This is a genomic window from Psychromarinibacter sediminicola, from assembly GCF_029168335.1.
GTDB lineage: Bacteria > Pseudomonadota > Alphaproteobacteria > Rhodobacterales > Rhodobacteraceae > Psychromarinibacter > Psychromarinibacter sediminicola.
This window is the reverse complement of the sequence record NZ_JARGYC010000009.1, coordinates 1-93,160: the sequence shown is the minus strand read 5'-3', so window position 1 is coordinate 93,160 and position 93,160 is coordinate 1. Positions and strand designations below refer to the sequence as shown.

General features: G+C 69.0%; 97 protein-coding genes, 1 tRNA gene and 3 pseudogenes. 49 read left to right on the top strand and 52 right to left on the bottom strand.

Annotated elements, in window-relative coordinates:
• Positions 1 to 207, top strand: a pseudogene (locus P1J78_RS05495) (IS6 family transposase); the annotation flags it as partial.
• 24 nt (positions 208 to 231) lie between these two features.
• Here P1J78_RS05495 and P1J78_RS05490 read toward each other — a convergent pair.
• The gene (locus tag P1J78_RS05490) at positions 232 to 543 is read right to left on the bottom strand and encodes a hypothetical protein (protein ID WP_275566319.1); all 312 of its coding nucleotides are present in this window, start codon (positions 541 to 543) and stop codon (positions 232 to 234) included.
• 244 nt (positions 544 to 787) lie between these two features.
• On the opposite strand from P1J78_RS05490, the gene P1J78_RS05485 reads away from it, so the two are divergent.
• The gene (locus P1J78_RS05485) at positions 788 to 1,717 is read left to right on the top strand and encodes an aldo/keto reductase (protein WP_275566318.1); all 930 of its coding nucleotides are present in this window, start codon (positions 788 to 790) and stop codon (positions 1,715 to 1,717) included.
• The gene (locus tag P1J78_RS05480) at positions 1,717 to 2,475 is read left to right on the top strand and encodes a DUF6064 family protein (RefSeq protein WP_275566317.1); all 759 of its coding nucleotides are present in this window, start codon (positions 1,717 to 1,719) and stop codon (positions 2,473 to 2,475) included. The genes P1J78_RS05485 and P1J78_RS05480 overlap by 1 nt, the downstream gene beginning before the upstream one ends.
• Positions 2,476 to 2,613: 138 nt before the next feature.
• On the opposite strand, the pseudogene P1J78_RS05475 reads toward P1J78_RS05480, so the two are convergent.
• Positions 2,614 to 2,976, bottom strand: a pseudogene (locus tag P1J78_RS05475) (IS110 family transposase); the annotation flags it as partial.
• Positions 2,977 to 3,011: 35 nt separating this feature from the next.
• On the opposite strand from P1J78_RS05475, the gene P1J78_RS05470 reads away from it, so the two are divergent.
• The gene (locus P1J78_RS05470) at positions 3,012 to 3,197 is read left to right on the top strand and encodes a hypothetical protein (protein WP_275566316.1); all 186 of its coding nucleotides are present in this window, start codon (positions 3,012 to 3,014) and stop codon (positions 3,195 to 3,197) included.
• 44 nt (positions 3,198 to 3,241) lie between these two features.
• On the opposite strand, the gene P1J78_RS05465 is transcribed toward P1J78_RS05470, so the two are convergent.
• Positions 3,242 to 3,317 (bottom strand) — tRNA-Thr (locus P1J78_RS05465).
• Positions 3,318 to 3,533: 216 nt separating this feature from the next.
• On the opposite strand from P1J78_RS05465, the gene P1J78_RS05460 reads away from it, so the two are divergent.
• Together P1J78_RS05460 and P1J78_RS05455 are read left to right on the top strand one after the other, a co-directional pair.
• Positions 3,534 to 3,896 carry a response regulator gene (locus tag P1J78_RS05460; protein WP_275566315.1) on the top strand — a complete coding sequence of 121 codons (363 nt, stop codon included), beginning with the start codon at positions 3,534 to 3,536 and terminating at the stop codon, positions 3,894 to 3,896.
• 88 nt (positions 3,897 to 3,984) lie between these two features.
• The gene (locus P1J78_RS05455) at positions 3,985 to 4,968 is read left to right on the top strand and encodes a VOC family protein (protein WP_275566314.1); all 984 of its coding nucleotides are present in this window, start codon (positions 3,985 to 3,987) and stop codon (positions 4,966 to 4,968) included.
• Positions 4,969 to 5,108: 140 nt separating this feature from the next.
• On the opposite strand, the gene P1J78_RS05450 is transcribed toward P1J78_RS05455, so the two are convergent.
• Positions 5,109 to 6,014, bottom strand: coding sequence for an AraC family transcriptional regulator (locus P1J78_RS05450; RefSeq protein ID WP_275566313.1), 906 nt, complete (start codon positions 6,012 to 6,014; stop codon positions 5,109 to 5,111).
• Positions 6,015 to 6,184: 170 nt separating this feature from the next.
• Here P1J78_RS05450 and P1J78_RS05445 point away from each other — a divergent pair, with 170 nt between their 5' ends.
• Positions 6,185 to 7,225, top strand: coding sequence for an aldo/keto reductase (locus tag P1J78_RS05445; RefSeq protein ID WP_275566312.1), 1,041 nt, complete (start codon positions 6,185 to 6,187; stop codon positions 7,223 to 7,225).
• 285 nt (positions 7,226 to 7,510) lie between these two features.
• Here P1J78_RS05445 and P1J78_RS05440 read toward each other — a convergent pair whose 3' ends face one another.
• Entirely contained in the window at positions 7,511 to 9,160 is a 1,650-nt protein-coding gene (locus P1J78_RS05440; RefSeq protein WP_275566311.1) for a sulfatase-like hydrolase/transferase, read from the bottom strand.
• 237 nt (positions 9,161 to 9,397) lie between these two features.
• Here P1J78_RS05440 and P1J78_RS05435 point away from each other — a divergent pair, with 237 nt between their 5' ends.
• Positions 9,398 to 9,850 carry a hypothetical protein gene (locus P1J78_RS05435; protein ID WP_275566310.1) on the top strand — a complete coding sequence of 151 codons (453 nt, stop codon included), beginning with the start codon at positions 9,398 to 9,400 and terminating at the stop codon, positions 9,848 to 9,850.
• 6 nt (positions 9,851 to 9,856) lie between these two features.
• Here P1J78_RS05435 and ychF read toward each other — a convergent pair whose 3' ends face one another.
• Both ychF and P1J78_RS05425 read right to left on the bottom strand, forming a co-directional pair.
• Positions 9,857 to 10,954: a redox-regulated ATPase YchF gene (ychF, locus tag P1J78_RS05430; protein WP_275566309.1), complete on the bottom strand. Its 1,098-nt coding sequence runs from the start codon at positions 10,952 to 10,954 to the stop codon at positions 9,857 to 9,859.
• A gap of 275 nt (positions 10,955 to 11,229) precedes the next feature.
• Positions 11,230 to 13,602 carry an ATP-dependent helicase gene (locus P1J78_RS05425; protein WP_275566308.1) on the bottom strand — a complete coding sequence of 791 codons (2,373 nt, stop codon included), beginning with the start codon at positions 13,600 to 13,602 and terminating at the stop codon, positions 11,230 to 11,232.
• A 150-nt stretch (positions 13,603 to 13,752) separates the two neighbouring features.
• Between P1J78_RS05425 and P1J78_RS05420 the strand changes: the two genes are divergently transcribed.
• The 6 genes from P1J78_RS05420 (at position 13,753) to P1J78_RS05395 (ending at position 21,547) form a co-directional block, all read left to right on the top strand.
• Positions 13,753 to 14,454: a ZIP family metal transporter gene (locus tag P1J78_RS05420; protein ID WP_275566307.1), complete on the top strand. Its 702-nt coding sequence runs from the start codon at positions 13,753 to 13,755 to the stop codon at positions 14,452 to 14,454.
• On the top strand, positions 14,451 to 15,611 hold the full coding sequence (locus tag P1J78_RS05415; protein WP_275566306.1) for an alpha-hydroxy acid oxidase: 1,161 nt from the start codon (positions 14,451 to 14,453) through the stop codon (positions 15,609 to 15,611). The genes P1J78_RS05420 and P1J78_RS05415 overlap by 4 nt, the downstream gene beginning before the upstream one ends.
• Positions 15,612 to 15,789: 178 nt before the next feature.
• The gene (locus tag P1J78_RS05410; protein WP_275566305.1) at positions 15,790 to 16,881 is read left to right on the top strand and encodes an AI-2E family transporter; all 1,092 of its coding nucleotides are present in this window, start codon (positions 15,790 to 15,792) and stop codon (positions 16,879 to 16,881) included.
• A gap of 4 nt (positions 16,882 to 16,885) precedes the next feature.
• A complete protein-coding gene (locus P1J78_RS05405; protein WP_275566304.1) occupies positions 16,886 to 17,572 on the top strand; it encodes a P-loop NTPase family protein in 687 nt (228 codons plus the stop codon).
• Between the two features lie 41 nt (positions 17,573 to 17,613).
• Positions 17,614 to 19,788 carry an RNA degradosome polyphosphate kinase gene (locus P1J78_RS05400; RefSeq protein ID WP_275566303.1) on the top strand — a complete coding sequence of 725 codons (2,175 nt, stop codon included), beginning with the start codon at positions 17,614 to 17,616 and terminating at the stop codon, positions 19,786 to 19,788.
• 226 nt (positions 19,789 to 20,014) lie between these two features.
• Positions 20,015 to 21,547 (top strand): Ppx/GppA family phosphatase, encoded by a 1,533-nt coding sequence (locus P1J78_RS05395; RefSeq protein WP_275566302.1) that lies wholly within the window; start codon positions 20,015 to 20,017, stop codon positions 21,545 to 21,547.
• A gap of 13 nt (positions 21,548 to 21,560) precedes the next feature.
• Here P1J78_RS05395 and P1J78_RS05390 read toward each other — a convergent pair whose 3' ends face one another.
• Positions 21,561 to 21,884, bottom strand: coding sequence for a hypothetical protein (locus P1J78_RS05390; protein ID WP_275566301.1), 324 nt, complete (start codon positions 21,882 to 21,884; stop codon positions 21,561 to 21,563).
• A 33-nt stretch (positions 21,885 to 21,917) separates the two neighbouring features.
• Positions 21,918 to 22,949, bottom strand: coding sequence for an endonuclease/exonuclease/phosphatase family protein (locus P1J78_RS05385; protein ID WP_275566300.1), 1,032 nt, complete (start codon positions 22,947 to 22,949; stop codon positions 21,918 to 21,920).
• Positions 22,950 to 23,274: 325 nt separating this feature from the next.
• Between P1J78_RS05385 and P1J78_RS05380 the strand changes: the two genes are divergently transcribed.
• The gene (locus P1J78_RS05380; RefSeq protein ID WP_275566299.1) at positions 23,275 to 23,568 is read left to right on the top strand and encodes a hypothetical protein; all 294 of its coding nucleotides are present in this window, start codon (positions 23,275 to 23,277) and stop codon (positions 23,566 to 23,568) included.
• A 62-nt stretch (positions 23,569 to 23,630) separates the two neighbouring features.
• Here the strand turns inward: P1J78_RS05380 and P1J78_RS05375 are convergent, their stop codons facing one another.
• Positions 23,631 to 24,224, bottom strand: a complete 594-nt coding sequence (locus P1J78_RS05375) for a biotin transporter BioY (protein WP_275566298.1) — start codon at positions 24,222 to 24,224, stop codon at positions 23,631 to 23,633.
• 185 nt (positions 24,225 to 24,409) lie between these two features.
• Between P1J78_RS05375 and P1J78_RS05370 the strand changes: the two genes are divergently transcribed.
• Positions 24,410 to 25,063 (top strand): SDR family NAD(P)-dependent oxidoreductase, encoded by a 654-nt coding sequence (locus tag P1J78_RS05370; protein ID WP_275566297.1) that lies wholly within the window; start codon positions 24,410 to 24,412, stop codon positions 25,061 to 25,063.
• Between the two features lie 70 nt (positions 25,064 to 25,133).
• Here the strand turns inward: P1J78_RS05370 and ribD are convergent, their stop codons facing one another.
• The 4 genes from ribD to P1J78_RS05350 form a co-directional block, all read right to left on the bottom strand.
• The gene (gene ribD / locus P1J78_RS05365) at positions 25,134 to 26,225 is read right to left on the bottom strand and encodes a bifunctional diaminohydroxyphosphoribosylaminopyrimidine deaminase/5-amino-6-(5-phosphoribosylamino)uracil reductase RibD (protein ID WP_374213183.1); all 1,092 of its coding nucleotides are present in this window, start codon (positions 26,223 to 26,225) and stop codon (positions 25,134 to 25,136) included.
• A 20-nt stretch (positions 26,226 to 26,245) separates the two neighbouring features.
• On the bottom strand, positions 26,246 to 26,713 hold the full coding sequence (nrdR, locus tag P1J78_RS05360; RefSeq protein WP_275566295.1) for a transcriptional regulator NrdR: 468 nt from the start codon (positions 26,711 to 26,713) through the stop codon (positions 26,246 to 26,248).
• Between the two features lie 122 nt (positions 26,714 to 26,835).
• Positions 26,836 to 27,849 carry a hypothetical protein gene (locus tag P1J78_RS05355; RefSeq protein WP_275566294.1) on the bottom strand — a complete coding sequence of 338 codons (1,014 nt, stop codon included), beginning with the start codon at positions 27,847 to 27,849 and terminating at the stop codon, positions 26,836 to 26,838.
• A 116-nt stretch (positions 27,850 to 27,965) separates the two neighbouring features.
• Positions 27,966 to 28,379 (bottom strand): secondary thiamine-phosphate synthase enzyme YjbQ, encoded by a 414-nt coding sequence (locus P1J78_RS05350; protein WP_275566293.1) that lies wholly within the window; start codon positions 28,377 to 28,379, stop codon positions 27,966 to 27,968.
• A 526-nt stretch (positions 28,380 to 28,905) separates the two neighbouring features.
• Between P1J78_RS05350 and P1J78_RS05345 the strand changes: the two genes are divergently transcribed.
• From P1J78_RS05345 to P1J78_RS05335, 3 genes are all read left to right on the top strand, one after another.
• Positions 28,906 to 29,577 carry an SDR family oxidoreductase gene (locus P1J78_RS05345; RefSeq protein ID WP_275566292.1) on the top strand — a complete coding sequence of 224 codons (672 nt, stop codon included), beginning with the start codon at positions 28,906 to 28,908 and terminating at the stop codon, positions 29,575 to 29,577.
• Between the two features lie 4 nt (positions 29,578 to 29,581).
• Entirely contained in the window at positions 29,582 to 30,622 is a 1,041-nt protein-coding gene (locus tag P1J78_RS05340) for an AI-2E family transporter (RefSeq protein ID WP_275566291.1), read from the top strand.
• A 71-nt stretch (positions 30,623 to 30,693) separates the two neighbouring features.
• Positions 30,694 to 30,897: a dodecin family protein gene (locus P1J78_RS05335; RefSeq protein WP_275566290.1), complete on the top strand. Its 204-nt coding sequence runs from the start codon at positions 30,694 to 30,696 to the stop codon at positions 30,895 to 30,897.
• Between the two features lie 27 nt (positions 30,898 to 30,924).
• On the opposite strand, the gene P1J78_RS05330 is transcribed toward P1J78_RS05335, so the two are convergent.
• The 7 genes from P1J78_RS05330 to P1J78_RS05300 all read right to left on the bottom strand — a co-directional run bounded on the left by P1J78_RS05330 (position 30,925) and on the right by P1J78_RS05300 (position 38,286).
• The gene (locus tag P1J78_RS05330; protein ID WP_275566289.1) at positions 30,925 to 31,449 is read right to left on the bottom strand and encodes a DUF4166 domain-containing protein; all 525 of its coding nucleotides are present in this window, start codon (positions 31,447 to 31,449) and stop codon (positions 30,925 to 30,927) included.
• The gene (locus P1J78_RS05325; RefSeq protein WP_275566288.1) at positions 31,442 to 31,903 is read right to left on the bottom strand and encodes a thiol-disulfide oxidoreductase DCC family protein; all 462 of its coding nucleotides are present in this window, start codon (positions 31,901 to 31,903) and stop codon (positions 31,442 to 31,444) included. The genes P1J78_RS05330 and P1J78_RS05325 overlap by 8 nt, the downstream gene beginning before the upstream one ends.
• Positions 31,900 to 32,028: a hypothetical protein gene (locus P1J78_RS05320; RefSeq protein ID WP_275566287.1), complete on the bottom strand. Its 129-nt coding sequence runs from the start codon at positions 32,026 to 32,028 to the stop codon at positions 31,900 to 31,902. Before P1J78_RS05320 ends, P1J78_RS05325 begins: the two co-directional genes overlap by 4 nt.
• 98 nt (positions 32,029 to 32,126) lie before the next feature.
• On the bottom strand, positions 32,127 to 32,411 hold the full coding sequence (locus P1J78_RS05315) for an HlyU family transcriptional regulator (protein ID WP_275566286.1): 285 nt from the start codon (positions 32,409 to 32,411) through the stop codon (positions 32,127 to 32,129).
• A gap of 9 nt (positions 32,412 to 32,420) precedes the next feature.
• Positions 32,421 to 34,421, bottom strand: a complete 2,001-nt coding sequence (gene rpoD, locus P1J78_RS05310; RefSeq protein ID WP_275566285.1) for an RNA polymerase sigma factor RpoD — start codon at positions 34,419 to 34,421, stop codon at positions 32,421 to 32,423.
• Positions 34,422 to 34,538: 117 nt separating this feature from the next.
• Positions 34,539 to 36,497, bottom strand: coding sequence for a DNA primase (gene dnaG / locus P1J78_RS05305; RefSeq protein ID WP_275566284.1), 1,959 nt, complete (start codon positions 36,495 to 36,497; stop codon positions 34,539 to 34,541).
• Between the two features lie 358 nt (positions 36,498 to 36,855).
• Positions 36,856 to 38,286, bottom strand: coding sequence for a Glu/Leu/Phe/Val family dehydrogenase (locus tag P1J78_RS05300; protein ID WP_275566324.1), 1,431 nt, complete (start codon positions 38,284 to 38,286; stop codon positions 36,856 to 36,858).
• Positions 38,287 to 38,620: 334 nt separating this feature from the next.
• Between P1J78_RS05300 and P1J78_RS05295 the strand changes: the two genes are divergently transcribed.
• The 3 genes from P1J78_RS05295 to P1J78_RS05285 are packed head-to-tail and all read left to right on the top strand — an operon-like array spanning position 38,621 to position 41,551.
• On the top strand, positions 38,621 to 40,414 hold the full coding sequence (locus tag P1J78_RS05295; protein WP_275566283.1) for a pilus assembly protein TadG-related protein: 1,794 nt from the start codon (positions 38,621 to 38,623) through the stop codon (positions 40,412 to 40,414).
• Complete coding sequence (locus P1J78_RS05290) at positions 40,414 to 40,950, top strand: TadE/TadG family type IV pilus assembly protein (RefSeq protein ID WP_275566282.1); 537 nt, start codon at positions 40,414 to 40,416, stop codon at positions 40,948 to 40,950. The genes P1J78_RS05295 and P1J78_RS05290 overlap by 1 nt, the downstream gene beginning before the upstream one ends.
• 1 nt (position 40,951) lies before the next feature.
• A complete protein-coding gene (locus tag P1J78_RS05285; protein WP_275566281.1) occupies positions 40,952 to 41,551 on the top strand; it encodes a TadE/TadG family type IV pilus assembly protein in 600 nt (199 codons plus the stop codon).
• Positions 41,552 to 41,716: 165 nt separating this feature from the next.
• Here P1J78_RS05285 and P1J78_RS05280 read toward each other — a convergent pair whose 3' ends face one another.
• The 4 genes from P1J78_RS05280 to P1J78_RS05265 form a co-directional block, all read right to left on the bottom strand.
• Entirely contained in the window at positions 41,717 to 42,190 is a 474-nt protein-coding gene (locus P1J78_RS05280) for a hypothetical protein (protein WP_275566280.1), read from the bottom strand.
• A 16-nt stretch (positions 42,191 to 42,206) separates the two neighbouring features.
• Positions 42,207 to 42,752, bottom strand: coding sequence for a polyhydroxyalkanoate synthesis repressor PhaR (phaR, locus tag P1J78_RS05275; protein WP_275566279.1), 546 nt, complete (start codon positions 42,750 to 42,752; stop codon positions 42,207 to 42,209).
• Positions 42,753 to 42,893: 141 nt separating this feature from the next.
• Positions 42,894 to 43,355, bottom strand: a complete 462-nt coding sequence (locus P1J78_RS05270; protein WP_275566278.1) for a phasin family protein — start codon at positions 43,353 to 43,355, stop codon at positions 42,894 to 42,896.
• A gap of 277 nt (positions 43,356 to 43,632) precedes the next feature.
• A complete protein-coding gene (locus P1J78_RS05265; protein WP_275566277.1) occupies positions 43,633 to 43,992 on the bottom strand; it encodes a phasin, PhaP in 360 nt (119 codons plus the stop codon).
• A gap of 85 nt (positions 43,993 to 44,077) precedes the next feature.
• Here P1J78_RS05265 and P1J78_RS05260 point away from each other — a divergent pair, with 85 nt between their 5' ends.
• Positions 44,078 to 44,686, top strand: coding sequence for a hypothetical protein (locus P1J78_RS05260; protein WP_275566276.1), 609 nt, complete (start codon positions 44,078 to 44,080; stop codon positions 44,684 to 44,686).
• Here the strand turns inward: P1J78_RS05260 and phaC are convergent.
• Positions 44,644 to 46,452 carry a class I poly(R)-hydroxyalkanoic acid synthase gene (gene phaC / locus P1J78_RS05255; protein WP_275566275.1) on the bottom strand — a complete coding sequence of 603 codons (1,809 nt, stop codon included), beginning with the start codon at positions 46,450 to 46,452 and terminating at the stop codon, positions 44,644 to 44,646. The two genes, P1J78_RS05260 and phaC, sit on opposite strands and share 43 nt — an antisense overlap.
• A 101-nt stretch (positions 46,453 to 46,553) precedes the next feature.
• On the opposite strand from phaC, the pseudogene phaZ reads away from it, so the two are divergent.
• Positions 46,554 to 47,781: pseudogene (gene phaZ, locus P1J78_RS05250) on the top strand (polyhydroxyalkanoate depolymerase); the annotation flags it as partial.
• Between the two features lie 189 nt (positions 47,782 to 47,970).
• Here phaZ and P1J78_RS05245 read toward each other — a convergent pair.
• The 4 genes from P1J78_RS05245 to P1J78_RS05230 all read right to left on the bottom strand — a co-directional run bounded on the left by P1J78_RS05245 (position 47,971) and on the right by P1J78_RS05230 (position 50,634).
• Positions 47,971 to 48,711, bottom strand: coding sequence for an alpha/beta fold hydrolase (locus P1J78_RS05245; protein ID WP_275566274.1), 741 nt, complete (start codon positions 48,709 to 48,711; stop codon positions 47,971 to 47,973).
• A gap of 62 nt (positions 48,712 to 48,773) precedes the next feature.
• Positions 48,774 to 49,454, bottom strand: coding sequence for a hypothetical protein (locus tag P1J78_RS05240; protein ID WP_275566273.1), 681 nt, complete (start codon positions 49,452 to 49,454; stop codon positions 48,774 to 48,776).
• A complete protein-coding gene (locus P1J78_RS05235) occupies positions 49,451 to 49,879 on the bottom strand; it encodes a VOC family protein (protein WP_275566272.1) in 429 nt (142 codons plus the stop codon). Before P1J78_RS05235 ends, P1J78_RS05240 begins: the two co-directional genes overlap by 4 nt.
• A 2-nt stretch (positions 49,880 to 49,881) precedes the next feature.
• Positions 49,882 to 50,634, bottom strand: a complete 753-nt coding sequence (locus P1J78_RS05230) for an alpha/beta hydrolase (protein ID WP_275566271.1) — start codon at positions 50,632 to 50,634, stop codon at positions 49,882 to 49,884.
• Between the two features lie 163 nt (positions 50,635 to 50,797).
• Here P1J78_RS05230 and thrS point away from each other — a divergent pair, with 163 nt between their 5' ends.
• Positions 50,798 to 52,750: a threonine--tRNA ligase gene (gene thrS / locus P1J78_RS05225; protein ID WP_275566270.1), complete on the top strand. Its 1,953-nt coding sequence runs from the start codon at positions 50,798 to 50,800 to the stop codon at positions 52,748 to 52,750.
• Between the two features lie 84 nt (positions 52,751 to 52,834).
• Here the strand turns inward: thrS and P1J78_RS05220 are convergent, their stop codons facing one another.
• Positions 52,835 to 53,476: an NrsF family protein gene (locus tag P1J78_RS05220; RefSeq protein WP_275566269.1), complete on the bottom strand. Its 642-nt coding sequence runs from the start codon at positions 53,474 to 53,476 to the stop codon at positions 52,835 to 52,837.
• Entirely contained in the window at positions 53,473 to 54,033 is a 561-nt protein-coding gene (locus P1J78_RS05215) for a sigma-70 family RNA polymerase sigma factor (protein ID WP_275566268.1), read from the bottom strand. Before P1J78_RS05215 ends, P1J78_RS05220 begins: the two co-directional genes overlap by 4 nt.
• Positions 54,034 to 54,198: 165 nt before the next feature.
• Between P1J78_RS05215 and P1J78_RS05210 the strand changes: the two genes are divergently transcribed.
• The 4 genes from P1J78_RS05210 to P1J78_RS05195 all read left to right on the top strand — a co-directional run bounded on the left by P1J78_RS05210 (position 54,199) and on the right by P1J78_RS05195 (position 56,781).
• On the top strand, positions 54,199 to 54,519 hold the full coding sequence (locus P1J78_RS05210) for a BufA1 family periplasmic bufferin-type metallophore (protein WP_275566267.1): 321 nt from the start codon (positions 54,199 to 54,201) through the stop codon (positions 54,517 to 54,519).
• Positions 54,520 to 54,596: 77 nt separating this feature from the next.
• Positions 54,597 to 55,454 carry an MNIO family bufferin maturase gene (bufB, locus tag P1J78_RS05205; protein ID WP_275566266.1) on the top strand — a complete coding sequence of 286 codons (858 nt, stop codon included), beginning with the start codon at positions 54,597 to 54,599 and terminating at the stop codon, positions 55,452 to 55,454.
• Positions 55,451 to 56,212 (top strand): HvfC/BufC N-terminal domain-containing protein, encoded by a 762-nt coding sequence (locus P1J78_RS05200; RefSeq protein ID WP_275566265.1) that lies wholly within the window; start codon positions 55,451 to 55,453, stop codon positions 56,210 to 56,212. Before bufB ends, P1J78_RS05200 begins: the two co-directional genes overlap by 4 nt.
• Entirely contained in the window at positions 56,209 to 56,781 is a 573-nt protein-coding gene (locus tag P1J78_RS05195; protein WP_275566264.1) for a DoxX family protein, read from the top strand. Before P1J78_RS05200 ends, P1J78_RS05195 begins: the two co-directional genes overlap by 4 nt.
• Position 56,782: 1 nt before the next feature.
• On the opposite strand, the gene P1J78_RS05190 is transcribed toward P1J78_RS05195, so the two are convergent.
• Positions 56,783 to 57,112 carry an ArsC/Spx/MgsR family protein gene (locus tag P1J78_RS05190; protein ID WP_275566263.1) on the bottom strand — a complete coding sequence of 110 codons (330 nt, stop codon included), beginning with the start codon at positions 57,110 to 57,112 and terminating at the stop codon, positions 56,783 to 56,785.
• 215 nt (positions 57,113 to 57,327) lie between these two features.
• Here P1J78_RS05190 and P1J78_RS05185 point away from each other — a divergent pair, with 215 nt between their 5' ends.
• Positions 57,328 to 57,534: a cold-shock protein gene (locus tag P1J78_RS05185; RefSeq protein WP_275566262.1), complete on the top strand. Its 207-nt coding sequence runs from the start codon at positions 57,328 to 57,330 to the stop codon at positions 57,532 to 57,534.
• Positions 57,535 to 57,589: 55 nt separating this feature from the next.
• Here the strand turns inward: P1J78_RS05185 and P1J78_RS05180 are convergent, their stop codons facing one another.
• The 5 genes from P1J78_RS05180 to P1J78_RS05160 all read right to left on the bottom strand — a co-directional run bounded on the left by P1J78_RS05180 (position 57,590) and on the right by P1J78_RS05160 (position 59,694).
• Positions 57,590 to 57,880: a hypothetical protein gene (locus tag P1J78_RS05180; protein ID WP_275566261.1), complete on the bottom strand. Its 291-nt coding sequence runs from the start codon at positions 57,878 to 57,880 to the stop codon at positions 57,590 to 57,592.
• Between the two features lie 157 nt (positions 57,881 to 58,037).
• The gene (locus P1J78_RS05175) at positions 58,038 to 58,346 is read right to left on the bottom strand and encodes a hypothetical protein (RefSeq protein ID WP_309568097.1); all 309 of its coding nucleotides are present in this window, start codon (positions 58,344 to 58,346) and stop codon (positions 58,038 to 58,040) included.
• A 216-nt stretch (positions 58,347 to 58,562) separates the two neighbouring features.
• A complete protein-coding gene (locus P1J78_RS05170; RefSeq protein ID WP_275566260.1) occupies positions 58,563 to 58,967 on the bottom strand; it encodes a hypothetical protein in 405 nt (134 codons plus the stop codon).
• Positions 58,968 to 59,121: 154 nt separating this feature from the next.
• Positions 59,122 to 59,295 (bottom strand): hypothetical protein, encoded by a 174-nt coding sequence (locus P1J78_RS05165; RefSeq protein WP_275566259.1) that lies wholly within the window; start codon positions 59,293 to 59,295, stop codon positions 59,122 to 59,124.
• 129 nt (positions 59,296 to 59,424) lie between these two features.
• Positions 59,425 to 59,694, bottom strand: coding sequence for a BolA family protein (locus tag P1J78_RS05160; protein WP_275566258.1), 270 nt, complete (start codon positions 59,692 to 59,694; stop codon positions 59,425 to 59,427).
• 76 nt (positions 59,695 to 59,770) lie between these two features.
• Here P1J78_RS05160 and P1J78_RS05155 point away from each other — a divergent pair, with 76 nt between their 5' ends.
• Positions 59,771 to 60,403, top strand: coding sequence for a DnaJ domain-containing protein (locus P1J78_RS05155; RefSeq protein ID WP_275566257.1), 633 nt, complete (start codon positions 59,771 to 59,773; stop codon positions 60,401 to 60,403).
• Between the two features lie 155 nt (positions 60,404 to 60,558).
• Positions 60,559 to 61,038: a GFA family protein gene (locus tag P1J78_RS05150; RefSeq protein WP_275566256.1), complete on the top strand. Its 480-nt coding sequence runs from the start codon at positions 60,559 to 60,561 to the stop codon at positions 61,036 to 61,038.
• A gap of 48 nt (positions 61,039 to 61,086) precedes the next feature.
• Here the strand turns inward: P1J78_RS05150 and msrB are convergent, their stop codons facing one another.
• A complete protein-coding gene (gene msrB, locus P1J78_RS05145; RefSeq protein ID WP_275566255.1) occupies positions 61,087 to 61,593 on the bottom strand; it encodes a peptide-methionine (R)-S-oxide reductase MsrB in 507 nt (168 codons plus the stop codon).
• Positions 61,594 to 61,792: 199 nt separating this feature from the next.
• Here msrB and cobS point away from each other — a divergent pair, with 199 nt between their 5' ends.
• Both cobS and P1J78_RS05135 read left to right on the top strand, forming a co-directional pair.
• Positions 61,793 to 62,779 carry a cobaltochelatase subunit CobS gene (gene cobS, locus P1J78_RS05140; RefSeq protein ID WP_275566254.1) on the top strand — a complete coding sequence of 329 codons (987 nt, stop codon included), beginning with the start codon at positions 61,793 to 61,795 and terminating at the stop codon, positions 62,777 to 62,779.
• A gap of 422 nt (positions 62,780 to 63,201) precedes the next feature.
• Complete coding sequence (locus tag P1J78_RS05135; RefSeq protein ID WP_275566253.1) at positions 63,202 to 63,627, top strand: hypothetical protein; 426 nt, start codon at positions 63,202 to 63,204, stop codon at positions 63,625 to 63,627.
• Here P1J78_RS05135 and P1J78_RS05130 read toward each other — a convergent pair.
• Complete coding sequence (locus tag P1J78_RS05130; protein WP_275566252.1) at positions 63,621 to 64,649, bottom strand: hypothetical protein; 1,029 nt, start codon at positions 64,647 to 64,649, stop codon at positions 63,621 to 63,623. The two genes, P1J78_RS05135 and P1J78_RS05130, sit on opposite strands and share 7 nt — an antisense overlap.
• A gap of 158 nt (positions 64,650 to 64,807) precedes the next feature.
• Here P1J78_RS05130 and P1J78_RS05125 point away from each other — a divergent pair, with 158 nt between their 5' ends.
• The 4 genes from P1J78_RS05125 to P1J78_RS05110 all read left to right on the top strand — a co-directional run bounded on the left by P1J78_RS05125 (position 64,808) and on the right by P1J78_RS05110 (position 69,575).
• A complete protein-coding gene (locus P1J78_RS05125; RefSeq protein WP_275566251.1) occupies positions 64,808 to 65,206 on the top strand; it encodes a hypothetical protein in 399 nt (132 codons plus the stop codon).
• Positions 65,207 to 65,256: 50 nt separating this feature from the next.
• Entirely contained in the window at positions 65,257 to 67,131 is a 1,875-nt protein-coding gene (gene cobT, locus P1J78_RS05120) for a cobaltochelatase subunit CobT (protein WP_275566250.1), read from the top strand.
• Positions 67,132 to 67,335: 204 nt separating this feature from the next.
• Complete coding sequence (locus tag P1J78_RS05115) at positions 67,336 to 69,129, top strand: aminopeptidase P family protein (RefSeq protein WP_275566249.1); 1,794 nt, start codon at positions 67,336 to 67,338, stop codon at positions 69,127 to 69,129.
• Positions 69,130 to 69,233: 104 nt separating this feature from the next.
• On the top strand, positions 69,234 to 69,575 hold the full coding sequence (locus tag P1J78_RS05110; RefSeq protein ID WP_275566248.1) for a DUF427 domain-containing protein: 342 nt from the start codon (positions 69,234 to 69,236) through the stop codon (positions 69,573 to 69,575).
• A gap of 147 nt (positions 69,576 to 69,722) precedes the next feature.
• Here the strand turns inward: P1J78_RS05110 and P1J78_RS05105 are convergent, their stop codons facing one another.
• The gene (locus P1J78_RS05105; RefSeq protein WP_275566322.1) at positions 69,723 to 71,336 is read right to left on the bottom strand and encodes a chloride channel protein; all 1,614 of its coding nucleotides are present in this window, start codon (positions 71,334 to 71,336) and stop codon (positions 69,723 to 69,725) included.
• A gap of 178 nt (positions 71,337 to 71,514) precedes the next feature.
• Between P1J78_RS05105 and P1J78_RS05100 the strand changes: the two genes are divergently transcribed.
• From P1J78_RS05100 to P1J78_RS05090, 3 genes are read left to right on the top strand one after another with little or no spacing between them, the layout of a single operon-like run.
• Positions 71,515 to 72,888, top strand: coding sequence for an FAD-binding oxidoreductase (locus tag P1J78_RS05100; protein ID WP_275566247.1), 1,374 nt, complete (start codon positions 71,515 to 71,517; stop codon positions 72,886 to 72,888).
• Positions 72,885 to 73,331 carry a YybH family protein gene (locus P1J78_RS05095; protein WP_275566246.1) on the top strand — a complete coding sequence of 149 codons (447 nt, stop codon included), beginning with the start codon at positions 72,885 to 72,887 and terminating at the stop codon, positions 73,329 to 73,331. The genes P1J78_RS05100 and P1J78_RS05095 overlap by 4 nt, the downstream gene beginning before the upstream one ends.
• On the top strand, positions 73,331 to 73,618 hold the full coding sequence (locus P1J78_RS05090) for a hypothetical protein (RefSeq protein ID WP_275566245.1): 288 nt from the start codon (positions 73,331 to 73,333) through the stop codon (positions 73,616 to 73,618). Before P1J78_RS05095 ends, P1J78_RS05090 begins: the two co-directional genes overlap by 1 nt.
• A 15-nt stretch (positions 73,619 to 73,633) precedes the next feature.
• On the opposite strand, the gene P1J78_RS05085 is transcribed toward P1J78_RS05090, so the two are convergent.
• On the bottom strand, positions 73,634 to 75,082 hold the full coding sequence (locus P1J78_RS05085) for an efflux transporter outer membrane subunit (RefSeq protein ID WP_275566244.1): 1,449 nt from the start codon (positions 75,080 to 75,082) through the stop codon (positions 73,634 to 73,636).
• Positions 75,083 to 75,329: 247 nt separating this feature from the next.
• Here P1J78_RS05085 and surE point away from each other — a divergent pair, with 247 nt between their 5' ends.
• From surE to P1J78_RS05065, 4 genes are all read left to right on the top strand, one after another.
• Complete coding sequence (surE, locus tag P1J78_RS05080) at positions 75,330 to 76,115, top strand: 5'/3'-nucleotidase SurE (RefSeq protein WP_275566243.1); 786 nt, start codon at positions 75,330 to 75,332, stop codon at positions 76,113 to 76,115.
• A 4-nt stretch (positions 76,116 to 76,119) separates the two neighbouring features.
• The gene (locus P1J78_RS05075; RefSeq protein WP_374213177.1) at positions 76,120 to 76,779 is read left to right on the top strand and encodes a protein-L-isoaspartate(D-aspartate) O-methyltransferase; all 660 of its coding nucleotides are present in this window, start codon (positions 76,120 to 76,122) and stop codon (positions 76,777 to 76,779) included.
• A gap of 43 nt (positions 76,780 to 76,822) precedes the next feature.
• Positions 76,823 to 78,010, top strand: coding sequence for a peptidoglycan DD-metalloendopeptidase family protein (locus tag P1J78_RS05070; protein WP_275566242.1), 1,188 nt, complete (start codon positions 76,823 to 76,825; stop codon positions 78,008 to 78,010).
• Between the two features lie 389 nt (positions 78,011 to 78,399).
• Entirely contained in the window at positions 78,400 to 80,889 is a 2,490-nt protein-coding gene (locus P1J78_RS05065; RefSeq protein ID WP_275566241.1) for a Hint domain-containing protein, read from the top strand.
• A 25-nt stretch (positions 80,890 to 80,914) separates the two neighbouring features.
• Here the strand turns inward: P1J78_RS05065 and P1J78_RS05060 are convergent, their stop codons facing one another.
• Genes P1J78_RS05060 through P1J78_RS05045 form a run of 4 tightly spaced genes read right to left on the bottom strand, consistent with a single transcriptional unit; the run spans position 80,915 to position 83,548 of the window.
• A complete protein-coding gene (locus P1J78_RS05060; RefSeq protein WP_275566240.1) occupies positions 80,915 to 81,754 on the bottom strand; it encodes an ATP-binding protein in 840 nt (279 codons plus the stop codon).
• Positions 81,751 to 82,659 (bottom strand): twin-arginine translocase subunit TatC, encoded by a 909-nt coding sequence (gene tatC / locus P1J78_RS05055; RefSeq protein WP_275566239.1) that lies wholly within the window; start codon positions 82,657 to 82,659, stop codon positions 81,751 to 81,753. The genes P1J78_RS05060 and tatC overlap by 4 nt, the downstream gene beginning before the upstream one ends.
• Positions 82,656 to 83,294 carry a Sec-independent protein translocase protein TatB gene (gene tatB / locus P1J78_RS05050; protein WP_275566238.1) on the bottom strand — a complete coding sequence of 213 codons (639 nt, stop codon included), beginning with the start codon at positions 83,292 to 83,294 and terminating at the stop codon, positions 82,656 to 82,658. Before tatB ends, tatC begins: the two co-directional genes overlap by 4 nt.
• Before the next feature lie 35 nt (positions 83,295 to 83,329).
• Entirely contained in the window at positions 83,330 to 83,548 is a 219-nt protein-coding gene (locus P1J78_RS05045; RefSeq protein WP_275566237.1) for a twin-arginine translocase TatA/TatE family subunit, read from the bottom strand.
• 232 nt (positions 83,549 to 83,780) lie between these two features.
• On the opposite strand from P1J78_RS05045, the gene P1J78_RS05040 reads away from it, so the two are divergent.
• Positions 83,781 to 84,461, top strand: a complete 681-nt coding sequence (locus P1J78_RS05040; RefSeq protein WP_275566236.1) for a helix-turn-helix transcriptional regulator — start codon at positions 83,781 to 83,783, stop codon at positions 84,459 to 84,461.
• A 33-nt stretch (positions 84,462 to 84,494) separates the two neighbouring features.
• On the opposite strand, the gene P1J78_RS05035 is transcribed toward P1J78_RS05040, so the two are convergent.
• The 4 genes from P1J78_RS05035 to P1J78_RS05020 form a co-directional block, all read right to left on the bottom strand.
• Positions 84,495 to 84,689 (bottom strand): type II toxin-antitoxin system HicA family toxin, encoded by a 195-nt coding sequence (locus P1J78_RS05035; RefSeq protein ID WP_275566235.1) that lies wholly within the window; start codon positions 84,687 to 84,689, stop codon positions 84,495 to 84,497.
• A 4-nt stretch (positions 84,690 to 84,693) separates the two neighbouring features.
• Positions 84,694 to 84,933, bottom strand: a complete 240-nt coding sequence (locus P1J78_RS05030; protein WP_275566320.1) for a DUF1902 domain-containing protein — start codon at positions 84,931 to 84,933, stop codon at positions 84,694 to 84,696.
• Between the two features lie 200 nt (positions 84,934 to 85,133).
• Entirely contained in the window at positions 85,134 to 86,204 is a 1,071-nt protein-coding gene (locus tag P1J78_RS05025; RefSeq protein WP_275566234.1) for an ABC transporter ATP-binding protein, read from the bottom strand.
• A 194-nt stretch (positions 86,205 to 86,398) separates the two neighbouring features.
• Positions 86,399 to 87,178, bottom strand: a complete 780-nt coding sequence (locus tag P1J78_RS05020; RefSeq protein WP_275566233.1) for an SDR family oxidoreductase — start codon at positions 87,176 to 87,178, stop codon at positions 86,399 to 86,401.
• A 365-nt stretch (positions 87,179 to 87,543) separates the two neighbouring features.
• Here P1J78_RS05020 and P1J78_RS05015 point away from each other — a divergent pair, with 365 nt between their 5' ends.
• Together P1J78_RS05015 and P1J78_RS05010 are read left to right on the top strand one after the other, a co-directional pair.
• On the top strand, positions 87,544 to 88,575 hold the full coding sequence (locus tag P1J78_RS05015) for a Hint domain-containing protein (protein ID WP_275566232.1): 1,032 nt from the start codon (positions 87,544 to 87,546) through the stop codon (positions 88,573 to 88,575).
• Between the two features lie 45 nt (positions 88,576 to 88,620).
• Positions 88,621 to 89,871, top strand: a complete 1,251-nt coding sequence (locus P1J78_RS05010) for a 3-deoxy-D-manno-octulosonic acid transferase (protein ID WP_275566231.1) — start codon at positions 88,621 to 88,623, stop codon at positions 89,869 to 89,871.
• Between the two features lie 78 nt (positions 89,872 to 89,949).
• On the opposite strand, the gene rpoH is transcribed toward P1J78_RS05010, so the two are convergent.
• On the bottom strand, positions 89,950 to 90,849 hold the full coding sequence (rpoH, locus tag P1J78_RS05005) for an RNA polymerase sigma factor RpoH (RefSeq protein ID WP_275566230.1): 900 nt from the start codon (positions 90,847 to 90,849) through the stop codon (positions 89,950 to 89,952).
• A 424-nt stretch (positions 90,850 to 91,273) separates the two neighbouring features.
• On the opposite strand from rpoH, the gene P1J78_RS05000 reads away from it, so the two are divergent.
• The gene (locus tag P1J78_RS05000) at positions 91,274 to 91,951 is read left to right on the top strand and encodes a DUF4386 domain-containing protein (RefSeq protein ID WP_275566229.1); all 678 of its coding nucleotides are present in this window, start codon (positions 91,274 to 91,276) and stop codon (positions 91,949 to 91,951) included.
• A 29-nt stretch (positions 91,952 to 91,980) separates the two neighbouring features.
• Here P1J78_RS05000 and P1J78_RS04995 read toward each other — a convergent pair whose 3' ends face one another.
• On the bottom strand, positions 91,981 to 92,787 hold the full coding sequence (locus P1J78_RS04995) for a class I SAM-dependent methyltransferase (RefSeq protein ID WP_275566228.1): 807 nt from the start codon (positions 92,785 to 92,787) through the stop codon (positions 91,981 to 91,983).
• Positions 92,788 to 93,160 lie beyond the last annotated feature (373 nt).

The following is a 93,160-nucleotide window of genomic DNA, read 5'->3' as shown; positions in this document are numbered from 1 at the left end:
CGAGCGGAGGTTTCACATCAGCCAACCCGACGCCGAGAGCGGCAGCAAATTCGGTTCAAGTCACCCGGCTCCGCGCAGCGCTTCCTCGCCTCCCATTCCGCAATCTCCAATCACTTCAACGTCCAGCGCCATTTGATCTCCCGCAGAACGCTGAAGGTGTTACGCTCCACGGCAATGGCGGATTGGCGCGAGATCGTGGCTGTCTGACGTCGGCTACATACAACCTGCACCTCAGGGCGAACCAACGTGACAGCGCCAGTGCAGGTGTTGGGCAAGCTCGGCGGCGTGCCAGGCGTTGCCGCCAAAGGCAAGAAGCAGGGATGCGCCTCTGGGCGGACGCGGTTTGGCCGGCAGATGCACGCCAACAAGTTCGGCGCCATCCTCGACCGTGAGTGTAAGCTGCTCGGCGGTTGCCGGGAGCGCTAGGCTTGGCCCGACTGCCCATCGGGGGAAGAGGAGCCGGTCCTGAAGGAGCGCCATCGTGAGTGCGGCGGCCAGGTACAGCGCTGCAAGGACGCCCGCCAGCTTCAGAAAAAGGAGCATATGTGACGGTCCTACATCGCCCCCTCGCGCGCAAGGCTCGAGGGCGCTAGCGTCGCTCGGCCCGTCCCTTTCCGAGCGCTTTCTGGGTGTATGCCGCCGAGCTATGGGGCAGGAGCAGATGGATCGTAGGATCGGATCTCGGCGTTCTCAGAATGTCAATATGACGTTGTTGAACGCGCCCCGCCCGCCAAGGAAGGAGAGTCGCAACCATTGCCTCTCGCCGGTGCAGCGCCACATGCCGTGCATGGAACGAAGCTCCCTCACCCGCCGCGCGATACTTGCTGGTGTTGCCGCCAGCACAGCACTCTCGCAGTCAGTTCCAGTGCCAGTTGAAGCGCAGGAAAACGTCGGACCGATGCGCCGGGTCGCCTCGACAGGAAAGATGATCCCTGCCGTCGGCCTCGGAACCTGGATCACCTTTAACGTTGGCCGTGATCCGAAGTTGCTGGACCGCTCTGCAGACGTGATGCGCGCCTTCTTCGATGCTGGCGGGCGCGTGATCGACTCTTCGCCCATGTATGGATCGTCGCAGGACACACTGGGGTACGGGTTCGAGAAACTCGGCCGTCCCGAGGGCCTTTTTGCGGCGGACAAGGTCTGGACGTCCTCCTCCGAGGAAGGTCCCCGGCAGATCGAGCAGTCCCGAACGGAATGGAACGTGCCGCGATTTTCTCTGGTGCAAGTGCACAACCTTCGGGCGTGGCAGGCGCATCTACCGATGCTGCTGAACAAGAAGGCTAACGGAGAGATCGATCATGTGGGAATCACCACGTCGCACGGTCGCCGTCACCAAGAATTACTGCAGATCATGCGCGAGCAGCCGCTTGACTTCGTCCAGATTACCTACAACGTCCTCGACCGCGAAGTAGAAGACGAGATCCTGCCGCTGGCGCAGGAACGCGGCATCGCCGTGATGGTCAATCGTCCGTTCCGGCGTGGCGCGCTGACACGATGGCTGGAGGGGCGGCCTTTACCCAGCTTCGCCGCGGAGATCGGCACCGCAACCTGGGCTCAGTTCCTGCTCAAGTTCATCCTTTCGCACCCCGCGGTCACCGTCGCCATCCCCGCCACGACACGGCCTGACCATGCGCAGGAGAATGTCGCCGCCGCATCCGGTGCGATGCCGGGTCCGGACATGCGAGAGCGCATGGCCAAACATGTCCGTTCTCTGTGATGTTGGAGTGGTGGAGCTACCGCCCACGCGATTTCCTGCTGTTTTCCGAATCCGTCTACTGGCGGCTGTTCGAGTTGGCGAATGACGCGCTCTGGCCCTGGCCTCTTGTAGCGCTGGCGCTCGGAACAGGCGTTCCCGCGCTCGCTTGGTCACGCCTCTCGGCGGCTGGCCGGTTCATCGCCGCGATCCTGGCGACAGCGCTTATAGTCACCGGCTGGGCGTTTCTCTGGCGCCATTACCGGCCGATCAACTGGGTGGTCACCTATGTCGCTCCGCTCTTCGCACTGGAGGCGCTCCTGTTGCTCTGGCTCGGGGCAGTACGCGGCAAGTTGAGCTTCAGGACCGATCTGCGCTGGGACGTTCTTGTCGGCTGGGCCCTCTTTGCCTACGCCCTGGTTTTGCACCCACTGACCGCCTTGGTCACAGGACGGCCATTGCGCGGAGCTGAGGCCTTCGCGGTGGCTCCTGATCCGACGGTCGTCGCGACGCTCGGCCTGCTCGCAACCGCCCAGCCGGGGGCGGTCCGTGCCTGGCTGTTGCCCTTGCCAGTGCTGTGGTGCCTGGGAAGTGGAGCGACACTTTCGACGCTGGGCACATGGGAAGCGTGGTTGCCGCTGGGCGGAGCTGCGCTGACGTTGGTCGCCGTGCACCTCCCGCGTCAGGCCAAGGCACACTCCGCAGGAGGGCCCAGACAAGAGAGAGTACCTGAAAGAGCCCCTCGAACACCTTGCAAGCGGCCATCCGGAAAGCGGAACTAATAATTGCCTGACCATCGCGCCGTTCGAGCCGTGGGATTTGCATCTCGTTTGAGCAATTAGCTGGAGCGCTAGCCCATGCATTGGTGCGTTCGGAAGGGTCGTTCATCGAGGCGCCATCGGTTCGAGCCCGATGGACGACGCGCGCCCCTGGGTCTCCGCGCTCTTCACCGCCACGAAGCGCATGGTCGGGCGCAGGGCCGCCTCCGCGATGGCTTCCGCGTCCGCAGGATCGTTCTTCTGGTGTTTCACGAACGGCTTCACGTAGGCGGCCGGGACGAGCCGCACCTCGTGGCCGTGCCGTTGCGCAACCCGGCCCCAATGGTGCGACGTGGCACAGGCCTCCCTCGCCACCACACAGGCCGGCTGCTCAGCGAGAAGCGTCGCCAGCCGTGTCCGCGATAAACCTCGGTTGTATAGAACCGTCCCCTCCGGCCCCACGGCGCAGACCTGAAAGCTGCCCTTCGCCAGGTCGATCGCCAGCATGTTGATCTTCGTTGTCATCGGTGTGCCCTCCACTTGGTTCCCACGGAACCATCATGGCATACGAGATGCCGCTGGGTGGGGGCATCCACCGCATCAGTTCAGTTTGCATCAAGGAGGTCGACGATGGGATTTGGCTGATCAGCTTCATGCGCTACGATCTGGGCTATATCGACCTGGACCAGAGAACATTGCAGACCATCGACACCCCGTTCGGCACGAGGGTGTCACCCATGTCGTAGGTACGATCTGTTACCTATGTCTCCGGGCTGTACAGGGGGATATTTGGTGCCGGCAGAGGGACTCGAACCCCCGACCCCGAGATTACAAATCACGTGCTCTACCAGCTGAGCTATACCGGCCTCGGGTCCAGATCGGTCCTTAGTCCCTATTCCGCGCTTGAGCAAGGGTCCGCGCGGGGCGGCGCAGCGTATTGCAGTTGCTCCGGACGCCCGGCGATGCGAAGCTCGGGGGCCAGCAACCGAACACGGGTCCGAGCGACCGCCGGGCGGCGGGGTTCGACGGCCCGGCCCGGTCCCGGGCGGCCCGCGGGACCGTAACCGACGAGGCCGAAGCGCATGCAGACGAAGACGGTCCTCGTCGTGGAGGACGAGATCCTGATCGCGATGGATATCGAGATGACCCTGACGGAGGCCGGCTACCGCGTGATCGGGCCGTGCCATAACGTCGCCGAGGCGGAAGACCGGCTGCGCACGGAACGGCCCGGCGCGGCGGTCCTGGACGTGAACCTCGGGCGGGACGAGACCAGCGCGGCGCTGGCCCGGCGGCTGCAGGCGGAGGGTGTGCCGGTCGTCTTTCTCACCGGCTATGCCGGCCCCGACGACGGCCTGCCCGGCACGCTCGGGGACATCCCGCGGCTGGGCAAGCCGATCGACGTGCCGCGGCTGCTGGACCTGCTGGGGACGATGGGGGGAGGCTAGGCCGCCTGCGGAGACCGGCCGAACCGGCCGGATGCGGCCTTGCCCCGGGCGTCCCCCTCTGCGCTATAGTGCGGCCGGGAGGACGATCATGGCGGTCTGTGCACTGGGATATCTCGGCGTCCGGTCCGACCGGCTGTCGGACTGGAGCGACTTTGCCGGCGGGCTTATAGGGATGCAGCAGGTCGACCGGGGCGGCCGGGCGATGGCGTTCCGGATGGACGACCGGATGCAGCGGCTGATGGTCTCCGACGAGGAGGGCGAGACGCTGGCCTTCATGGGCTGGGAGGTGGAGCGTGCGGCGGATCTGGACGCCTACGCCGCGCAGCTGGAGGCGGCCGGCACGGAGGTTCACGCGGGCGACGCCGCGCTGGCCGACCGGCGGCTGGTGGACGGGCTGATCTGGTTTCACGATCCGATGGGCAACCGGGTGGAGCTGGTCCACCGGCCGATGGTCACGGCCGATCCCTTCGTGCCGGGCCGGCCGATCCAGGGGTTCCGGACCGGACCCTACGGGATGGGCCACGCGGTGCTGCATGTCGAGGATATCGACGCGATGCTGCCCTTCTACCGCGACCTGCTGGATTTCCGGGTCTCGGATTACGGGCTGTCGCCCTACCCGCTCTATTTCTTCCACGTGAACGGGCGGCATCATTCCTTCGCGATGGTGGGGTCCGGAAAGCGGGGGTTTCATCACTTCATGGTCGAATACCAGAACCTCGACGACGTGGGTCAGGGCTATGACCTGGCGCTCGACCGGGAGGACGGCATCGCCTACACGCTGGGGCGGCACACCAACGACTGGATGACCTCGTTCTACGCGAATTCGCCGTCCGGGTTCTTCGTGGAAAACGGCTGGGGCGGGCGGGTGATCGACCCGGCGACGTGGGAGCCGCACGAGACCTTCACGGGGCCGTCCTTCTGGGGCCACGAGCGGCTGCATCTGCCGGAAGGGGAGCTGCGGGACCGGATGCGGGCCATGGCGCGGGAGGCGGCGCGGCAGGGGCTCCGGGCGCCGCCGGTGGTGGACTGTCCGTGGCTCTATGGAGAGCTGGCGAAGGCCGAGCGCGGGTAGCGTCCGAGGGTGTCCGAGGTTGGACGGGGGTCTAAGGCACTGTAATTGTTATTGATAGCGCTAACTTTCCATGCGCGTCCGGGCTGGACGTCCGAGGGGAGGTGGCAGGGCAAGGCGTTTCGAAACGCCTTGCCAGCACCTCACGCGGGCGTTTCGGACACCACGGCGCGGCGGATCTGGGCGCCGTCGCGGCCCGGCGGGGCGCCGAACATGCGGCGGTATTCGCGGCTGAACTGCGACGGGCTCTCGTAGCCGATGGCGAAGCCGACCTGTGCCACGTCGGAGCCGTCGGCCAGCAGCAGCCGCCGCGCCTCCTGCAGGCGCAGGGATTTCTGGAACTGCACCGGGGTCATCGCCGTCGCCGCCTTGAAATGGCGGTGGAAGGTCGCCGGGCTCATCCCCGCCAGCGCGGCCAGGTGCGGCACGCTGAGGGTCCGGGCGAAGTTCTCGCGCACCCAGGCGATGGCGCGGCCGATGCGCGCCGTGCGGCTGTCGGTCAGGCCGATCTGGCGCAGCACCCCGCCCTGCGGGCCGTTCAGCAGCTGCCACACGATCTCGCGCCGGATCATCGGCGCGAGGACGGGGATGTCGCGCGGCCGCACCGCCAGCGCCATCAGCCGGGACAGCGGATCCAGGAGGTCGGCCGAGAGCGGGTGGACGCTGAGCGCCGCGGGCTCGGGTGGCGCCGCCGGCGCGTCGGCGGGCAGTTCCAGCAGCAGGTCGGCGATGGTCGCCGGGTCCAGCGTGACCACGGCGGCGATATAGGGCGCGTCCGGGGTGGCGCCCACGATGTCGGCGCGGATCGGGACATCCATCGACGTGATCAGGCAATTGCCCGCGCCGTAGCGATAGGCGGTTTCGCCGAGGTGGCTGATCTTTGCCCCTTGCAGCACGATGCACATGGAGGGCCGGTAGACGACATGGATCGGCCCCATCGGCGCCTCTGTCACGGTCAGCGACAGGCCGGGGATCGGGCAGCTACCACCATGGCGCCGCCAGAGCGCCAGGGCGTCGCCGATGAGGGGGGCGAGGTCGGGCTGTGTCATGGCGCCACACTACCCGGTTTCGGGGACCGCGCCACGTCGCATGGTGGCGATTGAGAGGATCGTGCAGGATTTCGCGAGGATCGGCGTGGCGACAGACCGCGCCCGCGCCCCAGATGAAACCCATGCCGGGACACATCCCGGCCCGGACTTTCCGAAGAAGGACAGACAGGATGCGATACCGTCGCCTTGGCCATAGCGGCCTTTACGTTTCCGAACTTTGCCTGGGCACCATGACGTTCGGCGGCTCGGACGGCCTGTGGGGCCAGATCGGCCAGTTGCAGCAGGACGAGGCCGACGCGCTGGTCCGCACCGCGCTGGGGGCCGGCATCAACTTCATCGACACTGCCAACATCTATGCCGGCGGCCGCAGCGAGGAGATCCTGGGCCAGTCGCTGAAGAACCTCGGCGTGGCGCGCGAGGAGGTGGTGATCGCCACCAAGGTCCACGGCCAGATGGGCGAGGGTCCGAACGCGCGGGGCGCCTCGCGCGGGCATATCATGGACCAGGTGAAGGCCAGCCTGAGGCGCATGCAGCTCGATCATATCGACCTGTATCAGCTGCACGGCTTCGACCCGGCGACCCCCATCGCAGAATCGCTGGAGGCGCTGAACACGCTCGTCGCGCATGGCCATGTGCGGTATGTCGGGTTGTCGAACTGGGCGGCCTGGCAGATCGTCAAGGCGATGGGGATCGCCGAGGCGCGGCGGCTGGCGCCCATCGTGTCGTTGCAGGCCTATTACACGCTGGCCGGCCGCGACCTGGAGCGCGAGATCGTGCCGATGCTGCTGTCGGAGGATGTGGGCCTGATGGTGTGGTCGCCGCTGGCCGGCGGGTTCCTGTCGGGCAAGTACGACCGCGACGGCCGGACGGCCGAGGGCCGGCGGGTGGATTTCGACTTTCCGCCGGTGGACCAGGACCGCGCCTATGACGCCATCGACGTGATGCGCGGGATCGCCGACGCGAAGGGCTGCAGCGTGGCGCAGGTGGCTTTGGCGTGGCTGTTGCACCAGAAGGTGGTGAGCAGCGTGATCGTCGGCGCGAAGCGGGTCGATCAGCTGACCGACAATATCGGGGCCTGCGACGTGACGTTGTCGGAGGCGGATCTGGCGGCGCTGGACGAGGTGACCGCGCTGCCGGCGGAGTATCCGGGCTGGATGCTGGAGCGGCAGGGGGAGTCGCGCAAGGCGCTGGTGGCGGCGCAGGTGCGGTAGTTATTTCCTGCGCGCGCCAAAGATCATATGTCCCGCACGGCGGCACGCCGTGCAGCGCCGCCTCTCGGCGATTGCCCTGCAATCGCCTGTCGGCAGGGCATTTCGGAACGAAATGCCCGAGAGACCCGCCCCCCCGGGGCGGCGCTTTTGGCGAAGGTGGTTCAGAGCGCGCGAGGTGGATGCTTTTGGGCGCGGCATCGCAGAGCACAACCCCGCCCAGGCCGGACGGCGCTGCACGTCATACCGCTGCTCCGATTGTTGGAGCAGGACGGTTCCGTCGGCGGCTCAGTCGCCCTCGTCCTCGACATAGACCTGCCGGGCGGGGCCGCGGTATTTCACCGTCAGCTCGTCCGGCACCTCGGACCCGTCGGTGAGGAATGGCAGGATGCCCTTGCGCGCCGAGGCCCCGCGCATCGCGTCGAGGTCGGCCTCCGAGCGGGTGACGCGCTGCGACATGCGGCGGCCCCATTGGGCGAGCAGGTCGTAGAGGCGGTCGATTTCCGCTTCATGCCCGCCCGCCTTGGCGAGGTCGTCGTACTCGTCCGGGTCGGATTCGAGGTCGAACAGCATCGGCCGGAAGCCGCCCTCGAAATGTATGAGCTTCCAGCGGCCGTCGAACACCATGAACATGCGGGCATCGCGGGAGGAGACGTCCAGCGCGGCGCGCATCGGCGTGACGGAATAGTCGTATTCGCTGATCACGTAGTCGCGCCAGTCCGGCGTTTCGCCGCGCAGCCACGGCAGGAGCGAGCGGCCCTCGATGATGTGGTCCGGCACGGTGCCGCCCGCGGCCTCGACGAAGGTGGCGGCGAGGTCGATGGATTCGACCAGCGCGTCGCAGGTCGTACCGCGGGTGGCGTCGGCCTCCGCCCGCGGGTCGCAGACGATCATCGGGATCCTGACCGAGGGTTCGTGGAACAAATCCTTCTCGCCCAGCCAGTGATCGCCCAGATAGTCGCCGTGGTCCGAGGTCAGCACGATCATGGTGTCGTCGGCGCGGCCGGTCTCGTCCAGGTAGTCGAGCAGGCGGCCGAGCTGGTCGTCGCATTGCTTGATCAGGCCCATATAGGCCGGGATGACCTTGCGGCGCACCGCGTCCTGGCGGAAGGCGGCAGCGATCTTGTTGGACTGGAAGGCGTTCAGCACCGGATGCGGGTTGTCCAGCTCGCGCGCGTCGCGGGTGGCGGCGGGGACGTGGTTGGCGCCGTACATGGCGTGGTAGGGCGCGGGGACGATATAGGGCCAGTGCGGCTTGATATAGGAGAGGTGGCAGCACCACGGCTCCTCGGTGGCCTCGATGAAGCGGATCGCCTCGCCCGTCAGCCAGGGCGTCTCGCTGTCCTCCTCGCGGATATTGGCGGGCTTGTCGGCGTTCTGGAACATCCAGCCCGAGGCGATCTCGCCGTCCTCGACGCCGGCATTGGCGTAGTCGGCCCAGGGGTTGGTGCCGTCGTAGCCCTTGGACTTCAGGTACTCGTTATAGGGCGAGCGTTTCGCGTCGTAGAAGCCGTCGGGGCCCTCGCCCCAGAGCCCGTCGTCGCGGGCCCAGGCGTCGAAGCCGCATTCCGCCTGGCGGGCGCCGATTTCCGTGTCCGGCGCCAGGCCGAGGCGGGCCATGCCCTCGGCGTCGGCCTTCATGTGGGTCTTGCCGATCAGCCAGCAGCCCATGCCGAGCTTGCGCAAGTGGTCGCCCAGGGTCATCTCGCCCACGCGCAGGGGGAAGCCGTTCCACTGCGCGCCATGGGACGAGACGTAGCGGCCGGTGTAGAAGCTCATCCGCGAGGCGCCGCAGACCGGGGACTGGACGTAGGCGTTGGCGAAGCGGACGCCGCGGGCGGCGACGCGGTCGAAGTTGGGCGTATGCAGGTGCGGATGCCCGGCGCAGGACAGGTAGTCGAAGCGCAGCTGGTCGTACATGACGAAAAGGATGTTCATGGCGGCGTTCCCTGTCCTGCCGGTGTGCCGGGCGCAGCCTAGCCGGGGGGCGCGGTCGGGGACAAGGTAATCCGTTAATGACCGGGTTTAAGCGACTGGTAACGGTTGTCGGAGACATTGTTCCAAAAGCCACAGGGCTCGGCAGAATCCTGCAGGCGGGTGCGGAGTTTGTTTTCGCGCGCGGCCGGCGGCGTGACAGGCTGCGGGAAACACAGAAAACGGGAGGTCGAGGGACAGATGACCACGCGGATCCGCAGCCTAATCGCCATTGTCTGTGCCGTCTGGCTGGCCGGGCCGGCCCCGGCCGGAGAGGCGATCACCGCGCGACAGGTCGAGGTCTACCGCGCCACCTGCACCCATTACGAAAACCGCAGCGATGCGCTGGCGTCGGAGGAGGACGCACTGCTGGTGGACCGGCTGGCGTCGAGCTGCGGCCGGGCGCTGGACCGCCTGACGGGCGCGGCGGCCGGGCCGGAGACACGGCGCCGGGCGCGGGCCTACCTGGCGCGGCTGGCGGAGCTGAAGGCCACCGTGGTGGAGATGAACATGCGGCGGCTGTTCGGCCCCTCGGACGGCCCGGTGCGGACGGTCAGCCTGACGGGGGAGTACCTGATCGCCCAGCGCATGGGGATTCTCGGCGCGCTGGACGAGTTCGCCGGGCGTGACGTGGATCTCGCCGTCGGGGAGTGAGCCGGGTCAGGCGTTGAACAGGAAGTGCAGGACGTCGCCGTCCTTCACCTCGTAGGCCTTGCCCTCGACCCGCATCTTGCCGGCGTCCTTCGCCCCCTGCTCACCGTTCAGCGCGACGAAGTCGTCATAGGCGATGGTCTCGGCGCGGATGAAGCCGCGCTCGAAGTCTCCATGGATGACGCCGGCGGCCTGCGGGGCGAGCGTGCCGCGGCGGACGGTCCAGGCGCGGGCCTCCTTGGGACCGACGGTGAAATAGGTCTGTAGGCCGAGAAGCTCGTAGCCGGCGCGGATCATCCGGTCGAGGCCGGCCTCTTCCAGCCCCATCTCGTCCAGGAACATCTCCGCCTCCTCGGCGTCGAGCTGGCTGATCTCCTCCTCGATCCTGGCGGAGATCACGACCGAGACGGCGCCTTCCTCGGCCGCCTTCTTCGCGATGGCCTCGGAATGGGCGTTGCCGGTGGCGGCCTCGGCCTCGTCGACGTTGCAGACGTAGAGCACGGGCTTCTGGGTGAGAAGCTGGAGGCCCTGCCAGGTCTTGCGGTCGTCCTCGGCCACCGCGACGGTGCGGGCGGGGCGGCCGTCTTCCAGCGCTTCGGCGGCCTGTTTCAGCAGGCGCTCCTGCAGGACGGCCTCCTTGTCGCCGCCGCGGACCTTGCGCACGAGGCCCTGCAGCCGCTTCTCGATCGATTCGAGATCGGCGAGCATCAGCTCGGTCTCGATCGTCTCGGCATCGGCCACCGGGTCGACGCGGCCCTCGACATGGGTGACGTCCGGATCCTCGAAGCAGCGCAGGACATGGGCGATGGCGTCGACCTCGCGGATGTTGGCGAGGAACTGGTTGCCCAGCCCCTCGCCCTTGGAGGCGCCCTTCACCAGCCCGGCGATGTCGACGAAGGTCAGCCGGGTGGGGATGACCTGTTTCGACTTGGCGATGTCGGCGAGTTTCGCGAGCCGCGTGTCGGGGACCGCGACCTCGCCCACATTGGGCTCGATGGTGCAGAACGGGAAGTTCGCCGCCTGCGCCGCGGCGGTCCGTGTCAGCGCGTTGAACAGCGTCGACTTGCCCACGTTGGGCAGCCCCACGATGCCGGTCTTGAAGCCCATTGGTCTTTCCTTGCCTGTGCCGCGGCGCATGTAGGGTCGGACCGGTGGCAGGGTCAAGGCTCGTCAGCCCTTGCGGGCTTTCTCGCCGGTGTAAGGGGGAGCCGGCGGCGCGTGTGGTGCGGGCGGGAGCGAGGGGCCGGCCCCGCCGTCCATCGTGCTTGCACCGATGGCGCACGATGAACGGCTCCCCGACGTATTTGAAACGAGAAGAAGCAGCGTGGCGCGTCGGGACGGCGGGCGGGGCGATGCGCGGGACGCGCGAGCGCCGGCCGGCGTCAGAAGGGGACGTCGTCGGCGCGTTCGGCGGCGACCACGAATTTGGCCACCACTTTCTTGGCGCCGGCCTTCTCGAACTCGATGTCGAGCTTGTCGCCCTCGATCCCCATGACGTAGCCGTAGCCGAATTTCTTGTGGAACACGCGGTCGCCTTGCGTGAAGGCCGAGACGGCGTCGAGGTCGATCACCTGGGTGCGGCTTTCGCGCGGCTGGCTCATCGGGCGCTGGGCCTGGCGGGCCTGCAACCGGCGCCAGCCGGGGGAGTTGTAGACGTTCGCCTCGGCCGCCCGGTCCATGATCCCGGGGCCCGGGGCCGCGCTCGGGGCCGCCGCGCCGTAGCCGCCGCCGTAGAGGCCCGGGGGCGTCAGCACCTCGACATGCGCCTCGGGCAGTTCGTCGATGAAGCGCGACGGCAGCGCCGACTGCCATTGCCCGTAGACGCGGCGGTTGGCGGCAAACGAGATGGTGCAGAGCTCCTGCGCGCGGGTGATGCCGACATAGGCGAGGCGGCGTTCCTCTTCGAGCCCCTTGAGGCCCGACTCGTCCATCGAGCGTTGCGAGGGGAACAGGCCGTCCTCCCAGCCCGGCAGGAAGACGGCGGGGAATTCGAGGCCCTTGGCGGCGTGCAGCGTCATGATCGACACCTTGGCGCCCTGCTCCTCGGTCTCGTTGTCCATGATCAGGGCGACGTGTTCGAGAAAGCCCTGCAGGTTGTCGAACTCCTCCAGCGCCTTGACGAGCTCCTTGAGGTTTTCCAGCCGGCCCGGCGCCTCGGGCGTCTTGTCGTTCTGCCACATCGCGGTGTAGCCGGATTCGTCCAGGATCTGCTCGGCGAGTTCGACGTGGTTCTGTTTCGGGTCGAGCGCCTTCTCGTGCCAGCGGTCGAATTGCTCGACCAGCGTGCCGATCTGCCCCTTGGCCTTGCCGGTCAGCAGGTCGGCCGACACGGCGAGCCGGGCGCCTTCCAGCAAGGACACGCCGTTCGAGCGGGCGGTGCGCTGCATGGTCTGCTGCGCCTTGTCCCCTGCCCCGCGTTTCGGCGTGTTCGCGATGCGCTCGAAGGCCAGGTCGTCGTCGGGCGAGCAGGCGACGCGGAAATAGGCCATGGCGTCGCGGATCTCCATCCGCTCGTAGAAGCGGGGGCCGCCGATGACGCGATACGGCAGGCCGATGGTCAGGAACCGGTCCTCGAAGGCGCGCATCTGATGCGAGGCGCGCACCAGGATGGCGCAGTCGTCGAGCGACATCGGCCGCAGGCCCCGGGTGCCGCCCTGCATCGCCTCCAGCTCCTCGCCGATCCAGCGGGCCTCTTCCTCGCCGTCCCAGTGGCCGATCAGGCGCAGCTTCTCGCCCTCGGTCAGGTCGGTGAAGAGGGTCTTGCCGAGCCGCCCCTCGTTCGCGGCGATCACGCCCGAGGCGGCGGCGAGGATATGCGGCGTGGAGCGGTAGTTCTGTTCCAGCCGGACCACGGTGGCGCCGGGGAAATCCTTTTCGAAGCGCAGGATGTTGCCCACCTCGGCGCCGCGCCAGCCATAGATCGACTGGTCGTCGTCGCCGACGCAGCAGACGTTGCGGTGCCCCTGGGCCAGCAGGCGCAGCCAGAGGTACTGGGCGACGTTGGTGTCCTGGTATTCGTCCACCAGGATGTAGCGGAACCAGCGCTGGTATTGCTGGAGCACGTCCTCGTGGGTCTGGAAGATGGTCAGGACATGCAGCAGGAGGTCGCCGAAATCAACGGCGTTCAGCTCTTTCAGTCGAGCCTGGTATTGCGCGTAAAGCTCGGTGCCGCGGCGGTTGAAGGCGTTGGCCTCGCCCGCCGGCACCTTGTCCGGCGTCCACGCCCTGTTCTTCCAGTTGTCGATGATGCCCGACAGCATCCGGGGCGGCCAGCGTTTCTCGTCTATGTCGGCGGCGACGATCAGTTGCTTCAGAAGGCGGATCTGGTCGTCGGTGTCGAGGATGGTGAAGTTCGACTTCAGCCCGACCAGTTCGGCGTGGCGGCGCAGGAGCTTGACGCAGATTGCGTGGAAGGTGCCGAGCCAGGGCATCCCCTCGACCGTCTGGCCGAGGAGCTGGGCGACGCGCTCCTTCATCTCGCGGGCGGCCTTGTTGGTGAAGGTGACGGCGAGGATCTCGTTCGGGCGCGCCTTGCCGGTGTTCAGCAGATGCGCGATGCGGGTGGTCAGCGCCTTGGTCTTGCCGGTGCCGGCGCCGGCCAGCATCAGGACCGGGCCGTCCAGCGCCTCGACCGCCTGCCGCTGGGCGGGGTTCAGGCCGTCGAGATAGGGTGCGGGGCGGGCGGCCATCGCCTGTTGCGACAGCGACTGTCGTTCGGCGGCGTCGAAGGCGTCGTCTTCGGGGAAGCTGCTCATGGCGTCAACTTAGACCGTCCGGGCCGCGAGGAAAAGGCTTGTTCTCTCTATGTTCCAGCGAATTCCTGGCCCGCGGCCTGTGCGGTTCGGGGCGTCGGCGGGCGTCAGGCGCGGCTTCCCCCTGTCGCGGCGGCGCGCTATGGCTGGGCCATGCTCGAAGCGGTCCTGTACTCGATCCTCGCGGGCGCCATGATCCCGCTGGGCGGGGTCCTGGCGCGCGTCGAACATATCCAGCCACGGTGGCTGGAGCAGGAGTTCCGGCATTTCGTCGTGGCCTTCGGCGGCGGCGCGCTGATCGCGGCGGTGGCGCTGGTGCTGGTGCCGCAGGGCACCGACAAGCTGCCGGCGGCCGGGGCGATCCTGTCCTTTCTGGGCGGGGGCGTCGCCTTTGCGCTGCTCGACCGGGCGCTGGCCTCGGCGGGGGGCGGCAAGGGGCAGCTCCTGGCGATGCTGGCGGATTTCCTGCCCGAGGCGGTCGCGCTGGGGGCGCTGTTCGCGGCGGGCAGCGGGTCGGCGCCGCTTTTGGCGCTGATCATCGCGCTGCAGAACCTGCCGGAGGGCTTCAACGCCTATCGCGAGGTGGATGCGCAATGGCCGCGCGAACGGCCGCGGCTGCTGATCTTCTCGCTGCTCGCGCTCCTTGGTCCGGCCGCGGCGCTGCTGGGGCATCTGGTGATGGCGGACCTGCCGGCGGCGCTTGGCGTGCTGATGGTGGGGGCGTCGGGCGGCATCCTCTATCTCATCTTCCAGGACATCGCGCCGCAGGCGCCGCTGAAACGGCACTGGGGGCCGCCCTTCGGCGCCTGCATGGGCTTTGCGCTGGGACTTCTCGGACATCTGGTGATCCATTGAGCGACCTCGATCAGACATATCCCGCCATCTCGGACCTGCGCGCGCGGGCGCGCCGGCGCCTGCCGCGCTTCGTGTGGGACTTTCTCGACAGCGGCACGGGCACCGAAGCCACCACGCGCCGCAACCGCGCCAAGCTCGACGAGATCCGGTTCCGGCCCGATGCGCTGTTCGGCGAGCTCGACTACCGGCTGGGCACCTCGCTGCTGGGGCGCGACCATGCGCTGCCGATCGGCATCTCGCCGGTGGGGATGTCGGGGCTGGTCTGGCCCGACGCGGAGATCGAACTGGCGAAGCTGGGGCGCGAGCGGAACATTCCCTACGGCCTGTCGACGGTGGCGACCGAGCGGCCGGAGGCGGTGGGGCCGCAGACCGGCGGCGACGGCTGGCTGCAGCTTTACCCGCCGCGCGATCCCGAGATCCGGGCGGACATGCTGAAGCGGTCGCGCGACGCGGGGTTCCGGACGCTGGTGCTGACCGTCGACGTGCCCGAGCCGAGCCGTCGCGAGCGGCAGCGGCGGGGCGGCCTGACGCATCCGCCGCGGCTGTCGCCGCGCATCCTGTCGCAATGCGTGCCGAAACCCGCCTGGTCGCTGCAGATGGGCCGCCGGGTGCTGCGCAAGGGCATGCCGCGGCTGGCGTTCATCGAGGACTATACCGGCGCGAGCGGGCCGATGAGTTCCACCGCGCATGCCGGCTACATGATCCGGGTGTCGCCCGACTGGGACTATCTGCGGGCGCTGCGCGAGCTGTGGAACGGGCCGGTCGTGGTCAAGGGCGTGCTGGACCCGGAGACGGCGGTGCGGCTGCAGGCGGAAGGCGTCGACGCGGTCTGGGTGTCGAATCACGCGGGCCGGCAGTTCGACGGCGCGCTCGCCGCGATCGAGGTGCTGCCGGCGGTGCGCGCGGCGGTGGGCCCGGACTATCCGCTGATCTTCGATTCCGGGGTCGAAGGCGCGCTCGACGTGCTGCGCGCGCTGGCGCTGGGGGCCGATTTCGTGATGCTGGGACGGGCGTTCCACTATGGCCTCGCCGCCTTCGGGCCGCGCGGGGCGGCGCATGTCGTCGACATCATGACCGCCGACCTGAAGGCGAATCTCGGACAGCTGGGCCTGTCGGACTACGCCGGGCTGGCCGAGCGGGTGATCCGGCCCGGGTGACACGGGGACGCGGCCGCGCGGACCTGTCCCAGGCGCCGGCCACACGGCGTCCCCTCCCCCTGCCGGGGGGAGGGTCAGGGAGGGGGCGGGCTTGCCGCCCGCGCCCCCGGCCGCCGCCGAGTGCGCCCTTGCAACCACGCCGCCCATCGGCAACTCTCCCGCCCGAGAAAGGACGCGCATGGCCCTGCCCGCCAAGACCCAGCTGAGAATATGGGGCGTCGCCTTCGCGGCGTTCATCGTGATCATGTGGCTTCTGGGCGACGTGATCCTGCCCTTCGTGCTGGGCGGCGCGGTGGCCTACATGCTGGACCCCACGGCCGACTGGCTGGAGCGGCGCGGCTTCAGCCGGGCGATGGCGACCGTGGTGATATCGCTGGGCGCGGTGCTGATCTTCGCCATCGTCGCGCTCGCGGTGGTGCCGACGCTGGTGCGGCAGGCCGACGCGCTGTTCCGCACCTTCCCGGAGCTCTTCCGCAACCTGCAGGGCTGGCTGACCACCCAGTTCCCGGCGCTGATGGACCAGGATTCGACCCTGCGCCAGACGCTGGTGTCGATCGGCGAGATGCTGCAGGCCAAGGGCGCGGCGCTGCTGGAGGGCGTGCTGACCTCGGCGGCGGGGCTCTTGAACATCCTGCTGCTCTTCGTGATCGTGCCGGTCGTGGCCTTCTACCTGCTGCTCGACTGGGACCGGCTGGTGGCGCGCATCGACGAGCTTCTGCCCCGAGACCATGCGCCGACGATCCGCAAGCTGGCGCATGACATCGACCGCACGCTGGCCTCGTTCATCCGGGGCCAGGGGCTCGTCATGCTGATCCTGGGCACCTATTACGGCGTGGCGCTGATGCTGGCGCAGCTGCAGTTCGGGCTGGTGGTCGGCGCCATCGCGGGGCTTTTGACCTTCATCCCCTATGTCGGCGCCATCGTGGGCGGCGGGCTGGCGCTGGGCCTGGCGTTCTTCCAGTTCTGGGGCGAGTGGTGGATGATCGCGGTGGTGGCGGCGATCTTCTTTTCCGGCCAGTTCATCGAGGGCAACATCCTGACGCCGAAGCTCGTGGGCTCGTCGGTGGGGCTGCATCCCGTCTGGCTTCTGTTCGCGCTGTCGGTCTTCGGCTCGCTCTTCGGCTTCGTGGGGATGCTGGTGGCGGTGCCCGTCGCCGCGGCGCTCGGCGTGCTTGCGCGATTCGGTATCGAGCAATACAAGGAGGGTCGGCTCTATCAGGGGCTGGAGGCCCCGCCCGACCGGCGGGTCGATCACCGCGATCAGGACTGACATCTTGCCGGAACAGTACAGCTTCGACCTTGCGGCGCGGCCGGCGCTGGGGCGCGGCGATTTCTTCGTCGCGCCGGCGAACGCCACCGCCGTGGCGACGGTCGAGGGCTGGCGCGACTGGCCGTCGGGCAAGCTCGTGCTGGTGGGCCCGCCCGCGTCGGGCAAGACGCATCTGGCGCATGTCTGGGCCGCGCTGACCGGCGCCGCGATCCTGCCCGCGCGCGAGCTTGCGGACGCCGACCTGCCGGCGCTGGCCGCCGGGGCGGTGGCCGTGGAGGATGCCGAGACCGTGGCCGGCGACGACACCGCCGAGCGCGCGCTGTTTCACCTGCACAACCTGGCGCAGGCCGAGGCGCGGCCGCTCCTGCTGACCGCCGCCGCGCCGCCGCGGCAATGGCCGCTGACCCTGCCCGACCTGGCCAGCCGGATGCAGGCCACCGCCACGGTCGCGCTGGAGCCGCCGGACGACGCGCTGCTGACCGCCGTGCTGGTCAAGCACATGGCCGAACGGCAGATCGCCATCGCCCCCGAGGTGCTGAGCTATGCCATCCAGCGCATGGACCGGTCCTTCGCCGCCGCCGCCGCCCTGGCCACCGCACTGAACCGCGCCGCGATCACCGCCCGCCGCGACGACGTCACCAAGCCGATGGTCCGCGCCGCGCTGGACCGGCTGGACGCCGACAGGGCGTGAATGTCACTCTGATGTCACCAAAGAGCGCCACACCCGCCCCCATGACCCAGGCAGATTTCCTCAAGGCCCCGTTCCCCGCCCCCGTCGCGCTTCCGCCGGAGGAGATCGAGGGGCCCAAACGCTTCTTCAACCGCGAGCTCAGCTGGCTGGGCTTCAACTGGCGTGTGCTGGAAGAGGCCGAGAACCCGCGCGTGCCGCTCCTGGAGCGGCTGCGGTTCCTGTCGATCTCGGCGGCGAATCTCGACGAGTTCTACACCGTCCGCGTCGCCGGCCTGCGCGAGCTGGCCTCGGAGGGCAACGAGAACCCCGCCGCCGACGGGCTGACCCCGTCGGAACAGCTGGTGCTGATCAACGCCGACGCCCGCAAGCTGATGGAGCATCAGCAGGTCGTCTGGGACGCGATCTGCAAGGAGATGGACGCGGCGGGCATCGTGCTGGAGACGCGCGACAGCCTGAAGGAAAGCGACCGCGCGCATCTGGACGAGATGTTCCTGTCGTCGGTCTTCCCGGTGCTGTCGCCGCTGGCCATCGACCCGGCGCACCCGTTCCCGTTCATCCCCAATACCGGCTTCGCGCTGGCGCTGCACCTGCAGCGGTCCGCCGACAAGCGCGAGCTGAAGGCGCTGTTGCCGATCCCGCACCAGATCGACCGTTTCGTGCGGCTGCCCGGCCGCGACGGCACCCAGCGGTTCCTGCCGCTGGAGGAGTTGCTGCTGCTCTATATCGGCGATCTGTTCCCGGGCTACCGGGCGACCGGCCACTGCGCGTTCCGCGTGCTGCGCGACAGCGACCTGGAGGTCGAGGACGAGGCCGAGGATCTGGTGCGCGAATTCGAGGTGGCGCTGAAGCGCCGCCGCCGGGGCGAGGTGATCCGCCTGACGATCTCGGCCGGGGCGCCGCCGGCGCTGCGCCGGATCATCACCGACGAGCTGCATGTCGAGGAAAGCGAGGTGATCGAGCTGGCCGGCATGATCGGCGTCGCCGACCTGAAGGAGCTGGTGCTGGACAACCGCCGCGACCTTCTGTGGCCCGCCTTCACCCCGCGCGTGCCGGAACGGGTGCAGGACCACGACGGCGACATGTTCGCCGCGATCCGGCAGAAGGACATGCTGCTGCACCACCCCTACGAGACGTTCGACATGGTGATCCGCTTTCTGGAGCAGGCGGCGCGCGACCCGGACGTGCTGGCGATCAAGCAGACGCTTTATCGCACCTCGACCGAGTCGCCCATCGTCGCCGCGCTATGCGAGGCGGCGGAGGCCGGCAAGTCCGTCACCGCGCTGGTCGAGCTGAAGGCCCGCTTCGACGAGGCCGCCAATATCCGCCAGTCGCGCCGGCTGGAACGCGCCGGGGCGCATGTGGTCTACGGCTTCCTGAACTGGAAGACGCATGCCAAGATCTCCACCGTGGTCCGGCGCGAGCAGGGCAAGCTCGTCACCTACACCCATTACGGCACCGGCAACTACCACCCGATCACCGCGCGCATCTACACCGACCTGTCGTTTTTCACCTGCGACGCGGCGCTGGGGCGCGACGCGACCAAGGTCTTCAACTACGTCGGCGGCTACGCCCCGCCCGAGGGGCTGGAGAACCTGGCGATCTCGCCGCTGACCCTGAAATCGCGGCTGATCGAACTGATGGAGCGCGAGGGCGACAACGCCGAGGCGGGCAAGCCCGCCGAGATCTGGGCCAAGATGAACTCGATCATCGAGCCCGACGTGATCGACGCGCTCTACCGCGCCAGCCAGCGCGGCGTGAAGATCGACCTGGTGATCCGCGGCATCTGCGGCATCCGGCCCGGCATCAAGGGCCTGTCCGACAATATCCGGGTCAAGTCCATCGTCGGCCGCTTCCTGGAGCATTCGCGCATCGTCTGCTACGGCAACGGCCACACCCTGCCCTCGCGCCACGCCCGCGTGTTCATGTCCTCGGCCGACTGGATGGGCCGCAACCTGAACCGCCGGGTCGAGACGCTGGTGGAATGCACCAACGACACCGTCAAGGCGCAGATCGTCAGCCAGATCATGGCCGCCAACCTCGCCGACGAGGCGCAAAGCTGGGTCATGGCGCCGGACGGCACCTTCACCCGCGAGACGGGGCCGGAGGGCCAGTCGCTGTTCAACTGCCACCGCTTCTTCATGGAAAACCCGTCGCTGTCGGGCCGTGGCACGGCCGGCGCCGGCGACGTGCCCGAACTGACCCACGCGGACGACTGACAGCCCGCCCCCCGCATTCCCCGCCCCGGGGCTTCTTCTCGTTCCAAATACGCATCGCCGGCCCGGCCACCGGCGCACGCTCCGGCAAGGGCGACGCCTGGCCACGGGCAAAAACAACCTTGCGCGGCAGCGCGCCGTTTCGCAGCGGCCGGCCGGAAGGGCGCGATTGACCCCGATACGCGGTTCATGCTTTCTGGCCGCAACTTCGGCGCAGGAGACGGCAGCGATGGACGGCACCCCGGAAACCCACGGTGACGACTGGGATCCGTTCGGACGCCCGCTGTTCGACGACCCGGCGGCCGAATGGCTCAAGCGCGTGGGCGTGGTCGACGTGGGCTCGAACTCCGTCCGGCTGGTGATCTTCGACGGCGCCGCCCGCAGCCCCGCCTATTTCTACAACGAAAAGATCATGGCCGGCCTCGGCGCCGGCTTCGCCGAGACGGGGCGGCTGAACCCCGAAGGCCGCAAGCGGGCGCTGGCGGCGCTGAAGCGGTTCCAGCTTCTGGCCGAGGATTTCCGCATGGCGCCGCTGACCGCGGTGGCGACGGCGGCGGTGCGCAACGCCGAGGACGGGCCGGAATTCTGCGAGGAGGTGCTGCGCGAGACCGGGCTGAAGCTCTGGGTCATCGACGGCGAGGAAGAGGCGCGGCTGTCGGCGCAGGGGGTCTTGCTGGGCTGGCCGCAGGCCACCGGCATCGTCTGCGACATCGGCGGCTCGTCGATGGAGCTGGCCTCGGTCGCCGACGGGCAGATCGGCACCTGCCTGACCTCGCCGCTGGGCCCGCTGCAGCTGCAGGGGTTCAAGTCGAAGAAGGCCCGCCGCGCCCATATCCGCGAGACGATCGGCGCGATGTGGGACAGGATCGGCCCGCACGAGGAGCGGCTGTACCTGGTCGGCGGCTCCTGGCGGGCGATCGCGCGGCACGACATGGTGCGGCGGGACTATCCGCTGCGCGTGCTGCACGAGTACCGGATGACCCGCAAGGACGTGGGCGAGACGCTGAAATGGATCGCGGCGAACGACCCGTCGGACCTGGCCGCGCGCACCGGCACGTCGTCCACGCGGATGGCGCTGGTGCCCCTGGCGAGCGAGGTGCTGAAGGAGCTGGTGTCGATCCTGAAGCCCCGCGAGATCGCGATTTCCAGCTACGGCATCCGCGAGGGGATGCTGTACCAGCAGATGCCGGAACAGCTGCGCCGCCGCGACCCGCTGATCGAGGCGTGCCGCTTCGCCGAGACCAAGGACGCGCGCCGGCCCGGCTTCGGCCGGGCGCTCTACCGGTTCGTCAAGCCGCTCTTCGCAGAGATGCCGCCGGCGCGGCAGCGGGTGGTCAAGGCCGCCTGCCTGCTGCACGACGTGAGCTGGCGCGCGCATCCCGATTACCGGCACGAGGCGTGCTTCGACTATGTCACGCGCGCCTCGCTGGGCGGTCTGACCCACGGGCAGCGGATCTTCCTGGGGGTCGCGCTCCTGCACCGCTACAAGAACAGCCGGACGGGCATCCATTTCCAGCACCTGTTCGACGTGCTGACCGAGGCGGAGCTGCACCAGGCCGAGGTGCTGGGCAAGGCGATGCGCTTCGGCTCGATGCTGACGGCGGATCTGGAACAGGGGATCGGACAGCTCGGCTGGTCGCCCAGGAAGAAGCGCCTGGAGCTGAACCTGAGCGACCGGGCGCGCGACCTCTACGGCGAAGTGGCCGAGGCGCGGTTCCGCTCGCTGGCGGCGACGCTCGGGGCCGAGACGAAGGTGAGCTGAGGCGCGCGCTCCGTCAGAGCTCGACCTCGCCGTCCTCGCCCACCTCGGGCAGATCCTCGTCCATGTCCGGCTCCAGGGGCTCCTTGCGGCGGATGATGATGTCGCCGTTGGGCAGGATCTCCGGCGCCTCGTAGGCCGAGAGATTGCCGAGCGCGCGGCGCAGCTCGTCCGACATTTCCTCCATGGCCGGCTCCATCTCGTTCAGAAGCCCGCGCAGCAGCATGCGCGAGCCCTCCTCGAGCAGGCCGAGCCCCTCGGAGAGCTCGTTCTCGTCCTGCGCCTGCACCGGCGCGGCGAAAAGCAGGGCGCAAAGCGCCGCGGAAGCCATCTGTCTCATGCCCCCGGTATATAGTGCGGGCGCGTGACAGTTCTATGGCCCGTCGTCGAAATCGAGGCTGACGGGGAAGTGGTCGGAGGCGGTGAGCAGGGCATCGCGCAATTCCGGCGTGCGGTAGCAGGCGGGGTCGTCGAACGGATGCCAGATGCGCCAGCGCGGGTTGCGGCGGCGCAGGCCCGGCGAGACCATGATGTAGTCCAGGAGCGCCTGCAGATAGCGTCCCTCCGGGTGGATATAGAACCGTGCGGTGACCGGCATGGCGCCGACCCGCTGCGACAGCGCCATGCGGGCATGCGGGTCGTAGAGCCCGCGCTTGCCCGGATCGCCCAGCACGATCTCCACCCCCGACCGGCCGAAGAGCTTTTCGTACTCGTCGAGGCCGGGGCCGTCGTTGAAGTCGCCCAGAACGATCAGCTCCTCGCCCGCGTCGAGATGCGATTCGACCCGCCGGCGCAGCCAGACGCATTGCGCCAGCTGCTTGCGGCGGTTCTGGATCGACAGGCGCAGGATCTCGTCGGGCGTGTCGGCGCCGTGCGGCGCCTTGGATTTCACGTGGACGCCGATCAGGCGCAGCGACAGGCCGCCGCGCGTGGTCAGCGCCGCCTCCAGCGGCGGCTTGGAGAAGGTGACCGACTCCGGCGCGGCATCGGTGTCGAGGTCCAGCCGGAAGGTCCCGTCGAAGCGCGGCGCCTCGGCGATCGCATGCCCGCCGGTCGGGTCGCCGATCGGGTCGTGCCGGGCATCCAGCGCGTCGGGGTCGTAGAGCAGCGCGATCTCCTGCTGGGTCTGGTTGGCGAAGCCCAGCAGCGCGCGGCGCGTGCGCAGCGCGTAGCGGTCGGCGAAGGCTTCCAGCGCGGCGGTGGTGGAGCGCCCGCGCACGGTGTCGGGCGCCTCGACCACCAGCACCGCGTCGGCATCCATCGCGGTGAAGACGATGCCCAGCGCGGCCAACTGGTCGGCCCGGCTCACCCCCTCGCGCCCGGACAGGCCGGAATCCTCCAAAAGCCCGTTGCGGTCGTCGAAGAGCGCGTTGAACCACTCGATGTTATAGGTCGCGATGCGCATGCTCCGGCCGTCTCCTTCCTCCGCGGGGGTCTTCCCCCGTCTCCCCCGGCTTCTTCTGGCTGAAAATACTCCAGGCGGCGTCGGCCATCGAGGCGCCATCGGGCCGGCCCCGACGCGCCCGACCGACGCCACAGGCCCGCCTTTCGGCGCCGGCGCGGCGCCTTTCGCCCCTTGTCCACAGGCGCCGCCCGCCCCGTCGGCAGCTTTTCGCACATGCAGCATGCGGCGCGTTTACACCCGGCGCCCCCGGCCCTATCTGGCCCGCGACCGCCCCGGCACGGCCCGGGGCACATGCATTTCTCACCCCACAGACAGGACCACCGCAATGGCCAATGTCAGGCCGGCGCCCGACGCCGTCACCCCGCAATCCGAAGTGGACTCGCCCGCCGGCGATGCCGCGACGCTGGAGACGATCCTGCTGGCCGACAGCCCGATGCTGATCGGCATCTCCGGCGGCCCCGAGGACCGCACCGCCATCATGATCTCGACCAAGGGCGACATCCTGCGCGCCAAGTCGGGCGAGACGACCGAAAGCGGCACCGTGCTCGCCATCGGCGAGGACCAGGTGCAGCTGCAGACCGAAGAGGGCCTCGTCCTCGCGCTCGCCCTGCCCGAGTGAGCCCATGAAAAGGGGCGCCGCCCGAGCCCGGACGGCGCCCCGATTCCTTACGACGGACGGCCTCAGCCGCGGCGGGCCTTCAGCGCGGCCCAGCCGCCGGAGACGACCAGCGCGGCGATCACCGCCTTGACCGCGTCGCCCAGCAGGAACGGGCTGACCCAGCCGGCCCAGAGCGCGGCGGCCGTGGTGCCGACCCAGCCGCCCTCGACGCCGAACAGGGCCGCGACGCCCATCGGCCAGGCGACGCCAGGGATGTACATCGCCGCGCCCGCGACCAGCGCCACCAGCGCGGTCGACACCACGCCGCGGGTCAGGCCGCGGTCCGCGGCGAACCCGGCGATCCAGGCGGTCAGCACGAAGCCCAGCAGGAAGCCGCAGGTCGGTCCGAAGAAATAGGCCACGCCAGCGCCGCCATTGGCGAAGACCGGCAGGCCCGCCAGCCCCTCGGCGAGATAGGCCAGGAGCGTCGCGGCGCCCAGGCGGGCGCCGAAGGTCAGGCCGACGATCAGGATCGCCAGCGACTGCAGCGTCATCGGCACGGGCCACATCGGCACGCTCACCTGCGCGGCCAGCGCGATGAAGGCCGAGCCGCCGAGCACCAGCGCGGCGTTCGTCAGAAGGTTGCGCTGCCCCAGGGCGGCTTGGGTGAGGGTCATCTGGGCACTCCTTTGCAGGTCTCAGGGTTACCGGACGTTCTGCGGCGCGCGCCGGTGCGTGTCAAGCGCCGCGCCGCCGCATTGCAGGCGCCGGGGCCGCCGAGGCGCCGCGGGGCCGGCGCGAATTGCCGCGCCGGGGCCTGCGGGCGCTTGACCTTTCGGCGCCCGCGCGACACAGCACGGCCATGACAGAGGATGCCCCGAAAGTCGCGCTGATCACCGGCGCCTCCCGCGGCCTCGGCGCCGCGCTGGCCGAGGCGCTGGCCGCCACCCACCACGTCGTCGCCGTCGCCCGCACCACGGGGGCGCTGGAAGAGCTGGACGACCGCATCCAGGCGGCCGGCGGGCATGCGACGCTGGCCCCGATGGACGTGACGGTGCCGGACGCGATGGCGCATCTCTGCCGGTCGATCTACGACCGCTGGGGCAGCCTGGACCTCTGGGCGCACACGGCGGTGCAGGCCCCGCCGCTGTCGCCGGCCGATCACGTCGACGGCAAGGAGATCGACAAGTGCCTGGCGGTGAACGTGAAGGCCACGGCGACGCTGATCCCCATGGTGGCGCCGCTGCTGTCGGGCGACGGCGCGCGGGCGCTGTTCTTCGACGACCCGCATGGCGGCGAGAAGTTCTTCGGCGCCTACGCGGCCGGCAAGGCGGCGCAGATCGCGCTGGCCCGCGCCTGGGCGGCGGAGACGGCGCGGCTGGGGCCGCGGGTGCATGTGCTGACGCCGAACCCGATGCCGACCGCAACCCGCGCGCGGTTCTTCCCGGGAGAGGACCGGTCCGCCCTGGCCGACCCGCGCGACGAGGCGAACCGGCTGCTGGCCGAGATCGCATGAGGGCGGCAGTTTCTTCCAGAAGAAACTGCCCGGCAAAATCTTCTAGAAGATTTTGACTTCGCACGATTTTCTAGAAAATCGTGGCGGGGCCCGCCTGCTCCCAGAGCTGCATCGCGTCGCCGCCGACAGCGCGCGTCTCCACCAGCCGGAACCGGGGCGCCTCGTCCAGCCGGTCGATGCCCATCGCCCCCAGCGCCGGCCGCCCCTCGGCCCCCAGCGCCAGCCCCGCGGAAAAGGTGATCAGCCGGTCCGCCACGCCCGCCGACAATAGCGAGGCCGCCAGCGCGCCGCCGCCCTCGCAGAACACCCGTGTCAGCCCCGCCGCGCCCAGCGCGTTAAGCGCCGCCGCGGGGTCAATCTGCCGCTTGCGGCCGGTCTCCAGCGGGATCAGCCGGGCGCCCAGCCCCTCCCAGGCGCGGCAGAGCTCCGGGTCGGCGTCGGCGCCGTGGCACAGCCAGACCGGCACTTCGCGCGCCGTGGCCGCCAGTTGCCCCAAGAGCGGTAGGTCCAGATGGCGCGACCAGACGATCCGCACCGGCTGCGGCACGTCGCCAAGCCCGCGCACCGTCAGCGACGGGTCGTCCGCCCGCGCCGTGCCGCCGCCCACCAACACCGCGTCATGCGCGGCGCGCAGCCCGTGGACCGCGTGGCGCGCGGCCGGCCCGGTGATCCAGCGGCTCTCGCCCGTCGCCGTAGCGATCCGGCCGTCGAGCGAGGCGGCAAGCTTCAGCGTCACCATCGGCCGGCCGGCGCGGACCCGTGACAGGAAGCCCTCCTGCAGCCGCGCCGCCGCCTCGGCGCAGGGGCCGACGGTCACCTCGACGCCCGCCTGCCGCAGAATCGCAAGGCCGCCGCCATCGACCCGCGGATCGGGATCCTGCAGCGCCACGACCACCCGCGCGACGCCCGCCGCCACCAGCGCCTCGGCACAGGGCGGCGTCTGCCCGTGATGGGCGCAGGGCTCCAGCGTGACATAGGCCGTCGCCCCCCGCGCCGCGGCGCCGGCCTGCGCCAGCGCCACCGTCTCGGCATGGGGCCGGCCGCCGGGCCGGGTCCAGCCGCGGCCGACGACGCGGCCGCCGGCCACGATCACGCAGCCCACCGCCGGGTTGGGCCAGACATTGCCCAAGCCCCGCGCCGCCAGCGCCAGCGCGTGGCTCATGTGGCGCGTGTCGGGGTCGGTCACTCTTCCGCGGGGACGTGCGGGCGCAGTTCGGAGACGAAATCCTCGAAATCGTCGGCCGCCTGGAAGTTCTTGTAGACGCTGGCGAAGCGCACATAGGCGACGGTATCGATCCGGGCGAGGCTTTCCATCACGATCTCGCCGATCGTCTTCGACGGAATATCGGTCTCGCCCATCGATTCCAGCCGCCGCACGATGCCGGAGATCATCTGGTCGATGCGCTCGGGCTCCACCGGACGTTTCTGCATCGAGATGCGAATCGAGCGCTCCAGCTTGTCGCGGTCGAAATCCTCGCGCCGGCCATTCGCCTTGATCACGACGAGATCGCGCAGCTGCACCCGCTCATAGGTTGTGAATCGCCCGCCGCAGGCCGGACAGAACCGGCGCCGCCGGATCGCGACGTGATCCTCGGCGGGACGCGAGTCCTTCACCTGCGTGTCGATGTTTCCGCAAAACGGGCAGCGCATGGCGTCTCCCTTGGTCCCAGTCCCGGCTTATCCACAGATACTATAGGGAAGCCTCCACAGATTGGGTAGGTCCGAAATGCTCCCACCCGATCTGGGGGCAGCATTGTTGCCACACTTCGCCGCTATCGGCGGTCCACCGCCGCCTGCAGCGTGGCGAGCGGCGTGTCCAGGAAGTCCTGATAGCGCATGCGCAATTCGCCCGGCGCGGGGTCGCCCGCGATCCGGCGCAGCCAGTAGCTCAGAAAGAGCGGGGCGAAGTCGTACTCCGCCGCCAGGACCCGGTCGCGCGCCGATTGCAGGACGCCCGGCGTCATCGCGGCCAGGTCGGGCAGCCGGATCACCGGAAGCCCGGCAAAGACATCGCGGATCGGCAGATCCTCCACCACCGGCACCGCGCCCAGGATCAGCGCCTCCCAGGTGCGGTGACAGTCCATCCCGCGGCCCTGCGGCGACAGGGTGAACAGGCAGCGCGCCGCGTCGCGCCAGCTCTCGGCCCGCGTCGACGGCCGCGCCTGGTCCTGCACCGCTGCCGGGTCGAGCCGGGCGCGCAGGCGGCCGCGGGCGGTGCCGGCCGCCCCGAAATGCCAGTTGCTGTGCGCCTTGGTCAGCCTGTCCTCCAGCGGCGGCGCGGCGCGGCGGATCGCGTCCAGCTCCGCCTCCTGCGCGACCGGGGCGGCGACGGGCCCCCAGCCGGGGCGGCGGCCGACGGCCCGGGTGTGATAGTCGAGCCCCAGCGGCAGGGGCGCCAGCTTCGGATGCGCCATGGCGAGGTTCTGCGCATGCCAGCGGATCAGGCGCGGATGGCCGAGAATCGCCTCCAGCGTCTCCTTGCGCACCTGTCCCGGGCGCAGCGCATCCGTGCTGTTGCCGGTGACCAGCGTGAACGGCCCCTTCAGCCGCGGCAGCACCCGCCGGGCGAAGCGGTCCAGCAATTCGGTATGCACGTAGAGCGCGCCGCCGGCCACGTGCCGCTCCGCCAGATCGGACGGCAGCCGCGGCAGGCGGCCGGGGCGCGGCGTGGTGCGGGCGGGGACGGATTTGAGCAGTCCGAAGCTGGAGACGAAGCGGCACTGCGTCTCGTCACCGTCGTAGCGATCACCGAAACGGCGCGCCGGCTGGGTCGAAAAGGGCCACATGAAGAGCATCCGCCAGGGTCGGCCGCGGTTAGCACAGGCCCGGCCCGGCCCCAAGATGGTCTGCGCACGCGCCTGCCGCCATGGGGCGGCCCGGCCACGCAAGCGCCTTGCCCCGGTCAGCCGTCCGGCACCATCATCGCGCTGACTTCGCGGCTGTGCGGCTGCGCCCGGTGCTCGAACAGGTAGATGCCCTGCCACGTCCCCAGATCCATGCGGTCGTCGGCCACCGGGATCTGCAGGCTTACCGGCAGCAGCGCTGCCTTGATATGGGCCGGCATGTCGTCCGGCCCCTCGGTCACGTGGCGCAGATAGGACATCGAGGGATCGTCCGACGGCGGCACCAGCCGCTCGAACCAGGCCATCAGGTCGATCTGCACGTCCGGATCGGCATTCTCCTGGATCAAGAGCGAGCAGGAGGTGTGCCGCACGAACAGCGTCAGCAGGCCGTCGCCCGCGACCCAGCGCGCCACCTCGCCGGTGAAGTCGTAAAGGCCCGGGCCGCGCGTCCGGATGACAAAGCTCGTATGCATGGCGGCCTCCTCCACCCACCAGCATCGCCGCCTTCGCGGCGCGAAGCAACCGGCCCGTTCCAGCGAAGGGGCCGCCTGCCTGCCGTGCGGCTCGGGCCGGCGGCGCGTCCGGCCCGGCCGTCTTCGCCATCGGTGCCGGCGCGTCGATCGCGAGCGCGCCGCTCCGCGCCAGCTTCCGCAGCGCGGCGCGGGCCAGTCAAATCCGGTCCGTCCTTACGGCGTCCCGGGCGGCGCGAAGCTGCTCGTCCGGCGCGTCGGGGGTCTACGCCGGGGAATTGGCGGTCCAGATCTGCCGCGCGAGGATACGCGCCGCCTGACGGTTCTCGACCTGCAGCGACGTCTTGGAGGGGGCCTTCATCTCGCTCTGCCTCGACTGCGGCCGGCCCACTGCCGGTCCGGTCAGCCCCTACCACGCTCCTGTCCCCCCGGCGGCCGGAAAACGACACGCCCACGCGGCCCGGCCGCTTTCCGCCCGCCGCCCGCGCATTAGCTTGCCGCGGGACCGCGCAAAGGAAAGGACCGCAGTATGAGCAAGACCCTCTTCATCACCGGCGCCTCCACCGGCATCGGCGCCGCCACCGCCCGCGCCGCGGTGGCCGCCGGCTGGACCGTCGGGCTGTTCGCCCGCAGCCGCGACCGGATCGAGGCGCTGGCCGGCGAGCTGGGCGAGGCCGCGCTGCCGCTGCCCGGCGACGCCACCGACCTTGCACAGCAGGAAAAGGCGCTGGCCGCGCTGGACGAAGCCTATGGCGGGGTCGACGCGGCCTTCGCCAATGCGGGCCGCGGGCTGCACACCCCCGGCATCCTCGAAGGCGACCCCGACGACTGGCGCGGGCTGATCGACCTGAACGTGACCGCGGTGCTCTATACCGCGCGCGCCGCCTATCCGCATCTGAAGGCCCGCAAGGGGCACCTTCTGATGACCGGCTCCGCGGCGGGACGGAAACACATCTCCGGCTCGATCTACGGCGCGACGAAATGGTTCGTCCACGGGCTGGCCGGCAACCTGGCCGAGGAGATGCGCGACTGGGGCGGCCGCTGCACCGTGATCGCGCCCGGTATGGTCGACACGCCGTTCTTCGACGAGGCCAAGCCCGACAAGCTGCAGGCCGAGGACGTGGCCGACGCCGTCATGCTGGCGCTCGACGCACCGCATCGGGCGACCGTCCGCGAAGTCTTCCTGATGCCGACCGGCTGAGCCGATGCCGGAGACCCCCCTCTTCCGCCAGCCGCAGACGCTGGCCGGCTTCGCCGCCCGCGCGGCCATCGCGCTGGGCTTCTTCGCGCTGGTCTTCCTGGCCTGGCAGGTGCGCCACGCGGTCGCCCTGTTCTTCGCCGCCATCGTCGCGGCGGTGATCATCGACGCGCTGGCCGGCCCCCTGACCCGCCGCACGCCCCTGCCCCGTTCGGTCACGGTGCCGCTGGTGCTGGTCGTGCTGTTCGGCGGTCTGGGGCTGGTCCTGACCTGGGCCGCGCCGAGCCTGAAGACCCAGCTGGACGCCGTCTCGAACGCCTTCCCGATGGCGCTCGACCAGCTCGAAAGCTGGCTCAGCGACAACCTCGCCGGCGTGTCCGACCAGGTGACGACCATCGTCAGCCACGTCGCGCAATACACCACGCTGGCCGTCTCCGGCGTCACCGGGTTCATCCTGGTGGTGATCACCGGCGCCTTCCTGGCGCTGGCCCCCCGGACCTATGCCCGCGGCTTCGTGCGCCTGTTCCCGGTCCACCGGCGCGCCCCGCTCGAGGCGGCGCTGGACAATGCCGGGCGCGGGCTGAAGGGCTGGCTGCGCGGCAAGGTCCTGTCGATGAGCATCGTCGCCGTGGCGACCGGCCTCGGCACCTGGTGGGTCGGCCTGCCGGCGCCGCTTCTGCTGGGGCTGATCGCGGGGCTGGCGGAGTTCGTGCCGATCATCGGCGCCATCCTCGCCGCCGTGCCGGCCCTCGTGCTGGCCGTCAGCCAGGACATGCAGACGGTGTGGTGGACAATCGGCGTCTATCTCGTGGTGCAGCAGCTCGAGTCGAACGTGATCCTGCCCCTGATCCACGAGCGCGTCGCCCACCTGCCGCCGGCGATCCTGATGTTCGCCTTCGCCGCGATGGGCGCGGTCTTCGGCCCGGTCGGCATCGTCATCGCCGCGCCGCTGTCGCTGACCCTCTATCTGCTGGTCCTGGACCTCTGGGTCAGGCCGATGGAGGATGGCGCGGAGGCGGGGGCACAGTCGGGGCCGGACACGGGCTGACGGCGAAACGGGGTTGTCACGCCGCGCCGCCGCTCCAGTTCAAGGGCATACGGAAACGAAAGGAGGACGACATGAGCGTAGCACGTGTCACCGAGATTTCCGCGACCTCGCCCCAAAGCTTCGACGACGCCGTCAAGCAGGGCATCGCCCGCGCCTCGAAGACCCTGCGGGGGATGTCCGGCGCGTGGGTCAAGGACCAGAACGTCGAGATCAAGAACGGCGAGGTGTCCGGCTACCGGGTGAACCTGGCCGTGACCTTCGTGCTGGACGACTGAGTCCGGCCGACAGCCCCGGCGGTGCCGTCAATCCGCCGGGGTCACCCGCCCGCGATACCGGATCAGCAGCCCGAGCCCCGGCAGCGCGGCGCCGATGTCGAAACACAGCGCATCGTCCGCCCCGGTTTCCGAAACCTCCGCCCGCGGCCAGAGAAGGCGCGGCAGCGGCAGGCCCAGGAGCCACAGCCCCGCGACCTCCAGCGCGACGCCGCCCGCCACGGCGCGCGGCACCAGCGCGAGGCGAAACGGGCCGAAGCCTTCTTCCACCCGCCCCGCCCGGTCGCGCAGGCGCGAGCGCGTCACATGCCCACCGAACCGGCGTTCCCACACCATGCCGTCGCCGGCGGGCGCGACGGAGATCACCGTCTCAACCTCCGCCCCCTCGGGCGGAAACCCCGCGGCCCGCAGGATCAGCGGCACCGGCCAGCGGCGGCCCCGCGTGACCGTCGCCGTGCCACGCCAGACCTGCGCGCGACCGTCGTGAAAGCGCCGAAGCAGCGGCGGCAGCTCGACCCCGCGCGCCGCGCAGGCCCGGGCGACGGGATCAGCCAAGCGCGAAGCCATCCGGCAGGAACCGCGCCCGCACATCCGGGCCGGGCACCAGGCAACTGTCGTAACGCCCGAACAGCCGGTAGCGGTTGCGCGCGATGACGTTGTAGGCGGGATCCTTCACGACCCGCGGCAGGTGCCGGACAACGCCCAGCACCGGCCACGGCGCCGGCAGCGCCCGCATCGCCGCGGCGAAGGCGTCGAGCTTGCGGTGGATCCGCCCGTCGACGATCACCAGGTTGGTCTCGAGCCGGTCGATCGGCAGGTCCAGCGCGCGATATAGCCTCTGCCCCAGCTCCGACTGCGCCGTGGCGAAGGCGAAGCGCCGGTCCCGGTCGCGGCGCAGCATGAACCGGAAGAAGCCCGAGCACAGCACGCATTCCCCGTCGAACACGATCACGTCGCGGCCCGCCAGCGCCGCGCGCAGATCGGCGGGCAAGGTGGCGACCGTGTTCACGGCCGCGCCTCGGCGGTGATCAGGCTCTGCATCATGAACGGCCCCGGCAGGTCAACGCCGTCGATGATAGACGCGCCGCGGGCCGGTGGAAACACCGCCAACGCCGACCGCGCCCATGGCTTCATCTTGGCCCGAATCCTCAAAGGACATCGACGCCACGCCGCCGGCCGGACCGATCTGCGGCACGGCCGCCCCCGACCCGTATCCGCCACGGCGGGCAACGTCAGTCCCGAAAGATCGACTCGCCCTGCTCGTCGATCAGCGCCTTCGCCTTGGCGACCGACGCCTGAACGGCCGTGTCGTGGTCCTGGATGGTGTCCGCCCGGACCATGCGATGCGACTTCACCTCGCCGCCGATCTCCTTTTCGATGAGCGCGCCGATGCGATAGCCGCCCTCGGCCTTCGCGGGCTCGGCGAAGATCAGGAAGTCGTTGTGGGTCTCGGGCTCGGGCCGCTGCGGCGCCTTGCCGGCGCCGCCGCCCCCGAACAGGCGGGAGAGTAAAGACATCGCCCCGCCCTACTGATCCAGGAAGCTGCGCAGCTTCCGGGACCGGCTGGGATGCTTGAGCTTGCGGAGCGCCTTCGCCTCGATCTGGCGGATACGCTCGCGGGTGACCGAGAACTGCTGGCCGACCTCTTCCAGCGTGTGGTCGGTGTTCATGCCGATGCCGAAGCGCATCCGCAGTACCCGTTCCTCGCGCGGCGTCAGGCTGGCCAGAACCCGCGTCGTGGTCTCCTTCAGGTTCTCCTGAATGGCCGAGTCCAGCGGCAGGACGGCATTCTTGTCCTCGATGAAGTCGCCGAGCTGGCTGTCCTCCTCGTCGCCGATGGGCGTCTCCAGGGAGATCGGTTCCTTGGCGATCTTCATCACCTTGCGAACCTTCTCCAGCGGCATCTGCAGCTTCTCGGCCAGCTCCTCCGGCGTCGGCTCGCGGCCGATCTCGTGCAGCATCTGCCGGCCGGTCCGGACCAGCTTGTTGATCGTCTCTATCATGTGGACCGGGATGCGGATGGTCCGCGCCTGGTCGGCGATCGAGCGGGTGATCGCCTGCCGGATCCACCACGTCGCATAGGTCGAGAACTTGTAGCCGCGGCGGTACTCGAACTTGTCGACGGCCTTCATCAGGCCGATATTGCCCTCTTGGATCAGGTCCAGGAACTGCAGCCCGCGATTGGTGTATTTCTTGGCGATCGAGATCACCAGCCGCAGGTTGGCCTCGACCATCTCCTTCTTGGCGGCGCGCGCCTCCTTCTCGCCCTTCTGCACCTGCTGGACGATGCGGCGGAACTCGGTGATGTCGACGCCGACATACTGGCCGACCTGCGCCATCTCGTTGCGCAACTGCTCCACCCGCGGCGCCGACCGCTCGAACAGCGCCTGCCAGCCGCGGCCCGACTTCTCGGCCATCCGGTCCATCCAGGTCGGGTCCAGTTCCGCGCCCTTGTAGTTCTCGATGAACTCGCGGCGGTTGATCCGCGCCTGGTCGGCCAGCTTCACCATCGAGCTGTCGATCGACATGATCCGCCGGTTGATCCCGTAGAGCTGGTCGATCAGCGCCTCGATGCGGTTGTTGTGCAGGTGCAGCTCGTTGACCAGCAGCACGATCTCCGAGCGCAGCTGCTGGTACTCCGCCTCGGCGGCCTGGGTGAACGAGCCGTCCTCGTTCAGCGTGGCCGACATCCGCAGATCCTGCATCTCGGACAGGCGCGCATAGTCGGCGGCGATGCGGTCCAGCGTCTCCAGCACGCGGGGCTTCAGCGCGGCCTCCATCGCGGCCAGCGACATGTTCGCCTGGTCTTCTTCCTCGTCCTCGTCGTCGCGCTGGATCGGGTTGCCGTCGGCGTCGAGCTCGGGCTGGCTGTCCTCTTCCTCCTTCTTCTTCGACGGCGCCTCGCTGACGGCGAGGTTGTCGACCACGGCCGCCTGCGCTTCCTCGCCGTCCACCTCCATGGAGCGGCCGAAGGTCGTCTCCAGGTCGATGACGTCGCGCAGCAGGATGTCCTCGTTCAGCAGTTCGTCGCGCCAGATGGTGATCGCCTGGAAGGTCAGCGGGCTCTCGCAGAGCCCCGAGATCATGCAGTTGCGCCCCGCCTCGATCCGCTTGGCGATGGCGATCTCGCCCTCGCGGCTCAGAAGCTCCACCGACCCCATCTCGCGCAGGTACATCCGCACCGGGTCGTCGGTGCGGTCGAGCTTCTCGCTCTCGCTCTGGGAAACGGCGACCTCGCGGCTGGTGGAGGTCTCGACCACCTCGGTGGACTTGGAGCCCTCGTCCTCCTCGGTCTCCTCGTCCTCGATGATGTTGATGCCCATCTCGGACAGCATCGACATCACATCCTCGATCTGCTCGGACGACACCTGATCGGGCGGCAGCACCTGGTTGAGCTGATCGTAGGTGATGTAGCCCTTTTCCTTGGCCTCGGCGATCATCTTCTTGACCGCCGCCTGGCTCATGTCGAGCATCACCTCCGGCTCCTGGTCCTCGGGCTTGCGGTCGTCCGTATCCTTGGCGGCCATTGGCACTCCTTCCAAAAGCGGGCGTGATTCCGGATACCATATCGAATCACGGGACGCGAATCATTGATTCGCAACTTGTTTACCTTGTTTTCTTTAGCGATTCGTAACCGAATCGCGTCACTGCGACCGGCGGCCCGGCTTGGTGAATCGAATCTGTTCGATGAGCGCGTCGAAGGACTTGCGTTCTTCCCTGTTCATCCGGGCGCCGCTGGGCGCTGTGTCGTACTCCGTCTTGTCCTCGGTCGGGCCGTGTTCGGCCCTCTGTCTAGCTAGGGCCGCCTGGCCCAGCCGCCAGGTCAGTCCCTCGTCGGCAAGGCGGTCGATATCCTCCATCGCCTCGCTTATTTCGCGTGCATGGCCCCGGCGGCTTTCCAGCTTGGCAAACTCCTCCGCCAGGCAAAGCCGGGCGGCCGTCGTGTCGTCGGGGCGCCGGATCGCCGGGATGACGGCTATGTGGCTTTGGCCCAGCAGCTTTTCAAGTGTCTCCGGGCCGGTTTCCGCGGTTAGTTTTTCCTTTAGATCAAGGGGCTCCGCGGCGCCGTGCCGCAGCAACGCGTCGCGCAGCGCGGCATGCTCCGGAAGCGTGCAGTCCAGCGTCTCCAGATCGCCCTCGAACTCCGGCAGCAGCGCCGGATGGGTCAGCAGCACCGCCAGGATCACCGCCTCGCGCAGCTGGTCCTCGACCGCGCCCGGCGTACCGGCCAAGACCGAGGCCCGCGCCCCCGCGGTGGCTCCTAGCGGCGCCTTCGCCCAGCCGCCGCGCGGCGCCGTCGGCCGCTGCGCCGGGCGGGCGCGGAACAGCTCCCAGCGCATCCGCTTGAGCTCGTCGCCGTAATGCCGGCGCAGCCCGGGATCGGGGATCGCGCGAATCGCCTCGCGCAGCGCCTTGTCCAGCGCGGCCTTGCGCTCGGGGCTGTCGAACCGCTTGCCGTCGGTCTCGCGCCGCCACAGAAGCTGCACCAGCGGCTGCGCCTCCTCCAGCAGGCGCTGCATCTCGGCCGCGCCGCCGCCCTTGCGGATCACGTCGTCGGGGTCCTGCCCCGGCGGCAGGATGCAGAAGCGCAGCGACCGCCCCGCCTCCAGCTGCGGCAACACCATGTCGATCAGCCGCATCGCCGCGCGCAGGCCGGCCGTGTCGCCGTCGAGCGCGATCACCGGCTCCGGCGCCACCCGCCACAGAAGCCGCAGCTGGTCCTCGGTGATCGCGGTGCCGAGCGGTGCGACCACGGCGCCGAACCCCGCCTCGGACAGCGCGATCACGTCCATGTAGCCCTCGGCGACGATCAGCGTCTGGCCCTTGCCCGCCGCCTCGCGCGCGGCGCGCAGGTTGTAGAGCGAGCGGCCCTTGTCGAACAGCTCCGTCTCCGGCGAGTTCAGGTATTTCGCGTTGTCGCCCGGATCCATCGCGCGGCCGCCGAAGGCGATGGCACGGCCGCGGGCGTCGCGGATCGGGAACATGATGCGGTTGCGGAAGGTGTCGTAGGGCTGGCGCCCCTTGTCCGAGGGTTTCACCAGGCCCGTGCCCAGCATCATCTCGTCGGGCACGCCCTTGCCGCGCAGATGCTCGCGCATCCCTTCCCAGCCGGGCGGGGCAAAGCCGATCTCCCAGCGCGCCTGCGCCGCCTCGTCCAGCCCGCGGCCGGCGAGATAGTCGCGCGCCGCCGCGGCCGCGCCGGTGCGCAGCTGCAGCCGGTAATGCTGGACCGCCTGTTCCATGACGCTGGCCAGCTCGGTGCGGCGGTCGGCCTTCTCCTGCGCCTTGGGGTCGCGCTCGGGCATCTCCATCCCGGCCTCGCGGGCGAGGATCTCGACGGCTTCCATGAAGCTGACATTCTCGGTCTCGCGCACGAAGGAGATCGCGTCGCCCTTCGCGTGGCAGCCGAAGCAGTAATAGAAGCCCTTGCGGTCGTCGACGTGGAACGAGGCGGTCTTTTCCTGGTGGAACGGACACGGCGCCCACATGTCGCCCTTGCCCTGGTTCGACTTGCGCTGGTCCCACAAGACCTTGCGCCCGACGACCTGGCTCAGCGAGGTCCGGGTGCGCAGCTCGTCCAGGAAACCGGGGGGCAGACTCATGGCGGACAATATCGTCCCGCGCCCCGCCGGAGTCGAGAGCCCGCGTATGGCCGATCTGCCTCGGAGCCACCATCGCCTGAGCGCAGCAGGACGGGCGACGGCGCGCCGGTCAGGAGAAATCGCCGAGGGGCCCCGCGCCCCTGCGCGGGGATACGGCTATTTCTCTTGAGCGGTGCGACGGCGTCCGTCAGGCAAGGCTCGGGCGATGGTGGCTTCGAGGCTGCATCTGCCTTGGTGAACCGGAAGCTGCCCGAGCCGCCGCCACAGGCGCACCGCCTGCCCGGCGCGTCGCCTCGCCACGGGCAGAGAAAAACTTGCGCGGAAGCGCGCCTTTCGGCAGCGCCCCGCCCGGGACGCGCTACAGCCCCTTTTCCTTGTAGCTCAGCGCCACCCGGCCGATCGACACCAGGTAGGCCGCGGTGCGCAGGTCCTGCACGTCGCTGCGGGCGTGCCAGGTCTCGGACATCGACTGGTAGGCGGTGCGCATCGTGTCGTCGAGGCCGGAGCGGACCAGTTCCAGCTCCCCCGCCCCGCGCAGGTACTTGTCCTTGAAGTCCGGGGTCATCGACCAGGCGTCGCCCAGATGCTCGTCGAGCCGCTGCAGCTCGTTGACGATCAGCTGGTGGCGCGCCTCCTCCTGGCGCCGGCCCATCCGGCCGAAGCGGATGTGGCTGAGGTTCTTGACCCATTCGAAATAGGACACCGTCACGCCGCCCGCATTGGCGTACATGTCGGGGATGATGACGCAGCCCTTGTCGCGCAGCACCTCGTCGGCGCCGGCCGTCACCGGGCCGTTCGCCGCCTCGATGATCAGCGGCGCGCGGATCCGGTCGGCGTTGTTCAGGTTGATCACGCCCTCCAGCGCGGCCGGGATCAGGATGTCGCAGTCGTGCTCCAGCACCTTGGCGCCGGTCTCGACAAATTCCGCGTCCGGATAGCCCTTCACGCCGCCGTGCCGGCCGATCCAGTTGCGCACCGCCTCCACGTCCAGGCCCTTCTCGCTCACCAGCGCGCCGTCGCGCTCGATGATGCCGGTGATCTTCGCACCGTCCTCGCCCGACAGGAACTTGGCCGCGTGATAGCCCACATTGCCCAGGCCCTGCACCACCACGCGCTTGCCGTCGAGCGCGCCCGACAGCCCCGCCTTGGCCACGTCCTGCGGATGCCGGAAGAACTCGCGCAGGGCGAATTGCACGCCGCGCCCGGTCGCCTCCACCCGTCCCTGGATGCCGCCGGCATGGGTCGGCTTGCCGGTGACGCAGGCCTGCGCGTTGATGTCGGTGGTGTTCATCCGGCGGTACTGGTCGGCGATCCAGGCCATCTCGCGCTCCGAGGTGCCCATGTCGGGCGCCGGCACGTTCTGGGACGGGTTGATCAGGTCGCGCTTGGCCAGCTCGTAGGCGAAGCGGCGGGTGATCAGCTCCAGCTCGTGCTCCTCGTATTGCCGCGGGTCGATGCACAGCCCGCCCTTCGAGCCGCCGAACGGCGTCTCCACCAGCGCGCATTTGTAGGTCATCAGCGCCGCCAGCGCCTCGACCTCGTCCTGGTTGACACCCAGCGCAAAACGGATCCCGCCCTTCACCGGCTCCATATGCTCCGAATGCACGGACCGGTAGCCGGTAAAGGTCTGGATCTGGCCGCGCAGGCGCACCCCGAACCGGACAGTGTAGGTGGCGTTGCAGACGCGGATCTTCTCCTCCAGCCCGGGAGGCAGATCCATCAGCGCCACGGCGCGGTTGAACATCAGGTCGACGGATTCGCGGAAGCTCGGCTCCCGGCTTGCGGGCATGTTCATTGTTCTGTCCCTCCCTGTACTCGACCGGCGCGGCGAAGCGCGGCACAAGACGTCGCCACCGGGCACGCGGCGCAGGCTAAAGCGATTCTGATCGAGGATGCATGAAAACTTTAGCCCCCCGACGCGCGCCGGTTTCCGCCCGGATGACGAAGCACCGGCGCCGCCCTGCATTGGGCGCGAAGAAAGTACAGTCAAGACAAAACCCTAGAATTGCCACACTTCGCGCACAGTCTGGCCGGGAAACCGAGGCAGATTCCGCAGAAGACAGTGCGGAGACGGACTCGCGTCCGGGGGTGGGCCGGCCGAGGCCGGCAAGGAGTGGAAAGACATGTACTGGTGCTTGCACAGAACGTGGGGCCTGGCGGACGACACGTCGCTGTCGGCCGCGCGCGTCGACGGCCATCCGGTCCCGCCCCGTAGCGCGGTCGCCGCACGGCTGAAGACCTTCCGCCGCGACGAGGACGGATCGCTCATCATCTTCGGCCTGATGATCTTCACGCTGATGCTGATCATCGGCGGCCTCGGGCTCGACCTCGAACGCTTCGAAACCGCCCGCACGAAACTGCAGAACACCGCCGACGGCGCCGCCCTGCACGCCGCCTCGCTGACGCAGGAGGTCGATTCCGAAACGCTGGTCAACGACTATTTCTCCAAGGCCGGGGTCGGCCGCTTCATCGACGACGTGCGCGTGTCCGAGGCGCTCAACTACAAGCATGTCGAGGTCGACGCCGCGGTGAACGTGCCCACGCACTTCTTCAGCTGGCTCGGGATCGAGAACCTGGGCACCGTCGTCGGCTCGGTGGCCGAGGAATCCATCGGCGACGTGGAAATCTCCCTCGTGCTCGACGTGTCGGGCTCGATGGGCTCGAACTCCAAGCTGTGGAACCTCAAGGACGCGGCCGGGGACTTCGTCGACGCGATCTACGGCAATTCCGACGAAGGCGCGGTCTCCACCTCGATCGTGCCCTATTCCACCCAGGTCTCGGCCGGGCCGGAGATCATGCAGTACTTCAACCGCACGCCGATCAGCCACGAGACCTCGCACTGCCTGAACTTCGCCGACGCCGATTTCAACGACCCCGCGATCTCCACCGTCGACCCGGTCGAGCAGACGCTGCATTTCGACCCCTGGACCGACGAGCACGATTACTGGGATCCGGGCGACTGGATGCAGGTCGTCTGCCCGCAGAACAGCTGGAAGGACATCCTGCCGTACAGCCAGAACACGACCCAGCTCAAGAACTACGTGAACGCCTTCCAGGCCACCAACTGGACCTCGATCGAGCTCGGCGTGAAATGGGGCGCGGCCCTGCTCGACCCGGCCTTCCGCCCGGTCGTCTCCGGCCTGATCAACGATAACGTCGTCGACGACGACTTCTCCGGCCGGCCGCTCGCCTACAACCAGGCCGACGGGCTGAAGGTGCTGGTCGTGATGACCGACGGCCAGAACACCGAGCAGTACGAGATGGAGGACCCGTATCGCTCCGACTCGTCCTTCGTCTACGCCTGGCAGGACAGCTCCAACAACTACTACTACTCGATCTGGGACGGCGAGGGCGAGCCGGACCCCGCCGCGCAGTACCAGACCCATATGGAAGAACACACCGAGCGCGTCTGCACCAACTGGGCGTCGTGGTGGGGTTTCACCTGGTGCACGAATTACGAATACGAGACGACCTACGAGGAAGTGACCGTCGAGGTCCTGAACTGGTATGTCGCCAACGGCCCGGAGAAGGGCTGGCGCGCCACGCCCTATGGCGGCGACGACGCCTGGCGCCTGACCTGGGACCAGCTCTGGAACAAGGTCCCGGTCGAGGTCTTCACCGACGAATTCCTCGCCGAGATGGGCGGCATGTCCACCGAGCGCAGCGCGATCAAGAGCGCCCGGAACTACATCCAGGGCAGCGAGAAGGACACCCGCACCCTGGCGATCTGCTCGGCCGCCAAGGCGCAGAACGTCTATATCTACGCCATCGGGTTCGAAGCGCCCAGCCAGGCCGAGGATCTGCTGGAAGCCTGCGCCACCACGCCGTCGCACTTTTTCGACGTCGACGGCACCGAGATCAGCCAGGCCTTCTCGGCCATCGCCGCCGACATCAACCGTCTGAGGCTGATTCAGTGATGCGGTTCCTTCGGCATCGGCTGCGCCGTTTCCGGCGCGACGAACGCGGCGGGATCCTGATCGAGTTCCTGGTCCTGTTCCCGCTGTTCATCTTCGTCTTCACCTCGACCTTCGAGGCCGGCGTGATGAACGTGCGCCACGCGCTGCTGGAACGCGCGGTCGATCTCGCGGTGCGCGACCTGCGCCTGGGGCGGGGCAGTTCGGCACCGACCCATGACGAGCTGCGCGCCACGATCTGCAACTACGCCGGCATGATGCCGAAATGCGACGAGCGGCTGCATATCGAGATGGAGCGCATCGATTCCGCCTCCTGGACGTTCCGCGAAGGCCAGATCGCCTGCATCGACACCGAGGAGGAGGGCGAACTGACCCAGAACTTCACCCCCGGCGCGCTGAACGACTTCATGCTCATCACCGTCTGCGGCGCGTTCGACGTGATGACGCCGGCCTCGGGGCTGGGGCTCTGGCTGCCCAAGATCGGGGACTCCGATCATTACCCGCTGATCGCCATGTCGGCCTATGTGATCGAGCCCTGATATGAATGTCCTGCGCACAGCCCGACGCCTCATCGGCCGCTTCCGGCGCTCGGAGCGCGGCAGCTATTCGGTCGAGACCGTCCTGATCTTTCCGCTGCTGATCTTCGCCTATGCCGGGCTGATGACCTTCTTCGACGGGTTCCGCACGCTGAACATGAACTTGCGCGCCTCCTACACCATCGCCGACATGCTCTCACGCGAGACGAACCGCATCGACATGACCTATGCCAACGGGCTGAACAGCATGCTGACGCTGCTGACCCGGTCGGGCAAGCCCACCCTGCTGCGGGTCTCGCAGGTGAGCTACGACGCGGACAATGACGAGCTGGGGCTGTCCTGGTCCGTCGTCTCGGGTGGCTCGGGCAACTACATCGTGCCGCTGACGCAGGACACGCTGGACACCATCGAGGACCAGATCCCGATCATGGCCGACGGCGACGTCAACCTGGTGATCGAGACCTATTCGGCCTTCGAGCCGTTCATGACCTGGCACGGGTTCGATGCGTTCTACTTCGAGAACCTCGTCGTGACCCGCCCGCGCTTTGCGCCGCATCTGTGCCTCGAAGACGGGGTCGCGACGCAGTCCTATCCCTGCGGCTGACCCGGTTTCCACGCCTCCCGCAGGGCGGCCCGCGCGCCCCGACGGACCGCGTCCGGCACGCCCGACCGAGGCGCCTCGCGAAGCATGGACACCCTTGGTCCAGTTAGCGCTATCTATAATGATGTCAGGTAGTTAACATAGCGTCCAACCTTGGACACCCCATTATCAGCCCCGTTCCCGAAGCCGCAGCGCGATCATGTCGGCCATGAACTTCCCCTGCCCGGCCGGCGTCACGCCGCCCACCCCGACCCGTCGGCCGAAGCGCCACCACAGGCCCGGCTGCCAGGCCCGCTCTCCCGGCTCCGTCAGCCGCACCAGGAACCCGTTCGACGGCTTGAAGGCGAAGGCCCCCCGCTCCACCGCGGCGATCCGGTCCATCCGGCACAGCTCCCGCCCGGTCCCGTCGCGCAGGCCGTCCTCGGTCAGCTCGATCCAGGTCTCCGTCGCCCGCCGGATCAGCTCGGCCATCACCAGCGCCGCCAGCCCGAGCCCCAGCAGGAACAGCTGCACCAGCAGCGCCGCCGCCGGGGTCGAAAAGGCCAGCCACAGCAGCAGCCCGCCCAGCACCAGCAGCATCGCGACCGCGATCCATCTGCGCCCCTGCGAGGGCGCCAGCGTGGCGATGATCTCGTCGGACATCTGCGGCCGGCCCGGCCTAGCTCATCTTCGACAGCTTCGCCTGCAGATCGGCCAGCTGCTTCTTGATCTCGTCGAGGTCCTCGGCGGTCGCCTCCTCCGCGCCGCCCTCGCCCATCTTGCCGCCGGCGCCCTTCCAGTTGCCGGTCATCGCCTTCAGGAACGCTTCCTGCTGCGCCTGCATCGCCTCGAAGCCCGGCATCGCGGCCATCGGGTTCGAGAAGTTCTCCATCATCTTCGACTGCCCGTCGCGCAGCATCTCGAAGCTCATCTGAAGGAACTGCGGCACCACCGACTGCACGCCCGTCGTGTACGAGCGCACCAGATCCGTGAGCACGTTGATCGGCAGCACGTTCTCGCCGTGGCTTTCGTGATCGGCAATGATCTGAAGCAGATACTGCCGGGTCAGGTCGTCGCCGCTCTTCAGGTCGATGATCTGTACCTCGCGCCCGTCCCTGATGAACTGCGCGATATCGTCGAGCGTGACATAGTCGCTGGTTTCGGTGTTGTAGAGCCGGCGGCTGGCGTAGCGCTTGATCAGCAGCGGAGCGTCGTTATCGGCCAATGCGGTGCCTCCCCATTTGGCAGTGCAGCGAAAGCCTACGGCCTCGCAGCATAAAAGAAAAGGGGCGGGCTGATCGCCCGCCCAGTCCGGCGTGCCGGCAGGGAGGAACCCGGCTTACGCCTCAATCTTGTAACCGGCGCCTTACTTGGCGGCGGCGGTCGCCTTCTTGGCGGCCGAGGTCATCTCGGCGGTCGCTTTCTTGACGGCGGCGGTCGCGTCCTCGGACATGTCCTTGCCGGCGGCCAGCAGCAGTTCGACGGTTTCCATCTGAACCTTCTTCGCGACTTCGGCGAAGGCGGCCATGGTCTCGGCGGACATCTCGGCTTGCGAGGACGCGAAGTCGGTCATCGCTTTGGTGTACTCGGCCGGGTCGTCCTTGACGGCGGTCATGTTGCCGATCTTGGACAGGGTGTCCTTCGTCCACTTGGTGGAGATCTCGGTCGACTTGTCGGCGGCTTCCAGAGCGACCTTCGACAGCTTGTCGTTCAGCGTCGCCTGCGTCTTGAAGGCGTCCTGCATCGCGGTCATGTCGACCGGGAACGCGCCCATCATGTCTTTCATCATCTTGGTGTAGTCGGCGTTGGTCTTGGTGGCAGTGGCCATTGGTCTCTCCTTTCGGGATCGGGGGTGATCCGTGCGTTCGTTACGTCAGGGAATATGCATGCTGCGCCGCGGCATTTCAAGAGGGATATGCTGCACTGCAGCAAAAAATTCTCTCCTCGAAAATCAGGGGCTTATGCCGAAATCCGCGTCCACCTGCGGCAGTTTGCCCATGCAGCGCACGGGCGAAACCGCGCCGGAGGACCGTCACCGGGGCCGAGACGGGCGGCCCGTTCGGACCGCCCTGCCCCCCGTGACGGGAGCGTTTCCTCGCCCCGGCCTACCTGAACCAGGCCGGCATCGCCGCGCTCGTCATCGCGGCGGCGGTCTTCTGTATGGTCGACGCCGCGGTGTCGCTCCAGGTCGTGCCGGCTTCGAGCAGCACGTCCATCGCCTGCGCCTGCGCGGTGCGGGTGATCTCGGTCAGCGCGGCGACATGCTCGGTCGTGGTCGCGCCCTGCGCGGCGGCGAATTCGCTCAGCGCCCGGGTATAGTCCGCCGGGTCGTCCTTGGCCGCGACGGCTGTGCCGACATTGGCCAACGTCTCTTTCGTCCACTTGCCGGACTGGTCGTTGGAGTGAAGCGCGGTCTGCAGCGCGACATGCGCCAGCTTCTCGCCGACGACGGCCGAGTCCTTCATCGGCGCGAAGACGGCCGCGAGGTCGAAGGCGTCAGGCGCGGCGACGGGCGCGGGCGGCGTGCCGCTCGCCACGGCGGAGGGGCCGGTGACCGCCGGCTTCGCCGGCGCGCTGGTGGTCTTGGTGGACCCGGAGGTGGTCGGCGCCGTCGCGCCGGTGGTCTTGCCCGTCTCCTCGGCGGTCTTCGCCGGCTGGGCGGGCGCTGCGGCCGCCGGCTTGCTGGGGGCGGCCGTCGGCTTGCTGGCGGCGGCCGTCGGCTTGCTGGCGGCCGCGCCGGACTTTGCGGGCGCTGCGGTCGGCTTCGCGGTCTCGGCCTTCGCGTCCGACGTCGCCGCCTCGGTCTTCGCGTCTGCGGTCGCGGGATTGGCCGCCCCCGTTTCCGCGCTCGCAGTGGTCGCGCTCGCCGCTTTCGGGCTCGCAGGGGTCGTGCTCGCCGCCTTCGGGCTCGCAGTCTTCGCGCCCGCGGTCTTCGGGCCTTCGGACTTCGGGCTTTCGGTCTTGGTCGTGCCGGTCTTGGTGGTGGAAGTGGTTGCTTTCGCCATGGATCGGTTCCCTGGTTGCGGGCAGATCGGCTGCCCTTGCGTCACCACCGGGGTACATCGCTGCGCCGCAGCAAATCAACCTCAAATGTCGCCGCGTCGCAGAGACTCCCGTCAGCCGGCAGGTTCCAGCGCACTCGTCTTCGCCAGCACGTAGGTGCCCGGCGCGTCACAAAGCGGCGGATGGTTTGAATCGCCCGGAGTCCGGGCGGGCACCAGCTTGCCCGAGCGCTTGCGCAGCCACTCCTCCCAGCGCGGCCACCAGGAGCCTTCGTGGAATTCCGCCCCCTCCAGCCAGGCGTCGGGCTCCAGCGTCGTGTCGGCGTTGACGTAATGCCCGTATTTCTTCTTGGACGGCGGGTTCACGATGCCGGCGATGTGGCCCGATTCGGAGACGATGAAGGATTTCGACCGGCTGCCCATCTGCCGCACGCCGTTGTAGCAGGACTTCCACGCCGCGATGTGATCCGTCTCGCAGGCGATCGACATCAGCGGCACCCGCACGTCCTTGATCGACAGCGTCTCGCCCATCAGCTCCAGTTCGCCCTTCGCGAAAAGGTTGTCCTGGCACAGCCAGCGCAGATACTCCGTGCACATCCGCGCCGGCAGGTTCGACCCGTCGCCGTTCCAGTACAGAAGGTCGAAGGCCGGCGGCGCCTCGCCCATCATGTAGCTGCGGATGGCGGGCTGATAGACGAGGTCGTTGGAGCGCAAAAACGAGAAGGTCCGCGCCATGATCCGCGAATCGAGATAGCCCTGCGCCTTCATCTCGGCTTCCAGCGAATCCACGAAATCGTCGGTCAGGAAGGGCGTGAACTCGCCCTGGTCGGTGAAGTCCGTCAGCGCGGTGAAGAAGGTGGCCGAGCGGATCGACTTGTCCTTCTTCTTGTGCAGATAGGACAGCGCCAGCGACAGCGTGGTGCCGGCGATGCAGTAGCCCACGACGTTGATCTGTTCCTGCCCGGTCAGCTCCTTGACCTGCTCCATCGCGGTCAGGAGCCCGTCCTCGATGTAGGTGTCGATCCCGACATCGGCATAGGTTTCGTCGGGGTTCACCCAGCTGACGATGAACAGCGTGTAGCCCTGGTCGACGATCCAGCGGATCAGCGAATTCTGGGGCTTCAGATCCATGATGTAATATTTGTTGATCCAGGGCGGGAAGACGATCAGCGGCGTCTCGCGCACCTCGTCGGTGGTCGGCGAATACTGGATCAGCTCGAACATGCGGTTGCGATAGACGACCTTGCCCGGCGCGGTGGCGATGTTGCCGCCCACCTTGAACGCCTCCTTGTCCGCAAGGGTCACGTTCAGGCTGCCGCCCGATTCCTCGATGTCGCGCACCAGATTCTCCAGCCCGTCCACCAGGCTCTGCCCGTTCGTCTCCACCGCCTTCTGCAGCGCCTCGGGGTTGGTGGCCAGAAAGTTCGTCGGGCTGAACAGGTCGATGATCTGGCGGCTGAAATAGTCGATCCGGCGGCGTTCGCGGTCGTCCAGCCCCTCGATCCCGCCGATCATGTCGCGCATCGCCTCGGCGTTTAGCATGTATTGCTGCTTGAGGAAGTTGAAATAGGGATGCGTCTGCCACAGCGGATCGGCAAAGCGCTTGTCGGTCGGCGTGGTGTCCTCCGGCGCCTCCAGTTTGCCCTGGGCCAGCTTCTGCTGCACCTCGGCGTAATGCTTCAGCGTCTTGCCCCAGTAGCTGACCTGCTGCTCCACCATCTTGGCCGGATTCGACATCATCTCGGCCATCCAGGCGGCGGCGGCCTTCATGTAGAGGTCCTGCCCCGGCCCCTGCAGCCCCGGATGCTCGGGCGACTTGTTCGCCATGGCGGCAACCAGACGTTGGGACAGCTCTTCCATCTTGGCCAGGTTGGCGTTCAGCGCCTCCAGATCCTGGCCCGCGTCACTTTCGTTGGTTGTCATTTTCACCGATCCGGTTATTTTGCGGGTGCAGCATATAGCGTCTCCGGTTTTGGGAGGGACTGCGACGTAAGGTCATGCTCAACAAGAAGGGGACCTGACACATGCGTTACTTGGCCACCTACGACCTGATGGAGACCATGCGCAACACCAACCAGTGGCTGGGTGCGACCGCCCTCGCCCTGGGATCCTACCCGATGGCGCGCGTTTTCCCCAATCCATTCTTCAACCTCGTGTCCGCCTGGGGCGAGGTGACCGAGCGAACCTTTGCGCGCATGGTCACCAAGCCCGACTGGGGCATCAGCTCCGTCGTGGGCGAGGACGGCAAGGATCACGTGGTTCAGATAGAGACGCTCGTCAAGCGTCCCTTCGGCGACCTGATCCATTTCCGCGTGCAGGGCCGCAAGGAGCGCAAGCGTCGCGTGCTGCTCGTGGCGCCGATGTCGGGGCACTACTCGACGCTGCTGCGCTCGACGGTGATGAGCCTTCTGCCCGACTGCGAGGTGTTCATCACCGACTGGCACAATGCCCGCGAGATCCCGGTCAGCGAGGGCAAGTTCGACATCGAGGACTACACCAAGTATCTCGTCGAATTCATGCGCGCGCTGGGCCATTCCACCCACGTGATCGCGGTGTGCCAGCCCGCGCCGCTCGCGCTGGCGGCGACGGCCTACCTGGCGGAGCACGACCCGGTGGCGCAGCCCCGCTCGCTGACCCTGATCGGCGGGCCGATCGACCCGGATGCCGCGGCGACGGACGTCACCGACTTCGGCCGCCGGGTAACCATGGGTCAGCTGGAGTGGCTGGCGATCCAGCATGTCGGTGTCACGCAACCCGGCGTCGGCCGGATGGTCTATCCTGGCCTCCTGCAGCTCGCCGGGTTCATGTCGATGAATGCCGAGCGCCATACCGAGGCATTCTACAACCAGATCCTGCGCGCGTCCAAGGGCGAGGCGTCCGAGCACGACAAGCACAACCGGTTCTACGACGAATACCTCGCGGTGATGGACATGACCGCGGAATTCTACCTTTCGACGGTCGAGCGCGTCTTCAAGGCCCGCGAGATCGCGAAGAACGAGTTCGTCATCGACGGGGTGCCGGTGGATATCGGCAAGATCACCGACGTGGCCGTGAAGATCGTCGAGGGCGAGAAGGACGACATCAGCGCGCCGGGCCAGTGCCTGGCCGCGCTCGACCTGCTGACCAACCTGCCCGACGACAAGAAGGCCGCGCATCTGGAGCCGGGCGCGGGCCATTACGGCATCTTCGCCGGCAAGTCCTGGCGCAACAACATCCGGCCGCTGGTGCTGGACTTCATCGACTCCAACGCGGCGCCCAGCGACGTGTCGTCCAAGCGCAAGTCCGAGAGCGAGAAGCGCGAAGAGGCGCGCGTCTCGGCGATGAAGGCCGAACCGTCCGCACGGGCGGATGACGACATCCCGGCGCCGGCAGAGCCCGAAAAGGCCGACGACACGCCCGCGCCCGACCTGAAGGCGGGCCCCGGCGACGCGGACGAGGCCGCTACGTCCAGTTCGGCGAAGCCGAGGCGCCGCGCCCCGCGGAAGTCGGCCACGAAAGCCAATTCCGCAGGATCGCAGACACGGCATTAGGGTTTTCCAGCGCCGGGAGATGCCCGGCGCCGGCCACCACCTCCAGCTTCGCCATCGGCATCAGGTGCGCCATGAACTCGTGGCGGCGCACCGGATAGAGCGTGTCGTCCTCGCCGCAGAGGATCAGCGTCGGCGTGCGGGCGCGGCGCAGCGTGCCTTGCTGGTCGGGCCGTTTCTGCAGCGCGCGGGACTGGCGGATATAGACTTCGGCGCCCAGATCCTGCGCCATCTCCTGCATCACCTGGTGGATGCCGTCGCGCTCCGGCCCGGCGGAAAGGTGGTCGGGCTTCAGCTCGTCATGCATCGCCTCGGCCAGCCGGCCGGCCCGCGCCGCGACGATCCGGGTCTCGCGGGCGGCGGCGACGGTCGGCATCTCGGACTGGCAGCTGGTGTCCATCAGCGCCAGGCGCGTCACCCGCTCGGGCGCCCGGCGGAGGATCTCGATGGCCACCATGCCGCCCAGGCCGTGGCCGCAGAGCGCGAAGGTCTCCGGCGCCGTGGCCAGCGTGTCCTGCGCCATCTCCTCGACGCTGCTGGCGTGCAGCGGGGCGGAGATGTGCAGCGCCGTGTCCCAGCTCAGCTCGACGATCTGCGGCAGGAACCCGCGGCTGTCGGCCATCATACCGGGGATGAGAACCAGCGGGTCGGTCATCGCTGAACCCGCCTATTGTTCGATATGTGAAATTCATACCGCAATTTCATCGCAAATCACCTTCAAACAGGTTGCGCATGTGTAAGCTCTGAGTCCGCCCGTCCGGGGATTTCCGGATAGGCGATGCCCCGGTAGGGCGGGAAGTCGGCATAGCGCGCGTGACGCTCCGGGTCCGGTACGCGCCCGGCGCCGGCGAGCTTGCCCTTGGGGGCGATATAGCTCGACACTACCCGCTCCGGTTCTTCGCGCCAGGTCAGGTTGAACGCGGCGTTGTTCGGGAAGAAGCACACCGCGTGGAACGCCAGGTGATCATAGAGCCACCACGCCAGGTCGCGCCAGTCCCGCCCGGCATTGTACTGCGCCGCGAACCACGGCACCGCGATCGAGACGGTGGCGCCCATCCGGCCCGCCGCGTCGCGCCGGTCCCAGATATGCCCCGCGCGGCTTACCTCGTTCGAGCTGCATTTCTGCGGCCGCACCTCGGTCGCGCCGAAATGGTTCAGCGCCGGCGAGCGATAGCCCGAGCGGATGTCGATGGGCCCGAAGGTCTCGACCAGCGGATCGAGCAGGTCCTCGGCCAGCCGCCGGCCGGCCGCGATCAGAAGGCCCGGGTCCTCCGGCACATTCGACCGCCCGTAGTGGTTGGCGATCTCCGAATACAGGAAGTTGCGCAGTTCGAAATGACGCGACAGGCGCACCCGCCCCAGCTTTTCCAGTCCGACATAGGAGCCGGGTGCCCTCACGCGCCTCTCCACTGAAACTCGCCCTTCGGCCCCAGCGGCGAGAACGGGTTATGCGCGATCTCCCAGACATGGCCGTCGAGATCCGCCGCGTAGGACGTATAGCCGCCCCAGAACACCTCGTGCGGCGCCTTGACGCCACGGCCGCCGGCCTCGACGAACCGCGCATAGAGCGCGTCCACCGCCTCGCGCGTGGGCAGGTTGTGCGCCAGCGTGATGCCGGAAAAGCCGCCGATCTCGTCCTCGGACAGCCCCATGTCGCGGGCCAGCCCGGCCTTGGAATACAGCCCCAGCGTCTGGCCGATCAGGTCGAACACGACGATGCCCTCGGTCGCGTCGGTCACCTCCCAGCCCAGGTTTTCGTAGAAGGCGCGCGCCGCATCCAGGTCGGCCGCCGCCAGCGTGATGAGACTGATCCGCTGGTCCATGGTCAATCCTTCGTCAAATCCAGCACGTCCACGATGGACCGCTCGATCAGCGCCAGGCAGTCCGGCGTGGAAAACCGGTGGTCGGCGCCCTTCACAAGCGTCAAGCGGATGTCGTCGCCTTCGGCATGATCCAGCAGTCGCAGCGCCACCGACCGATCCACGTCCTCGTCCGCCGTCCCCTGCAGCAGGCGCACGGGATACGGCAAGGGCAGCGCGTCGCGCAGCACCAGCTGCGACCGGCCCTCCTCGATCAGCCGGCGCGTGATGACATAGGGCTCGTCGGAGTAGTCGGACGGCTGTTCGACCCGCCCCTCGGCCTCCAGCGCCTGCCGCTGCGCCTCGTCGAAGCCGGCCCACATCGAATCCTCGGTGAAATCCGGCGCCGCGGCGATGCCGACGAGCCCGCGGACCTTGGCCTGCAACCGCCGCGACAGGATCAGCGCGATCCAGCCGCCCATCGACGAGCCGACCAGCACGACCGATCCCTCGACGGTGGCGTTGATGACCTGGAACGCATCCTCTGCCCAGTCGCCGATGCTGCCCTCCTCGAACGCCCCCGACGACTCGCCGTGGCCCGAATAGTCCAGCCGCAGGAACCCCTGGCCCCGCGCCTGCGCCCAGGCCTCCAGGTGCACCGCCTTGGTGCCGGCCATGTCCGAGCGGAAGCCGCCCAGGAACACCACGGTCGGCCCGCGCCCCTCGGTCAGGTGATAGGCGATGCGGCGGCCCTGCGGCGTGTCCAGATAGGATGGCATGCGATCCTCCGTTCCGGTCATGGACTAAACACGGACGCGCCCGGCACGGAAGGGATATCTTCGCGGGGCCGTGTTGACTTCGCTTGTCCGCCTATCCCATATGCCCGGACACATATACCCGCAACCGGGCGTTCCGTGGGCGCCAAACCGACGAGGAGCCGATATGGCCCAGATTTCCCTGACCTTGCCCGATGGCAACGCGCGCGACTACGACGCCGGCATCACGCCCGCCGCCGTGGCCGAGTCGATCTCCAAGAGCCTGTCGAAGAAGGCGATCAGCGCCACCGTGAACGGCGCGCATTACGACCTGCAGTGGCCCATCGAGGGCGACGCCGAGATCGCGATCCACACCCTGCAGGACGACAAGCAGGCGCTGGAGCTGATCCGCCACGACGCCGCGCACATCATGGCCCGCGCCGTTCAGGAGCTGTGGCCCGAGGTGAAGGTCACCATCGGCCCCGTCATCGACAACGGCTTCTACTACGACTTCGACCGCGAAGAGCCGTTCACGCCCGAGGATCTCGGCGCGATCGAGGCGAAGATGAAGGAAATCATCAACCGCCGCGACCCGGTCACCACCGAGGTCTGGGACCGCGACCGTGCCATCCGCTACTACGAGGCCAACAACGAGCCCTACAAGGTGGAGCTGGTCGAGGCGATCCCGGGCGATCAGCCCATCCGCATGTACTGGCACGGCCACTGGCAGGATCTCTGCCGCGGCCCGCATTTCCAGAACACCGGGCAGGTCCCGGCGGACGCCTTCAAGCTGATGCGCGTGGCCGGCGCCTACTGGCGCGGCGACGCCAGCCGGCAGCAGCTGCAGCGGATCTACGGCGTGGCCTTCAAGAACCGGAATGACCTGAAGGCGCATCTGACCTTCCTGGAGGAGGCGGAAAAGCGCGACCACCGGCGGCTGGGCCGCGAGATGAGCCTGTTCCACTTCCAGGAGGAAGCGCCCGGCATGGTCTTCTGGCATCCCGACGGCTGGACCGTCTATCGCCAGATGGAAGACTACATGCGCCGCAAGCTGACGAAGGCCGGGTACCGCGAGATCAGGACGCCGCAGGTGGTGGACCGCAAACTGTGGGAAGCAAGCGGGCACTGGGACAAGTACCGCGAGAACATGTTCATCACCGAGATCGACGAGGAGCATGCGAACGAGAAGCGCGCCAATGCCCTCAAGCCGATGAACTGCCCCTGCCACGTGCAGATCTTCAACCAGGGCATCAAGTCCTACCGCGACCTGCCGCTGCGGCTGGCCGAGTTCGGCTCGTGCCACCGCTACGAGCCGCACGGCGCGCTGCACGGGCTGATGCGGGTGCGCGGCTTTACCCAGGACGACGCGCATATCTTCTGCACCGAGGACCAGATCGAGAGCGAGTGCGCCAAGTTCATCGACCTCTTGTCGGGCATCTACCGCGACACCGGCTTTCCGAAGTTCGACATCAAGTTCTCCACCCGGCCCGAGGTACGGATCGGCACGGACGCGCAGTGGGACAAGGCCGAGCAGGCGCTGGAACAGGCGATCCTGTCGGTGCGCAACGACTATGAGGTGGACCCGGGCGAAGGCGCGTTCTACGGCCCGAAGCTGGACTTCAAGCTGACCGACGCGATCGGGCGGGAATGGCAGTGCGGCACGTTCCAGGCCGATTTCCAGCTGCCCGAACGGCTGGACGCGACCTATATCGGCGCGGACGGGGACAAGCACCGCCCGGTCATGCTGCACCGGGCGATCCTCGGCAGCTTCGAGCGGTTCATCGGCATCCTGATCGAGAACTACTCCGGCAAGCTGCCGTTCTGGCTGGCGCCGCGGCAGGTGGTCGTCGCCTCCATCGTGTCGGATGCCGACGACTACGTGCACGAGGTGGTGAACGCGCTCAAGGCGCGCGGCATCCGGGCCGAGGCCGACATCCGCAACGAGAAGATCAACTACAAGGTCCGCGAACACTCGGTCGCGAAGGTGCCGGTGATCCTCGCCTGCGGGATGAAGGAGGTCGCGGACCGCACCGTCTCGGTGCGGCGGCTGGGCGAGAAGCAGACCAAGGTCGAGGAGCTGGAGGCGATCACCGACGCGCTGGTGACCGAAGCCCTGGCGCCGGATCAGGCAGCCGCCTGACCGCTCAGGCCCCGCGCTTCGGGACGACCGGAGCGCGGGGCCGCGCGGGCGTCCGTCGCAGACGCTGCGCTCGGCCCCAAGGCCTCACCACCGCAGATACCTCTTCCCCGCCCAGGCCCCGAGCCCGGCGACGACCAGGATCGCGAGGCTGTACCACGTCGCGTAGAACAGCGGCGAATCCTCGGTGCAGAACAGCGAATAGGTGGTCGTCGCCAGCCCGCCGGCCGCCAATCCCGCCAGCGCCCCGCAGACGCGGGGATGCTCGGGGGCGCCGCGGCGCAGCGCATAGACCAGCCCGGCCAGGATCGGCATGGCCAGCACCGGGATCGTCGGCAGGCAGACCGGGATCGAGTGGCCGATGAACAGCGTCAGCCGTTCGCCCGGCGCGGCCGTCGCGAAGGCCCAGACGAACAGGGCGACCGCCGCCACCGGCACCGCAACTGCCAGCCACGCCGTCCAGCCCAGCGGCACCCCCGGGCGCGCGGCGTGCATCACCGCCGGCAGCAGCAGCGCGGCCAGACCCAGCGGAAGCACCGTCTTCATCAGCGTCACCGGCTCGGCCATATGCGCCGGCAGATCCGGCCGCAGGCCCAGCACCGCGAAGAACAGGGCAATCGCCACCACGCCGCCGGCCAGCACGCCCAGCCCCGCGCGCCGTTCCAGCGACGCGGCGGGGGCCGGAGCCGGCTCCGCTGCCAGTTTCGCGATCAACTCCTCGGTCTTCATTCCTTCGTCTCTTCCGTCATGTCTTCGGTCCCGGCCAGCTTGCGCAGCCGATTCATCGCGCGGTGATAGGCGACCCGCACCGCGCCTTCGCTCATTCCCAGGCGCGCGCCCACTTCGCCCGCGCTTTCGCCTTCGACCCCCACCGCCCGCACGATGCGGGCGGAGCGGTCGTCGATCTCGTCCAGCAACCGCCCGAGGTCGCGCGCGGCGGTCGGATCGCCGCCGCTGTCGTCGGCCAGCCGCTCGGCCACGTCGTCCAGCGGCACCTGCGCCCCGCCGCGCCCGCGGCTGCGGACCGCGTCGGCCGACTTGTAGCGCGCGATGGCGTAAAGCCACGGCGTCACCGGATCCGTCTCGCGCCAGGTATGGCGCTTGGCATGGACCGCAAGCAGCACCTCCTGGACGATATCCTCGACCCCGGTCTCGCTGCCCGACCGTCCCCGGACGATTGTGCGGATCACCGGCGCAGCCTCGCCCAGGAACCGGGCGTAGGCCTCGGCCTCCCCCCGGTTCGCGCGGCGAAGGAGGTCCCCCCAGCGCTCGTTGCGATCCGTCATTGTCCCTCCCTTCGGCGCGGCCCGCGCAAACGTTACAGCTTCCTGTCGATTTCGCGCGCTTTTTTCACCTGTCCGTGAACGACGTAACATTCGCCGCCCCGTCCCCGAACAGCCTAGCACGGACGCCACGACGGCGCTCCAGTGATCCAACTTCGGAGGACAGACATGAACTCGACGAACAAGACGCTCTTCGCCACCGCCATCGCCACGGCCGTGATGGGACTCGGCGTTGCGGGCACCGCGGCGGCGCAGGAGCAGGTGAAGTGCTACGGCGTGTCGCTCGCGGGCGAGAACGATTGCGCGGCCGGTCCCGGCACCACCTGCGCCGGCACCTCGAAGGTCGACTACCAGGGCAACTCCTGGACCCTGGTCGAGGAAGGCACCTGCGAGACCAGCTCGCCGGTCCTGGCCGAGGGCGGCGAGATGATGCTGCCGGGCGACCGCATGGGCTCGCTCGAGCCGCTGGACCGCGACCTGCCGTCCTGATCCGGAGCGCTCCGGACAATGCCGGGCGCGGCGCGCGTGCCGCGCCCGGACCTTCGCACGACAGACAGGGAGGCCCCATGCTCGACGCCCGGACCCCGCGGTTCGACCGGCTGCCCGACGCCCCCGGCGTGGGCTATAAGCTGCAGCATTTCGCCGCCATCCAGGCCGATGCCCGGCCCGTGGAATGGCTGGAAATCCATGCCGAGAACTATATGGGCGACGGCGGCCGCCCGCTGGCGCAGCTGCGCCACCTGGCCGAGCGCTTTCCCATCTCGGTCCACGGCGTGGGCCTCTCCATCGGCGGAGAGGGCCGGCTGGACCCCGACCACCTGGCGCGGCTGAGCCATCTCGTCGGCTGGCTGCACCCGGCGAGCTTTTCCGAGCATCTCGCCTGGTCCACCCACGACAGCCATTTCCTGAACGACCTGCTCCCCCTGCCCTACACCCAGGCCACGCTGGCCCGCGTCTGTTCCCATATCGACGAGGTGCAGGACGCGCTGGGCCGGCGCATGCTGCTGGAGAACCCGTCGACCTACCTTGCCTTCGTCGAGAGCGAGATGAGCGAGGTCGAGTTCCTGGGCGAGATCGCCCGGCGCACCGGCTGCGGCCTGCTTCTGGACGTGAACAACGTCTTCGTCTCGGCCACGAACCAGCAGACCGACCCCTATTCCTACATCGACGCCTTCCCGCACGCCCATGTCGGCGAGATCCATCTGGGCGGCCATGACGAGGATGCCGACGAGACCGGCGCGCCGCTTCTGATCGACAGCCACGGGCGCGAGGTGGTCGATCCGGTCTGGGCGCTCTATGCCCACACGATCGCGGTCGGCGGGCGCAAGCCGACGCTGATCGAATGGGATACCGACGTGCCCGACTGGCCGGTGCTGGCCGCCGAGGCGGAGCGCGCCGCCGCCGTGCTGGAGCCGGCGGGATGAGCGTGACGCAGACCGATTTCACGCGGGCCGTCTTCGACCCCGGGCAGGCCGTGCCGCCGGGCCTGACGAACCCCGACGGCGCCGCCGCCACCAAGCGGTTCGACGTCTACCGCAACAACGTCGCCGTCAGCCTGACCGAGGCGCTGGAGACGGCCTTCCCCCTCCTCCGCAAGCTTGTCGGATCGGACAACTTCCGCCGCCTCGCCGGCGCCTACCTGCGCGCGCATCCGCCCACCTCGCCGCTGATGATGCATTACGGCCAGGAGATGCCGCAGTTCCTGGAGAACTTCGGCCCGCTCCGCCGCCTCGGCTACCTGCCCGATGTCGCGCGGCTGGAGCTCGCCTTGCGCGGCTCCTACCACGCGGCCGACGCGACGCCCCTCGCGCCCGAAACGCTGCAAGACATGCCGGCCGACCGCCTGATGGCCGCCCGGCTCCGGTTGGCCCCCGCGGTGCGGCTCGTCCGCTCGCGCTGGCCGATCCACGGCATCTGGCGGTTCAACATGACAGACGACGCGCCGAAGCCCGAGAGCCGGGGCGAGAACGTGCTGATCACCCGGCCGGACTTCGACCCGGCGCCGCACCTGCTGCCCCCGGGGGGCGGCACCTTCGTGGCGGCGGTCCTGCAGGGCGAAAGCTTCGGCGCCGCCTACGAGGCGGCCGTCGCGCAGGTGGCCGAATTCGACCTGCCGGGCCTCTTGTCGCTGCTGCTCGGCGGGGGCGCCATCGCGGGACTTGACGAAGGAGACCAGGAATGAACCGGCTGATTTCGCTCCACAACGCGGCCTTCGGCCAGATCGAGCGGCTGGCCCCCGCCGTCCTGCCCACCCTCGCGCGGCTGATCTTTGCCGCGGTGCTGCTGGGCTATTACTGGTCGTCGGCGATGACCAAGCTGGGCGACGGGGTCTTCGGCTTCGTCAACCTCTCCTCCGGCGCCTACGTACAGATGTTCCCGAAGGCGATGGAGGCGGTCAGCTACAACCCCGCCGCGCTGGGCCTCGGCTACAAGCTGGTCGCGCTGGCCGGGACCTGGGCGGAATTCGTGCTGCCGCCGCTGATCGTCCTCGGCCTGTTCACCCGCCTTGCCGCGCTGGGCATGGTCGGCTTCGTCGCGGTCCAGAGCCTGACGGATATCTACGGCCACGGCGCCGACGCCGAGACCATCGGCATGTGGTTCGACCGCGTCCCCGACGCACATATCGTCGACCAGCGGGCGTTCTGGGTGTTCGTCCTGCTCTACCTGGTGTTCCGCGGCGGCGGGCCGGTTTCCGTCGACCGTTTCGTTCTGGACCGGCCGGAACCGGCGCCGCGCCCCGTCTCGGGCTGAGCTATCCCAGAAGCGCGGCCTGGACGTCGCGGCCCCAGCCCAGATAGAGCGTGCCGTCATCCGCCTCGATCACCGGCCGCTTCATCAGGGCGGGATGAGTCGCGATCAGATCCGGCGGCGCGCCGGCGCGCTCCGACTCGGACAGGCCGCGCCAGGTGGTCGACCTGCGGTTGAGCAGATCCGCGCCGAACTCTGCGTGGAAGCGTTCAAGTGTCGCCCGGTCGATCCCGTCGGTCCGAACGTCCACGAAGTCTGGCGCATAACCATCCGACACCAAAGCCTTTTTCGCTTTCCGGCAGGTGTCGCAGGTTGTCAGCCCGAAAAGGCGCATGGCGAATATCTCCGGCTGTCGAGGGCGGACGAAGCGGTTGCTGACACCAAGAATTCACTTGATTCACGGAGGGAATGGAACATCCTGTTGCCCGTGACAACAGACTTTCTTCGAAGACCGCTCCTGTCCGGAGCAGCCTCTGAGACTTGGAAGACCCTGGCTGCACCGACCCGTCGCAATTCCGCGGGCGGGAGACTGGGACAAGGAGAAGCGGAATGCCGACCGGCACCGTCAAATGGTTCAACACCACCAAGGGTTATGGCTTCATCGCGCCCGACGAGGGCGGCAAGGACGTGTTCGTGCATATCTCGGCCGTCGAACGCGCGGGGCTGACCGGCCTCGCCGACAACCAGAAGGTCGCCTACGAGCTGCGCGAGGGCCGCGACGGCCGCTCCTCGGCGGGCGATCTGAAGGCGATCTGAGCGCGCGCCGCCCACGCGCGGCGGATGGAAGCGGCCCTCTGCGGGGCCGCTTTCTCTAATTCTGGGACTTCTGCCAGTGGAAATCCTGGTAGCCGGTGCCGTTGCTGTGCAGGTAAACCCGCACGTCGTATCCGTTCCCCCAGTTTCTGTAGAGCCCGGGCGTGCCCACCGTCGGCATGTTGCGCGAGGTCGGCGTCAGCGTCTTCGGTCCCGTATAGGGAACCGGGTTCGGACAGGTGATCGTCACGTCGGCCCAACGGTTGGTACAGATGGCATTTGCGGCGGTGGCGGACGCGGCCATGACGGCAGCGGCCGCCAACAGGCGGCAGAAATGGTTGGTGATCATAGGCCCCCCTCATGATCTGGTATGGCAGCAGGATGCTAAGCGCAGGAAGCGTAACAGCGGGGGGCGCCGCGTCAAAGCACGGAGTGGAAACAGTTTGTTTCGGCACGCCGAAACGCCCCGCCGAAGCAGGGCGCCGGAGGCCGCGGCGAAAGACGCCTCAGTTGCCCGAGTAGCTCTTGTCGTAGGCGACGTAGCCGTCGCCATAGCCCTTGCCGGTCGACACGTAGGTGCCGGTCGGCCGGTAGCCCGGATGGTTGTAGTAGGTCTCGCTGGTGTTCGGCACGCCGCAGCAGATGACGCCGCCCACGGTGATCGGCTGCAGGCCGGCGGGGCAGTAGTTGGTGGTCGGATAGGGATGGACCAGCATCGGCGCCCCGGCGGGATGCATCGGCACGTCCGTCCAGGCCAGCGCCGGCGCGGCGGACAGCATGGCGCCCATGAGGGCGGCGGTCAGTTTGAAAGTCATCAATCAGCCTCCGAAAAGGATTTCACGGCCCCCAGGCGCATGCGCGAGAGGTATCACGCGGCTGTGGACAACTCCAAAAGCCCGTTTGGAAACGGATCGTTTCAGCGCGGCGTTGTGGCAGAAATGAATCGCTTCCCGGACCGGGCCGGCGCGTTGGCTGCCCGAGCGCGGGCGCGGACCGGTTCTCTCCCCTCGCCACGTCGGAAGACGCCCGGATTACATCGTGCCCTGGAAGGCACAGAAATGCCGCGTGGGCCCCGGGCCGAACGGATTGACGATCATCCAGACGCCGTCGTTCGGGCCGTCGAGAACCCAGCGGATGCGGAACCGGGTATTCGACGGCAGTTCGGTGACATCGGCGAATCCGTTGCGTCCGGTGAAGACATAGGTAACGCCCTGCCCCTGGATCTGACCGGCCGTCTGGATCTCCGTACCGGCGGGGAACAGCTCGCGGATGCCGCCGTCGCGACCGATGAGGGGGTCGAACGACTGGACGTAGTCGACGGCCAGGATCATCGGCGCGGCAAGCCCGTTCAAGTCGCAGGTGAGGCGGAGGGTGAGGTCCTGCGCCCGGCCGGCGGCGGGACACAGGAGCAGAGTCAGGACAAGAGCACGGAACATGGGAAAAGGCCTTCGATCAGGGAAACCGGGAATGGGTCGGGCAAGGCGGCCCCCGAGTTCAACAATCGAGGTGCGACAGGGCGCACATGCCCCGGCGACCGCGCGACGACGCCAGCCGCGTAGACGCGCCAGTGCTCGGCTCTGGACACTCGCCCTAGCGATAAAGGCCGGGATCCTTCTCGCGCTTCGCCTGCTTCTCGGCGGCGAGACGGCGGAGCGTATGCTCGATATCCTCGGCCCAGGCCGGCACGTGGGTCTCGTCGCGAGGCGTTTCGGGGGCGGGCTGTTCCACCCGCGCGCTGGTCTGATCCTTTCGGGGCTCGGTCATGTCATGTCCTCGACACAGGCAGCCGCGCCGCGCGGCCGCGCCCACAGGATGCACCTGCACGCGACGAACGGCAATGACGGCGATCAGCCATGACCGGCGGCACAGCCCCGAAACGCCGCCGCGCCGCCCCTACTGCGACGCCCCGCCCTCGATGTGCAGGGCCAGCGCATGGACCCGGTCCATCACCTCGGCGCCCAGGGCCGCATGCACCGCGCGGTGCCGCTCCAGCCGCGACATTGACGCAAACGCCGGCGCGCTTATATGGACCCGGAAATGGCTCTCTCCCCCCTCCCGGTAACCGGCGTGGCCGCGATGTTTTTCGCTTTCATCCTCGACACTTAGCGTGTCCGGCGCGAAGCTGTCGCGCAACCGTTGCTCGATCGTTTCAGTGAGAGACATTTTTTCGAGGCCCACCCCTTCCACACGGACGCAAATCCTATAGACTTCCGCGTCCGAGTAGCAAAGGCAGACCCAAATGGCGAATCCTGATCCGTTCGGCTTTGACCTCCGCGTGTCGTCCGACAAGAAGAAGCGGAACCGCGGCAAGCGTGGCATGTCCGGGGCCTTCGAGACCTCGCAGCGCGAATGCGAGCATCCGGGCTGCCGCGAGGCCGGTCAGTACCGTGCGCCGCGCTCGCCCGATCACCTGGACGAGTATCTGTGGTTCTGCAAGGAACACGTGCGCGAGTACAATCTGAAGTGGAACTTCTTCAACGGCACGACCGAGGAGGAGTTCCAGGAGCAGATCGACAACGACCGGGTCTGGGGCCGCTCGACCAAGCCGTTTTCCAAGTCGCCCGACGAACAGCGCGCCTGGGCGCGGCTGGGCATCGACGACCCGCACCAGGTGCTGGGCGAGAACGCCACGCGCAACCCCGGCAAGTCGGTCACCGGCACCCGCAAGCTGCCGCCGACCGAACGCCGCGCGCTGGATATCCTGGAGGCCAAGGATCACTGGACCAAGACCGAGATCCGCAAGGCCTACAAGTCGCTGATCAAGGTGCTGCACCCGGACATGAACGGCGGCGACCGGTCCGACGAGGATCGCCTGCAGGAAGTCGTCTGGGCCTGGGACCAGATCAAGGACAGCCGCAACTTCCAGGGCTGAGGCACCGCGCTTGGGCCGGTCCCGTCCCGGCCGCGCACCGGCCGCCTCCGACGTCTCCTCATCCGGTCCGCGATGGTCTAGGCTTGCCGCACTGACATGCGCGACTCGGGCCCCGTCCGGCGTCGCGCGGCGATCGTTGCGAGGGGAGCCCGACGATGGAAAGCGCCGAGGGCGGATGCCTGTGCGGAGAGCTGCGCTACCGCGTGCCGGCGACGCCGCTCTGGGTGACGGTGTGCTACTGCCGCTTCTGCCAGCGCGCGACCGGCGCGGCCGGCATGATCGAGCCGATCTACGAGCGCGACTCGTTTCGGGTCACCTCCGGCACGCCGTCGGTCTTCACCTTGCCGTCGGAGGGCAGCGGGCAGGACATCCACGTGCATTTCTGCGACCGCTGCGGCACCAAGATCGCGCTGACCTTCGCGCGCTGGCCCGATCGCGCAGGCATCTATTCCGGCACCCTCGACGATCCGGCGGCGCTGCCGGTGACGCCGGAGAACACCAAGCACATCTTCCTCGACGAGGCACGCCCCGGCACGCTGATCCCGCCGGGCTTCGCCACCTACCGCCGGCACGCGACTCTGACCGACGGCACGCCGGTGGCGCCGACGGTGTTCGATGCGCCGACCTGGCTGTAGCGCCGGACGCGGCGTCAGCGCGCGCCCCGGGCGGGTGCGGAGCGACCTCTACCCGCTCTCGGACGTCCCCTCGGCCGGCGTGAAGGTCAGCGCGATGCCGTTCAGGCAGTGGCGCTTGCCGGTCGGCTCCGGCCCGTCGTCGAAGATGTGGCCCAGATGCGAGCCGCAGCGGCGGCAATGCACCTCGGTTCGCGTGACGAACAGCTTGCGGTCGGGCTTGGTGCGCACCGCATCCTCGATCGGCGCCCAGAAGCTGGGCCAGCCGGTGCCGCTCTTGAACTTGGTGCCCGAGGGATAGACCGGCAGATCGCAGCCCTTGCAGTGGAACGTGCCCGCGCGGGTTTCGTCGTTCAGCGGGCTGGAGAAGGCCGGCTCGGTCCCCTCCTCGCGCAGCACCTCGTACTCGGCCTCGGTCAGCATGGCGCGCCATTCCTCTTCGGTGCGCTGCACGGTGACATAGGGCGCGTCGGTATCGGCGGCGCCGGCGGTCGGGCGCAGACCGGCCAGGGCGGCGGTCGCGGCCGCGGCGGCGAATGTGAAGTCTCTGCGTCTCATGACATCTCTCCTTTCCGGAATTGCATGTAGGGCAGACACGCGGGACGTGGCCGATCGGTGTCAGGAAATCGCGCAGGCGTGACCGCGACGGCGCCCCCCGGGCTGGCGTTGACCTTCCCGGCACAATCTTACATGAAGGCGCGCGGGCGGCCCGCTGCGCCGCCGCGAGAGGCACGAATTCCTGTTAACAGAGGTCGAGATGGCGGACGGAAACCTGGATGTGACGGCGAAACCGACCGAAGAGGTCGATGTCCGCGACGTGTTCGGCATCGACACCGACATGAAGGTCAAGGGCTTCGCCGACGGCAGCGAGCGGGTGCCGGACCTGGATTCCACCTACAAGTTCGACCCCGACACGACGCTGGCGATCCTCGCCGCGTTCAGCCGCAACCGCCGGCTGATCATCCAGGGCTATCACGGCACCGGCAAGTCGACCCATATCGAACAGGTCGCCGCCCGGCTGAACTGGCCCTGCGTGCGGGTGAACCTCGACAGCCATATCAGCCGGATCGACCTGATCGGCAAGGACGCGATCAAGCTGAAGGACGGCAAGCAGGTCACGGTGTTCCAGGAGGGCATTCTGCCCTGGGCGCTGCGCAACCCCACCGCCATCGTGTTCGACGAATACGACGCCGGCCGCGCCGACGTGATGTTCGTGATCCAGCGGGTGCTGGAGCATGACGGCAAGCTGACGCTTCTGGACCAGAACGAGGTGATCACGCCGCACCCGTTCTTCCGCCTGTTCGCCACGGCCAACACCGTGGGTCTTGGCGACACGACGGGCCTGTATCACGGGGTGCAGCAGATCAACCAGGCGCAGATGGACCGCTGGTCGCTGGTCTGTACCCTGAACTACCTGTCCCACGATGCCGAGACGGCCATCGTCCTGGCCAAGAACCCGCATTACAACACCGAGAAGGGCCGCAAGCAGGTCAGCCAGATGGTGACCGTCGCGGACCTGACCCGCACCGCCTTCATGAACGGCGAGCTGTCGACCGTGATGAGCCCGCGGACGGTGATCAACTGGGCGCAGAACGCCGAGATCTTCCGCAATATCGGCTACGCCTTCCGGGTGACCTTCCTGAACAAGTGCGACGAGCTGGAGCGCGAAACGGTCGCGGAATTCTTCCAGCGCTGCTTCGACGAGGAACTACCCGAAAGCGCCGCCTCCATCGCGATCGACTAGGCGCGCCGTCCCGGCCGTCGCACGGGCGGACAGGGCGCGTTTGCGTATTTCGAACGAGAAGAAGCCCGTGTCGCGAGTCCACCCCGCCGATCCAGGTCGCCGGAGCGAGGGGATCGGCGGGGCTTCTCCTCGTGCGGTCATCGGCTCGCCAGCCTGTACCGCGACTCCGACCATGACGCACCGGGGTTAACAGCGCGTTACCGTCCCCCGGTCTTCTTCTCGTCGCAAATACGCATTTCCCCCGGTCCGGCCGGCGCAGACCCCGGGCAGGCGAACCGAACCCATCCGCCGGGCGCCCGTGAGAAGGGCCCGGCGCGCCCGCGGCGCGGCGGGGCCGACGAACGTGGCGCCGAAACGCTATACTATGTGCATCTTTCGTATATACGACTTGACCTGTGACGCCGGTGTCATAAGGTCGTTACATGACACGTTTGCTGGTAATCCTCGCCCTCGCGACGGCCTGCGTGACGACGGCCCGGGCCGGCTCGCTTCCCTTCTATGCGCATGAACGCGCCCAGACCTTCGCGGTCTGCTCGGGGCGACTGTCGGCGCTGGCAGTGCGCCAGTCGGCCATGGAGGATCCCGAGGCGACGGCCACGCGGCGGTTGATGCAGGATTTCGACATGTTGCTGGAAGCGACGCTGCCCGCCGCCTATGACGAGGGCGTGCCGGAACGCCAACCCCGCGTCTGGCGCGCCCGCGGCTGGACCGAGATCGCCGGGCTGCTGCGCGAGACACATGACAGCCCAGACGCCGGCCGCGCCGAACGGGCCGCGGCCCAGCTGACGCAGCGCATCCGCCAGTGCCGCGATCTGATCCTGCCCGCCAACGGACCGCCGCGTCAGTAAAGCGGCGGACAGCCCAGATCGCCGGAGGCCAGCGCCTCCATCAGCGGGCGGAACTCCGGATCGTCGTAGAGCGCGATCAGCCCCTCGGCGACGGCCTGCATCCGCTCGGCCCAGTCCGCGCCCTGCGCGTCCGGCGTCACCCGGCTCAGCGCGTACCGCTCCGCATCGGCCATTGCGACCGGCTCCAGCAGCCGGACCGTCTCCGCCGGCGAAAGCGGCGCGAGCGCGTCGAACAGCGGCCCCTGCCCTTCGCTGATCTGGTGGGACAGACAGTCGAAATGCTGCGCCTGGCTCAGCTCTCCGGCCGCCACAAGAAGGATCGCGATGTCTGGTGCGTCGTCGGCGACGCGGGTGAAGGTGGCCGTGTCCTCGGTATCCTCCCGCATATAGGGATCCATGCGGTTGTAGCGGATCACCAGCGTGTCGCCGTCGCGCAGAAAGGCCAGCGGCCGCTCGAAGTAGTTCACCGAGAACTTCACGAACAGGTCGACGCTGCGGTCGAATTCGAAACTGCGGCCCGAATAGGCGAAACTGTCGTCGTAATCGCGGGTATAGCCGCCCTTGCGCCCGCCCCCCGGGATCAGCCGGCCCTCCGACAGCAGCCCGGCATAGCCCGCGCCGGGCGTCCACGGCATCGGGGCGCCGTCAGGCAGGACCGCCTTGATCCAGTATTGCCGCACATGCAGCGAACCCGGCGCCTCGCCCGGCGCGATGCGCAGCACCTCCTGGCCCGGCACCATGATGCCCGCCACATAGCCCAGCACGTTGTCGCCCAGCCAGGTGCCGTAGAGCTGCTCCGGCCCGGCCACCGGCGCGGCCTCGGCGATGGCGGCGAGGTTCTTCTGGAACATGGCGAGCTGGTCGCGGGTGCAGCCCAGCGCCTCGGTCGGCGGGGCCGGCGCGCGGACGTTGCGGGGCGGTTCGGGGACGCGGAACGCCGCCATCAGCGTGGCGCAGTCCTGCGCCGCCGCCGGCAGCGCGCCGAGCCAGGCGGAAAGAGCGAAAAACACAAGCCGTCGCATCGGTCAAAATCCTTGTATCGAAATCGAACAGACTCTTTCTGGGCGGCCCGTCGCCGGCCGGTCAAGCGAAAGCTGGGGACGCGCCCCGGCACGCGCGGCAGACAGCTTTCGCAAACTGCGTAATTGATCATCGGTTAATTTGGGGTAAAGTCCATTTCATGAGCGGTCTGAAAACACTCGGCCCCGCGATGGCCCTCGCTGCCACGCTCCTCGCCGCCACGCTCCTCCCCGCGCCGGCCCGGGCGTTCGATCTGCCCCGCGAGTTCGCCACCTGCACCGGCCGCTATTCCGCCCTGATGGAGCATCAGTGGCTGACGGACGGCCCGGCCTCGGAGGACACCGAACGCCGCCGCAACCGCTTTGCCGACCTCCTCGACGCGGTGATCCCGCCCGGCCGGGGCCGCGAGGTGCTGGGCTGGCGGATCGCGGCCAAGGCGGCGCAGGCCGCGCTGTTGCAACAGGCGACCTTCGCGGCCGACCCGGCCGCGCGCGCCGTCGCCCGCCGCCGGGCCGACCGCCTGATCGCCACCTGCGACCGGCTGCTGCTGGGCGCCTGAGCCGCGAATCCGCCTTGCTTTCCGGCCCGTTCGGACCGATGTATCGGGGCATGACGAAGCAGAGCGACAACCCCGCGGATCCGTTCAAGAAGGCTCTGGCCGAGGCCACCCGCGTGATGGCCGACGACCCCGAATTGCAGGTCAGCTATTCGGTCGATCCGCCCGGCGCCTCGAACGACAGCGTCCGCCTGCCGCAGATCAGCCGCCGCATGACCCGCGAGGAGGTGCTGCTGGCGCGCGGCACCGCCGACGCCTACGCGCTGAAGCTCAAGCATCACGACGCCGGCACCCACAACCGCTATGCGCCACCGGGCCAGATGGCCCGCGATCTCTACGAGGCGATGGAGACCGCCCGGTGCGAGGCCGTCGGCGCCCGCGACATGCCCGGCACCGCCTCCAACATCGACGCCAAGATCGGCGCCGAGGCCGCGCGCAAGGGCTACGGCCAGATCACCGATGTCAGCGAGGCGCCGCTCGCCGCCGCCGCCGGCTACCTGATCCGCCACCTCGCCTCGGGCCGCCCCGTCCCAGAGGGCGCCGAGAACGTCATGGAGCTGTGGCGGCCGTTCATCGAGGAGAAATGCGGCGACACGCTGGAGAACCTGCAGGAGACCCTGCGCGACCAGTCCGCCTTCGCCAAGTTCGCCCGCCAGATGATCGACGACATGGGCTATGGCGACCAGCTGGGCGAGGATCCGGACGACCTGGACGACCAGGAGGACGAAGAGACCGCCTCGGACGAGGAAGAAGACGAGCCCGACAGCACCGGCTCGGAGGACGACGAGACCGAGCAGGACCCCGACGCCTCGCCCGAGCAGTCGCAGGAAGAGCAGATGGACGCGGCCCAGGCCGAGGTCTCGATGGACGACACCGACGACATGGAGATGTCGGACGAGACCGAGATGCCCGAGGGCGAGATGCCGCTCGACCCGCCGCCGCCGCCGCATTCCGAGGCCGACCCCGACTATACCGTCTACACGACGGCGCATGACGAGGAGATCAAGGCCGAGGACCTGGCCGAACCGCAGGAGCTGGAGCGCCTGCGCGCCTATCTCGACCAGCAGCTCGAACCCCTGAAGGGCGCCGTCGGCCGGCTGGCCAACAAGCTGCAGCGCCGGCTTCAGGCACAGCAGAACCGCTCGTGGGACTTCGACCGCGAGGAGGGCATCCTCGATGCCGGCCGGCTGGCGCGCGTCGTCGCCAACCCGACGACGCCCCTGTCCTTCAAGGTCGAACAGGACATGGAGTTCCGCGACACCGTCGTGACGCTCCTGCTGGACAACTCGGGCTCGATGCGCGGCCGGCCGATCTCGATCGCCGCGATCTGCGCCGACGTGCTGGCCCGCACGCTGGAACGCTGCGACGTGAAGGTCGAGATTCTTGGCTTCACCACCCGCGCCTGGAAGGGCGGGCAGGCGCGCGAGGACTGGCTGAACGCGGGCCGCCCGCAAAGCCCCGGCCGCCTGAACGACCTGCGCCACATCATCTACAAGGCCGCCGACGCGCCCTGGCGCCGCTCGCGCGACAATCTCGGGCTGATGATGAAGGAGGGACTTCTGAAGGAGAACATCGACGGCGAGGCGCTGGAATGGGCGCATCGCCGCATCGCCTACCGCCCCGAGGCGCGGCGCATCCTGATGGTGATCTCCGACGGCGCCCCGGTGGACGATTCGACCCTGTCGGTGAACCCGGCGAACTACCTGGAGAAACACCTGCGCGACGTGATCGCGATGATCGAGAAGAAGAAGCTGGTGGAGCTTCTGGCGATCGGCATCGGCCATGACGTGACGCGCTACTACGACCGGGCCGTGACGATCACCGACGTCGAACAGCTGGCCGGCGCCATGACCGAACAGCTCGCCGCGCTGTTCGACAAGGACCCGCGCGCACGGGCCCGCATCATGGGCATCCGCAAGGCAAGCTAGGCCCCGCGACCGTCCCGGCTCTGCCCCAGCCCTAAGCGGCACCGCCGGGCCTCCGCGCCACGGCACCACCGGCGGCCTCCCCCGCAGGCGAAGCCGAGGCGGAGAGAAAACAGCTTGCCGAGCGCAGCGAGGGGCCGCTTGGAAACCGCCCCTCTGGCCATCCCCCGCGCGCCGGTGCAGTCTCCGCGCCAAAGGAGATGCTGTATGTTCCAGACCTTCGACGCCCCCACCTCTCCCGACCAGGGCCCGCCGCGGCTCGCCGCGCTGCGCGCCGAGATCGCGCGGGAGGGGCTCGACGGCTTCCTCGTCCCCCGCGCCGACCGGCACCAGGGCGAATACGTCGCCCCCTGCGACGAACGGCTGGCCTGGCTCACCGGCTTCACCGGCTCGGCCGGCTTCTGCGCGGCGCTGCGCGACCGGGCGGGCCTTTTCGTCGACGGCCGCTACCGGGTGCAGGTCAAGGCACAGGTCGCGGATGATTTCACGCCGGTCGACTGGCCCGAGACGAAGCTCGGCGACTGGCTGAAGGGCGCGCTGCCCGAGGGCGGGCGCGTCGGCTTCGACCCGTGGCTGCACACGCTGGACGAGATCACGAGGACCGAAGGCAGGCTGCAGGGCACCGGCATCGAGCTGGTCGAATGCGACAACCTGGTCGACCGGATCTGGACCGACCGTCCCCCCCGCCCCGCCGCGCCGGTGGAGAAATACCCAAAGGAGCTGGCCGGCGACGGCGACGAGACCAAGCGCGAGCGCATCGCCGCCGCGCTGCGTGCGGCCGGCCAGAAGGCGGCGGTGCTCACCCTGCCCGACTCGCTCTGCTGGCTTCTGAACATCCGCGGCGCGGACATCCCGCGCACCCCGGTGACCCAGGCCTTCGCCATCCTGCACGACGACGGGCGGATGCAGCTGTTCTCCGACCCCGAGAAGTTTGAAGGCCTCGGCCCCGACCCGATGATCGCCCAGTCGCACTGGGACGGCTTCGCCGGGGCGCTCGCCGTGCTGGACGGTCCGGTGCGCGTCGACAAGGGCACCGCCCCCCTCGCCGTCACCCGTATCCTGGAGCGCGCGGGCGTCGAGGTGGCGCATGACGACGACCCCTGCATCCTGCCCAAGGCCTGCAAGAGCGACACCGAGATCGCCGCCACCCGCACCGCGCATCTGCGCGACGCCGCCGCGATGTGCGAATTCCTCGCCTGGCTCGACGCCGAGGCGCCGACCGGCGGCCTGACCGAGATCGACGTCGTCACCGCGCTGGAAGGCTACCGCCGCGCCACCAACGCGCTGCGCGAGATCAGTTTCGACACGATCTGCGGCGCCGGCCCGAACGGGGCCATCGTGCATTACCGCGTGACCGAAGAGACCAACCGGGCCGTGAAACCCGGCGAGCTCCTGCTGGTGGATTCAGGCGGCCAGTATCTCGACGGCACGACCGATATCACCCGTACCGTCGCCATCGGCACGCCCACCGAGGAACAGCGCGCCTGTTTCACCCGCGTCCTGAAGGGGATGATCGCCATCTCCCGCGCCCGCTGGCCCGAAGGCCGCGCGGGCCGCGACCTCGACGCACTGGCCCGCATCGCACTCTGGCGCGCGGGGCAGGACTACGACCACAGCACCGGCCACGGCGTCGGCGTTTACCTGTCGGTCCACGAAGGCCCGCAACGGCTGTCGCGCGTCTCGGAGGTGCCGCTGAAGCCCGGCATGATCCTGTCGAACGAGCCGGGATATTACCGCGAGGGCGCCTTCGGCATCCGGATCGAGAACCTGGTGGTGGTGCAGACGGCCGGGACGCTGCCGGGCGCCGACGACCGCGCGATGCTGGACTTCGAGACCCTGACATGGGTGCCCATCGACCGCGCACTGGTCGTGCCGGAGATGCTGGACGCCGAGGAACGCGCCTGGCTCGACGCCTATCACGCCGAGATCCGCGCGAAACTGGCCGACCGGCTGTCGCCCGGCGCCCGCGACTGGCTGGAGCGCGCGACACGGGCGATCTGACGCGGCACAGACAGGCATCGCCGCCATGCACGATTTGACATGGGCCTGTGACCCGGACGGTGTTACAAGCCTCGAAAGCACAAGGCGTAGGGGATGAAAGCAAGATGAACTCCCATATCAGGACACGCAAGGCAGAGGGCACCTGGGTCGTGCGCGCCGGCGGCGCGGTGCTGGGCGAAAGCTCCGACGCGGTCGAACTGACCGAGGGCGACTATCCGCCCGTCATCTACTTCCCGCGCGCGGATCTCGCGATGGCCTTCCTGGAGCCGTCGGACACCCGCAGCACCTGCCCCTACAAGGGCGAGGCGAGCTACTACACGATCCAGGCCAAGAGCGGGCCGATCACCGATGCCGCCTGGAGCTACGAGACCCCGAAGGAGGGGCTGGAGGCGATCGCCGGCCGCCTGGCCTTCTACACCGACCGCGTGGCGGTGGAGCAGCTCTGAGCGACACGCTCCCAAACGGAGCGCCTGCGGCGCGAGATCTTTGGTGCGTTGGGGGGCCAGCCCCGCCGTCCATCGGGCTTGAACCGATGGCGCACGATGAACGGCCCCCCCGGAGTATTGTCAGCCAGAAGAAGCTCGGGCGTGGGGTCAGCGGTGTTCTTCGGCCGCCGTTTCGGCGAGTGCCTTGTTGTAGGCCTTCAGCGCGTCGACATGGTAGAGCGCGCCCAGGAGTTCCGGCGGCCGGTCCTCGCCCCAGAGCGTGACCACCGGCACCCAGTTGGCGCCGCCCTTGTCGAAGACCGGCATCGCCGTGGCCAGGGTCGCGGCGCCGTCGATATAGATGCCCTGCTCGATCAGCTCCCACGCGGCCTCTTCCGTGGCGGGGCCGTCGGCGCTCAGATCGCGCGTCAGCGTGGCGACGCGGACCATCGACAGCAGATAGGCCTGCGGCCCGGCGGCCAGGTGGATGTTGCGCCGGTAGAGCTGGGTCAGGAAGAACGACCGCTGCACGATCCGGCTGGCCAGCGCCGTCGACAGCGACACGGCGACCATGACGGCCAGGCCGGTCTGCCAGTCGCCGGTCAGCTCAAAAACGATCAGCGTGGTCGAGATCGGCGCCCCCAGCACCGCCGCGGCCACCGCCCCCATGCCGGCGAGCGCATAGAGCGACTCCGAGCCCGAGACCTCGGGGAAGATGCCCGTGGCGATGATTCCGAAGGCCAGCCCGGTCAGCGCTCCCAGCATCAGCGAGGGCGAGAACATGCCGCCGCCCATCCGTCCCCCGAGCGTGATCGCGACCGCGACGGTCTTGATGACGGCGTAGACGATCGCCTCGTGCAGGACGAGTTTCCCGGTCAGCGCGGCCGAGGTCGTCTCGTAGCCCACGCCGATGATATGCGGATACCAGATCGCGATGCCCCCCAGCACCAGGCCGGCGACGGCCGGCCGCAGGTAGCGCGGCAGCGCCATGCGCCGTTGCAGCCAGGTGCCGACCGCGTCGGCCCAGAAGATCGCCCGCATCAGCGAGACCGAGACCAGCCCCGCCACGAGCCCCAGGATCAGGAAGGCGGGAAGCTCGACGTAGAATTCCAGCGTCGAATGCTCGGCCAGCGTGAACTCGGTCACGTCGCCGAAGACCAGCCGGTTGACCACCGTCCCCGCGACCGAGGCGATGACGATGGGCGCGAAGGCGTTGACCGCGAAGTGGCGCAGGATCACCTCCATCGCGAAGAGCGCGCCGGCGATGGGCGCGTTGAACGACGCCGAGACCGCCGCCGCCACCGCGCAGCCCAGAAGGTCGCGCCCCGTGACGCCGTCGGCGTTGATCCGGTCCGACACCCAGGTGGCCAGCACGCCCGCGAGGTGGACGACCGGCCCCTCGCGCCCCGAGGAGCCGCCGGAGGAGAGGGTGATCCACGAGGCGACGGCCGAGGCGATGCCTTCTCGCTTCTCCACCCGGCCGTCGTTCAGCGCCGCGCCCTGGATCACGTCCGACACGGCGCGCACCCGCCCGTCGCCGGTGAAGCGGTGCAGGATGATCCCCACGACGAGCCCGCCGATCGCCGGGATCAGCACGACCCAATACCACGGCAGCGTCCGGGCGAAACTGTGCAGGTGGGCCACGTCCTCGGTGCCGTAGAGGGCCGCCTGCAGCGTCTCGATCCCCAGCCGGAAGCCCATCGCCGCCAGCCCCGCCGCGGTGCCCAGCACCAGCGCGATGAACCAGAACTGCACCTGCCCCGGCCCGCGGTCGCGCAGCATGTGCCAGCCGCGGCTCAGACTGTCGCGCGCCGCGCGCGCCTGCCGCGCGATCAGGGTCCGGACCGGTTTGCGCGCCGGTTCGCCCGTCTCGGCTCCGGTTTGCGCTGAACGGTTCCGCACCTTGTGAACTTCCTCTAGTCTGGGCCGAACTCGTCTGCGAGGGGATGGATGAACGACGATGCGTAACGACGCGGCACTGAACGAGCTTTCCTCATTACTAGGCAATCGGCTGAGCCGATCCAAGTCCGATCTGGACCTGCACGGGCGGTCCGAGTCGCACTTCCCGCTCACCCCGCCCGACGCTGTGGCCTATCCCGACAGCACCGCCGAGGTCGCGGAGATCGTGAAGATCTGCGGCCGGCACGGCTGTCCGGTCGTGCCCTGGGGCGTGGGGACCTCGCTGGAGGGGCACGCGCTCGCCTTCACCGGCGGTGTGTCGGTGGACTTCACCCGCATGAACCGGGTGCTGAAGGTGAACCAGGAGGACATGGACGTCGCGGTGCAGCCCGGCGTCACCCGCGAGGCGCTGAACGAGGAGCTGCGCGCCACGGGGCTGTTCTTCTCGGTCGATCCCGGCGCCAACGCGACGCTGGGCGGCATGGCGATGACCCGCGCCTCCGGCACCACCGCCGTCCGCTACGGCACGATGCGCGAAAACGTGCTGGCGCTGGAGGTGGTGCTGGCCGACGGCCGCGTCATCCGCACCGGCACGCGGGCGCGCAAGACCTCGGCCGGCTACGATCTCACCGGGCTGATGGTCGGCTCCGAAGGCACGCTGGGCCTGGTGACCGAGCTGACCCTGCGCCTGCAGGGCCAGCCCGAGGCGGTGTCCTCGGCCGTCTGCGCCTTCCCCACGATGGAGGACGCGGTCAACGCCGTCATCGCGACGATCCAGATGGGCATTCCCATGGCCCGGATCGAGTTCGTCGACCCGGCCACGGCGGCCGCCTTCAACGCCTATGCCGGCGCCTCCTTCCAGGAAGTGCCGCACCTGATGGTGGAATTCCACGGCTCCGAGGGCGGCGTGAAGGAGGAGGCCGAGACCTTCCGCGAGGTGGTGGCCGATTTCGGCGCCTCGGATTTCGAATGGGCCGTCAAGCCCGAGGACCGCAAGGCGCTCTGGACCATGCGGCACAACGCGCATTACGCCTGCCTGGCCAGCCGCCCCGGCGCGCGGGCCATCGTGACGGACATCTGCGTGCCGATCTCGAAGCTGGCCGAGGCGGTGGAGGAAACCCGCGCCGACATCGCCGGCGCCTCGATCCACGGCCCCATCGTGGGCCATGTGGGCGACGGCAACTTTCACACCGTCCTGCTCTTCGACGAGGACAACCCGACCGAGCGCGCGGAAGCCCAGGCGATCAGCCACCGCATGGTCGAACGCGCGCTGCGCCTCGGCGGCACGGCCACCGGCGAACACGGCATCGGCGTGGGCAAGCTCGACTACATGGAGGCCGAGCACGGCGACGCCTGGGGCGTGATGGGCGACATCAAGCGCACGCTCGATCCGCAGAACATCCTGAACCCGGGCAAGATGGTGCGCGTGAATTGACCCTGTCGGCGCCGGAGGAGATGCCGGCGGCCTTCGCCCGGGCCTGGATGGCGCGCGACGCGGGCGCGCTGGCGGCGCTCTTCGCCGAGGACGCCGATTTCGTGAACGTGGTCGGTCTCTGGTGGGAGGATCGCGCGGCCATCGCCCGGGCGCACGGCTACGCGCTGCGATCCTTCTTCGCCGACAGCCGGCTGGCGCCGGGGCGGGTGAAGATTCGCCGGCTGGGATCGGAACTCGCGCTGGTGCATTGCCGTTTCACCCTGACAGGGCAACGGGCGCCCGATGGCGGCGTCGCGGGGCGTCGAACGACGATCCTGCTGTTCGTGATGCAGAGAAACGGCGACGGCTGGACTTGCATTGCCGCGCAGAACACCGACATCGTGCCCGGAGCGGAAACTCATATCGCCGGCCCCGAGGGGCTGGCCGCAGGAGATTACCGGTGATGCGCGCGTGGTTCGCGAAGATGTGGAATACGGCCAGGGATCTGACCCTGAAAGGGCAGGACTGGGCCCGTCGGCATCTGCCGCCCGGGCTGCGCCTGCTCGTGGGTCTCTTGCTGATGGCCGGCGGCCTGATCGGCCCGATCATCCCGTTCCTCGGCGTCTGGATGCTGCCGCTGGGCGCGGCCATCGCGGCGCTGGACATCCGCCCGCTCTATCGCTGGATCACCGGCGCGCGGCAATACCTGCCGGAGGCGTGGCGGCGGAAAACGGACCGCGGCAACGCCTGAGACGCGCCGGCGCCGTCAGCCCTTGCCGCCCCTGAAGATGCCCGAAAGACCCAGCGGATCGCGCCGCGGATGCGGGTCTTCGCGCTCCAGGTCGGTCTGAAAGCCCGGCGCGCGCCAGCCCTTGCCGCCCGACACCTGAAGCTGCGACCAGGCCAGCGCATAGTCGCGATAGGCGGCCGCCAGGCTCAGCCGGTCCCGCGACAGCGCGATCTCGGCATCCAGCACCTCGGTCAGCACCACCTCCTGCGCGCGGTAGGCCGAGCGCGACAGCTCCAGCACCCGGCGCGAATAGACCAGCGTTTCCTCCAGCTTGCCGACCTGCGTCTTCAGGTAGCCGGTCCGCGACAGCCCGCGCTGCACCTCTTCCACCGCGGTCCGCACGGTGGATCGCCAGTCCAGCTCGGCCTGCCGCGCCTCGGACACCGCCACCCTGCGGCCGGCGTCCAGCACGCCGCGGTTCAGGATCGGCAGGTTCAGCGTCGGCCCGATGGACCAGTTGTCGCTGTAGCCCAGAAGCTCGGAATCCGACGCGGTGATCGTCCCGCTCAGGGACAGCGACGGGTAGAGCTGGGCCTCGGCCACGCCGATGGCCGCGGTCGCGGCGGCAAGCTGGCGCTCGGCCGCCCGTATGTCGGGCCGGTTGCGCAGGAGGTTGGCGGGAATGCCGGCGCCCTCGAAGCCGATGGGACGCGGCTGGTAGTCGGAGCTGCGCATCTCCTCCAGAAGCGGCTCGGGCGCCTCCGCCAGAAGCGTCGCCAGCCGGAACACGTTCGACTCGAAGCCCGCCATGAGCTCGGGCAGCTCCGCCTCCGCCGATTTCAAAAGGCGCCGCGCCTGTTCCACGTCGAGCTGGGTCGTGGCGCCGGCGGTGCGCAGCTGCTGCGCGATGCCCACGAGCTGCCGGCGGCTGCGGATCGAGGATTTGGCGATCTCGGCCGCGGCCTGGAAGTAGCGCGCCTGAAGATAGGCATCCGTGATGTCCGACAGGAAGGCCAGCCGCACCACGCCCGCGTCGTACTGCGCCGCCTCGTGCAGCGCCAGCGCCTGTTCCGTCGCGCGGCGCCGGCCGCCGAAGACGTCGAGGATGTAGACCGCGTTGAAGCCGCCGCTGACCTGGTTGTCGATCCGGCCGAGCCGGTCGGGCCCGCGCGTGCCCCGCACCTCCAGCCCGCCGTTGGTCAGCGCGTTCAGCCCGACGCGCCCCAACCCCGCCTCCGCCGCGCGGATCCGTTCCAGCGCGGCGGCGATCGACAGGTTCTGGGCGTTGCCCCGCTCGACGTAATGGGCCAGCAGCGGGTCGTTGAGCTTCAGCCACCACAGCTCGGTCGCCGCGTTCAGCAGCGTGCCGTCCTGCGCGTGCAGGAAACGGTCGGGCAACTCGATGGACGGCGCGTCGTAATCCGGACCCACCGCGCAGGAGGCCAGGGCCAGCGTCGCTGCCGCCAGAGGAACTGCTCGAAACATATGCCTGCCGCTTGCTCTTTGGCTTTTGCCCAACCATAGCCGTCCGGCGCATATCGCGCAAAACCGCCCTGATATCCGGCCGAACTGCCGCCAAGCCTGTCACTATTCGAACACGCCCCGGCAAAAATCGCGCCGCGACGACGCCAAAAAGCAACGCCCGTCGGCTTGTGTATCCATTCCGCCGGAAACCGGATTCAAATCGCCCCCGCGTTGGATTATGCAGGGGTCAATAAACAAGAAGGCAGGCATGCGAATACTCATCACCAATGACGACGGGATCAATGCGCCGGGACTCCAGGTCCTGGAGCGGATCGCGGCCGAGGTGGCGGGCCCGCAGGGCGAGGTCTGGACCGTCGCGCCCGCCTTCGAACAGTCCGGCGTCGGCCACAAGATCAGCTATACGCACCCGATGATGGTGATCGAGATGGCGGCGCGGCGCTACGCCGCCGAAGGCTCGCCGGCCGACTGCGTGCTGGCCGGGCTCTACGACGTGCTCGACGGCGCGCGCCCCGACCTGGTGCTGTCGGGCGTCAACCGCGGCAACAACGCGGCCGAGAACACGCTCTATTCCGGCACCATCGGCGGCGCGATGGAGGCGGCGCTGCAGGGCGTGCCCGCCATCGCCCTGTCGCAATACTACGGCCCCGCCAACCGCGACCTCGCCGACCCGTTCGAGGCCGCCGCCGCCACCGGCGCCGAGGTGGTCGGCCGCATCCTCGACTGGAACGAATGGGGCGGCGGCGACTACGGCGTGTTCTACAGCGTGAACTTCCCGCCCTGCCCGGCCGCGGAGGTGAAAGGCACCCGCGTCACCGTCCAGGGCATGCGCCGCGACACCTATTTCAGCACCGAGCCGCACATGTCCCCCTCGGGCCGCCGCTTCGTCTGGATCAAGGGCGGACCGCAGGCGGTCGAGACGGCGCCGGACTCGGACAACCAAGCCAATCTCGACGGCTATGTCTCGGTCACGCCGATGCGCTGCGACCTGACGGCCCACGACCTGCTCGACACCCTGCGCGAAAAGATGGAATGACCGCATGGCCATGGTAGATTTCGACATGATGGACGCCGAACGTGTGATGCAGTTCCTCTTCGCCCTGCGGTCGAAGGGCGTGACGGACAAGCGCGTTCTGGAGGCCATGGAGTTCATCGACCGCGGCCTGTTCGTGAAGGGCCATTTCGCCAGCCGCGCCTATGACGACCTGCCCCTGCCCATCGCCTGCGGCCAGACGATCAGCCAGCCGGGCGTCGTCGGCCTGATGACCCAGGCGCTGAAGGTGCGCCCGCGCGACAAGGTGCTGGAGGTCGGCACCGGCTCGGGCTACCAGGCGGCGATCCTCAGCCAGCTGGCGCGCCGGGTCTACACCGTCGACCGCCACCGTCGGCTGGTGAAGGAGGCGCGGCGCGTCTTCGACCGGCTGGATCTGACCAACATCACCACCATCGTCGGCGACGGCAGCTTCGGCCTGCCCGACCAGGCGCCCTTCGACCGCATCGTCGTGACCGCCGCGGCCGAGGATCCGCCCGGCCCGCTCTTGGCGCAGTTGCGCACGGGCGGTATCATGGTAGTGCCGGTGGGTCAGTCGGACGCGGTCCAAAGGCTTATAAAAGTTACGAAATCCGAAGCTGGGCTTGAATACGAAGAGCTGGCGCCGGTGCGATTCGTGCCCCTTGTCGAGGGGTTGGGACAGGATTGACAGGACGGCCCCGGGCAACAACGGGGCGACAGGGGAACGAGCGATGGCAGATTTCCGCCGACTGAACCTCCGTACTCTGCTGGCCACGGCCAGCCTTCTCGCCCTGGCCGCCTGCAGCGGCGGCAGCGGCGGCTTCGACGTGGACATGCGCAACCTGAGCGGCGGGCTGGACACCACCGATGCCACCCGCCTGGCGACGGAACGACGGCCCGCGCCGGACGAGAACGGCATCATCAGCTACCCGAATTTCCAGGTCGTCGTGGCCCAGCGCGGCGATACCATCCGCAGCATGGCCGGCCGGCTCGGCCTCGGCGCCAAGGAACTCGCCGACTATAACGGCATCGCCCCCGACGTGCCGCTGCGCGCGGGCGAGGTCATCGCCCTGCCCCGCAAGGTCGACACCTCGGGCGAGGACGGCAATGTCGACATCACCTCGCTGGCCTCCGGCGCGCTCGACCGCGTCGACGGCGGCAATCCGCCCGAACAAGTGGAGACCACCACGCTCGACCCGCCCGCGGCCGGCCCCGCGCCGGAGAGCAGCAGCGGCCCCGAGCCGATCCGCCACAAGGTGGAACGGGGCGAAACCGCCTATTCCATCGCGCGGCGCTACAAGGTCTCGGTCCGCTCGCTGGCCGAATGGAACGGGCTCGGCTCCGACATGAACGTGCGCGAGGGCGCCTATCTGCTGATCCCCGTCGCCTCCGACGATCAGCCGGCCCCGCCCCCGCCCGAGACGGCCGAGACGACCTCGGCCCCCGGCGAGGGCACGCTGACGCCCGAGCCGCCCAGCGCCTCCAAGCCCTTGCCCGAGGAGAACGAGGTCGCCTCGGTCGCGCCGCCGCCCTCGCCCTCGCTCAGCGAGGAGCGCAGCGAAGAGAACGCCGCGCGGCTCCTGCTGCCGGTGTCGGGGTCGATCATCCGGCCCTACGACAAGGGCAAGAACGACGGCATCGACATCGCCTCCTCCGCCGGCACCCCGGTGAAGGTCGCCGATGACGGCGTGATCGCCGCCATCACCCGCGACACCGAGGAAGTGCCGATCCTGGTGGTGCGCCACGCCAACAACCTGCTGACGGTCTACGCCAACATCCAGAACATCCCCGTCTCCAAGGGCGACCGGGTGACCCGCGGCCAGACCATCGCCGAGGTGCGCGACACCAGCCCCGCCTTCCTGCATTTCGAGGTGCGCGAAGGGTTCGAAAGCGTCGACCCGGTGCCCTACGTGAACTGACGCCTGCCCGGCCAGGGAAACTGCGCGCGACGGTGACGTCGGCCTGACACCGGCGGCTCCGTCGTGTCGCCGGACGGGCGGAACGGGCCCGCAACAGCCCCCTGACGCACCGCCCGCTCCGCCACCGCCCGCGGACACGATCCGGACCCCGATACCCCGACCGGCACGACGCAGTCGGGCGAGTCCGGCACGGCGCGGCCGCAATTCGGCCATGTTCGGCCCGATAACCATGAATTCCCGGAAAATCACCGGACAATAAATCAAGAAACCGTCCGATTGTCGCCTCCGAGCCGCCGACCCAGGCGTCGATAACCAATATACCAAGAATTGGGGCAGGCAGATGCAGGCAGACAACACGATGGCAACCAGCGTGGGCACGGGGGCCGGCCATGGCCACCTATAACCTGCGCTTCTACGACGCCGACCCCTGGCAGATCCTGCCGCAGGGCACCGGCAGCTTCGTCTGGACCGGGCCGGCCACGGCCGATGGCAAGATCGTCGTCGACGACCCCGAATCCGGCGTCGAGGGCGTGACGCTCGACGACGACAACGACGGCGGCGAAAGCGCCACCGGCGATGTCGACCTGAACGGCACGATCTCGACCAACTCGGATGTCGATGCCGAAGAGGTCTGGACGGTCCAGGACAGCGTCACCGGAGAGGTCTTCCAGATCGCCACGCTGCAGGTCGAGGACGGCGCGGCCGCGGGCTATTACACGATCTCCGAGATCCCGCTGGTCGCCGGGCGCGAATACACGGCCATCGATTTCGACAGCAACCCCGACGTCAGCGCGGGCGACATCGCCTTTTCCTCCGAGGATTACGTGGCGCCCGAGCATGTCGTCACCGGCACGTCCGGCGCCGACACCATCGACGCCAGCTATACCGGCGACCCCGAGAACGACCAGGTCGACGACGGCTTTGCCGACGGGCCCGACGGCAACGCCAACACCATCGAGGCGCTGGGCGGCGACGACAGCGTGTCCGCCGGCCTCGGCGACGACACCGTCAGCGGCGGCGCGGGCGACGACACGATCGACGGCGGCGCGGGCGACGACAGCCTGAGCGGCGGGGCCGACAACGACAGCATCGACGGCGGCGACGGGGCGGACACGATCGAGGGCGGCACCGGCACCGACACGCTCGACGGCGGCGACGGCGACGACAGCGTCAGCGGCGGCGACGCGGCCGACCTTCTGTCCGGCGGCACGGGCAACGACACGCTGGAGGGCGGCGACGGCAACGACACGCTGCAGGGCAACGACGGCAGCGGCGACCTGACCGGCTCCCAGGAGTTCCTGGACTGGAGCGCCGTCGGCCCCGACGGCACCAATGTCGCGGGCGGCTTCACCCAGACCACCGGCGACACCCAGGTCAGCGTGTCCTTCTCGGACGACGGCGACAACAATCCCAGCTTCCTCATCGAGACCTCCGACACCGCCTATGTCGAGGGCGGCGAGGATTACGACGCCAATTCCAACCTCTACCTCTACGGCGACGGCGACGGCGACACCTCGACCACGACGATCGACTTCGCGGCGGCCGGCGGCGCGCCCGTCACCGGCGCGGTCGAGAACGTCTCGTTCCGCCTCAACGACATCGACTTCGCCTCCGGCAACCACCAGGACATCGTGACGGTCAACGCCTATAACGGCACCGATCCCGTCTCCGTCACGCTGACGCCCGAGGGCGACGACACGGTCTCCGGCAACACGATCACCGCCGGCTCGGCGCTGGACAACCCGTCCGACGCCAACGGCTCGGTGCTGGTCGAGATCGGCGGGCCGGTCACCTCGATCGAGATCGTCTATGCCAACGGCGTGACCGCGACCCAGGCAATCTATGTCAGCGACGTCTACTTCACCACGGTCCCCGACCCGGAGGCGGCGGATGCCGACAGCCTGGACGGCGGGGCGGGCGACGACGTGCTGGCGGGCGACGGCGGGGCCGACACGCTCGATGGCGGGGCCGGGGCCGACACGCTGACCGGCGGCACGGGCGACGACATCTTCGTCCTGCAATCCGGCGGCGGCGCCGACGTCATCACCGATTTCGACACGGGCGACGACGACAACGACGGCAGTTTCAACGACCAGCTCGACCTGTCGGGCCTGCTGGACGACGAGGGCAACCCGGTCAACGCCTGGGACATCACGGTCAGCGACGACGGCTCGGGCAACGCTGTCCTGTCCTTCCCGAACGGCGAGAGCCTGACGCTGCTGGGCGTCAGCCCGTCCGAGATCGACGGCGCGCAGGCGCTGGGCTCGGCCGGCGTGCCCTGTTTCGCCACCAGCACCCGCATCCGCACGCCGCGGGGCGACGTGCCCGTCGAGACGCTGACGCCCGGCGACCTGGTGATGACGCTCGATGCCGGGCCGCAGCCGATCCTCTGGACCGGCCGCCGCCATCTCGGGCCCGAGGCCCTGCTGGCCGAGCCGCAGAACCGCCCCGTGCTGATCCCCGAAGGCGTGCTGGGCAACGACGCGCCGCTTCTCGTCTCGCCGCAGCACGCGATGCTGCTGGAAGACGCGCCGGCGCCCCTCGCCGGCCGGTTCGCCCGCGCCCGCCACCTGGCCGAGGCCCCCGGCCCGGTCCGCGTGGCCCAGGGCAGACGACAGGTCACCTATCACCACCTGCTGCTCGCCCGGCACCACGTGATCCGCGCCAACGGCGCCGCGACCGAAAGCTTCTATCCCGGCCCCGAGGCGCTGAAGATGTATCCCAAGGCCGCGGTCGATCAGCTTCGCGCCCTGATCCCGGGGCTGGGACAGGGCCCGGTGCAGCAGGTCTACGGCCCGACCGCGCGCCCGGTCCTGCGCCGCCACGAGGTGCTGCGGCTCCTCGACTTGCGCCACGCCGCCCGGCGCCGCGCCGCCTGACACGCGCCGGCGGTGTCGGAGCGGCCTATAGCGCCACGCCCCGCCGCCCGGCGAGGTCGGTGAAGTACTGCCAGGCCACCCGCCCCGACCGCGCGCCGCGCGTCGCCTGCCACTCGATCGCCTCGGCGCGCATCTCGTCCTCGCCGATCTCGACCCCGTAGGCGTCGCAATAGCCGCGGATCATCGCGAGATACTCGTCCTGCGAACAGGGATGGAACCCCAGCCACAGCCCGAAACGATCCGACAGCGACACCTTCTCCTCGGTCGCCTCGCTGGGCGAGATCGCGGTGGAGCGCTCGTTCTCGATCATGTCGCGCGGCATCAGATGGCGCCGGTTCGAGGTGGCGTAGAACACCACGTTGTCGGGCCGCCCCTCGATCCCGCCATCCAGGACGGCCTTCAGCGACTTGTAGTGCTGGTCGTCATGCCCGAAGCTCAGGTCGTCGCAGAACAGCACGAACCGCGCCGCGGCGTCGCGCAGGATGGTCAGCAGCCGTCCGACGCTCGGCAAATCTTCGCGCTGCAGCTCCACGATCTTCAGCGGATGCCCCCGCGCCAGAACTTCGGCATGCACCGCCTTGACGAGGCTCGACTTGCCCATCCCGCGCGCGCCCCAGAGCAGCGCGTTGTTCGCCGGCAAGCCCCTGGCGAACTGCACCGTGTTCTCCAGCAGCGTGTCGCGCGCCCGCTCGATCCCGACCAGAAGCGGCAGGTCCACCCGGTTCACCTTCGGCACCGGCACCAGCCGGTCGGGATCCACATGCCAGACAAAGGCATCGGCGGCCGAGAAATCGGGCGTCGCCATCGGCGCCGGGCTGATCCGCTCCAGCGCCTCGGCGATCCGGCGCAGGCTGTCGTCGCTCACGACCGGTCCTCTCGCTCGGGGTCCTCCTCGTCGTCGTCGCCCATGCCGTAGAGGTCGTCGAGATCCTCGTCCTCGCCCAGCACGCCCTCTTCGCGCAGCTGTTCGACACGCTTGCGCTCCACCCGCTTCACCAGCTGGATCGACACCTCGTACAGCCCGTAGACCACCACGAACAGGATCACCTGGGTGATGACGTCCGGCGGCGTGACCAGCGCGGCCAGCACCAGGATGCCGACCATCGCGTACTTGCGCACAGAGCGCAGCCCGCTCGACGACACCAGCCCCGCCTTGCCCATCAGGGTCAGCAGGACCGGCAGCTGGAAACACAGCCCGAAGGCCACGATGAACTTGATCGTCAGGTTCAGGTATTCCTGCGCCGAACCCTGGAAGACCACCGACAGCCCCTGCGCCACGTCCTCGGTCGGCACCGCCTCGCCCTCGGCGCCGAACTGCTGGAAGCCCAGGAAGAAGTCGTAGGCAAGCGGCGTGACCACGTAGAAGGCGAACGCCGCGCCCGCCAGGAACATGAAGGGCGAGGCGACCAGGAACGGCAGGAAGGCGCCCTTTTCCGACCGGTACAGGCCCGGCGCCACGAAGCGCCACATCTGGTGGGCGATGACCGGGAAGGACAGCATGAAGCCGCCCAGCAGCGACACCTTCACCGCGACGAAGAAGCCTTCCTGCGGGCTGATGAAGATCAGGTCGCAGTCCTGCCCACGCGCCGCCAGCACCTGGCAGAGCGGCGCGGTCAGGAAGTTGAAGATCGGGGTGGCCACGGTGAAACAGATCACCATGCCCACGATGAAGCCCAGCACCGACCGGATCAGCCGGGTGCGCAGCTCGGCCAGGTGTTCGATCAGCGGAGCGGAGGAGGCCTCGATCTCGTCGTCGTCGGTGGCGCTCATTCGCTCTTGCTCCCGGCTGCGGGCGGGGCCGGCGCGTCAGCGGCCGGTGTCTTGGTCTTGGCGGCGGCGGACCGGCCCGGGGCGTCGCCGGGCGCCTCCTCGGGTTCCGGCCCGGGTTCTGGCTCGGGCGCCGTCTCGGCGGCATCGGCCGCAGCGGCGGCCGCGCGCCGTTCCTCGGCCTTCTTCGCCGCGCTCTCGCGGATCTTCCGGGCCTGCTCGGCGCGCTCCTCGGACAGCTTCTGCGTCTCCGGCCCCTTCTCGGCCTCCGCCTTCGGCTTGCCCGGCTCTCCGGCCGCCTCGGCCGCCTCGCCCGCCTTGTCCTTGGCAGCGTCCTTCGCCGCGTCCTTCTTGGACTTCCCCGGCTCCCACTTCTCGAACCGGTCGGCGGCCGAGTTCAGCTTGTCCAGCCCCATCGACTTGGCCGAGGTCGCCGACTTCAGGTCCTTGGCGACGTCGTTCATCCCCGCCTCGTCGGCGGCGTCGTTCATCGCGCGCTGGAACTCGCGCGCCATGTTCTTCATCTTGCCGGTAAAGCGGCCCAGGGTACGGAACATGCCCGGCAGGTCCTTTGGGCCCACCACGATCAGCGCCACGATGCCGATCAGAAGAAGTTCGGTCCAGCCGAGGTCAAGCATGTCAGGAATGTCCCGCCGTCAGGCGGACAAGGCGATCAGGCCTTGTCCTTTTCCTTTTCGTCCTCGGGCGTCACGTCGCGCGCGGCGGCGGTGCTGTCCTCCAGCTCCTCCTTGCTGTCGCTCACGCCCTTCTTGAAGGCGGTGATGCCCTTGCCGACCTCGCCCATCAGCGACGAGATCTTGCCGCGCCCGAAAAGCACCAGCACGACCACGGCGATCAGCAGCAGGCCGGGAAGTCCGATATTGTTCAGCATTGGGTCTCTCCTTGGCGGGCCCTCATCCCGTTCGGCCCGCTCCGCAAAACGTCTCCGGGTTTTAGGGAAATCCGCGGCCGCGGGAAAGCGTCAAACACGCGCAGGCCCGGTTTTGCAGGGTTTTTTCCGGCGGCGTCGGCGGGAAATTGACAGCCCCGGCGTCTCCTGTCAGGTTTTTGTCAGTTATGCGGGCCACCCCGGCCCCGACGATCCGCGAATCACCCCGGGACCGATGCGCCGCACCGACCGCCTCTACAGCCTGATCCAGACCCTGCGCGACGGCCGCTACCACAAGGCGGCGGAGCTCGCGGCCGATCAGGGCGTGTCCGAGCGCACGATCTGGCGCGACATGGAAACGCTGATGGCCTCGGGCGTGCCGGTGCAGGGCGAACGCGGCATCGGCTACCGGATGACCGCGCCCGTCACGCTGCCGCCGCTGAACCTGTCGCTGACCGAACTGGAGGCGCTGCATCTCGGCCTCGCGGCGGTGGCCGAGGGCGGCGACGACGAGCTGCGCGCCGCCGCGCGGCAGCTGTCGTCGAAGATCGACGCGGTCCTGCCCGAGGACCGCTCGACCGCGCCCACCGGCTGGGGCTTCGCCGTCTACCCGTTCGCCGACGCCGCCGCCGGCTTCCGCCACATGCCCCGCATCCGCGCCGCGATCCGCGCCCGCCAAAAGCTGCGCGTCGTCTACCACGACCCCGCGCCCGAGACCCGCACCATCCGGCCGCTGAAGCTCGACTACTGGGGCCGCGTCTGGACCGTGACCTGCTGGTGCGAAACGACCGCCGACTTCGCCACCCTGCGCATCGACCTGATCGAGACCTGCGACACCCTCCCCGCCCTTTTCGTCGAGGAACAGGGCAAGACCCTGATCGACTACCGCAACCGCACCGCCGCTTCTTCTCGTTGAAAATACGCCCCGGGGCGGCGGGGGGGCGCCGGCCTAGAACGCCTTCTTCAGGCCGGCCTGCTTCAGCGCCTCGTTCGCCGTGTGCCGGGACTTGCAGCCCTTGTCCACCGTGAACTTCCTGCCGTTCACGGGGCTTTCCCATATTTCGTGGTCGCCTCGCCCTTCGCGCACGAATGTGCAGCCGGCCTCCCGCAGGATCGCAACGAGGTCTTTGTAGAAACCGGCCAAGGTCTCAGAAACGGGGGTTCGGCACGCGGGCCATCTGTTCGGACATGATGTGCACCGGAATCTCCGGCAGTCCGCCGTCGCCGGCAAACCCGTTCAGCTCCAGCAGATCGGTAATTGCCGCAACCACCTTGTCCTTGAGCGCTTCGAGCGTGTCGGACTCGACCGCGAGCCCGTCCACGTCATGGCTCGTGGCGACCCAGACCTGGGCCTCGTCATCCCAATCCGCCCGCACGATGATGGACATCTTCTGCACCGCGTTCTCCACAGTTGCTTCGCTACGTATGAACCACCGAAATACGATGTCAACATCGCCGGACAAGGCCGGCCCGCCCCATCGTGCGCTTCGCCGGGGAGTCCGCCCGACGAAACCGCCCCCGCCCGATCCGGGCCCAACGCGCGTCCGGACGCACCCCTGTTACCGCTACCGCCAACGATCCCAGGGGCTTAGCCCCCCGTCCAACCTCGGACACCGCCCTCCGGATACACGAAACACCGGTCCCGCCGGATCGTCAGCCACATCGCCGTGCCCGGCTTCGGCAGGAACACGTTCGGCACCGTCGCCTTCAGGATCGACAGGTCGTGATCCATCCGGAACTCCACCAGGCTCTCCTTGCCCATGAACCGCGCCCGCTGCACCACGCCCCGCGCGGCCACGCCGTCCTTCGCCGTCGGCAGGGGCCCCCGCCCCTCGCGGTCGAAGTCGATCTTCAGATGCTGCGGCCGGATCACGATCTCCACCGCCGTCCCGTCCGGCACCCCCGGCGCCAGGAACTGCCCGAACGGCGTGTCCGTCAGCGCCCCATGCACCACCCCCGGGATCACGTTGATGTCCGAAAAGAACGCCGCCGCCGCCTTGTCCGCCGGTGCGTTGTAGACGTTGTAGGGCGCGCCGCGCTGCACCACCTGCCCGTCGCGCATCAGCGCGATCTCGTCGGCCATCCGCATCGCCTCTTCCGGCTCGTGCGTGACCAGCAGGACGGCCGCCCCCTCTTCCTTCAGGATCTCCAGCGTCTCGTCGCGGATGCCGTCGCGCAGCCGGTTGTCGAGGCCGGAAAACGGCTCGTCCATCAACATCACCTTGGGCCCCGGCGCCAGCGCCCGGGCCAGCGCCACCCGCTGCTGCTCGCCCCCCGACAGCTCGTGCGGATGCGCGTCGATATGGGCCGCCATGTCCACCCGGTCCAGAAGCTGCGCCACCCGCGCCCGCTTCTCGGCGCGCGATCCGCTCAGCCCGAAGGCCACGTTGTCGGCCACCGTCAGATGTGGAAACAGCGCGAAATCCTGGAACATCAGCCCGATCGACCGCCGCTCCGGCGGCACCCGGAAGACGGTGTCGCAGATCAGCTCGCCGTCCAGGTAGATCTCGCCCGAATCCTGCATGTCAACGCCCGCGATGCAGCGCAGCGTCGTCGACTTGCCGCAGCCCGACGGCCCCAGAAGACAGGTCACCTGCCCCGGCATCACCGCCAGCGACACGTCGTCCACCACCCGCCGGCCGGCATAGCTGCGGACCATGTTCCGGATGTCCAGCCGGGGCACGGGAGCGGTGGAGGCGGGGCCAGTCACGAGAAAGGGTGTCCGATCAATTCACTCGGTCATCGGCAGATAGCAACCGCCCCGCCCCGGGGCAAGCGGCCGGGGCGCCCAGAAGCCGCCGCGTGAAGAGAGCGCGCCGCACCCCGGAGCGGCGGGGCCGATGAACGCGCGCGCTAGATGGTGAAGTTGTTCATCCCGCCATCGAGCAGCACGTTCTGCCCCACCATGAACCCGGCGAACTGCGAGCACATGAAGGCGCAGGTCGCCCCGAACTCCTCGACCGTGCCGTACCGGCCCACGGGAATGGTCTTGAACTTCTCGGCACGCACCTCGTCCACGCCGATCCCGCGCTTCTCGGCGGCGCCGTTGTCCATCGTCTCCGTCCGGTTGGTCGCGTGCGAGCCGGGCAGGAGGTTGTTGATCGTCACGCCGGAATGCGCCACCTGCCGCGAGGTCCCCGCGACAAAGCCGGTCAGCCCGGTGCGCGCCGAGTTCGACAGGCCCAGCACCGCCATCGGCGCCTTCACCGACTGCGAGGTGATGTTGACGACGCGGCCCCAGCCGCGCTCCATCATGCCGGGCACCAGCGCCTGGATCAGCGCGATGGGCGTCAGCATGTTGGCGTCCAGCGCCGCGACGAAATCGTCGCGCGACCAGTCGGGCCACATGCCCGGCGGCGGCCCGCCCGCATTGGTGATCAGGATATCGACCTCGCCCGCGGCCTCCAGAACCTTGGCGCGGCCGGCCTCGCTGACGATATCGGCCGCCACCGCCGTGACCTCGACGCCGAAGTCGTCGCGGATCGCCTGCGCCGACGCTTCCAGCGCCTCGGCGCCGCGCGCGTTCATCACCAGGTTCACGCCGGCCTCGGCCAGCGCCCGGGCACAGCCCAGCCCCAGCCCCTTGGACGAGGCGCAGACCAGCGCCCGTTTTCCCTCGATCCCCAGATCCATCCCTGTCTCCCTTCGCGTGACTGCCGTGCAATGCGTTGCCGCATGGCTAGCACCCGCCCGCCGGAAGGAAAAGCGCACCGAATCCCCTGCCTTCCTCCACGGTCTCCACGGCCGTCCTCCGCGGGCTTCGCCGCATCGCGGCGTGTCGACCGGATCGGATCAATGCCGCCCTGCGCGGCAGACTGTCACGGGAGGGGAGACAAACCCGGCACAATACCGCATAACCGCCGCCATTCGTTGACGGATTCGGCACGCGCGCGGTACCGTCGACGGTGTCTATGGCGGTGGGGTGTGCGTCGCGACGGCTATGGGGGTAGCCGCCCGTCGGACAGCCATGCCGCGAAACATGGGACAGGCTGCCGATCATGAGTATGCAGGGGTTTTCGGGCCAGGTGCCCGCGCAGGGGCTTCCGGTGTTCCGGGCCGAGGATGTCGTCGTGTCGAACGGGGCCAATCTGGGCGACCCGATGGGGCATTCCGGCGAGGTCATCCTGGACGACATCTACAACCTGGCGCCCGCCGCGCGCCGCTGGCGGCTGAACCTCGACGTCACCGAGGGCGTGTCGCATTTCAAGGTCGCGGCCGGCAGCCAGATGGGCCGGCCGGGCGCGGTGCTGCACCTGGACTGCTGCGCCACCTTCATGGCGCCCGACGGCGCCATCGTCGAATGCCTGGTGCTGGTGGAGCTGGAGGCGGACAGCGCCCTGATCGCGGCCACCTACCTGTTGCCGCTGGCCGACCTGCGGCCGCGCACCGACTATGCGCTGGTGGCGATCGACACCGAGGCGACGCGCGCCAAGTTCGCGCATCTCGCCTGCGTCTCCTTCACCCGCGGCACGCATATCACCATGGCCGACGGCGCCCAGCGCCCGATCGAGGAACTGAGCCCCGGCGACATGGTCCTGACCCGCGACAACGGCCCGCAGCCGGTGCGCTGGATCGGCCAGCAGACCGTCCGCGCCACCGGCCGCTTCGCCCCCATCGTCATCGCGCCCGGCGCGCTGAACAACGCGGGCGAGCTGCGCCTGTCGCCGAACCAGCGCCTGTTCGTCTACCAGCGCGAGGACCGGCTGCAGGCCGGCCGCGCCGAGGTGGTGGTCAAGGCCGAATACCTGGTGAACGGCGACAGCGTCACGCGCTCGACCGGCGGCTTCGTCGACTATTTCCAGGTGCTGTTCGACAACCACGAGTTCCTGTTCGCCGAGGGCATCGCCACCGAGAGCCTGACCTTCGACACACGGACCTCGCCCGCGCTGCCGCGCGAGGTGCAGTCGAAGCTGGGCATCGCCGCCAGCGGCGCCCGGCGCAAGGGCGGGCCGCGCCCGGTCGAGCTGCCGCAGGGCACGCTCGACAGCGCCGTCGCCGCCGAGACGCTGCGCAAGGCCACCACGCTCTGACCCTTCGGCTGGCGAAGGCGCCGCCCCTGGCCTAGAAGGGCGGCGATGCGCGCCTATCGCCTATTCCTGGCCCTCGCGGCCCCGCTTGCCCTGCTCCGGCTGTGGCTCCGCCGCCTCCGCGGCCGGGACTCCGCCGCCGACCTCGCCCAGCGCCTCGGCCGCGGGTCCGGCACGCCCGGCGCGATCTGGCTGCACGGCGCCTCCAACGGCGAGCTCGCCTCGGCCCGGCCGCTGATCGCCGCGCTGCTGCACACGGTCCCCGACACGCCGCTGGTGGTCACCGCCAACACCGCCTCGGGCCGCGCCCTCGTCGCCGGCTGGGGCCTGCCGCGAGTGACCGCACGGCTCGCCCCGCTCGACACCCGCGCCGCGCTGCGCCGGTTCCGCCGGGCCTGGCGCCCGCGCCTGCTGATCGTGATGGAGAACGAGCTCTGGCCCAACCGGCTGGCGACCGCCCGCGAGCCCGTGGCCTGCATCGGCGCGCGCATGTCCGCGCGCAGCTTCCGCCGCTGGCACCGGTTCCCGCGCACCGCGGCGCGCCTGCTGCGCCACATCGCCTATCTAGCCCCGCAGGACGCCGAGTCGGCCCGCCACTTCGCCGCGCTCGGCCTGCCCGAGGACCGGCTCGGCCCCACCGGCACGCTGAAATCCGCGGTCGACCTGCCCGCGCCAGACCCGGAGACGCTGGCCGCCCTCGCCCGGACCCTGCCGCGCGAGACGACGATCCTCGCCGCCTCGACCCACGAGGGCGAGGAGGAGCAGGTGCTGCGCGCCTTCGCCCATGCCCATCGCCGGGATCCGGCCCGCCGCCTGATCCTGGCCCCGCGCCACCCGGCGCGCGGCGCCACCATCGCGTCCCTGATCGACAAGGCCGGCTTCGTCTTCGCCCGGCGCAGCGCCTGCGAAACGCCCGGCCCGGACACCGCCGTCTACCTCGCCGACACGCTGGGAGAGATGCCGCTGTGGTACGCGCTGGCCGGGGTCACCTTCGTCGGCGGCTCGCTGGTCCCCCGCGGCGGGCACACGCCGTTCGAGCCGGCCGCCGCCGGCTCCGCCATCCTGCACGGCCCCGACACGGCGAACTTCGCGGCCCCCTACGCCGCGCTCGATGCCGCCGGCGGCGCCATCGCCGTGGCCGACGCCGACGCCCTCGCCGGCGCGCTGCAGCGCCTGTCCACCGCCGCGGCGCAGGCGGATCAGGCGGACCGCGCCCGCGCGGCCCTGGCCCGGCGCGACGGCGGCACGGCGCTGATCTCCGAGATCACCGCGACGCTGCGCGACCTCCTGGACCGGTGACGGGGCGCCGCCCCGGCATGAAAAAGGCCGCCCGGCCCCACCGGACCGGACGGCCGCATCCTTCGGCGTCGCGGCGGCCTATTCCACCGGCGCCAGCACGCCCTTTTCCTTGGCCAGCTCCTGCATCCGCTTCTGCAGCTTCTCGAAGGCCCGCACCTCGATCTGGCGGATGCGCTCGCGGCTGACATCGTAGACGCCGGACAGTTCCTCCAGGGTCACCGGCTGATCCTGCAGCCGCCGCTGGGTCAGGATGTCCTGCTCGCGCTCGTTCAGCACGTCCAGCGCCTCGGCCAGAAGCTCGCGCCGCACGGTCAGCTCGTCCTGCGCCTCGTAGGCGCTGGCCTGGTCGGCCTCTTCGTCCTCCAGCCAGTCCATCCATTCGGTCGAACTGTCCTCGTCGCTGCCGACCATCGCGTTCAGCGAGGCGTCGCCCCCCGACAGACGCCGGTTCATCGAGATCACCTCGTCCTCGGTCACGCCCAGATCCTCGGCGATCTTGGCCACCTTCTCGGGGTGCAGGTCGCCCTCTTCCAGCGCGCCGATCCGGGCCTTGGCCTTGCGCAGGTTGAAGAACAGCTTCTTCTGCGCGCTGGTCGTGCCCAGCTTCACCAGCGACCACGACCGCAGGATGTATTCCTGGATCGCGGCGCGGATCCACCACATCGCATAGGTCGCCAGGCGGAACCCCTTCTCGGGATCGAACCGCTTGACGGCCTGCATCAGGCCCACATTGGCTTCCGAGATCACCTCGGCCTGCGGCAGACCGTAGCCGCGATAGCCCATGGCGATCTTGGCCGCCAGCCGCAGGTGGCTGGTGACCAGCTTGTGGGCGGCGCCGGTATCCTCGCGCTCGACCCAGGCCTTGGCCAGCATGTATTCCTCTTCCGGCTCCAGCATCGGAAACTTCCGGATTTCCTGGAGGTACCGGTTCAGCCCCTGTTCAGGCGACGGGGCCGGCAAAGTCGTGTAGTTGCTCATCGACATCCCTCTTGGACAGCCCGCATGTTGCGAGCCTTAACATTCATCTGGGGACAGATCCGCATCCATTCAAGATGCCATGTCTATGCCATGTCTCCCGTCGCTTGCTACGCAGGATGCGCGGATTTCCGTCGCACATCCATGCGTGTCATCGAATTTCACGCGCTTGTGCGCGCACGTGTGCGACGGGCCACAGGCAAGGCGTAGACCGCCGTTTTGCGCCCGTCTCGTTAAGGAACAGTAAATGCCCCGCTCTGTTCCGTCGATTGCCGCTGGGCGCACAGCCGGCCGCAGGTGCCGCACATCGGGAGTCGCGCGCACCCATGCAAATTCGCATACCGCATATCCGGCAACGGGGAATTCCCATTCGCCTGTGCATGGGTAATATCCCTGCCATCCCTGCCGCCCCGAAAGGATCGCCGCCATGCACGCCACCGCGTCCCCCCGCCCGCTCGCCCTGCCCGCCGGCCTTTTCTACCTTGCCGTCATCGCCGCCGGCCTGACCGCGGAATTCGCGATCCGCCAGCCGCTCCTGGTCGCCGGAGACCCGGCCGCCACCTTCGCCAATGTCGCCGCCGCGCTGCCGCGGATGCGGCTGGGCTTCGCGCTCGACACGCTGATGATCCTGGCCGATATCGGCCTCGCGGTACTGCTGTTCTTCCTGTTCCGGCCGGTCCAGCCGGTGCTGGCGACCTTCGCCATGGTGTTCCGCCTGATGCAGGCGGCCGTGCTGGCGGCGGGGCTGCTCCTGCACCTCGCGGCGATGCGCGTCGCGGCCGGACCGGCGAGCGACTGGGTCCTGGCCCTGATGGAGCTGCAGGCCGACGGCTACGACCTCGGGCTGATCTTCTTCGGCTTCAACTGCCTGGTGATGGCGGTGCTGCTGGCTCGGTCCGGCTTCGCGCCGCGCCTGCTCGCCGCGCTGGTGGGCGCGGCCGGCGTCGTCTACCTCGCCGGCAGCTTCGCCCGCTTCCTCGCGCCCGCGCTGCACGGCTATGTCCTGCCGGCCTACGCGGTGCCGATGCTGGCGGAGCTGTCCTTCGCGCTGTGGCTTCTGTGGTTTGCCAGGCGCGGGTCGCATCCGGCGCCCCAGGGCGCATGAGACCCGGCGGCCGGGCCCGGCCCGGCCGTTCAGCCCTTGCGGGCCACCAGCAGCATCGACACCAGCCGGCCCTCCTCCAGCGAGCGGACCACGTTGGCCAGGCGCTCGGCCATGTCGTCGCCCATCGCCGGGCCGGGACCGATGGCACCCTTGCTGTGCCCGCCCCCGGGATCCGCGCGCCCCTCTCCCATCCGGTCGCGGACGTCGCGGAATCCGGCCCGCCGCAGCGTCTCCAGCATCTCCTCCGGGCGCCCCAGGAAACTCACCTCGGGGGTCCGGGCCCAGGGCAGCGGGTAGATCGGCGCGCCGGCCGGCCCCTCGGCCACGTGGCTGATCGTGTAGATGCCGCCGGGGCGCAGGACGCGATGGGCCTCTGCCGCCATCGCCTCCTTGTCGGCCACGTTCATCGACACGTTCTGGCAGAGGACCACGTCGAACCGCGCGTCGGCCTGCGGCAGGTCGGTCACGCTGCCTTCGGTCACCGTGATGCGCCCGTCCAGCCCGGTGCGGCGGTTCAGCGTCCGCGCCACCGCGACGTAATCGGGCGTCAGGTCGACCCCCTCGACGGTGCAATCGTAGACGCTGGCGAGATAGCGGCTCGGCCCGCCGATGCCGCAGCCCGCATCGAGCACATGGGCGCCACGCGGTATGCCGGCAAGCTCGGCCTGGACGACCGTGGTGCCGAAGCCGCCGCCATGCAGGTGATCGAGCTCGCTCAGCGCCTCGACCGTCGGGCTGGCCGGATCGTGCCCGGCCGCCGCCAGGGCGGCGTCGATCCGGTCCAGCAGCCCGGACCGGGTGTAGTGGTCGATGACCCCTGATGCCTCGCGGGCCATGGCGCGCCTCCCCCTTTTCGCAGAGGTATACTAGCACGAAATCGCCGGCCCGGCCCGCCTTATCCGGCGCGGGCTGTCCCGTCCGGGAACCGCCCCGGACGGGCGCAGACGCCGCCGCACACTACACGACTCCACTTCCTCAGCTTTGCCAAATAGCGCCCCGGTCGAGCGGAACGCCGTGCAGCGCCGACCCGACGGGGCGCGGTCGAGCCTTACGATGCCGGAGACATGAGCAAGTATGCCGGACATCTGGCACCGTCCTCGCCAGAAGCGCCGCCCAGGGCGGGTCTCTCGGGCATTTCGTCTCGAAATGCCCTGCCGACAGGCGATTGCAAAGCAATCGCCGAGAGGCGGCGCTGCACGCCGTTCCGCC

Excerpts from the sequence above, each read along its gene's own strand:
- P1J78_RS05490 (WP_275566319.1), bottom strand. The coding sequence starts at position 543 with ATGCTCCTTTTTCTGAAGCTGGCGGGCGTCCTTGCAGCGCTGTACCTG.
- P1J78_RS05485 (WP_275566318.1), top strand. The coding sequence starts at position 788 with ATGGAACGAAGCTCCCTCACCCGCCGCGCGATACTTGCTGGTGTTGCC.
- P1J78_RS05480 (WP_275566317.1), top strand. The coding sequence starts at position 1,717 with ATGTTGGAGTGGTGGAGCTACCGCCCACGCGATTTCCTGCTGTTTTCC.
- P1J78_RS05470 (WP_275566316.1), top strand. The coding sequence starts at position 3,012 with ATGGCATACGAGATGCCGCTGGGTGGGGGCATCCACCGCATCAGTTCA.
- P1J78_RS05460 (WP_275566315.1), top strand. The coding sequence starts at position 3,534 with ATGCAGACGAAGACGGTCCTCGTCGTGGAGGACGAGATCCTGATCGCG.
- P1J78_RS05455 (WP_275566314.1), top strand. The coding sequence starts at position 3,985 with ATGGCGGTCTGTGCACTGGGATATCTCGGCGTCCGGTCCGACCGGCTG.
- P1J78_RS05450 (WP_275566313.1), bottom strand. The coding sequence starts at position 6,014 with ATGACACAGCCCGACCTCGCCCCCCTCATCGGCGACGCCCTGGCGCTC.
- P1J78_RS05445 (WP_275566312.1), top strand. The coding sequence starts at position 6,185 with ATGCGATACCGTCGCCTTGGCCATAGCGGCCTTTACGTTTCCGAACTT.
- P1J78_RS05440 (WP_275566311.1), bottom strand. The coding sequence starts at position 9,160 with ATGAACATCCTTTTCGTCATGTACGACCAGCTGCGCTTCGACTACCTG.
- P1J78_RS05435 (WP_275566310.1), top strand. The coding sequence starts at position 9,398 with ATGACCACGCGGATCCGCAGCCTAATCGCCATTGTCTGTGCCGTCTGG.
- ychF (WP_275566309.1), bottom strand. The coding sequence starts at position 10,954 with ATGGGCTTCAAGACCGGCATCGTGGGGCTGCCCAACGTGGGCAAGTCG.
- P1J78_RS05425 (WP_275566308.1), bottom strand. The coding sequence starts at position 13,602 with ATGAGCAGCTTCCCCGAAGACGACGCCTTCGACGCCGCCGAACGACAG.
- P1J78_RS05420 (WP_275566307.1), top strand. The coding sequence starts at position 13,753 with ATGCTCGAAGCGGTCCTGTACTCGATCCTCGCGGGCGCCATGATCCCG.
- P1J78_RS05410 (WP_275566305.1), top strand. The coding sequence starts at position 15,790 with ATGGCCCTGCCCGCCAAGACCCAGCTGAGAATATGGGGCGTCGCCTTC.
- P1J78_RS05400 (WP_275566303.1), top strand. The coding sequence starts at position 17,614 with ATGACCCAGGCAGATTTCCTCAAGGCCCCGTTCCCCGCCCCCGTCGCG.
- P1J78_RS05395 (WP_275566302.1), top strand. The coding sequence starts at position 20,015 with ATGGACGGCACCCCGGAAACCCACGGTGACGACTGGGATCCGTTCGGA.
- P1J78_RS05390 (WP_275566301.1), bottom strand. The coding sequence starts at position 21,884 with ATGAGACAGATGGCTTCCGCGGCGCTTTGCGCCCTGCTTTTCGCCGCG.
- P1J78_RS05385 (WP_275566300.1), bottom strand. The coding sequence starts at position 22,949 with ATGCGCATCGCGACCTATAACATCGAGTGGTTCAACGCGCTCTTCGAC.
- P1J78_RS05380 (WP_275566299.1), top strand. The coding sequence starts at position 23,275 with ATGGCCAATGTCAGGCCGGCGCCCGACGCCGTCACCCCGCAATCCGAA.
- P1J78_RS05375 (WP_275566298.1), bottom strand. The coding sequence starts at position 24,224 with ATGACCCTCACCCAAGCCGCCCTGGGGCAGCGCAACCTTCTGACGAAC.
- P1J78_RS05370 (WP_275566297.1), top strand. The coding sequence starts at position 24,410 with ATGACAGAGGATGCCCCGAAAGTCGCGCTGATCACCGGCGCCTCCCGC.
- ribD (WP_374213183.1), bottom strand. The coding sequence starts at position 26,225 with ATGAGCCACGCGCTGGCGCTGGCGGCGCGGGGCTTGGGCAATGTCTGG.
- nrdR (WP_275566295.1), bottom strand. The coding sequence starts at position 26,713 with ATGCGCTGCCCGTTTTGCGGAAACATCGACACGCAGGTGAAGGACTCG.
- P1J78_RS05355 (WP_275566294.1), bottom strand. The coding sequence starts at position 27,849 with ATGTGGCCCTTTTCGACCCAGCCGGCGCGCCGTTTCGGTGATCGCTAC.
- P1J78_RS05350 (WP_275566293.1), bottom strand. The coding sequence starts at position 28,379 with ATGCATACGAGCTTTGTCATCCGGACGCGCGGCCCGGGCCTTTACGAC.
- P1J78_RS05345 (WP_275566292.1), top strand. The coding sequence starts at position 28,906 with ATGAGCAAGACCCTCTTCATCACCGGCGCCTCCACCGGCATCGGCGCC.
- P1J78_RS05340 (WP_275566291.1), top strand. The coding sequence starts at position 29,582 with ATGCCGGAGACCCCCCTCTTCCGCCAGCCGCAGACGCTGGCCGGCTTC.
- P1J78_RS05335 (WP_275566290.1), top strand. The coding sequence starts at position 30,694 with ATGAGCGTAGCACGTGTCACCGAGATTTCCGCGACCTCGCCCCAAAGC.
- P1J78_RS05320 (WP_275566287.1), bottom strand. The coding sequence starts at position 32,028 with ATGAAGCCATGGGCGCGGTCGGCGTTGGCGGTGTTTCCACCGGCCCGC.
- P1J78_RS05315 (WP_275566286.1), bottom strand. The coding sequence starts at position 32,411 with ATGTCTTTACTCTCCCGCCTGTTCGGGGGCGGCGGCGCCGGCAAGGCG.
- rpoD (WP_275566285.1), bottom strand. The coding sequence starts at position 34,421 with ATGGCCGCCAAGGATACGGACGACCGCAAGCCCGAGGACCAGGAGCCG.
- dnaG (WP_275566284.1), bottom strand. The coding sequence starts at position 36,497 with ATGAGTCTGCCCCCCGGTTTCCTGGACGAGCTGCGCACCCGGACCTCG.
- P1J78_RS05300 (WP_275566324.1), bottom strand. The coding sequence starts at position 38,286 with ATGCCCGCAAGCCGGGAGCCGAGCTTCCGCGAATCCGTCGACCTGATG.
- P1J78_RS05295 (WP_275566283.1), top strand. The coding sequence starts at position 38,621 with ATGTACTGGTGCTTGCACAGAACGTGGGGCCTGGCGGACGACACGTCG.
- P1J78_RS05290 (WP_275566282.1), top strand. The coding sequence starts at position 40,414 with ATGCGGTTCCTTCGGCATCGGCTGCGCCGTTTCCGGCGCGACGAACGC.
- P1J78_RS05285 (WP_275566281.1), top strand. The coding sequence starts at position 40,952 with ATGAATGTCCTGCGCACAGCCCGACGCCTCATCGGCCGCTTCCGGCGC.
- P1J78_RS05280 (WP_275566280.1), bottom strand. The coding sequence starts at position 42,190 with ATGTCCGACGAGATCATCGCCACGCTGGCGCCCTCGCAGGGGCGCAGA.
- P1J78_RS05270 (WP_275566278.1), bottom strand. The coding sequence starts at position 43,355 with ATGGCCACTGCCACCAAGACCAACGCCGACTACACCAAGATGATGAAA.
- P1J78_RS05265 (WP_275566277.1), bottom strand. The coding sequence starts at position 43,992 with ATGAAGGACTCGGCCGTCGTCGGCGAGAAGCTGGCGCATGTCGCGCTG.
- phaC (WP_275566275.1), bottom strand. The coding sequence starts at position 46,452 with ATGACAACCAACGAAAGTGACGCGGGCCAGGATCTGGAGGCGCTGAAC.
- P1J78_RS05245 (WP_275566274.1), bottom strand. The coding sequence starts at position 48,711 with ATGACCGACCCGCTGGTTCTCATCCCCGGTATGATGGCCGACAGCCGC.
- P1J78_RS05235 (WP_275566272.1), bottom strand. The coding sequence starts at position 49,879 with ATGGACCAGCGGATCAGTCTCATCACGCTGGCGGCGGCCGACCTGGAT.
- P1J78_RS05230 (WP_275566271.1), bottom strand. The coding sequence starts at position 50,634 with ATGCCATCCTATCTGGACACGCCGCAGGGCCGCCGCATCGCCTATCAC.
- thrS (WP_275566270.1), top strand. The coding sequence starts at position 50,798 with ATGGCCCAGATTTCCCTGACCTTGCCCGATGGCAACGCGCGCGACTAC.
- P1J78_RS05220 (WP_275566269.1), bottom strand. The coding sequence starts at position 53,476 with ATGAAGACCGAGGAGTTGATCGCGAAACTGGCAGCGGAGCCGGCTCCG.
- P1J78_RS05215 (WP_275566268.1), bottom strand. The coding sequence starts at position 54,033 with ATGACGGATCGCAACGAGCGCTGGGGGGACCTCCTTCGCCGCGCGAAC.
- P1J78_RS05210 (WP_275566267.1), top strand. The coding sequence starts at position 54,199 with ATGAACTCGACGAACAAGACGCTCTTCGCCACCGCCATCGCCACGGCC.
- bufB (WP_275566266.1), top strand. The coding sequence starts at position 54,597 with ATGCTCGACGCCCGGACCCCGCGGTTCGACCGGCTGCCCGACGCCCCC.
- P1J78_RS05200 (WP_275566265.1), top strand. The coding sequence starts at position 55,451 with ATGAGCGTGACGCAGACCGATTTCACGCGGGCCGTCTTCGACCCCGGG.
- P1J78_RS05195 (WP_275566264.1), top strand. The coding sequence starts at position 56,209 with ATGAACCGGCTGATTTCGCTCCACAACGCGGCCTTCGGCCAGATCGAG.
- P1J78_RS05190 (WP_275566263.1), bottom strand. The coding sequence starts at position 57,112 with ATGCGCCTTTTCGGGCTGACAACCTGCGACACCTGCCGGAAAGCGAAA.
- P1J78_RS05185 (WP_275566262.1), top strand. The coding sequence starts at position 57,328 with ATGCCGACCGGCACCGTCAAATGGTTCAACACCACCAAGGGTTATGGC.
- P1J78_RS05180 (WP_275566261.1), bottom strand. The coding sequence starts at position 57,880 with ATGATCACCAACCATTTCTGCCGCCTGTTGGCGGCCGCTGCCGTCATG.
- P1J78_RS05175 (WP_309568097.1), bottom strand. The coding sequence starts at position 58,346 with ATGACTTTCAAACTGACCGCCGCCCTCATGGGCGCCATGCTGTCCGCC.
- P1J78_RS05170 (WP_275566260.1), bottom strand. The coding sequence starts at position 58,967 with ATGTTCCGTGCTCTTGTCCTGACTCTGCTCCTGTGTCCCGCCGCCGGC.
- P1J78_RS05165 (WP_275566259.1), bottom strand. The coding sequence starts at position 59,295 with ATGACCGAGCCCCGAAAGGATCAGACCAGCGCGCGGGTGGAACAGCCC.
- P1J78_RS05160 (WP_275566258.1), bottom strand. The coding sequence starts at position 59,694 with ATGTCTCTCACTGAAACGATCGAGCAACGGTTGCGCGACAGCTTCGCG.
- P1J78_RS05155 (WP_275566257.1), top strand. The coding sequence starts at position 59,771 with ATGGCGAATCCTGATCCGTTCGGCTTTGACCTCCGCGTGTCGTCCGAC.
- P1J78_RS05150 (WP_275566256.1), top strand. The coding sequence starts at position 60,559 with ATGGAAAGCGCCGAGGGCGGATGCCTGTGCGGAGAGCTGCGCTACCGC.
- msrB (WP_275566255.1), bottom strand. The coding sequence starts at position 61,593 with ATGAGACGCAGAGACTTCACATTCGCCGCCGCGGCCGCGACCGCCGCC.
- cobS (WP_275566254.1), top strand. The coding sequence starts at position 61,793 with ATGGCGGACGGAAACCTGGATGTGACGGCGAAACCGACCGAAGAGGTC.
- P1J78_RS05135 (WP_275566253.1), top strand. The coding sequence starts at position 63,202 with ATGACACGTTTGCTGGTAATCCTCGCCCTCGCGACGGCCTGCGTGACG.
- P1J78_RS05130 (WP_275566252.1), bottom strand. The coding sequence starts at position 64,649 with ATGCGACGGCTTGTGTTTTTCGCTCTTTCCGCCTGGCTCGGCGCGCTG.
- P1J78_RS05125 (WP_275566251.1), top strand. The coding sequence starts at position 64,808 with ATGAGCGGTCTGAAAACACTCGGCCCCGCGATGGCCCTCGCTGCCACG.
- cobT (WP_275566250.1), top strand. The coding sequence starts at position 65,257 with ATGACGAAGCAGAGCGACAACCCCGCGGATCCGTTCAAGAAGGCTCTG.
- P1J78_RS05115 (WP_275566249.1), top strand. The coding sequence starts at position 67,336 with ATGTTCCAGACCTTCGACGCCCCCACCTCTCCCGACCAGGGCCCGCCG.
- P1J78_RS05110 (WP_275566248.1), top strand. The coding sequence starts at position 69,234 with ATGAACTCCCATATCAGGACACGCAAGGCAGAGGGCACCTGGGTCGTG.
- P1J78_RS05105 (WP_275566322.1), bottom strand. The coding sequence starts at position 71,336 with ATGCTGCGCGACCGCGGGCCGGGGCAGGTGCAGTTCTGGTTCATCGCG.
- P1J78_RS05100 (WP_275566247.1), top strand. The coding sequence starts at position 71,515 with ATGCGTAACGACGCGGCACTGAACGAGCTTTCCTCATTACTAGGCAAT.
- P1J78_RS05090 (WP_275566245.1), top strand. The coding sequence starts at position 73,331 with ATGCGCGCGTGGTTCGCGAAGATGTGGAATACGGCCAGGGATCTGACC.
- P1J78_RS05085 (WP_275566244.1), bottom strand. The coding sequence starts at position 75,082 with ATGTTTCGAGCAGTTCCTCTGGCGGCAGCGACGCTGGCCCTGGCCTCC.
- surE (WP_275566243.1), top strand. The coding sequence starts at position 75,330 with ATGCGAATACTCATCACCAATGACGACGGGATCAATGCGCCGGGACTC.
- P1J78_RS05075 (WP_374213177.1), top strand. The coding sequence starts at position 76,120 with ATGGCCATGGTAGATTTCGACATGATGGACGCCGAACGTGTGATGCAG.
- P1J78_RS05070 (WP_275566242.1), top strand. The coding sequence starts at position 76,823 with ATGGCAGATTTCCGCCGACTGAACCTCCGTACTCTGCTGGCCACGGCC.
- P1J78_RS05065 (WP_275566241.1), top strand. The coding sequence starts at position 78,400 with ATGGCCACCTATAACCTGCGCTTCTACGACGCCGACCCCTGGCAGATC.
- tatC (WP_275566239.1), bottom strand. The coding sequence starts at position 82,659 with ATGAGCGCCACCGACGACGACGAGATCGAGGCCTCCTCCGCTCCGCTG.
- tatB (WP_275566238.1), bottom strand. The coding sequence starts at position 83,294 with ATGCTTGACCTCGGCTGGACCGAACTTCTTCTGATCGGCATCGTGGCG.
- P1J78_RS05045 (WP_275566237.1), bottom strand. The coding sequence starts at position 83,548 with ATGCTGAACAATATCGGACTTCCCGGCCTGCTGCTGATCGCCGTGGTC.
- P1J78_RS05040 (WP_275566236.1), top strand. The coding sequence starts at position 83,781 with ATGCGCCGCACCGACCGCCTCTACAGCCTGATCCAGACCCTGCGCGAC.
- P1J78_RS05030 (WP_275566320.1), bottom strand. The coding sequence starts at position 84,933 with ATGTCCATCATCGTGCGGGCGGATTGGGATGACGAGGCCCAGGTCTGG.
- P1J78_RS05025 (WP_275566234.1), bottom strand. The coding sequence starts at position 86,204 with ATGGTCCGCAGCTATGCCGGCCGGCGGGTGGTGGACGACGTGTCGCTG.
- P1J78_RS05020 (WP_275566233.1), bottom strand. The coding sequence starts at position 87,178 with ATGGATCTGGGGATCGAGGGAAAACGGGCGCTGGTCTGCGCCTCGTCC.
- P1J78_RS05015 (WP_275566232.1), top strand. The coding sequence starts at position 87,544 with ATGAGTATGCAGGGGTTTTCGGGCCAGGTGCCCGCGCAGGGGCTTCCG.
- P1J78_RS05010 (WP_275566231.1), top strand. The coding sequence starts at position 88,621 with ATGCGCGCCTATCGCCTATTCCTGGCCCTCGCGGCCCCGCTTGCCCTG.
- rpoH (WP_275566230.1), bottom strand. The coding sequence starts at position 90,849 with ATGAGCAACTACACGACTTTGCCGGCCCCGTCGCCTGAACAGGGGCTG.
- P1J78_RS05000 (WP_275566229.1), top strand. The coding sequence starts at position 91,274 with ATGCACGCCACCGCGTCCCCCCGCCCGCTCGCCCTGCCCGCCGGCCTT.
- P1J78_RS04995 (WP_275566228.1), bottom strand. The coding sequence starts at position 92,787 with ATGGCCCGCGAGGCATCAGGGGTCATCGACCACTACACCCGGTCCGGG.